The organism is Sphingobium sp. LSP13-1-1.1 (assembly GCF_040676415.1).
In the GTDB taxonomy this organism is placed as follows: domain Bacteria; phylum Pseudomonadota; class Alphaproteobacteria; order Sphingomonadales; family Sphingomonadaceae; genus Sphingobium.
The window spans coordinates 1-111,631 of the sequence record NZ_JBEGHU010000005.1; the positions used below are offsets into that span (position 1 = coordinate 1).

101 protein-coding genes and 2 tRNA genes are annotated in these 111,631 nt (G+C 64.7%); 50 read left to right on the forward strand and 53 right to left on the reverse strand.

Annotated features, from left to right (window positions below; genetic code table 11):
* A partial coding sequence (locus MRBLSP13_RS04850) for a carbon starvation CstA family protein (protein ID WP_363753066.1) occupies positions 1 to 433 on the reverse strand: 433 nt, incomplete at its 3' end.
* Between the two features lie 232 nt (positions 434 to 665).
* Between MRBLSP13_RS04850 and MRBLSP13_RS04855 the strand changes: the two genes are divergently transcribed.
* Entirely contained in the window at positions 666 to 1,220 is a 555-nt protein-coding gene (locus MRBLSP13_RS04855; RefSeq protein ID WP_363739308.1) for a 2'-5' RNA ligase family protein, read from the forward strand.
* Positions 1,221 to 1,253: 33 nt separating this feature from the next.
* On the opposite strand, the gene MRBLSP13_RS04860 is transcribed toward MRBLSP13_RS04855, so the two are convergent.
* The 9 genes from MRBLSP13_RS04860 to MRBLSP13_RS04900 all read right to left on the reverse strand — a co-directional run bounded on the left by MRBLSP13_RS04860 (position 1,254) and on the right by MRBLSP13_RS04900 (position 10,122).
* Positions 1,254 to 1,676: a GFA family protein gene (locus tag MRBLSP13_RS04860; RefSeq protein ID WP_363753069.1), complete on the reverse strand. Its 423-nt coding sequence runs from the start codon at positions 1,674 to 1,676 to the stop codon at positions 1,254 to 1,256.
* 10 nt (positions 1,677 to 1,686) lie between these two features.
* A complete protein-coding gene (yihA, locus tag MRBLSP13_RS04865; protein ID WP_363753072.1) occupies positions 1,687 to 2,334 on the reverse strand; it encodes a ribosome biogenesis GTP-binding protein YihA/YsxC in 648 nt (215 codons plus the stop codon).
* 10 nt (positions 2,335 to 2,344) lie between these two features.
* The gene (gene yidC, locus MRBLSP13_RS04870; RefSeq protein WP_363753075.1) at positions 2,345 to 4,048 is read right to left on the reverse strand and encodes a membrane protein insertase YidC; all 1,704 of its coding nucleotides are present in this window, start codon (positions 4,046 to 4,048) and stop codon (positions 2,345 to 2,347) included.
* Between the two features lie 35 nt (positions 4,049 to 4,083).
* Positions 4,084 to 4,296, reverse strand: a complete 213-nt coding sequence (gene yidD / locus MRBLSP13_RS04875; protein WP_133653450.1) for a membrane protein insertion efficiency factor YidD — start codon at positions 4,294 to 4,296, stop codon at positions 4,084 to 4,086.
* A complete protein-coding gene (gene rnpA, locus MRBLSP13_RS04880; protein WP_414714695.1) occupies positions 4,293 to 4,712 on the reverse strand; it encodes a ribonuclease P protein component in 420 nt (139 codons plus the stop codon). The genes yidD and rnpA overlap by 4 nt, the downstream gene beginning before the upstream one ends.
* A gap of 32 nt (positions 4,713 to 4,744) precedes the next feature.
* Positions 4,745 to 4,879: a 50S ribosomal protein L34 gene (rpmH, locus tag MRBLSP13_RS04885; RefSeq protein ID WP_007683189.1), complete on the reverse strand. Its 135-nt coding sequence runs from the start codon at positions 4,877 to 4,879 to the stop codon at positions 4,745 to 4,747.
* Between the two features lie 201 nt (positions 4,880 to 5,080).
* On the reverse strand, positions 5,081 to 5,851 hold the full coding sequence (locus tag MRBLSP13_RS04890; RefSeq protein ID WP_363753078.1) for a DsbA family protein: 771 nt from the start codon (positions 5,849 to 5,851) through the stop codon (positions 5,081 to 5,083).
* A complete protein-coding gene (locus tag MRBLSP13_RS04895; protein ID WP_363753081.1) occupies positions 5,848 to 7,200 on the reverse strand; it encodes a M48 family metalloprotease in 1,353 nt (450 codons plus the stop codon). Before MRBLSP13_RS04895 ends, MRBLSP13_RS04890 begins: the two co-directional genes overlap by 4 nt.
* A 261-nt stretch (positions 7,201 to 7,461) precedes the next feature.
* The gene (locus tag MRBLSP13_RS04900) at positions 7,462 to 10,122 is read right to left on the reverse strand and encodes an Rne/Rng family ribonuclease (protein ID WP_363753084.1); all 2,661 of its coding nucleotides are present in this window, start codon (positions 10,120 to 10,122) and stop codon (positions 7,462 to 7,464) included.
* A 509-nt stretch (positions 10,123 to 10,631) separates the two neighbouring features.
* On the opposite strand from MRBLSP13_RS04900, the gene MRBLSP13_RS04905 reads away from it, so the two are divergent.
* The 5 genes from MRBLSP13_RS04905 (at position 10,632) to MRBLSP13_RS04925 (ending at position 16,856) form a co-directional block, all read left to right on the forward strand.
* Positions 10,632 to 11,591 (forward strand): N-acetylmuramoyl-L-alanine amidase family protein, encoded by a 960-nt coding sequence (locus tag MRBLSP13_RS04905; RefSeq protein WP_414714696.1) that lies wholly within the window; start codon positions 10,632 to 10,634, stop codon positions 11,589 to 11,591.
* A gap of 85 nt (positions 11,592 to 11,676) precedes the next feature.
* Positions 11,677 to 14,214 (forward strand): penicillin-binding protein 1A, encoded by a 2,538-nt coding sequence (locus MRBLSP13_RS04910; protein WP_363753088.1) that lies wholly within the window; start codon positions 11,677 to 11,679, stop codon positions 14,212 to 14,214.
* Positions 14,215 to 14,607: 393 nt separating this feature from the next.
* Positions 14,608 to 15,735 (forward strand): peptide chain release factor 2, encoded by a 1,128-nt coding sequence (gene prfB / locus MRBLSP13_RS04915; protein WP_363739329.1) that lies wholly within the window; start codon positions 14,608 to 14,610, stop codon positions 15,733 to 15,735.
* The gene (locus MRBLSP13_RS04920; protein WP_363739330.1) at positions 15,735 to 16,454 is read left to right on the forward strand and encodes a class I SAM-dependent methyltransferase; all 720 of its coding nucleotides are present in this window, start codon (positions 15,735 to 15,737) and stop codon (positions 16,452 to 16,454) included. Before prfB ends, MRBLSP13_RS04920 begins: the two co-directional genes overlap by 1 nt.
* Before the next feature lie 102 nt (positions 16,455 to 16,556).
* Positions 16,557 to 16,856: a PilZ domain-containing protein gene (locus MRBLSP13_RS04925; protein ID WP_363753091.1), complete on the forward strand. Its 300-nt coding sequence runs from the start codon at positions 16,557 to 16,559 to the stop codon at positions 16,854 to 16,856.
* 14 nt (positions 16,857 to 16,870) lie between these two features.
* On the opposite strand, the gene MRBLSP13_RS04930 is transcribed toward MRBLSP13_RS04925, so the two are convergent.
* From MRBLSP13_RS04930 to MRBLSP13_RS04940, 3 genes are read right to left on the reverse strand one after another with little or no spacing between them, the layout of a single operon-like run.
* Positions 16,871 to 17,026 (reverse strand): hypothetical protein, encoded by a 156-nt coding sequence (locus MRBLSP13_RS04930; protein WP_165363307.1) that lies wholly within the window; start codon positions 17,024 to 17,026, stop codon positions 16,871 to 16,873.
* Between the two features lie 15 nt (positions 17,027 to 17,041).
* Positions 17,042 to 17,755: a hypothetical protein gene (locus MRBLSP13_RS04935; RefSeq protein WP_363739334.1), complete on the reverse strand. Its 714-nt coding sequence runs from the start codon at positions 17,753 to 17,755 to the stop codon at positions 17,042 to 17,044.
* Between the two features lie 4 nt (positions 17,756 to 17,759).
* Complete coding sequence (locus MRBLSP13_RS04940; RefSeq protein WP_363739336.1) at positions 17,760 to 18,983, reverse strand: toxic anion resistance protein; 1,224 nt, start codon at positions 18,981 to 18,983, stop codon at positions 17,760 to 17,762.
* A 156-nt stretch (positions 18,984 to 19,139) separates the two neighbouring features.
* On the opposite strand from MRBLSP13_RS04940, the gene MRBLSP13_RS04945 reads away from it, so the two are divergent.
* The 4 genes from MRBLSP13_RS04945 (at position 19,140) to MRBLSP13_RS04960 (ending at position 24,850) form a co-directional block, all read left to right on the forward strand.
* Positions 19,140 to 19,475, forward strand: coding sequence for a DUF485 domain-containing protein (locus MRBLSP13_RS04945; RefSeq protein WP_363739338.1), 336 nt, complete (start codon positions 19,140 to 19,142; stop codon positions 19,473 to 19,475).
* Positions 19,472 to 21,166 (forward strand): cation acetate symporter, encoded by a 1,695-nt coding sequence (locus MRBLSP13_RS04950; protein WP_363739340.1) that lies wholly within the window; start codon positions 19,472 to 19,474, stop codon positions 21,164 to 21,166. The genes MRBLSP13_RS04945 and MRBLSP13_RS04950 overlap by 4 nt, the downstream gene beginning before the upstream one ends.
* Before the next feature lie 120 nt (positions 21,167 to 21,286).
* Entirely contained in the window at positions 21,287 to 23,107 is a 1,821-nt protein-coding gene (gene typA / locus MRBLSP13_RS04955; protein ID WP_363739342.1) for a translational GTPase TypA, read from the forward strand.
* Positions 23,108 to 23,527: 420 nt separating this feature from the next.
* On the forward strand, positions 23,528 to 24,850 hold the full coding sequence (locus tag MRBLSP13_RS04960; RefSeq protein WP_363739343.1) for a NupC/NupG family nucleoside CNT transporter: 1,323 nt from the start codon (positions 23,528 to 23,530) through the stop codon (positions 24,848 to 24,850).
* A 32-nt stretch (positions 24,851 to 24,882) separates the two neighbouring features.
* Here MRBLSP13_RS04960 and egtD read toward each other — a convergent pair whose 3' ends face one another.
* Positions 24,883 to 25,839, reverse strand: a complete 957-nt coding sequence (gene egtD / locus MRBLSP13_RS04965) for an L-histidine N(alpha)-methyltransferase (protein WP_363739344.1) — start codon at positions 25,837 to 25,839, stop codon at positions 24,883 to 24,885.
* Between the two features lie 4 nt (positions 25,840 to 25,843).
* On the reverse strand, positions 25,844 to 27,112 hold the full coding sequence (egtB, locus tag MRBLSP13_RS04970) for an ergothioneine biosynthesis protein EgtB (RefSeq protein WP_363753093.1): 1,269 nt from the start codon (positions 27,110 to 27,112) through the stop codon (positions 25,844 to 25,846).
* 135 nt (positions 27,113 to 27,247) lie between these two features.
* Between egtB and coaBC the strand changes: the two genes are divergently transcribed.
* Genes coaBC through MRBLSP13_RS04990 form a run of 4 tightly spaced genes read left to right on the forward strand, consistent with a single transcriptional unit; the run spans position 27,248 to position 30,069 of the window.
* Positions 27,248 to 28,504, forward strand: a complete 1,257-nt coding sequence (coaBC, locus tag MRBLSP13_RS04975; RefSeq protein ID WP_363753095.1) for a bifunctional phosphopantothenoylcysteine decarboxylase/phosphopantothenate--cysteine ligase CoaBC — start codon at positions 27,248 to 27,250, stop codon at positions 28,502 to 28,504.
* Positions 28,479 to 28,940, forward strand: a complete 462-nt coding sequence (gene dut, locus MRBLSP13_RS04980; protein WP_363739350.1) for a dUTP diphosphatase — start codon at positions 28,479 to 28,481, stop codon at positions 28,938 to 28,940. The genes coaBC and dut overlap by 26 nt, the downstream gene beginning before the upstream one ends.
* On the forward strand, positions 28,940 to 29,716 hold the full coding sequence (locus MRBLSP13_RS04985) for a HesA/MoeB/ThiF family protein (RefSeq protein WP_363753097.1): 777 nt from the start codon (positions 28,940 to 28,942) through the stop codon (positions 29,714 to 29,716). Before dut ends, MRBLSP13_RS04985 begins: the two co-directional genes overlap by 1 nt.
* The gene (locus MRBLSP13_RS04990) at positions 29,704 to 30,069 is read left to right on the forward strand and encodes a DsrE/DsrF/DrsH-like family protein (RefSeq protein WP_363753099.1); all 366 of its coding nucleotides are present in this window, start codon (positions 29,704 to 29,706) and stop codon (positions 30,067 to 30,069) included. Before MRBLSP13_RS04985 ends, MRBLSP13_RS04990 begins: the two co-directional genes overlap by 13 nt.
* Positions 30,070 to 30,126: 57 nt before the next feature.
* On the opposite strand, the gene MRBLSP13_RS04995 is transcribed toward MRBLSP13_RS04990, so the two are convergent.
* From MRBLSP13_RS04995 to MRBLSP13_RS05005, 3 genes are all read right to left on the reverse strand, one after another.
* Positions 30,127 to 31,200, reverse strand: a complete 1,074-nt coding sequence (locus tag MRBLSP13_RS04995) for a M48 family metallopeptidase (RefSeq protein ID WP_363753102.1) — start codon at positions 31,198 to 31,200, stop codon at positions 30,127 to 30,129.
* A 5-nt stretch (positions 31,201 to 31,205) separates the two neighbouring features.
* A complete protein-coding gene (locus MRBLSP13_RS05000; RefSeq protein ID WP_363753105.1) occupies positions 31,206 to 32,282 on the reverse strand; it encodes a YjgN family protein in 1,077 nt (358 codons plus the stop codon).
* Positions 32,283 to 32,402: 120 nt separating this feature from the next.
* Positions 32,403 to 32,840, reverse strand: a complete 438-nt coding sequence (locus MRBLSP13_RS05005) for an ExbD/TolR family protein (RefSeq protein ID WP_133653428.1) — start codon at positions 32,838 to 32,840, stop codon at positions 32,403 to 32,405.
* 189 nt (positions 32,841 to 33,029) lie between these two features.
* Between MRBLSP13_RS05005 and thrS the strand changes: the two genes are divergently transcribed.
* Positions 33,030 to 35,027 carry a threonine--tRNA ligase gene (thrS, locus tag MRBLSP13_RS05010; RefSeq protein ID WP_363739555.1) on the forward strand — a complete coding sequence of 666 codons (1,998 nt, stop codon included), beginning with the start codon at positions 33,030 to 33,032 and terminating at the stop codon, positions 35,025 to 35,027.
* A gap of 218 nt (positions 35,028 to 35,245) precedes the next feature.
* Positions 35,246 to 35,779 carry a translation initiation factor IF-3 gene (gene infC, locus MRBLSP13_RS05015; protein ID WP_133653427.1) on the forward strand — a complete coding sequence of 178 codons (534 nt, stop codon included), beginning with the start codon at positions 35,246 to 35,248 and terminating at the stop codon, positions 35,777 to 35,779.
* Positions 35,780 to 35,910: 131 nt separating this feature from the next.
* On the opposite strand, the gene MRBLSP13_RS05020 is transcribed toward infC, so the two are convergent.
* The 4 genes from MRBLSP13_RS05020 to gluQRS all read right to left on the reverse strand — a co-directional run bounded on the left by MRBLSP13_RS05020 (position 35,911) and on the right by gluQRS (position 38,624).
* Positions 35,911 to 36,783 carry a GGDEF domain-containing protein gene (locus tag MRBLSP13_RS05020; RefSeq protein ID WP_363753108.1) on the reverse strand — a complete coding sequence of 291 codons (873 nt, stop codon included), beginning with the start codon at positions 36,781 to 36,783 and terminating at the stop codon, positions 35,911 to 35,913.
* A gap of 138 nt (positions 36,784 to 36,921) precedes the next feature.
* Positions 36,922 to 37,491 (reverse strand): cob(I)yrinic acid a,c-diamide adenosyltransferase, encoded by a 570-nt coding sequence (locus tag MRBLSP13_RS05025; protein ID WP_363739359.1) that lies wholly within the window; start codon positions 37,489 to 37,491, stop codon positions 36,922 to 36,924.
* Positions 37,492 to 37,504: 13 nt separating this feature from the next.
* Positions 37,505 to 37,738: a twin transmembrane helix small protein gene (locus MRBLSP13_RS05030; protein ID WP_133653424.1), complete on the reverse strand. Its 234-nt coding sequence runs from the start codon at positions 37,736 to 37,738 to the stop codon at positions 37,505 to 37,507.
* Between the two features lie 10 nt (positions 37,739 to 37,748).
* Positions 37,749 to 38,624, reverse strand: coding sequence for a tRNA glutamyl-Q(34) synthetase GluQRS (gene gluQRS, locus MRBLSP13_RS05035; RefSeq protein WP_363739360.1), 876 nt, complete (start codon positions 38,622 to 38,624; stop codon positions 37,749 to 37,751).
* 124 nt (positions 38,625 to 38,748) lie between these two features.
* On the opposite strand from gluQRS, the gene MRBLSP13_RS05040 reads away from it, so the two are divergent.
* Positions 38,749 to 39,315 carry an HNH endonuclease gene (locus MRBLSP13_RS05040; RefSeq protein ID WP_025549923.1) on the forward strand — a complete coding sequence of 189 codons (567 nt, stop codon included), beginning with the start codon at positions 38,749 to 38,751 and terminating at the stop codon, positions 39,313 to 39,315.
* A gap of 24 nt (positions 39,316 to 39,339) precedes the next feature.
* On the opposite strand, the gene MRBLSP13_RS05045 is transcribed toward MRBLSP13_RS05040, so the two are convergent.
* Positions 39,340 to 40,077 carry a Crp/Fnr family transcriptional regulator gene (locus MRBLSP13_RS05045; RefSeq protein WP_363739363.1) on the reverse strand — a complete coding sequence of 246 codons (738 nt, stop codon included), beginning with the start codon at positions 40,075 to 40,077 and terminating at the stop codon, positions 39,340 to 39,342.
* 204 nt (positions 40,078 to 40,281) lie between these two features.
* Between MRBLSP13_RS05045 and murA the strand changes: the two genes are divergently transcribed.
* A complete protein-coding gene (gene murA, locus MRBLSP13_RS05050; RefSeq protein ID WP_363739365.1) occupies positions 40,282 to 41,565 on the forward strand; it encodes a UDP-N-acetylglucosamine 1-carboxyvinyltransferase in 1,284 nt (427 codons plus the stop codon).
* Positions 41,558 to 43,081 carry a sensor histidine kinase gene (locus MRBLSP13_RS05055; RefSeq protein WP_363739367.1) on the forward strand — a complete coding sequence of 508 codons (1,524 nt, stop codon included), beginning with the start codon at positions 41,558 to 41,560 and terminating at the stop codon, positions 43,079 to 43,081. Before murA ends, MRBLSP13_RS05055 begins: the two co-directional genes overlap by 8 nt.
* Here MRBLSP13_RS05055 and MRBLSP13_RS05060 read toward each other — a convergent pair.
* The 3 genes from MRBLSP13_RS05060 to MRBLSP13_RS05070 form a co-directional block, all read right to left on the reverse strand.
* Positions 43,026 to 43,463 (reverse strand): response regulator, encoded by a 438-nt coding sequence (locus MRBLSP13_RS05060; RefSeq protein ID WP_363739368.1) that lies wholly within the window; start codon positions 43,461 to 43,463, stop codon positions 43,026 to 43,028. The two genes, MRBLSP13_RS05055 and MRBLSP13_RS05060, sit on opposite strands and share 56 nt — an antisense overlap.
* Positions 43,464 to 43,535: 72 nt before the next feature.
* On the reverse strand, positions 43,536 to 43,763 hold the full coding sequence (locus tag MRBLSP13_RS05065) for a DUF2188 domain-containing protein (RefSeq protein WP_363739370.1): 228 nt from the start codon (positions 43,761 to 43,763) through the stop codon (positions 43,536 to 43,538).
* Positions 43,764 to 43,909: 146 nt separating this feature from the next.
* Positions 43,910 to 44,527, reverse strand: a complete 618-nt coding sequence (locus tag MRBLSP13_RS05070; RefSeq protein WP_363739372.1) for a DNA-3-methyladenine glycosylase family protein — start codon at positions 44,525 to 44,527, stop codon at positions 43,910 to 43,912.
* Positions 44,528 to 44,604: 77 nt separating this feature from the next.
* Here MRBLSP13_RS05070 and MRBLSP13_RS05075 point away from each other — a divergent pair, with 77 nt between their 5' ends.
* Entirely contained in the window at positions 44,605 to 44,922 is a 318-nt protein-coding gene (locus tag MRBLSP13_RS05075; RefSeq protein ID WP_363739374.1) for a 2Fe-2S iron-sulfur cluster-binding protein, read from the forward strand.
* A 130-nt stretch (positions 44,923 to 45,052) separates the two neighbouring features.
* Here MRBLSP13_RS05075 and MRBLSP13_RS05080 read toward each other — a convergent pair whose 3' ends face one another.
* Positions 45,053 to 45,796, reverse strand: coding sequence for a hypothetical protein (locus tag MRBLSP13_RS05080; protein WP_414714697.1), 744 nt, complete (start codon positions 45,794 to 45,796; stop codon positions 45,053 to 45,055).
* A gap of 37 nt (positions 45,797 to 45,833) precedes the next feature.
* Positions 45,834 to 46,574, reverse strand: a complete 741-nt coding sequence (gene rlmB, locus MRBLSP13_RS05085; RefSeq protein WP_133653414.1) for a 23S rRNA (guanosine(2251)-2'-O)-methyltransferase RlmB — start codon at positions 46,572 to 46,574, stop codon at positions 45,834 to 45,836.
* A 102-nt stretch (positions 46,575 to 46,676) separates the two neighbouring features.
* On the opposite strand from rlmB, the gene MRBLSP13_RS05090 reads away from it, so the two are divergent.
* Positions 46,677 to 46,763, forward strand: a tRNA-Tyr gene (locus tag MRBLSP13_RS05090).
* Positions 46,764 to 46,895: 132 nt separating this feature from the next.
* On the forward strand, positions 46,896 to 49,163 hold the full coding sequence (locus MRBLSP13_RS05095) for a glycoside hydrolase family 3 N-terminal domain-containing protein (protein WP_363739378.1): 2,268 nt from the start codon (positions 46,896 to 46,898) through the stop codon (positions 49,161 to 49,163).
* Between the two features lie 90 nt (positions 49,164 to 49,253).
* Here the strand turns inward: MRBLSP13_RS05095 and MRBLSP13_RS05100 are convergent, their stop codons facing one another.
* Entirely contained in the window at positions 49,254 to 49,715 is a 462-nt protein-coding gene (locus MRBLSP13_RS05100; RefSeq protein WP_363739380.1) for a glycine zipper 2TM domain-containing protein, read from the reverse strand.
* A gap of 195 nt (positions 49,716 to 49,910) precedes the next feature.
* Here MRBLSP13_RS05100 and MRBLSP13_RS05105 point away from each other — a divergent pair, with 195 nt between their 5' ends.
* Entirely contained in the window at positions 49,911 to 51,779 is a 1,869-nt protein-coding gene (locus MRBLSP13_RS05105) for an ABC-F family ATP-binding cassette domain-containing protein (RefSeq protein ID WP_363753111.1), read from the forward strand.
* A 21-nt stretch (positions 51,780 to 51,800) separates the two neighbouring features.
* Here the strand turns inward: MRBLSP13_RS05105 and MRBLSP13_RS05110 are convergent, their stop codons facing one another.
* Positions 51,801 to 52,910: an AI-2E family transporter gene (locus MRBLSP13_RS05110; RefSeq protein ID WP_363739557.1), complete on the reverse strand. Its 1,110-nt coding sequence runs from the start codon at positions 52,908 to 52,910 to the stop codon at positions 51,801 to 51,803.
* 43 nt (positions 52,911 to 52,953) lie between these two features.
* On the reverse strand, positions 52,954 to 54,195 hold the full coding sequence (locus MRBLSP13_RS05115; RefSeq protein ID WP_363753113.1) for a cytochrome b/b6 domain-containing protein: 1,242 nt from the start codon (positions 54,193 to 54,195) through the stop codon (positions 52,954 to 52,956).
* A gap of 209 nt (positions 54,196 to 54,404) precedes the next feature.
* Between MRBLSP13_RS05115 and MRBLSP13_RS05120 the strand changes: the two genes are divergently transcribed.
* The gene (locus MRBLSP13_RS05120; protein ID WP_133653409.1) at positions 54,405 to 54,842 is read left to right on the forward strand and encodes an acyl-CoA thioesterase; all 438 of its coding nucleotides are present in this window, start codon (positions 54,405 to 54,407) and stop codon (positions 54,840 to 54,842) included.
* Between the two features lie 113 nt (positions 54,843 to 54,955).
* Here the strand turns inward: MRBLSP13_RS05120 and MRBLSP13_RS05125 are convergent, their stop codons facing one another.
* Positions 54,956 to 55,339, reverse strand: coding sequence for a DUF983 domain-containing protein (locus MRBLSP13_RS05125; protein WP_133653408.1), 384 nt, complete (start codon positions 55,337 to 55,339; stop codon positions 54,956 to 54,958).
* Between the two features lie 90 nt (positions 55,340 to 55,429).
* On the opposite strand from MRBLSP13_RS05125, the gene pabB reads away from it, so the two are divergent.
* The 6 genes from pabB (at position 55,430) to MRBLSP13_RS05155 (ending at position 60,884) form a co-directional block, all read left to right on the forward strand.
* Positions 55,430 to 56,605 (forward strand): aminodeoxychorismate synthase component I, encoded by a 1,176-nt coding sequence (gene pabB, locus MRBLSP13_RS05130; protein WP_363739386.1) that lies wholly within the window; start codon positions 55,430 to 55,432, stop codon positions 56,603 to 56,605.
* A 47-nt stretch (positions 56,606 to 56,652) separates the two neighbouring features.
* Positions 56,653 to 57,276 carry an aminotransferase class IV gene (locus MRBLSP13_RS05135; protein ID WP_363753115.1) on the forward strand — a complete coding sequence of 208 codons (624 nt, stop codon included), beginning with the start codon at positions 56,653 to 56,655 and terminating at the stop codon, positions 57,274 to 57,276.
* A 181-nt stretch (positions 57,277 to 57,457) separates the two neighbouring features.
* The gene (locus MRBLSP13_RS05140) at positions 57,458 to 58,660 is read left to right on the forward strand and encodes a pyridoxal phosphate-dependent aminotransferase (protein WP_133653405.1); all 1,203 of its coding nucleotides are present in this window, start codon (positions 57,458 to 57,460) and stop codon (positions 58,658 to 58,660) included.
* A gap of 280 nt (positions 58,661 to 58,940) precedes the next feature.
* Entirely contained in the window at positions 58,941 to 59,099 is a 159-nt protein-coding gene (locus MRBLSP13_RS05145; protein WP_363739389.1) for a hypothetical protein, read from the forward strand.
* Positions 59,086 to 59,757: a peptide-methionine (S)-S-oxide reductase MsrA gene (gene msrA / locus MRBLSP13_RS05150; RefSeq protein ID WP_363753117.1), complete on the forward strand. Its 672-nt coding sequence runs from the start codon at positions 59,086 to 59,088 to the stop codon at positions 59,755 to 59,757. Before MRBLSP13_RS05145 ends, msrA begins: the two co-directional genes overlap by 14 nt.
* Before the next feature lie 11 nt (positions 59,758 to 59,768).
* Entirely contained in the window at positions 59,769 to 60,884 is a 1,116-nt protein-coding gene (locus MRBLSP13_RS05155) for a zinc-binding dehydrogenase (protein WP_363753120.1), read from the forward strand.
* A 56-nt stretch (positions 60,885 to 60,940) separates the two neighbouring features.
* Here the strand turns inward: MRBLSP13_RS05155 and ubiB are convergent, their stop codons facing one another.
* On the reverse strand, positions 60,941 to 62,482 hold the full coding sequence (gene ubiB, locus MRBLSP13_RS05160; RefSeq protein WP_363753123.1) for a 2-polyprenylphenol 6-hydroxylase: 1,542 nt from the start codon (positions 62,480 to 62,482) through the stop codon (positions 60,941 to 60,943).
* Positions 62,483 to 62,531: 49 nt separating this feature from the next.
* The gene (locus MRBLSP13_RS05165) at positions 62,532 to 63,263 is read right to left on the reverse strand and encodes a class I SAM-dependent methyltransferase (protein ID WP_363739398.1); all 732 of its coding nucleotides are present in this window, start codon (positions 63,261 to 63,263) and stop codon (positions 62,532 to 62,534) included.
* A 124-nt stretch (positions 63,264 to 63,387) separates the two neighbouring features.
* Between MRBLSP13_RS05165 and mutM the strand changes: the two genes are divergently transcribed.
* The 4 genes from mutM to MRBLSP13_RS05185 all read left to right on the forward strand — a co-directional run bounded on the left by mutM (position 63,388) and on the right by MRBLSP13_RS05185 (position 67,077).
* Positions 63,388 to 64,200: a bifunctional DNA-formamidopyrimidine glycosylase/DNA-(apurinic or apyrimidinic site) lyase gene (gene mutM, locus MRBLSP13_RS05170; RefSeq protein WP_363753126.1), complete on the forward strand. Its 813-nt coding sequence runs from the start codon at positions 63,388 to 63,390 to the stop codon at positions 64,198 to 64,200.
* Positions 64,201 to 64,319: 119 nt separating this feature from the next.
* Positions 64,320 to 64,583 (forward strand): 30S ribosomal protein S20, encoded by a 264-nt coding sequence (gene rpsT, locus MRBLSP13_RS05175; protein ID WP_007687699.1) that lies wholly within the window; start codon positions 64,320 to 64,322, stop codon positions 64,581 to 64,583.
* Positions 64,584 to 65,024: 441 nt separating this feature from the next.
* Positions 65,025 to 66,440 (forward strand): chromosomal replication initiator protein DnaA, encoded by a 1,416-nt coding sequence (gene dnaA / locus MRBLSP13_RS05180; RefSeq protein WP_363739402.1) that lies wholly within the window; start codon positions 65,025 to 65,027, stop codon positions 66,438 to 66,440.
* A gap of 31 nt (positions 66,441 to 66,471) precedes the next feature.
* A complete protein-coding gene (locus MRBLSP13_RS05185) occupies positions 66,472 to 67,077 on the forward strand; it encodes a peptidylprolyl isomerase (RefSeq protein ID WP_363753129.1) in 606 nt (201 codons plus the stop codon).
* 216 nt (positions 67,078 to 67,293) lie between these two features.
* Here MRBLSP13_RS05185 and MRBLSP13_RS05190 read toward each other — a convergent pair whose 3' ends face one another.
* From MRBLSP13_RS05190 to secB, 4 genes are all read right to left on the reverse strand, one after another.
* Positions 67,294 to 67,944: a DUF4136 domain-containing protein gene (locus MRBLSP13_RS05190; protein WP_133653397.1), complete on the reverse strand. Its 651-nt coding sequence runs from the start codon at positions 67,942 to 67,944 to the stop codon at positions 67,294 to 67,296.
* Between the two features lie 198 nt (positions 67,945 to 68,142).
* The gene (gene trpS / locus MRBLSP13_RS05195) at positions 68,143 to 69,147 is read right to left on the reverse strand and encodes a tryptophan--tRNA ligase (protein ID WP_363753132.1); all 1,005 of its coding nucleotides are present in this window, start codon (positions 69,145 to 69,147) and stop codon (positions 68,143 to 68,145) included.
* 4 nt (positions 69,148 to 69,151) lie between these two features.
* Positions 69,152 to 70,741: a murein biosynthesis integral membrane protein MurJ gene (gene murJ, locus MRBLSP13_RS05200; RefSeq protein WP_363753135.1), complete on the reverse strand. Its 1,590-nt coding sequence runs from the start codon at positions 70,739 to 70,741 to the stop codon at positions 69,152 to 69,154.
* Between the two features lie 121 nt (positions 70,742 to 70,862).
* Positions 70,863 to 71,360, reverse strand: a complete 498-nt coding sequence (gene secB / locus MRBLSP13_RS05205) for a protein-export chaperone SecB (RefSeq protein WP_363739411.1) — start codon at positions 71,358 to 71,360, stop codon at positions 70,863 to 70,865.
* A 187-nt stretch (positions 71,361 to 71,547) separates the two neighbouring features.
* On the opposite strand from secB, the gene MRBLSP13_RS05210 reads away from it, so the two are divergent.
* The 4 genes from MRBLSP13_RS05210 (at position 71,548) to MRBLSP13_RS05225 (ending at position 75,779) form a co-directional block, all read left to right on the forward strand.
* A complete protein-coding gene (locus MRBLSP13_RS05210; protein ID WP_363739559.1) occupies positions 71,548 to 72,204 on the forward strand; it encodes a Tim44/TimA family putative adaptor protein in 657 nt (218 codons plus the stop codon).
* Entirely contained in the window at positions 72,201 to 73,460 is a 1,260-nt protein-coding gene (locus tag MRBLSP13_RS05215) for a murein transglycosylase A (RefSeq protein WP_363753138.1), read from the forward strand. Before MRBLSP13_RS05210 ends, MRBLSP13_RS05215 begins: the two co-directional genes overlap by 4 nt.
* Before the next feature lie 12 nt (positions 73,461 to 73,472).
* Complete coding sequence (locus MRBLSP13_RS05220; protein WP_363753140.1) at positions 73,473 to 74,006, forward strand: Smr/MutS family protein; 534 nt, start codon at positions 73,473 to 73,475, stop codon at positions 74,004 to 74,006.
* A gap of 93 nt (positions 74,007 to 74,099) precedes the next feature.
* Positions 74,100 to 75,779 (forward strand): putative bifunctional diguanylate cyclase/phosphodiesterase, encoded by a 1,680-nt coding sequence (locus MRBLSP13_RS05225; RefSeq protein ID WP_363753143.1) that lies wholly within the window; start codon positions 74,100 to 74,102, stop codon positions 75,777 to 75,779.
* An 11-nt stretch (positions 75,780 to 75,790) separates the two neighbouring features.
* On the opposite strand, the gene dapE is transcribed toward MRBLSP13_RS05225, so the two are convergent.
* Positions 75,791 to 76,951 carry a succinyl-diaminopimelate desuccinylase gene (gene dapE, locus MRBLSP13_RS05230; RefSeq protein ID WP_363739420.1) on the reverse strand — a complete coding sequence of 387 codons (1,161 nt, stop codon included), beginning with the start codon at positions 76,949 to 76,951 and terminating at the stop codon, positions 75,791 to 75,793.
* 208 nt (positions 76,952 to 77,159) lie between these two features.
* On the opposite strand from dapE, the gene MRBLSP13_RS05235 reads away from it, so the two are divergent.
* Together MRBLSP13_RS05235 and MRBLSP13_RS05240 are read left to right on the forward strand one after the other, a co-directional pair.
* Positions 77,160 to 77,603, forward strand: coding sequence for a cupin domain-containing protein (locus MRBLSP13_RS05235; protein WP_363739422.1), 444 nt, complete (start codon positions 77,160 to 77,162; stop codon positions 77,601 to 77,603).
* A 20-nt stretch (positions 77,604 to 77,623) separates the two neighbouring features.
* Positions 77,624 to 78,631 carry a S66 peptidase family protein gene (locus tag MRBLSP13_RS05240; protein ID WP_363753146.1) on the forward strand — a complete coding sequence of 336 codons (1,008 nt, stop codon included), beginning with the start codon at positions 77,624 to 77,626 and terminating at the stop codon, positions 78,629 to 78,631.
* An 11-nt stretch (positions 78,632 to 78,642) separates the two neighbouring features.
* Here MRBLSP13_RS05240 and MRBLSP13_RS05245 read toward each other — a convergent pair whose 3' ends face one another.
* The 4 genes from MRBLSP13_RS05245 to MRBLSP13_RS05260 all read right to left on the reverse strand — a co-directional run bounded on the left by MRBLSP13_RS05245 (position 78,643) and on the right by MRBLSP13_RS05260 (position 80,267).
* Positions 78,643 to 78,981 (reverse strand): hypothetical protein, encoded by a 339-nt coding sequence (locus MRBLSP13_RS05245; RefSeq protein ID WP_363753149.1) that lies wholly within the window; start codon positions 78,979 to 78,981, stop codon positions 78,643 to 78,645.
* Positions 78,982 to 79,018: 37 nt separating this feature from the next.
* Positions 79,019 to 79,195: a hypothetical protein gene (locus tag MRBLSP13_RS05250; RefSeq protein ID WP_166666373.1), complete on the reverse strand. Its 177-nt coding sequence runs from the start codon at positions 79,193 to 79,195 to the stop codon at positions 79,019 to 79,021.
* Between the two features lie 104 nt (positions 79,196 to 79,299).
* Entirely contained in the window at positions 79,300 to 79,794 is a 495-nt protein-coding gene (locus MRBLSP13_RS05255) for a vgr related protein (RefSeq protein ID WP_363739429.1), read from the reverse strand.
* Positions 79,791 to 80,267 (reverse strand): copper chaperone PCu(A)C, encoded by a 477-nt coding sequence (locus MRBLSP13_RS05260; protein WP_363753152.1) that lies wholly within the window; start codon positions 80,265 to 80,267, stop codon positions 79,791 to 79,793. Before MRBLSP13_RS05260 ends, MRBLSP13_RS05255 begins: the two co-directional genes overlap by 4 nt.
* Before the next feature lie 177 nt (positions 80,268 to 80,444).
* On the opposite strand from MRBLSP13_RS05260, the gene dnaK reads away from it, so the two are divergent.
* On the forward strand, positions 80,445 to 82,343 hold the full coding sequence (gene dnaK / locus MRBLSP13_RS05265; RefSeq protein WP_363739433.1) for a molecular chaperone DnaK: 1,899 nt from the start codon (positions 80,445 to 80,447) through the stop codon (positions 82,341 to 82,343).
* A gap of 129 nt (positions 82,344 to 82,472) precedes the next feature.
* On the forward strand, positions 82,473 to 83,600 hold the full coding sequence (gene dnaJ, locus MRBLSP13_RS05270; protein ID WP_363753155.1) for a molecular chaperone DnaJ: 1,128 nt from the start codon (positions 82,473 to 82,475) through the stop codon (positions 83,598 to 83,600).
* A 60-nt stretch (positions 83,601 to 83,660) separates the two neighbouring features.
* Here the strand turns inward: dnaJ and MRBLSP13_RS05275 are convergent, their stop codons facing one another.
* The 3 genes from MRBLSP13_RS05275 to MRBLSP13_RS05285 all read right to left on the reverse strand — a co-directional run bounded on the left by MRBLSP13_RS05275 (position 83,661) and on the right by MRBLSP13_RS05285 (position 87,334).
* Positions 83,661 to 84,941 carry an APC family permease gene (locus MRBLSP13_RS05275; protein WP_363739436.1) on the reverse strand — a complete coding sequence of 427 codons (1,281 nt, stop codon included), beginning with the start codon at positions 84,939 to 84,941 and terminating at the stop codon, positions 83,661 to 83,663.
* A gap of 146 nt (positions 84,942 to 85,087) precedes the next feature.
* Positions 85,088 to 86,890: an acyl-CoA dehydrogenase C-terminal domain-containing protein gene (locus tag MRBLSP13_RS05280; protein ID WP_363739437.1), complete on the reverse strand. Its 1,803-nt coding sequence runs from the start codon at positions 86,888 to 86,890 to the stop codon at positions 85,088 to 85,090.
* A gap of 36 nt (positions 86,891 to 86,926) precedes the next feature.
* A complete protein-coding gene (locus tag MRBLSP13_RS05285; protein ID WP_363739438.1) occupies positions 86,927 to 87,334 on the reverse strand; it encodes a MerR family transcriptional regulator in 408 nt (135 codons plus the stop codon).
* A 140-nt stretch (positions 87,335 to 87,474) separates the two neighbouring features.
* Here MRBLSP13_RS05285 and MRBLSP13_RS05290 point away from each other — a divergent pair, with 140 nt between their 5' ends.
* The 5 genes from MRBLSP13_RS05290 to MRBLSP13_RS05310 all read left to right on the forward strand — a co-directional run bounded on the left by MRBLSP13_RS05290 (position 87,475) and on the right by MRBLSP13_RS05310 (position 93,396).
* Positions 87,475 to 87,891: a DUF2946 family protein gene (locus MRBLSP13_RS05290; RefSeq protein WP_363739440.1), complete on the forward strand. Its 417-nt coding sequence runs from the start codon at positions 87,475 to 87,477 to the stop codon at positions 87,889 to 87,891.
* 40 nt (positions 87,892 to 87,931) lie between these two features.
* A complete protein-coding gene (locus tag MRBLSP13_RS05295) occupies positions 87,932 to 89,977 on the forward strand; it encodes a TonB-dependent receptor family protein (RefSeq protein ID WP_363753158.1) in 2,046 nt (681 codons plus the stop codon).
* A gap of 92 nt (positions 89,978 to 90,069) precedes the next feature.
* Complete coding sequence (locus MRBLSP13_RS05300) at positions 90,070 to 91,692, forward strand: NAD(P)/FAD-dependent oxidoreductase (RefSeq protein WP_363753161.1); 1,623 nt, start codon at positions 90,070 to 90,072, stop codon at positions 91,690 to 91,692.
* Between the two features lie 510 nt (positions 91,693 to 92,202).
* The gene (locus MRBLSP13_RS05305; RefSeq protein WP_363753164.1) at positions 92,203 to 92,595 is read left to right on the forward strand and encodes an energy transducer TonB family protein; all 393 of its coding nucleotides are present in this window, start codon (positions 92,203 to 92,205) and stop codon (positions 92,593 to 92,595) included.
* Between the two features lie 432 nt (positions 92,596 to 93,027).
* A complete protein-coding gene (locus tag MRBLSP13_RS05310) occupies positions 93,028 to 93,396 on the forward strand; it encodes a thermonuclease family protein (RefSeq protein WP_133653376.1) in 369 nt (122 codons plus the stop codon).
* Positions 93,397 to 93,466: 70 nt separating this feature from the next.
* Here MRBLSP13_RS05310 and MRBLSP13_RS05315 read toward each other — a convergent pair.
* The 3 genes from MRBLSP13_RS05315 to rpoB form a co-directional block, all read right to left on the reverse strand.
* Positions 93,467 to 93,540, reverse strand: a tRNA-Gln gene (locus tag MRBLSP13_RS05315).
* Positions 93,541 to 93,774: 234 nt separating this feature from the next.
* Positions 93,775 to 98,031 carry a DNA-directed RNA polymerase subunit beta' gene (gene rpoC / locus MRBLSP13_RS05320; protein ID WP_363739447.1) on the reverse strand — a complete coding sequence of 1,419 codons (4,257 nt, stop codon included), beginning with the start codon at positions 98,029 to 98,031 and terminating at the stop codon, positions 93,775 to 93,777.
* 81 nt (positions 98,032 to 98,112) lie between these two features.
* On the reverse strand, positions 98,113 to 102,279 hold the full coding sequence (gene rpoB / locus MRBLSP13_RS05325) for a DNA-directed RNA polymerase subunit beta (protein ID WP_363739449.1): 4,167 nt from the start codon (positions 102,277 to 102,279) through the stop codon (positions 98,113 to 98,115).
* A 361-nt stretch (positions 102,280 to 102,640) separates the two neighbouring features.
* Between rpoB and MRBLSP13_RS05330 the strand changes: the two genes are divergently transcribed.
* Positions 102,641 to 104,974 carry a TonB-dependent receptor gene (locus MRBLSP13_RS05330; protein WP_363753168.1) on the forward strand — a complete coding sequence of 778 codons (2,334 nt, stop codon included), beginning with the start codon at positions 102,641 to 102,643 and terminating at the stop codon, positions 104,972 to 104,974.
* Here the strand turns inward: MRBLSP13_RS05330 and MRBLSP13_RS05335 are convergent.
* Positions 104,954 to 106,153, reverse strand: a complete 1,200-nt coding sequence (locus MRBLSP13_RS05335) for an MFS transporter (protein WP_363753171.1) — start codon at positions 106,151 to 106,153, stop codon at positions 104,954 to 104,956. The two genes, MRBLSP13_RS05330 and MRBLSP13_RS05335, sit on opposite strands and share 21 nt — an antisense overlap.
* A gap of 125 nt (positions 106,154 to 106,278) precedes the next feature.
* Between MRBLSP13_RS05335 and MRBLSP13_RS05340 the strand changes: the two genes are divergently transcribed.
* Positions 106,279 to 107,376 (forward strand): helix-turn-helix transcriptional regulator, encoded by a 1,098-nt coding sequence (locus MRBLSP13_RS05340; protein ID WP_363753174.1) that lies wholly within the window; start codon positions 106,279 to 106,281, stop codon positions 107,374 to 107,376.
* A 19-nt stretch (positions 107,377 to 107,395) separates the two neighbouring features.
* Here MRBLSP13_RS05340 and MRBLSP13_RS05345 read toward each other — a convergent pair whose 3' ends face one another.
* The 3 genes from MRBLSP13_RS05345 to MRBLSP13_RS05355 are packed head-to-tail and all read right to left on the reverse strand — an operon-like array spanning position 107,396 to position 110,979.
* Positions 107,396 to 108,730 carry a cell wall hydrolase gene (locus tag MRBLSP13_RS05345; protein ID WP_363753177.1) on the reverse strand — a complete coding sequence of 445 codons (1,335 nt, stop codon included), beginning with the start codon at positions 108,728 to 108,730 and terminating at the stop codon, positions 107,396 to 107,398.
* A 30-nt stretch (positions 108,731 to 108,760) separates the two neighbouring features.
* On the reverse strand, positions 108,761 to 109,678 hold the full coding sequence (gene cysK / locus MRBLSP13_RS05350; RefSeq protein ID WP_363739458.1) for a cysteine synthase A: 918 nt from the start codon (positions 109,676 to 109,678) through the stop codon (positions 108,761 to 108,763).
* Complete coding sequence (locus MRBLSP13_RS05355) at positions 109,675 to 110,979, reverse strand: MFS transporter (protein WP_363739460.1); 1,305 nt, start codon at positions 110,977 to 110,979, stop codon at positions 109,675 to 109,677. The genes cysK and MRBLSP13_RS05355 overlap by 4 nt, the downstream gene beginning before the upstream one ends.
* A gap of 208 nt (positions 110,980 to 111,187) precedes the next feature.
* On the opposite strand from MRBLSP13_RS05355, the gene MRBLSP13_RS05360 reads away from it, so the two are divergent.
* A complete protein-coding gene (locus tag MRBLSP13_RS05360; protein ID WP_363753180.1) occupies positions 111,188 to 111,478 on the forward strand; it encodes a hypothetical protein in 291 nt (96 codons plus the stop codon).
* Positions 111,479 to 111,631 lie beyond the last annotated feature (153 nt).

Genomic DNA, 111,631 nt, shown 5'->3' on the forward strand with positions numbered 1-111,631 from the left:
CCAGCGACTTCCCGTCGCGGCGCATGGAGATGAAGAGGACCATGAAGTCCTGCACCGCGCCCGCCAGCACCACGCCCGCGATGATCCACAGCGTGCCGGGCAGATAACCCATCTGTGCCGCCAGCACGGGTCCCACCAGAGGCCCCGCGCCCGCGATGGCGGCGAAATGATGACCGAACAGCACGGTGCGGTCGGTCGCCACATAGTCGAGCCCGTCGGCGCGGCGGATGGCGGGCGTCGGCCGCGCCGGGTCCAGCCGCATCACGTTCCGCGCGATGTACAGCGCATAATAGCGATAGGCGACGAGGAAACTGCAGGCGGCCGCCACCACGATCCACAGGGCGTTGACCGCTTCACCGCGTGATACCGCCACCACGGACAGCGACGCCGCGCCGACCATCGCCATCACTATCCAGGGTATGTGCCGGGTCATCGCTCTCTGATTGCCTGTTCGTTGGAAATCCGCACAGTAGGGCCACAGCCCTCAAAGACAATCATCTTGTCGGAGGCCGGCATCTTGTCGGGAGGCCAGCCTGCCGCTCCACCCGCATGCCGCGCGCGTGATGATCCGGCGGCGCGGACAGGCGCGGCTTCAGCGGATTCGCCTTCGGCATAAAAAGAACATATCATGAACATATGCCGCCGAGTCGCATGGAGCAGATTGCATGGAAAGCCGCCCCACCCAGACCCTGTTCCGCCTGTTCTTCGCGCTGAAGCCGACAGCGCTGATCGCCCGCCAGACGGATCATTTCGCCGAAAGCATCGCTGGGGAAGCCCGGCGGGTCGCCGTGGATCATCAGCATGTGACGCTGGCGATCACCTGCGATCATGTCGATTATCCCTATGCCGTGATCAAGGCGCTGATGCGCGCCGGGACGGGCGTGATGGCGGAGCCGTTCGACCTGCGCCTGGACAGGCTCAGCATCGGCGGCCGGTCCGGCGCCTTGCGTCCATCCCGTCATGTCCCGTTGCTCGACGCGCTGCAGAAACAGATCGCGGCAGGGATGAAGGGGGCAGGGGTGATGCTGCGCCCCGGCTGGAGCTTCAGCCCGCACCAGACGCTCTTCTACCGCGACGGTCCACCGGAACAGCGTCGGGTGGAGGGCTTTGGCTGGCATGTCGACCGCTTCATGCTGATATGCAGCCATGTCGGGCGCACCCACCATGAAACCCTTGCCACCTGGACTTTGAAGGGGAGCGGACAGTACAGCCTTTTCTGACGAGTTGCGGCTTCAGCGCGGAAGCCCTTCGGATCAGTCGGAACCTGCGTCCTGGCCAATGATCCGTGGTGCCCGCACATAGCCGAAATCGCCCGTCCCCGACCAGGACCGCCCGTTTGGATAGCGCAGTTCGATGCCGGCAATGTCACGTTCGTCGGCCAGGCGCATATTGACGCCCATCATGCTGTTGCCGAACCGGGAAACCGCGCTGGCGGACAGGGTGAAATGGGTGGTCGATCCGCATCGCCCGCAAAACTGGATTTCCGCTGCCGGATCGTCCTTGTCCTCGCGGCAATAGCTGTGCGTGACACCCTCCACCTGCACCTCGTCAGGGTGAAGATAGGCCCAATGCGCACCGGACTTGCGGCACAGCGTGCAGTTGCAGGCGTTGATGAACTCCGGACGCTTCTCGATCGTCAGGCTGATCTGGCCGCAGAGGCAGGTGATCTTCACCATGGGCCCGTTCTTACCCCTGCGTCACGCTTTCCAGCACGGCCGCGCGCAATTCGGGCAAGCCCATGCCCTTTTCGCTCGACGTCGCGATGATGTCCGGATGCGCGGCTGGCCGTTTGCGGATCGCCTCGGACACGGCCTGCTTCACTTCCGCCAGATGGCTGGCCTTCACCTTGTCGGCCTTGGTCAGGACGATGCGATAGCTGACCGCCGCAGCGTCCAGCATGTCGAGGATATCGGTGTCGACATCCTTGATCCCGTGGCGGCTGTCGATCAGCACCAGCGTCCGTTTCAGTTTCGCGCGACCCCGCAGATAGTCGTTCACCAGGAAACGCCATTTGCGCACCATGTCCTTGGGCGCCTTGGCATAGCCATAGCCCGGCATGTCGACCAACCGGAAGCGCAGCGGGTTGCCGACGTCGAAGAAGTTCAGCTCCTGCGTCCGCCCCGGCGTGTTGGACGTGCGCGCAAGACCGTTGCGGTTCGTCAGCGCGTTCAGCAGCGATGACTTGCCGACATTGGACCGGCCCGCAAATGCCACCTCATTCACCGCCATGTCGGGCAGGAATTTGAGGTCCGGCGCGGATTTGAGGAAGGCGATGGGGCCTGCAAAGACCTTGCGCGCTTCCTCGATCAACTCAGACTGTTCCTGTTCGCTCAAATCGCCGGCCTTATTTCGCGGTCGCCGCGCTGAGTTGCGGGTGACGCTTGTAAAGCCACCATTGCTGCAACATCGACAGGCAGTTGTTGGTGATCCAGTAGACCAGCAGGCCCGCTGCGAAGGGCGCCATGATGAACATCATCATCCACGGCATGATCGCGAACACCTGCTGTTGCATCGGGTCCATCTGCGCCGGGTTCAGCTTGAACTGGAAATACATGCTGATGCCGAGCAGCAGCGCCAGCACACCGATGCCCAGGAAGGCCGGCGGGGTGAAGGGCAACAGACCGAACAGGTTGACGATATGCAGCGGGTCGGGCGCGGAAAGATCCTTGATCCACAGCACGAAGGGCTGGTGGCGCATTTCGATGGTGAGCTGCAACACCTTGTAGAGTGCGAAGAAGATCGGGATCTGGATGAAGATCGGCAGACAGCCGGCGAGCGGGTTCACCTTCTCGCGCTTGTAGAGCTCCATCATCTCCTGCTGCAGCTTGGGCTTGTCGTCCTTGTACTTCTCCTGCAGCGCCTTCATCTTCGGCTGCACCGCGCGCATCGCTGCCATGCTGGCGAACTGGCGCTGGGCGACAGGGAACATCAGGCCGCGCACCACGAATGTCAGGCAGATGATCGCCACGCCGAAATTGCCGATCACCGTGAACAGCCAGTGCAGCAGCGCGAAGATCGGCTGTTCGAACCAGTAGAACCAGCCCCAGTCGATCGCCCGGTCGAACAGCGGAATGCCCGCCCGTTCATAGGCCTGGAGCGTCTTCACTTCCTTGGCGCCGACGAACAGCCGGTTGGTCTGCGTCATTGCCTTGCCCGGCGCGACCATGACGGGCGCCAGGGCGGCGTCGGTCTGATATTGCGTGCCGTCGCCCTTGCGCATCTGGCCCGTGAAGGCGGCCTTCTGGTCGGGCACGAGGGCGGAAAGCCAATATTTGTCGGTAAAGCCGATCCAGCCGCCCGTCGACTGGAAGCTCTGCACCGCCGGACCCTTGGCCAGATCCTTGTAATTCACATCATAATTGGCCGCGCCGTTGAAGACGCCCATCGGCCCGACATGGATCGTCCAGGTGTCGGGATCGGCCGAAGGATGCGCCCGGCTGACATAGCCATAGCTTTTGACCCCCACCGCCCCGGCGCCGCTGTTCGACACCTTCTGCTGCGCGGTGATCATGTAATTTTCGTCGATGGAGTAGCGGATTTCGAAGGTCTGCCCGACGCCGTTGCTCCACGTCAGCGTGACGGGGCTGGTCGGCGTCAGTTCCTTGGCCGTCGTGGTCCACACCGTACTGCCGTCCGGCGTCTTCACCCCTTCGCCCTGCCAGCCAAAGCCCGCAAAATAGGCGTCCTTGGTGCCGCTGGGGCTGTAGAGGCGGATCGCGGGCGAATCCTTCGCGATCGTTTCCTTGTAGGTCGGCAGCACGATATCATCGATGCGTGCGCCTTTGAGGTTGATCGATCCGGTGATCTTGGGCGTGCGGATGGTCACGCGCGGACTGTCCTTCAGCACCAGGGCCAGATCACGGACCGCCGCGGCGCCCTCTGCTGCGGGGGCCGTGCCGGACGGGGTGAGCGGCGTGGTCTTGCCGCCCTCTATCCTGGTGGCCGGCGGATTGGCGGCAGGGAAGAAATGTTTGGCGACATAGGGCCAGCCGAACAGGATCGCCGCGGTCAGCAGCACCGCCAGGATGATATTCTTCTTGTCGTCCACGCTTGTCGGCTCCGCCGTGTCTCAAAAATTCACTGTCAGGGGACGGGATCGTATCCCGAACCGCCCCATGGGTGGCATCGCATTAGCCGCTTCGTGGCCAGCCAGCTACCCTTCACCGCACCATATTTGCCGATCGCCTGAATCGCATATTCGGAACAGGAGGGCGCATAGCGGCAGGAAGGCGGCAAGATGCGCGACGGACCCCATTGCCAGAAGCGCGCGACCAGGATGAGAAGGCCCCCGATCACGGCTTTTCCCGTCGATGTTCTTGCTTCGGTGCCCCGTCGCTTCCGGGAGCGGGCCGTGGAGTTTTCCGGCGGGAGGGACGATGCGCCTCACCCACCGGCCGCGACATCACCTTGCCCAGCGCCTTTTCCAGCTCCTGCCGAAGCAGGGCGAAGTCGCGCTCAATACCTTCGGCGCGCCCGATCAGCACATGATCCGCCCCGGCCATGCCAAACGCTGGCAGCAGTTCGCGCGCCAGAACGCGAAAGCGGCGCTTCATCCGGTTGCGGATGACAGCGCCGCCAATCTTTTTCGTGACCGTGATGCCGTAGCGCATCGCCGGATCGCCGTCGCCACGTTCGCGCACCAGCAGGACAAAGCCCGGCATGGGCGCACGCCGTCCGCGATTCGCCGCCAGAAAATCGGCGCGCTTGCCCATGACGGCAGGCGCGCGATCAAGCGGCGCGTCGTTCAGGCGCTCAGGCTCTTGCGGCCGCGGGCACGACGAGCGCGCAGCACGTTGCGGCCGCCGGGGGTCGCCATGCGAGCGCGGAAACCGTGACGGCGCTTCCGAACCAGATTGCTCGGCTGATAGGTGCGCTTCATCGTTCATTCCTCAAAAACTAAAAGAATCGGGCGTGACAAAAAAGGGCCGCTGGTGGGCGGCCGCATGTCAGGGGGCGTCCGATAGGCAAAAGGGACCGGCGAGTCAATGGCGGAGGAGAGAGGCAGCGCTCTTTTCGCTTTGCATGGAGCAGGAGAATCGGCTGATCCGGCGCATTCCCGAATCCAGCCGAAATCCAGCGACTATTTCTCCCGCGCAGTTGTCACCGCAGCCTTCAGCGCATCATAGCCCACGGCGCCGTTCAGCACCTGGCCCCCGATCACGAAAGTGGGCGTGCCGCTCGCCTGCAGCTTCTGCGCAAGTCCGATATTGGACTGGATCTCCGCATCATATCGGCCCCCCGTTATCGCCCCCTGCGCCGCCTTCGCGTCGATCCCGACCTTTGCCGCGGCCGCCATGATCGTCTCGCGCGTCACCTTGCCCGCGGCATAGAGCGCGCGATGGAAGGGCATATACTGGTTCTTCTCTGCCGCCAGCAGCGACACCTTCGCCGCGTCGATGCTCTCGTCGGACAGGATCGGCAGTTCGCGATAGACGATCTTCACCCTCTTGTCCTCGCCCACCAGCCTGGCGAGATCGGGCAGCGACGCCCGGCAGTAACCGCAGGCATAGTCGAAAAACTCGACCACGGTCACATCGCCATCGGCGGCACCCTCCCACGCGCCGGCATAGGGGGTTTCGATCGTCTTGCGGCTGGCGTCGATCATGCCCGACATCCGCTTCGCCTGCAGCTTCTCGACCGCCTGCGGAATGATCTCGGGATGTTCCATGATATAGTCATGCACGATCTGCTCGATCGCGGCCTTGTCACCGGCGTCGACGCGGCCCGTGCTCTGGGTGCCGAGCGCCGCGCCCGTCGCGGTGGCGGCGATGAAGGCGAAAACGCCAAGGGTCATCATGAAGGTCCTGTTGGAAAGCGCCGCGCGAAAGCTGGGCCGGCTCTGGTCTGTCATCGTTTCTTTCGCTTCTGTTCGACGGCTGCGCGGGAAACCATGGCGATATCCTGCGCCCGCAGATAGTCAACCGTGCCCGGCTTCAATCCCTGCATCGCGGCATCGGCGCTGCGCAGCGCCATCTGGTCATTGCCTATCATCGAATAGCGCTCCGCCGTAGCCAGCGCGGCGCGCGGCAAGTCGCCGCGATGTTCATAGACCACGCCCAACTGGTACCAGGCGAAGGGGTTTTCGCGATCGCGCGCAATCGCGTTGCGCAGCACCGTTTCCGCCTCCGCGAAATTGGCGTCATTCTCCGTAGCGATCAGCGCATGGCCCAGCAACGTGGCGATCAGCGGCTGGTTGGTCAGCCGCACCGCCTCGCGCAGGGGCGGGATGGCGTCGGCGGGCTTGCCGCTTTCCAGCAGCACCTGCCCTTTAAGCTCCAGGAAATAGGGATCATGCGGCGCGGCGGCCAGCAGGGCGTCGACCTCGCTGAGCGCCTTGTCCGGATAGGCGCTCTTGTGCCAGGCATAGGCGCGGGCATAATGGGCCGGGATCGACTGGTCGCTTTCGGGATATTTGAGCAGGGTCTGGTTGGGTTCCGAAACGAAGCCCACCAGCTTTGCCTTGATCCGTTCGAACCGGGCCTCCAGCTTCGGGTCCACCGGCTTGTCCCAGGCGGGATCGACCGTATAGACTTCCCGCAGCACATTGATGCGCTCGCCGGAAAGCGGGTGGGTGCGGCCATAGCTGTCGTCCTGCGGAATGGCGAGCCGATATTCCTGGTTCTGCAGCTTCTTGAAAAATTCCAGGCTGCCCTTGCCCGAAATCCCGGCCTTGCTGAGATAGCGCGCGCCGGCAAGGTCTGCGGAGCTCTCCTGCGCCCGCGAAAAGGCCAGGAACTTGCCCATCGCCGCCTGCTGCCCCAGGCCAAGGATACCCATGCCCGCTTCCGCGCCGCCCGCCGCGATCGCCGCCGCACCCAGGACCAGGCTCAGCAGGGTGATGCCGGTGGCCTCCTTCATCCCCTCGCCATAACGGATGACATGGCCGCCCTCGATATGGCCGAGTTCATGCGCGACCACGCCCTGCACCTGGTTCACATTGTCGGCGGCGGCGATCAGCCCGCTATGCACCCAGACATATTGGCCGCCCGCAACGAACGCGTTGATATTGGGATCGTTGATGACCAGCACCTGGACGTTGCGCGGCTCCATGCCCGCCGCCTGCACCAGCGGCGCGGACATGTCCGCCATGAAGGCCTCGGTCTCCGCGTCGCGCAGGATCTGCTGCGCCGCGGCCGGACGCGACAACAGGGCAATCGATGCGGCTGCAATGGCCGCGAAACGAAGCCAGCGCATGGTCATGCCATGACGGCTGGGCATTTTTGGGCGGGGCAGGGCAGGGAAAGGGAGCTCCATCGCTGAGGGTCAATGCCTTGAACGGGCTGAACGGGTGCTGAAAACGATTATGTAGCCTATTAAGCGGCAGGTCCAATAGCGGCTTTGGGGTGGAGAATGGCCACAAGCTCTCTCTCGGCACCGTTTAATCCTCAACCGAAAAGAAAAACGCCGCCGTCCGGCCGCCCTGGGGCGGCAAGACAGCGGCGTCTTTCATCCTGTGCCGGCTTATTGGCCGAAGGTGCGCTGCCACCAGCCGCGGCGCGGGCCGCCCTCGTCGCCCTCGCCCGTCGCGTCCGCTTCTCCGTCCATGGTGACCGTATCGCCGGTTTCGGGCGAAGCAGCCTCGGCGGGCGTGTCGGCCGACGGCGCGGCCTCAGCGGCAGCGACTTCCTCGACCACCGGATCGGCCTTCTTCCGCCGCGTGCGCTTGGGCTTGGCCGGAGCCGCGTCGGCGGCCGGCGCTTCCGGCGCAGCTTCAGCGGCTGCGGCTTCCTCCGCTACCGGCTCAGCCTTCTTGCGACGGGTCCGCTTGGGCTTGGCCGGCGCCTCTTCAGCAACGGGTGCTTCCGGTGCCGCCTCGACGGGCGTTTCCGCAGCGGCTTCGACCGCCTCGGCGGCGGGGGCGGCGCTTTCCTTCGCCTTGCGGGCACGGGGGCGACGCCGGGTCTTGGGCGCCTCTTCCTCGGCAGCCGCCTCTGGCGCGGCTTCCGCCACAGGCTCCTGGGCGATTTCGGCTTCGACGGCTTCGACCGCTTCCTCGCCGGCAACAGAGCCTTCGCTCACGGCGTCCTCACCGGCCTCGCGACGACGGCGTCCACCCCGGCGACCGCGACGGCCGCGGCGACGGCCCTCGCCCTCCGCTTCGGCGGCGGCGTCAGCCGAAACAGTCTCGGCCTCCCCTTCGGTCTCGCCTTCCTCTTCGGCGTCGTCGGCCTCTTCACCGGCCTCGCCCTGGATTTCGGATTCGGCGCGATTTTCGTCGCGCTGCCCACCGCGCCGACGACGGCGGCGACGGCGGCGTCGGCCGCCTTCACGGTCCTCGCCCCGCTCGGCGCGTTCCTCCTGCGCGGCTTCGACCTCTTCGATCTCTTCCTCGTCCAGTTCCTCGACGACGTCGAGATCGTCATCCTCCTCCACGATCGGCGTATAGTCGACCACCCGCTCCGGACGCGGCCCGCTGGCCTCGACCGACATGCGCGCGCCCTCTACCTCGCCATCGGGCAGGATGGCGATGCGCACGCCATAGCGCTGCTCGATCTCGTCCAGCTCGTGGCGCTTGTTGTTGAGGACGTAGAAGGCCGCTTCCTGGCTCGCGCGCAGCGTGATCAGGTTGCCGCGACCACGCGCCGCCTCCTCTTCCAGCATGCGCAGCGCGCTGAGGCCCGCCGACGAAGCGGTGCGGACCAGCCCCGTGCCCTCGCAATGCGGGCACTGGCGCGTGGAGGCTTCAAGGACGCCGGTGCGCAGCCGCTGGCGGCTCATTTCCATGAGGCCGAAACCGGAAATACGGCCGACCTGGATGCGGGCGCGATCGTCCTTCAGCGCCTCCTTCATCGCCTTCTCGACCTTGCGGATGTTGGAGTTCATCTCCATGTCGATGAAGTCGATGACGACCAGACCCGCCATGTCGCGCAGGCGGAGCTGACGCGCGATCTCGCGGGCGGCTTCCAGATTGGTGGCGACGGCGGTCTGCTCGATGCCATGCTCGCGGGTCGAACGGCCGGAGTTGATGTCGATCGACACCAGTGCCTCGGTCGGGTTGATGACCAGATAGCCGCCGGACTTGAGCTGAACGACGGGATTGTACATCGCCGCGAGCTGATCCTCGACGCTGGCGCGCTGGAACAGCGACACGGCATCGGCATATTGCTTCACCCGGCGCGCATGGCTGGGCATCAGCAGCTTCATGAAGTCCTTGGCCGCCTTATAGCCATATTCGCCCTCGACGATGACCTCTTCGATATCCTTGTTGTAGATATCGCGGATCGCCCGCTTGATGAGGTCGCTGTCATTATGGATCAGCGCGGGCGCGTCGGACTTCAGCGTCTTTTCGCGGATTTCGTCCCACAGCCGGGCGAGATAGTCGAAGTCGCGCTTGATCTCCGGCTTGGTGCGCTGCAGGCCGGCGGTGCGAACGATGCAGCCCATGGTCGAGGGCAGCGCCATCTCCGCGATGATCGACTTCAACCGCTTGCGGTCGGCGGCGTTCGAAATCTTGCGCGAAATCCCGCCGCCATGCGACGTGTTCGGCATCAGCACGCAGTAACGGCCCGCCAGCGACAAATAGGTGGTCAGCGCCGCGCCCTTGTTGCCGCGCTCCTCCTTGACGACCTGCACCAGCAGCACCTGGCGGCGCTTGATGACGTCCTGGATCTTGTAGCGGCGGCGCAGCGCCATGCGCTTGCGGCGCAGTTCGTCGGCGGCTTCGTCGCCCTTGCCGCGGCGGCCACGGCCACCCTTGTCATTCTCGGGCGCTTCCTCGCCATGCTCCTCATCGTCGTGATGATGGGTCGCCTCGACCACTTCCAAGCCCCCATCGGCGGCCGGATGATCGTCGTCATCGTCGAAATCGGCACGCAGCGCGGCCTCTTCCTCGGCATGCTCGCGCTCCTCGCGCAGCAGCGCTTCGCGGTCCTCGCGGGGGATCTGATAATAGTCGGGATGGATTTCACTGAAGGCCAGGAAGCCGTGGCGGTTGCCGCCATAATCGACGAACGCCGCCTGCAGCGACGGCTCTACGCGCGTGACCTTGGCGAGGTAGATATTGCCCTTGAGCTGCTTGTGCTCGGCCGATTCGAAATCGAACTCCTCGATCCGGTTACCTTTGACGACCGCGACCCGGGTTTCTTCCCGGTGGCGCGCATCGATCAGCATACGCATTGTCATTCATTGTTCTCCGGCGCTGGCGGCCGACGGCACTGGGCCGGGCTGCCGCGCGATAGTAAGGGGGCGGCGCGAGTTGCTGCATCGCCCGGTTTGGTTTGGAAAATTGCGTGTCTGCTGCCGGGGCAGGGCCGGACCATGTGCCGGACACCACCAACCACGCCGCATCGCCCGGGATCGGGTTCAGCGTCGATTGGAAATCATGCCTCATGCAGCGTCAACCTGTTCGTGCATCGATAGTGGCGTATCCGCCTGCCGATGCCATCGTGAATATCCAAAAAAGAACGGTCGCCCGATAAAGGCACGCCTTCTAAGGAATATGATTGGGTAGCAGTCAAAACCGCAGGGAGCAACGGCCCCTGGAAATATTGTTTCGCGCCAGCGGCACTTTGCTCCCAATACATCCTGCCGTTTATCGCCATCATGGTTAAGATTGGATTAAGCGGCCTGTTCGGCAATGCCCCGTCTCACAATGCCGCCCGCGTCGCGAACGGGAAGTGACGAGGTAAAAATTGCGCTGGACGGCGCCGGGCCGCGCGGTGCACAAGCGGCGCATGCTTCAAAGTCTTGCGCTCGCAAGCATGATCCTCTCGGCTGCGCCCGCTTCCGCTGATGGCCTTGATGGCGATCGGCCCGGCTTGCGCTTCGACGTGCCCGCGCACATGGCGCCTCGTCCGGCGAAGCGGCTCCACAGTATCACCGTTCCGATCCCTCCCGTCGCCCGTGGCGTCTCGCTTCCGCCGGTGGAGGGGCCGCGCGACGCGTCGCGTCCGCTGGTGGTGATTGATGCCGGTCATGGCGGCCATGATCCTGGCGCAGTCAACCGCGAGACTGGCGAGCGCGAGAAAGATGTGACGCTGGCCATCGCGCAGGCGATCCGCGATGAACTGGTGAAGTCGGGCAGGGTCCGCGTCGCGCTGACCCGCGACGACGACCGTTTCCTGGTGCTGCAGGAACGCTACGGCATCGCGCGCCAGCTCAACGCGGACCTGTTCATTTCCATCCACGCCGATTCGGCCGATAACGACAAGGCGCGGGGCGCAACCGTCTATACCCTGTCCGAAACCGCCTCCGACCGGGAGGCATCGCGCCTCGCCGCGCGCGAGAACAAGGCGGATGTGTTGAACGGCATCAACCTGGGCGGCCAGTCGGGCGATGTCTCGTCGATCCTCATCGACCTGACGCAGCGGGAATCGATGAACATGTCGGTGGCCTTCGCCCGGCTGCTCCAGCGCGAAGCGGCGCCCTATGTCCCGTTCCGCGGCAATGCGCACCGCTTTGCCTCGCTGATAGTGCTGAAGGCGCCCGATACGCCGTCGGTGCTGTTCGAAACCGGCTATCTCTCCAACAGCGCCGATGCGGCTTTCCTGGCGTCGAGGGAAGGGCAGGCGAACATCGCCCGGGGCGTGGCACGCGCCATCGAAGTGCATTTTGCGCGCAAGCTGGCGGCGAGCAGGGACCGGGGCGGTTAGCCAGGCGCGCGGCGGACGCGACATATCCCGCCACCGGCATTCCACTCTGGCGCTTCCCCGATTTTGACCTTACAGCCCGACCATCATGGAAGAGGCACGCCCCCAACACGCCGCATCATCCTTTGCTCAGCGCCTGCGTCGTGGCCTGAGCGGTTTTCGGCAGCGCCTCCAGCCCCATTGGGACAGGCGCTGGTTCCGCTGGATCGCGATCGGCCTTGGCGGTCTCCTGCTCGCTTATGCGCTGTTCTGGCTCATCTTCGCGCGCGGCCTGCCCGATGCGGCGACGCTGCTGGAATATGAGCCGCCCCTGCCGACCATAGTGCGCGACACCAACGGCCAGCCGGTCCACAGCTATGCCCGCGAACGGCGCGTGCAGCTCCAGTACAGCGATTATCCTCCGCTCCTTATCCGCGCCTATCTGTCGGCGGAGGACAAGACCTTTTTCGAGCATCATGGCGTCGACATCCCCGGCTTCATCGGCGCGGTTTTCGACTATGCGACCAAGATCGGATCGGGGCAGCGCGCCCGCGGCGGCTCCACCATCACGCAGCAGGTGGCCAAGAACCTGCTGATCGGCGACGAATATTCGCCCACGCGCAAGGTGAAGGAAATGATCCTCGCCTATCGCATGGAGGGCGTGCTGTCGAAGCAGCAGATATTGGAACTCTACCTCAACCAGATATTCCTCGGCCGCAACGCCTATGGCGTGCAGGCTGCGGCCCGCGCCTATTTCAACAAGGATGTGGCCGACCTCAAGCTGCACGAAATGGCCTATCTGGCGATCCTGCCCAAGGGACCGGCCAATTACCGCCCGGAAAGCCCGACCGGCCACGAACGCGCGCTGGAGCGTCGCAACTGGGCGCTGGGGGAAATGTACAAAAATGGCTGGATCACGGCGGCGCAGCGGAACGAGGCGCAGGCGCAGCCGCTCGGCACCGTGGCCGCGCACGGCTCCAGCTTCGATGCGCGCGCCGGCGGCTATTATATGGAGGAGGTGCGCCGCCGCCTGATCCAGCTTTTCGGGGAGAAGGCGGAGGATGGCCCCAACAGCGTCTATGCCGGGGGCCTCTGGGTGCGCAGCCCCTATGACCCGAAGATCCAGGACCTGACGACGACGGCGCTGCGCAACGGCCTGCTGCGCTTCGACGCGGGCAAGGGCTGGTCCGGGCCGGTCGCCAAGATCGACATGGATCGCGGCTGGCAACGGGAACTGGCGGCGAGCTATATCGACGTCGACTATGCGGGATGGCGCGTCGCCGTGATCGTCAGTCGCGATTCCTCCTCGGCGCAGATCGGCTTTTCGGACGGTTCGACCGGCACGCTGCCTGCCGACGCCGCCCAACTGCCCTATCGCAAGACAGGCGGACCAGCCTTTGCCGCGATGGCGCCGGGCGACCTGATCGTGGTGGCGCGCAACGGATCGGGCTGGGCGCTGCGCAACGTGCCGGAAGTTTCCGGCGGCATGGTGGTGGAGGAAACCCATTCGGGCCGCGTCCGCGCCATGCAGGGGGGCTTCGACAACCGCCTCTCCTCCTATAACCGCGCCACCCAGGCCATGCGGCAGCCGGGATCGACCATCAAGCCCTTCGTCTATGCCGCCGCGTTGGACAACGGGATGACGCCGGCCTCGATCATCGTCGATGGCCCGCTGTGCGTCTATCAGGGCGCGGGCCTCGGCCAGAAATGCTTCCGCAACTTCTCTGGGGGCAGCGCCGGGCCGCAGACGATGCGCTGGGGCGTCGAACAGTCGCGCAACCTGATGACCGTGCGCGCCGCCAGCCAGACCGGCATGGACCGCGTCGTGCGTACGATAAAGGCGATGGGGATCGGCGATTACCAGCCCTATCTCTCCTTCGCCCTGGGTGCGGGCGAAACCACGGTGGAGCGCATGGTGAACGCCTATGCCATGCTGGCCAATCAGGGGCGGCAACTCAGCCCCAAGCTGATGGATTATGTGCAGGACCGTCGCGGCAAGGTGATCTGGCCATTGCGCTGGCGTGCCTGCGATGGCTGCAACATGGCCAATTGGGATGGCAAGCCCATGCCGCGCTTCGGTTTCGAGGGGCGCCAGGTGATGAACCCCATGACCGCCTATCAGGTCGTCCACATCACCGAAGGCGTGATCCAGCGCGGCACCGCCACCGTGCTGGCCGACCTCAAGCGCCCGCTGTTCGGCAAGACCGGCACGACCAACGGCCCGACCAATGTGTGGTTCGTCGGCGGATCGCCGGACATCGTGGCGGGCGTCTATATCGGCTATGACCAGCCGCGCAGCCTGGGCGGCTGGGCGCAGGGTGGCCGCGTCGCCGCACCGATCTGGAAGGCGGCGATGACGCCGGTCCTGGAAACCATGCCCAAGACGCCTTTCATCGCGCCGGCCGGCATCCGCATGGTCACGATCGACCGCCGTTCGGGCAAGCGCGTCTACGGCGTCTGGCCGACCGACGAGCCCAAGCCCGCCGTGATCTGGGAAGCGTTCAAGCCCGAATCCGAACCCCGCCGATCGATCCGCAAGGAAGAGGTCGCCGCCCAGGACAAGGCCGCCGCCCGCATCGAAGCGACGGTCCAGCATCGTCAGCGCACCGACAGCGACTTCCTGCAGGACCAGGGCGGGATTTACTGATAGCGGTCAGGATGGCGAGCAGACAGGGGTTCCCGGTGCCCCTTTCCCGACCCTGACTCGGAGCAATAGGGTGCCCAACGGCAACAGCGTCCCACAAAAAACATCCTATTTCTCCAGCGGGCTGCCATTCAGCCTGTCCTATTCCGCCTTCACCGCTCTATCCCGCATCCCTCTTTGAAACGTCCGATGAAAACCCCGCCCAGGCACACGCGCGCCCGGGCACGCGCGCGCATACACTGTGAACTTCGACGAAAAACGGCCATTTCCCGCCAATCCTTCCGTGCAGGTCGGCAAGGATTGAATCTTCCCAAATCGGCCGCCCTCGGATAGGGGCAGGCATTTGATGCGTTTGCCGGTCTAGAAGCCAAGCGCCCGACATTCTGGAGATGCCCCATGCGCGCCGAAGCGCAGCAATATATTGACCGCATTGACGCCGCGCTGGATCTGCTGCGCCGCTTCCTTGACTGGGATCGCGCCCTTCGCCGCCTCGATGAGCTGAACGCCCGGGTCGAGGATCCGACCCTGTGGGACAATCAGAAGCTCGCGCAGGAGGTGATGCGCGAACGCACCCGGCTCGAGGCCGCGATCGGCGCGACCCGCGCGATCGAGAGCGAGAAGAACGACACCGCCGAACTCATCGAAATGGCAGAGGCGGAGGGCGACGAGGATATGGTGAGCGAAGCCATCGCTTCGCTCAAGGCGCTGGCCGACCGTGCCGATGAGGACAAGATCAGGGCACTGCTCGCGGGGGAGGCCGACGCCAGCGACACTTATCTCGAAATCCACGCCGGCGCCGGCGGGACGGAAAGCCAGGACTGGGCGGAAATGCTCAGCCGCATGTACCGTCGCTGGGCGGAGCGCCGCGGCTACAAGGTCGAACTGGTCGACTATCAGGCCGGCGACCAGGCGGGCATCAAGTCCGCCACCTTCCTGTTCAAGGGCGAGAATGCCTATGGCTACGCCAAGACGGAGAGCGGCGTGCATCGCCTCGTCCGCATCAGCCCCTATGACAGTTCGGCGCGGCGCCACACCAGCTTCTCGTCGGTCTGGGTCTATCCGGTGATCGACGACAATATCGATATCGAGATCAACGAAAGCGACCTCAAGATCGATACCTATCGCGCATCGGGCGCAGGCGGCCAGCACGTCAACACCACCGACTCCGCCGTTCGCATCACCCACGTTCCCTCGGGCATCATCGTCGCCTCCCAGAACGACCGCTCGCAGCACAAGAACCGCGCGACCGCGATGAACATGCTGAAGGCGCGCCTCTACGAGGCGGAACTGCGCCGGCGCGAGGAAGCCGCTTCGGGCGAATATCAGGCCAAGACCGAGATCGGCTGGGGCCACCAGATCCGTTCCTATGTGCTTCAACCCTATCAGCTCGTGAAGGATCTGCGCACGGGCGTCACATCGACCTCGCCCGACGACGTGCTCGACGGCGCTCTCGATCCCTTCATGGCGGCCGCCCTGTCGCAGAAGGTGACGGGCGAGAAGGTGGATGTGGAGGATGTCGACTGATGAAGGCCCCGGCGCTGGCGGGCTGCTTGCTCCTGCTGGCGGGCTGCGGCCCGTTTTCGTCGGACCGCAATGGCGACCGCGCGCCGGGCGCGCGCGCCTTTCCCCGCGCCGACCGTCCGGTCGCGCCGATCGTGTCCACCCGCTGGTCGAGCGAGGAAGCGCGCGACCGGGTGAACGAAGCGGAAGACATCATGAACCGCGCCGGCATCCATCCCGGCATGACAGTGGCGGATATCGGTGCAGGCGAGGGCTATTATACCGTGCGGCTCGCCAAGCGGGTGGGGGATGGCGGCCGCGTCCTGGCGGAGGATATCATGCCCGAAGTGATCGAGGCCCTGTCCCGCCGCATCACCCGTGAGAACTGGCGCAACGTCAGCGTCCGCCTGGGCGCACCGGAAGATCCGAAACTGCCTGCAAACAGCTTCGACCGCATCCTCATGGTCCACATGTACCATGAAATCGCGGAACCCTACGCCTTTCTCTGGAATCTCAGTCCCGCGCTCAAGCCGGACGGCGAACTGATCGTGGTCGACGCCAACCGACCGACCGACCGGCATGGCACGCCGCCGCGCCTCCTGTCCTGCGAACTGGCGGCCATGGGTTTCCGTTTGGAGGAACTGGTGCCGAAACCCACGGCCGGCGGCTATTTTGCGCGGTTCAAGCGGGTTACCGCCCGGCCGGAACCCTCCTCCATCGTCCCTTGCGCCCTCCGACCCTGAGCTCCCTGATGCCGCGAGGCTTTCCATGCGTATCACGGATGATGGACGGATGGCGATTCTTCACGCGCTTGACGATCGGATGCCTTGGGGACAAGGCAGGGCATGATTGATCCCAATCGCACCGCAGGACAGCGGCGGCTTGATCCGCGCCACAAGATGTTCAGCCCCGTCGCCCTGCATCTCGGCGATACGCAGACGCGGGCGCATTTTCTCGACCTTTCCTCCTCGGGCGCGCTTGCGCATTGCGAAACGCCGCCGTCGGCCGGCGCCTATATCATGGTCGAGGCCGCGGGAGTGCAGGCGAGCGGCCGTGTCATGTGGGTCGTCGGCAAGCGTTTCGGCATCCGGTTCAGCCAGCCCCTGACCGAACCGGCCATGGCCGTGCTGATCGAAGGCGCCTGACCCCTTTTACGCCCTCAACCCTTTTGCCGCCATTTCCGGAACAGCGACGCGCCCAGCAGGCCGCCGCCGACAAGCGCCGCGATCGCCCCGCCCGCACTCGCCAGAGCCCAGGCTCCGGCCGCCAGCAGACCGGTCAGGAAATCAACGATGATCAGCGTCAAATGGATCATCACCGTAGGAAGACGTCAGTCCTGCCCAAGTTCCTTCGCTTCCTGATATTTGAGTTCCAGGAAGCGGTTCTGCACCGCCAGCTTGTCAAGGTCGCCGCTGGCCAGATTCTCGCTCATCCGCGCAATTTCGGCATCGATCACCCCCAATCCATCGATCAACTGCCGTTCGGGAATGCGGCCGTTGCGCTCTTCCCGCCGCAGCGGTTCGGGAATGGACTGGTAGCCGGTGACGAGTTCGGGCAGGTGATCGGTCAGCAATTTCCGGATTTCCTGGGCCGCCGGATCCTGTTCGCCCAGCCGTTCGAGTTGCGGCGCCAGGGTTTCCAGCTTGACGCCGATGCTGTCGACCAGGGTAACGGCCGGTGCGGGCAGGGCCTTGCGCTGGTTTTCCAGCCAGATTTCGGTTTGCAGGGGCAAAGCCGTGAGGGCGGTATCCGCCAACGCCTCGGCGCGCACTTTTTTCTCGCCGGGGGCAATGGCAATCAGCAGCACCGCCGCCATCATGACGCCCAGCGCGATCATCACCCCGGTCGTGCCGAGCGGGGTGATGAAGCCCGCCACCGCGCTGGCGACCAGAACAGCGACGATCGCCCAAAAGGCAAATTTGACCTTCCGCATCAGCGCGGCATTGCGGCGGTGCCGGGCGCGCGCCGACAGGCTCTGTCCGCGCTCGCTGTGGCGGCGGAGAACGGCCTCCGCGTCGGCCAGCACGCGGTCGGAACGACTCATTTCCTCAGGCCTCGATCGAACTCAGCAGCGGATTATCGGCGCGGGCCTGGTTTGCGGCCTGCGCCTGCCCCTCGGCACGCGCGATATAGCCCTTCGACTTCTCGACCTCGTTCGACAGCGTGGTCACCGTCGTCTTCATATTCTCCAGCGCCTTCAGCTTGAACGTGTCGATATTGTCCATCGTATCGTAGATATTCTGGAAGGCGCGCTGCAGCGTCTCGATCGGAATGGTGCTGGACGCCGCCTGCTCGTGAATCTGCGCTGTCTGGTTCTTCAGCATCTCGCCCGTCGAATCGATCATGTTCGCGGTCGTCGTGTTGAGTGCGGTGATCTGCTCCAGCACCAGGCGTTGCCCGACCAGCGCCTGCGCCACGGTAACGGCGGTACGCAGCGCCGCGACGGTCGTCGTGCTGGCGCGATCGACACCTTTCACCAGTTCGACATTGTTCTTCTTGACGAGGTCCAGCGCCAGATAACCCTGCACCGTCACCGCCATCTGCGTCAGCAAGTCCTGCGTGCGCTGGCGGATATAGAAAAGCGCGCTTTCGCGGATCGCCTTGGCCTTGGTGGGATCGATCGAATCCAGTTCCAGCGCCTTGGCCTCCAGCCGGGCGTCCAGCGCCTTGCTGATATGGATCATCTGTTCCAGGCGACCCATCGTCGCCCACATATTCTGCCGCTCGACATCGATCGCGGCATTGTCCTTGATCAGCACGTCCTTGCCGCTGGCGAGCGACCCGAGGATCGAATTGATGTGGCTCTGCGCACTCTTGTAGCTGTCGAAATAGTCGCGCATCCGATTGCCGAAGGGGATCAGGCCGAACAGCTTTTTTGGTGCGGTCAAGCTGCCGCGCTTGCCGGGATCGAGATCTTCCACAGTGCGGCGCAGTTCGGCCAGGTCCGCGCCGACCTTGCTGTCGCTGTCCATGGCGCGCACCGGCCGGTCCAGGAATCGGTTGGAATGCCCTGCGGCCTCGGCGATTTCCTTGCGCCCCATATTGGTGAGCTGGTCGACCCGCTGGCCGAATTCCGGCGAATTGGCGTCCTGCGCGACGAGATCGTCGATGAAGGCATCGACCTTCTCGTCGAGCTTTGACTTTTTGTCCTCGTCCAGCGGTACCAGGCCGGCCGCCTTTTCCGGCGCGACGGGCGGCACCGGATCGGGCGGGGTCAGGTTCAGCATGTCGCCGGAAGTCGTTGCGGCAGCGGTTGGCGCGGTCGAAGCCATGTTATCTCCCAGAAGCGCGTGGCGGGTCCGCTGTCATATGTGCATAAAACAGTGGGGCCGCAAGTCTGCCACAGCGTTATAAGGGCGCCCTGGTTGCCATTGCAATCGTCTGAGGTCTGGTTAGGATAACTCGGACAAGATGAGCAGGGGGATCAGATGAAAGGCCGGGAAGAAGCATGGGTGGCGGCGGTTGTCGCTGACCCCCGCTATCATGCACTGGTGGCGGCGCGCGCGCGGCTTGGATGGCTGCTCTCCATCATCATCTTCACGGCCTTTGCAGGTTATCTGCTGCTGATCGCGTTCGACAAGGCGCTGCTTGGCGCGCCGATCGGGACGGGCGTCACCTCCATCGGCATTCCCGTGGGTCTCGGCCTCATCCTGTTGGCGATCGCGCTCACGGGCGTCTATGTCGCCCATGCCAATCGCCATCATGACGCGCGGATGGCTGCGATCCTTTCGGATCATGTTCCCTCGCAGGAGTATGATGCATGAAGGGGTTTGTTACTGCCCTGGCGCTCCTGTTTCCCATCCCTGCCTTCGCCGCCGCGCTGGAGGGGGAGGCGCAGCGCCAGCCGTTGAACCTGGTCGCCATCCTCATGTTCGTCGCCTTTGTGGGCCTGACGCTCTGGATCACCAAGGCAGCGGCGGCGCGGACCCGTACCGCGTCCGACTTCTACACGGCGGGCGGCGGGATCAGCGGTTTCCAGAACGGCCTCGCCATGGCGGGCGATTATATGTCGGCGGCCTCCTTCCTCGGCATTTCGGCGCAGATCTTCAACGACGGCTATGATGGGCTCATCTACTCCACCGGCTTTCTGGTCGGCTGGCCTATCCTGCTGTTCCTGATGGCGGAGAGGTTGCGCAATCTAGGGCGCTACACCTTTGCCGATGTCGCTTCCTACCGCTTCGCCCAGCCACCGGTGCGCAGTTTCGCGGCGGTCAGTACCTTGCTGGTCGTCAGCTTCTACCTGATCGCGCAGATGGTGGGGGCGGGGCAGCTCATCAAATTATTGTTCGGCTTGCCCTATGCCGTGGCGGTGGTGATCGTCGGCGCGCTGATGATGCTCTATGTCCTCTTCGGCGGCATGCGCGCGACGACCTGGGTGCAGATCATCAAGGCAGTGCTGCTGCTAGGTGGCGCCAGCTTCATGGCGCTGATGGTGCTGGCGCAGATGGGCTTCAGCCTTGAAGCGCTGTTTGCCCGCGCGGTGGAAGTGAAGACTGAGGCCGCGCTTTCCAGCGGGGCCGCCATGGCTGAAGCGGCGGAGCGGGGCCGGTCGATCATGGGTCCGGGCAATTTCATCAAGGATCCCGTTTCGGCCATTTCCTTCGGCCTTGCACTGATGCTGGGGACGGCAGGGCTGCCGCATATCCTGATGCGTTTCTTTACCGTTCCGGATGCGAAGGAAGCGCGCAAGTCGGTGCTCTGGGCGACCGGATGGATCGGCTATTTCTACATCCTGACCTTCATCATCGGTTTCGGCGCGATCGTGCTGGTGGGGACGGACGGCAATTATCTGGACGGAGAAGGCGCGCTCCGCGGCGGCGGCAATATGGCGGCGATCCATCTGGCGCATGCGATTGGCGGCAATGCCTTCCTGGGCTTCATTTCGGCGGTGGCGTTCGCGACCATCCTTGCCGTGGTGGCTGGGCTGACGCTTTCGGCGGCATCCGCGGTCAGCCATGATCTCTACGCTACGGTCTTCAAAAATGGTCGGGCGAGTTCGGCGGACGAACTGCGCGTGTCGCGGTTGACCACGCTGGCGCTGGGTGCGCTGGCAGTGCTGCTGGGACTGGTGTTCGAGAAGCAGAACGTGGCCTTCATGGTCAGCCTTGCCTTCGCGTTGGCGGCGTCGGGCAATTTTCCCGTGCTGATCCTCTCGCTGCTCTGGAGCGGCTGCACCACCCGTGGCGCGGCATGGGGCGGGACCATCGGCCTGTTGACGGCCTTTGTCCTGACCCTGCTGTCACCCACGGTCTGGACGACCACCTTCGGTCTGGGACCCGCGCCTTTTCCCTATAGTTCGGCGGCGATCTTTTCCGTTCCGGCGGGTTTCCTCTCGATCTGGCTGATCTCTCTGCTTGACCGATCGCCGCGCGCTGCGGTGGACAGGGCGGGCTATACGGCGCAGCGGGTGCGGGCGGAAACCGGAATAGGGGCCTTCGCCGCGTCCGACCATTAAAGGCGGCGTCCGTCGTCGCGCAGAACTTGCCGCAGCGCGTCATTTCCTGTAGGGGCGCGCCCGATAGTCCTGAGCAGGCGCGGTGCCGGCCGGGAAACCTTAAATCCCGAAGGCAGTTGCATGTCCCTGCGTAATATCGCGATCATCGCGCACGTCGACCATGGCAAGACCACGCTCGTCGACCAGCTTTTCCGCCAGTCCGGCACCTTTCGCGACAACCAGCGCGTCGAGGAACGGGCGATGGATTCGAACGACCTGGAAAAGGAACGCGGCATCACCATCCTGGCGAAGCCCACCTCGGTCGAATGGAACGGCACCCGCATCAACATCGTCGACACGCCCGGCCACGCCGATTTCGGCGGTGAGGTGGAGCGCATCCTGTCCATGGTCGACGGCGTGATCCTGCTGGTCGATTCGTCGGAAGGCGCGATGCCGCAAACCAAGTTCGTGACTGGCAAGGCGCTGGCGCTGGGCCTGAAGCCCATCGTCGTCGTCAACAAGGTCGACCGTCCCGACGAGCGTATCCAGGAAGTGCTGGACGAGGTGTTCGACCTGTTCGTGACGCTGGATGCCACTGACGAGCAGCTCGACTTCCCGGTGCTCTACGCTTCGGGCCGCAACGGCTATGCCAATGAAGACCCGTCGCTGCGTTCGGGCACGCTGGAGCCGTTGTTCCAGAAGATCGTCGACCATGTGCCGCCGCCGGCGCTGGACGTGGACGCGCCGTTCAGCTTCCTGGTGACGTTGCTTGACCGCGACAATTTCCTGGGTCGTGTCCTCACGGGCCGCGTCAATTCGGGCACGCTGAAGGTCAATCAGGCGATCCATGCCATTGATGCGGACGGCAATGTGCTGGAAACCGGCCGTGCGTCGAAGATCCTGTCCTTCCGTGGCCTGGAACGCGTGCCGGTGGAAGAAGCCAGGGCGGGGGACATCATCTCGCTGGCCGGCCTGACGGTCGCGACCGTCGCCAACACCATCGCCGATCCGTCGGTCACCAGCGCGATCCGGGCCCAGCCGATCGACCCGCCGACCCTGTCGATGCGCTTTGCCGTCAATGATTCGCCCATGGCGGGCCGCGAAGGCAGCAAGGTGACCAGCCGCATGATCCGCGACCGCCTGATGCGCGAAGCCGAATCCAATGTCGCGATCAAGGTGACGGAATCGGCGGACAAGGACAGTTTCGAAGTCGCCGGTCGCGGTGAACTTCAGCTTGGCGTGCTGATCGAGACGATGCGCCGCGAAGGCTTCGAACTCGGCATTTCGCGTCCCCGCGTGCTGTTCGGCGAGGACGAGAACGGCAACCGGACCGAGCCCTATGAGACTGTCGTGATCGACGTGGACGATGAGTTCTCCAGCACGGTCGTCGACAAGATGAACCAGCGCAAGGCGGAAATGACCGACATGCGCCCGTCGGGCGGCGGCAAGACCCGCATCACCTTCTCCGCACCCTCGCGCGGCCTGATCGGCTATCACGGCGAATTCCTGTCCGACACGCGCGGCACCGGCATCATGAACCGGCTGTTCGAGAAATATGGCCCGCACAAGGGCAATATCGAAGGCCGCAAGAATGGCGTGCTGATCTCCAACGGCGTGGGTGAGGCGGTGGCCTATGCCCTTGGCCCGCTGGAAGAGCGCGGCGTCCTGATGGTCGGCGTGGGCGAAGCGCTCTACGAAGGCATGATCATCGGCCAGAACGCCAAGCCGGAAGACCTGGAAGTCAACCCGATGAAGTCGAAGGCGCTGACGAACTTCCGCGCTTCGGGCAAGGACGACAGCATCCGCCTGACCCCGCCATGGAAGATGACGCTGGAACAGGCCATCGCTTACATTGACGACGATGAAATGGTCGAGGTGACGCCCAAGAACATCCGTCTGCGCAAGCGCTATCTCGACCCGAACGAGCGCAAGCGCATGTCGCGGGCCAAAGCCGCCGCCTGATCTGGCGGAAGGACGAAAAAAGGGGCTGGCATCGCGAGATGCCGGCCCTTTTTGCGTTTGGAAGGTCCGGAATGGGCCGTTTTCCGCCGAAGTTCACACCATATGCGCGCGCATGCGCGCCCGCGCGTAGCGTTCGGGGCAATGATTTCCACATGTCAAAGACGGAGCGGGAATAGGCAGGCCGGGGGATGTAGGACAGGATAAAAATGGTGCCGGATCGCGGAATAGGATGCTTTTTCGCCCGCCGTGGCACGGAGGATACAGTTGGTTGGGGAGACCTTGCCTCCGGCCATCGTCCCGCTGCCAGCAAGGCCCGCATATCGCCTCCACAACCGCCTGTTTCACCTTCGCAAAGCTGCTGGCTTCCGTGCTGCGCGCTCTTTATGGTCGCGCAATTCTTTCTTCCCGCGAAAGCTCCTCATGCACCTCCTCACAGGCCTAGCCGGTATCGCGCTGATCCTTGCCATTGCCGTCGCCCTTTCTTCCGACCGCCGCGCCATCCGGCTTCGCGTCGTCGGCGCGGCATTCCTGTTGCAGGCGGGCATTGCCCTGCTGGTGCTTTATGTCCCCGCCGGACGCGCCGCCATCGCCGGCATATCGCGTGGCGTGGCGAACCTGCTCGGCTATGCGCAGGCTGGAACGGATTTCATCTTCGGCCCGCTCGCCAAGCCGGAGATTGGCGGCGCGAGCTTTGCCATTGCCGCCTTGCCGGTGATCATCTTCTTCGCCAGCCTGGTTTCGATCCTCTACCATCTGGGCATCATGCAGCAGATCGTGCGCTGGGTCGGCGGCGCGATCGAGAAGGTGACGGGCGTTTCGAAGGTCGAAAGTCTCTGCGCCGCCGCCAACATCTTCGTCGGGCAAAGCGAAAGCCCCCTCGTCATCCGCCCCTATCTGGCGGGACTGACGCCGCCGCAGCTTTTCGCGGTGATGACCAGCGGCATGGCGGGGGTCGCGGGAACCATATTGGCCGCCTATGCCGCCATGGGCATCAAGATCGATTATCTGCTGGCGGCGAGTTTCATGTCAGCGCCCGGCGGCCTGCTGATGGCGAAGATCATGATGCCGGACGAAGCGGACCGTGAACCCGAACTTCCGCTGGGCGATCATCCCGACATCGTCCTTCCTGAAAACCGGATCGGCGGCACCGGCCCCGCTGTGCTGGCGCCGGAGGAAATGTCGCGCGATCCGATGCCGTCCGCCGCCCATGATGAGGAGAAGCCGGCCAACCTGATCATGGCGGCCGCGCAGGGCGCGCAGACGGGCGTGAAGCTGGCCGTGGCGGTCGGCGCCATGCTGCTGGCCTTCGTTGCGCTGGTCGCACTGGCAAACGGCATATTGGGCGGCATCGGCGGCTGGCTCGGCTATCCCGGCCTCAGCTTCCAGCAGCTATTGGGCTATGTCTTTTCACCGGTCATGTATCTGCTCAACATTCCCTGGACGGAGGCGCAGGTGGCGGGTGGCCTGTTCGGCACCAAGGTCGTGCTCAACGAGTTCGTCGCCTATATCAACCTGGGGCAGGTGCAGGGTGCGCTGTCGCCCGCGACCGTCGCCATCGTCACATTCGCGCTTTGCGGCTTCGCCAATTTCAGCTCGATAGCGATCCAGATGGCCGTCACGGGCAATCTGGCGCCGAGCCAGCGCCCGGTGATCGCCCGGCTGGGGGTCAAGGCGCTGGTCGCGGGCAGCCTGGCCAATCTGATGAGCGCGGCGCTGGCCGGACTGATGCTCAGCCTGCGCTGATCGTTCCGAATCCATTTGCTGTCCTGCGAAAGTCAGGCTTCTGCCAGGACGAGTGAAAACAGCCCCTCCTCATCGCTCCATTCGCGCACCGGTTCCCAGTCACCGGCGCGCAGCAGCAGCCTTTCGTCGCGTGGGCCATATTTATGGCTGCTTTCGGTATGGATCGTTTCGCCCTCCGTCATGCGGAAGCATTGGCCCGCGACGTGGAAGTGAAGCGGCCGCACCGCTTCCAGATGCATTTCAATCCGCGCCTTGTCGTCGTTCCAGACGGCGCGATGGACGAAGCCGTCCAATGGCAGGTCGCCGTCCAGTTCCCGATTGATGCGCCTGATCAGGTTGAGGTTGAATGCTGCCGTCACGCCGGCTGCGTCATCATAGGCGGCGACCAGCCGGCCGCGATCCTTGATCCGGTCCATGCCGATCAGCAGCATCGCTCCCTCGCCGAGAAGGCGCCGCATCGCCCGCAGCAGGTCGACCGCCGCATGGGGTTCCATATTGCCGATGGTCGATCCGGGGAAGAAGCCAAGGCGTGGCAGCCCGTCGATCGCGGTGGGCAAGGCCAGATCGGTGTTGAAGTCGCCCACCAGCGGCAAAACCGGCAAGCCCGGAAAGGCCGATGCCAATTGCGCGCTCGACGCATGGAGGAAGTCGCCGCTGATGTCGACCGGCACATAGGCGGCCGGATCGATGGCGCGCAGCAGATGGGGGGTTTTGCGTGCACTGCCCGCGCCGAATTCCACCACGGCCCGGCCGGGGCCGATCGCGGCGGCGAAATCCCGGCCATGCCGCTCCAGCAGGGCGGTTTCCGTGCGTGTCGGATAATATTCCGGCAGATCGGTGATCGCTTCGAACAGTTCCGAACCGCGCTGGTCGTAGAACCAGATGGGCGGCGTCGCCTTGGGCTCGCGGGACAGCCCCTCGATAATGTCCCGCCGGAAGGCCGGATCGGGGGCGGGCAGCGATGGCGGGGCATTTTCGGTCAGGAGCATCGCCTCACAGATCCTTTGCCAGCCGCAGTCCGGTGAACTGCCAGCGTTGATGGGGGTAGAAGAAATTGCGGTAGCTCGCGCGCAAATGACCCCGCGGGGTGGCGCAACTGCCGCCCTTCAGCACGAACTGGCCGGACATGAACTTGCCGTTATATTCGCCCACCGCACCCTCGGCGGCGCGGAAACCGGGGTGGGGGCGATAGGCGCTGCCCGTCCATTCCCAGACGTCGCCGAACATCTGCGTCAGGGCGGCAGCACCGTTCGCGGCGCGGGGGCGGGGGCAGGCCGCATCGTCCAACTGATTGCCGCTGGTAGGCGCGATATTGAGTGCCGCACTTTCCCATTCCGCCTCCGTGGGCAGTCGCGCGCCCGCCCATCGGGCATAGGCGTCCGCCTCATAGAGGCTGATATGGCATACCGGGGCGGCGGGATTGACCGGCTTGCGCCCGTCCAGGCCAAAGCGCGTCCAACCTCGTCCGTCCCGTCGCCAGTAAAGCGGCGCGTCGATCCGTTCCGCCTCTACCCAGGCCCAGCCGTCCGACAGCCAATGGGCGGCGTCGGCATAGCCGCCATCCTCCATGAAGCTGATCCATTCGCCATTGGTTATCGGCCGGTGCGCCAGGGCATGGGGGTGGAGAACCGCCTTGTGGCGGGGGGTTTCGCAATCGAAGGCGAAATCGCTCTTTCCGTCATCGCCGATCTCGACCAGGCCCTGCCGACCCTCGATCCAGTGGAGCGGGCCGGGAACGGGCGCCGGCAGCGCATTGGGCGCATCGTACAGGGCCGGCTCCAGCGGGTTCAGCGACAACAGATGCTGCATGTCGGTGAGCATGAGTTCCTGATGCTGCTGTTCATGATGAAGGCCGAGCAGCACCAGAGCCTGCGCATCGGGCATCAGCATCGGCAGCGCGGTGGTCAGCGCCGCGTCGACATGGGCGCGGTAGGCGCGGATTTCATCCAGCGTCGGGCGGGTGAGCATGCCCCGCATCGGCCGGGCGTGGCGTGGACCCTCGGCCTCATAGTAGCTGTTGAACAGATAGGCGTAATGCGGGTCGAAGGGCGTGTAGCCCGCCACATTGTCGCGCAGGACGAAGCTTTCGAAGAACCAGCTCACATGGGCCAGGTGCCATTTGGCGGGGGAAGCATCGGCCATGGACTGGACCGTGGCGTCCGCGTCCGACAGGGGCGCGGCGATCGCCTCGCTCAACGCCCGCACTTCGCGGTAGCGGGTCAGGAGGTCGATCTGGCCCGGTGCGGTCCGGCTTCTTGCCATGCATGCCCCTTCGATACGGTTGCGCCGCTCTCAACCAATAATCGCATGAGGGGGCCTGTAGGTTCCGACCGTCCCCGGCGCATCCATGGGAATTGCTGGACAAGGGCGCGTCGCTTGACCAAATGATGGCCAGTCATGACCAAGCGCATCCTTCTCATCGTGTCGGGCGGCATCGCGGCCTACAAATCGCTGGAGCTGGTGCGGCTGCTGCGCAAGCGGGGCATTGCCGTGCGGGCGGTGCTGACGGAGAGCGCCGGGAAATTCGTGACGCCGCTGTCGCTGGGCGTGCTGACCGAGGACCATGTCTATGGCGACATGTTCGACCTCAAGGAAGAGCGGGAGATCGGCCATATCCAGCTTTCGCGGCAGGCCGACCTGGTGGTGGTTGCGCCGGCGACGGCGAACATACTTGCCAAGATGGCCGGCGGCATTGCCGATGATCTGGCGACCACGTTGCTGCTGGCGACCGACAAGCCGGTGCTTGCCGTCCCAGCGATGAACGTGCGCATGTGGCATCATGCGGCGACGCAGCGGAACGTTGCCCAGCTCAAGGCCGACGGCGTGCATGTGATGGAACCGGACAGCGGCGAAATGGCCTGCGGCGAATTCGGCAAGGGCCGTCTGCCCGATCCCGAGGCGATCGCGGCGGAAGTGGCGCGGCTGCTCGCCCGGCCGCTTGCCGCCGATCCGCTTGCGGGGCAGCCGGATTTCGAGACGGCGGATGCGCCGCTTGCGGGACGGCATGTGCTGGTGACGGCGGGGCCGACGCATGAGCCGATCGACCCGGTCCGCTACATCGCCAACCGATCATCCGGCAAGCAGGGCTTTGCCATAGCGGCCGCAGCGGCGCGGGCAGGCGCGCGGGTGACTTTGGTGGCGGGCCCCGTACATCTGCCGACGCCAGCGGGCGTAAGCCGCGTCGATGTGGAAACCGCGCGGGAGATGCTGGCGGCGGTGGAAGGCGCGTTGCCGGCCGATGCGGCGATCATGGTGGCGGCCGTCGCGGACTGGCGCACGGCCGATGCCGCGAATCAGAAGCTCAAAAAGGATGGCTCCGGCAAGCCGGCACCCTTGGCCCTGGTGGAGAATCCCGACATCCTCGCCACGCTGGGCCGGCATGCGAAGCGTCCCACCCTGCTGGTCGGCTTTGCCGCCGAGACGCAGAAGATCGCCGAACATGCGCAGGCGAAGCTGGCGCGCAAGGGCGCCGACTGGATCGTCGCCAACGATGTGTCGGGCCCACCCGGCTCCAGCGTGATGGGTGGCGATTCCAACAGCGTGCACATTGTTTCGAAAGATGGCGTCGAGAGCTGGGACCATCTGCCCAAGGATGCCGTCGCCACCCGTTTGATAGAAAAGGTCGCTCATGTCCTCTCCTCTTCCGCCCATTGAAATCCGCCTGAAGCGCCTGCCCCATGGGGAGGGTCTGCCGGTGCCGGCCTATGCCACGGCGCATGCGGCGGGGCTGGATGTCGTGTCGGCGGAGGACGTCACCCTCGCGCCTGGCGGCCGGCATGCGGTGGCGACGGGTTTTGCCATGGCGATTCCGGAAGGTTATGAAGTGCAGGTGCGGCCGAGATCCGGTCTGGCGCTGAAACATGGCATCAGCCTGCCCAACACGCCGGGGACGATCGATGCGGATTATCGCGGCGAGTTGAAAGTCATATTGATCAATCTGGGCGAGGAACCCTTTGTGATCGCGCGGGGCGACCGGATCGCGCAACTGGTCGCCGCGCCGGTGCAGGTGGCCCGCTTCGCCGAGGTCGAGGAACTGGACGAGACGGCGAGGGGCGCGGGCGGCTTCGGATCGACGGGGGTGCGTAACTGATGGCATCACTCCCCCTCACCGACGATCAGCTTGAACGCTATGCCCGCCATATCGTGCTGAAGGAGATTGGCGGCGCGGGCCAGGCGCGGCTGTTGTCGGCGGATGTGGCGATCATCGGTGCGGGCGGGATCGGCAGCCCGGCGATCCTCTATCTCGCGGCGGCGGGGGTCGGGACCATCCGGGTGATAGACGATGATATGGTCGCCCTCTCCAATCTTCAGCGGCAGGTGCTGTTCGACACCGACGCGATCGGCGCGTCCAAGGCCGAAAGCGCGATGGCGGCCGTTGCGCGGCTCAATCCGGACGTGAAGCTGATCCCGATCAATGCCCGTATCGATGCGGACAACGCCGCGCTGATGCTGCGGGATGCCGATGTGGTGCTGGACGGTTGCGACAGTTTCGCGACCCGATTGGCGGTGGCTGATTGCACGCAAAAGTTGAGGATTCCCCTGGTTTCGGCGGCGGTCGGGCCATTTGAGGGGCAGTTGGCGACCTATCGCGGCTGGGAAGCGGGCAAGCCCTGCTATCGCTGCCTTGTCGGATCGCCGGAGGATGCGCCGGAGCGGAATTGTTCCGAAACGGGCGTGATCGGGGCGTTGACGGGCGTGATGGGCAGCCTGGCGGCGCTGGAGGTGATCCGCGCGCTGGTTCCCTTTGGCGAAGATATGGCGGGGCGCCTGCTGCTCGCCGACCTGCTGTCGATGCGGTTCCGGACCGTGGCGGTGCCCAAGGACGCCGCCTGCCAGGGCTGCGCCGCGGAACTATGCGCGAACTGAGGATCGTCGTCGCGACGGCGGATGCCGAGCGGCTGCGCGGCGCATTGGTGATGGCGGCGACCCAGGCGGCGCTGGGCGGCGGCGCGGTCCTGTTCCTGCAACAGGATGCGGTAGGGCTGTTGCGCATGCCCCTGGCAGCGCCCCTTGACGAAGCGCATCGGTCGGCGGGCCTGCCCTCGCTGGCGATGCTGATCGAAGAGGCGGTGGAATTGGGCGTGACCCTGCTCGCCTGTCAGAGCGGACTTGTGCTTTGCGGCATGTCGGCGGACGATCTGCCCAAGGGTGTGGAGGTTGGCGGGCCGATCGGGTTCCTGCAGCAGACGAGCGACGAGGCCCGGCTGATATTCGTGTGAGGTGGCTGGCCCGTTCATGGTGGTCGGGAAACGGGCGGTCTGCTGGAGACAATTGTCCTAGAAGGATTGGCCCCAGAATTTGGCTACCTTCGGATCGCTGGCGCAGGAGGTTCGCAGCGCCTGCCATTGCGCCTGATCCAGCGCCGGTCGGTAAGCTGTGCCCGGCTTGACGGCGGCGGCGAAGCGGCGGCGGCGTTCGGCGGACAGCGGATGGGAGGAAAGCCAGCTCATCGCCCGCGCTTCCGTGCCTTCATCCTTGCCGCCGATCCGATCGAAGAAGGCGGCGGTCGCGGCGGGCGAAATCCCGGCGGCGCGCATCTGGTCGATGGCGACCCCGTCCGCGGCAGTCTCCGCGCCGCGGCCGTAGCTCAGCGACAATACGCCGTTCAGATAATTGCCCGCATTGCCCCCCGCGCCGCCCAGCACGACGCTGAGGCCAAGCTGGCGGATGAGGCCCGTCATCGTGTCGCGGTGGCGCACATGGCCCAGTTCATGGCCAAGCACGCCCGCGACTTCATCGGCGGACTTTGCCTGCTGGACCAGTCCGTCGAAGAGGATGATCCGTCCCCCCGGCAATGTCACCGCATTCACCATCGGAATATTGGCAAGTGCGATGTCGCGGGCCTCATGGCCCGGGTCGATCCGTGCCGCCAGTCCCCTGAGCGCGGCGTCGCCCGCCGGCGTGTGGCAGAAACGGCCGCCGAAATCGCCCACCATGGCGTCGCCCATCCGGTTCTCCCAGGCGTGCGGGACGAGCGGGGCGATGGCGGCGGGTGCCTCGAGCGCGCCCCAGATGATGAGAGCGGCGGCGATGGTGAAGACGGCGGCCGCCGGCCACAGGCCGAAGCGGTCGATCCAGCGGCCATAGCGTTCGCCCTTCGGCAAATGGGTGGCGATGTCGGCTGGCGCTTCGCCGGAAAAGCCCATGCGCCAGCCGGGAACCGTCTTATGGCCATAGGCGGAACGATCGCCCTGCAGGCCGATGACGGTGAGGTCGCTCCAGTCGGCGGGCAGGCCCGCCCAGCCGCTTTCCGGCTCCTCCAGCACAAAGCCCGTGCCGGCGGGTCGCAGCAGGACTTCGCGCCGGACCGCCGTCACGCCGTCATAATGCCAGAGCCGGAAGTCGGACATGCGGCTTAGAAAGCGCCCACGTCGAGCGCGTCCAGCAGGCCCTCGCCATGGCGGCTGGTCTTCGTCTGCGACTGGGTGAGTTCGTCGGTATAGATGGTGCCGGTCACGCCCATATGGGTGACGAAGAATTTCCAGTGCCGATATTGCAGGAAGATCGAACCGACGCCGAGCGTGCAGACCACCAGCGCAATGTCACCCAGGAACAGCAATATCCAGTCCCTGGTCCGGGCGTAGAAATGGAAGTCGAGGCCGGTGAGCGACAGCCCTTCCACCGCTTCACGGAAGAAGCTGGCGTAGAAGGCGAGCGCGATGAGGCCGAGCCCCATATAAAAGACCAGCACGAGCGCGATGATGCCTATTATGACCCCGGCCATGCGGGAGCCCACATTGTCCTGCCCCGGAAAGCCCACCATGGCGACCATCACCCCTCCGCCCACGAACAGCAGGATCGGCAGGAGGTAGAAGAGCAGGAAACGCCTGAAGGTCGGGCCGTGATCGCCCGCGGCTTCGAAGGCATGCGGGCCGAAGCTCATCTTGTTCCAGCGCTCGTTCCACAGCGACATCATCGACCAGGGGATGAGCAGTCCGAGAGCCAGGCTGCCCACCGCGGACTTCCACATATAGGAAATGCCGTAGCCAAAGCCCTGATCGTCGCTGCCGCCCCGGATGCCGTGCCACCATGTCCGGCTGAGCCGGTAGCGCAGCGCGCGGAAGCGGGCGAGGCCGACCATGTAGAAGATCGTCACGAACGCCGCGAGCGTCAGTATCGCGGCTATCCCCTGATGCCCCTGGAGGATCAGCGCCTGCGCGCCGAATTGCAGGAAGAGGAAGGGCAGGCCGATCAGCACGACCACCATCAGGAAGCCCAGGAACAGTTCCTTGCCCGTGCCCGTCCATTCCAGCCGGTCGTCGATGAAGCGCGTATTCGCCCAGAGATAGCGCCGCGTGCGCGTCGTCGCCCAGAAACGGTATATGCCCAGCGTGACGATCGTCAGCAGCAGGTTGGTGAAGGCGATCGGCGCATAGTCGCGCCAGTTGCCCTCGAAAGCGAAGCCGTCGCCGCCTATGCGTTCCTGATCCATGATGCCCCCCTTTGGTCCCCGGTGGGAGAAGACTATGCCGGGAACCGTCGGTCAAGGGGTTTCATGGTTGTATGGAATGCTATCCCGCTGAAATCAGGCGGATCGGCATTTTACGGGTGATCAGAAGCTGGCGTAGCGTTCATTGCCGATGAAGCCGAGCTTCGTCACGCCTGACCGCCGGATGTCGGCCAGCACTTCATCCACCGTCACATAGCGGGCGCCGGCATCGGGCTGGAACTGCAACTCCGGTTCGGCAGGCAGGCGCAGCGACGCGGCAAGATATTGGCGGAGCGTCAGTCGGTCGACGGCCCCGCCGTTCCAGCGGATGGTACCGTCGGCGTCGATGCCGACCCTGTTCTTGACGGTGTCGACCGGTGGTGGGATCAGTTCCCTGGGGGTCTGCGGCAGGTCGACGCCGACGCTGTGCGTCTGGATCGGGATCGTGATGATGAACATGATCAGCAGCACCAGCATCACGTCGATCAGCGGCGTGGTGTTCATGTCCGACATTGGCGTTTCCCCGTCGCCCGGCCGGGGTCTTGCGAAGCTCAAGGCCATATGCATCCCTCCTGTTGAAATAATGATATAACAACACATGCATGATGCACCGACTGCGATGCACTGACAAGAGGGCTTCTCTGGCAAGAGGGCTTCTATTGACAGGGCGGGCGGCCCATTTATGGGGAAGGCGCGGCCCTTTTCGGCTGCGCAACCTGCATTTCAACAGAAAGACCCCCCGTGTCCGCCATGCTCAAGATAACCCTGCCCGATGGTTCCGTGCGTGAAGTCGCGCCCGGCACTACCCCGGCGGACATTGCGGCGGCGATCGGGCCGGGCCTGGCCAAGGCTGCCATCGCCGCGCGCGTCGATGGCGAACTGCGCGACATCATGCGGCCGCTGGAGGCCGACGCGCAGCTGGCGCTGGTGACGGCGAAGGACGAGGCCGATGCGCTGGAACTGGCGCGGCACGACTTTGCCCATGTGCTGGCCGAAGCGGTGCAGGCGCTTTTTCCGGGGACGCAGATCACCTTCGGTCCGGCGACGGACGATGGTTTCTATTATGACTTCGCGCCCCCGGTCGTCGAAGGAAAGCAGCGGCCCTTCACGGAGGAAGACCTGCCCGCCATCGAGGCGAAGATGCGGGAGATCATTGCCGCCGACAAGCCGCTCAGGCGTGAAGTGTGGAAGCGCGAGGAACTGATCGCGCGCTGGCGGGCGGAGGGCGAGACGTTCAAGGCCGAATGGGCCGCCGAGCTGCCCGACGGCGAGGAACTGACCGTCTATTGGTCGGGTGGCGACTGGCTCGACATGTGCCGCGGACCGCATCTGGCCTCGACAGGCAAGCTCGATCCGGCGGCGTTCAAGCTGACCCGCGTGTCGGGCGCCTATTGGCGCGGCGACCAGAAAAATGCGATGCTTTCGCGCATCTATGGCACCGGCTGGCTCAATCGTAAGCAGCTCGACGCGCATCTGACGCGGCTGGAGGAAGCGGGCAAGCGCGACCATCGCAAGCTGGGCGCGGAGATGGACCTGTTCCACCTTCAGCAGGAAGCGCATGGCAGCGTCTTCTGGCACCCCAAGGGCTATATCATCTGGCGCGAACTGGAAGCCTATATGCGCCGTGCCATCGATGCGGCGGGCTATCGCGAGGTGAAGACGCCGCAGGTGATGGACGCGCGCCAGTGGGAGCAGTCGGGCCACTGGGGCAAATATCGCGAGAATATGTTCGTCATCCCCGACGAAGTGCCCAATGTCGCGGATGAAGGGCCGCTGGTGTCGGACGATGCCGACTGGATGGCGTTGAAGCCCATGAATTGCCCGGCGCATGTCCTGATCTTCCGCCAGGGGATCAAGAGCTATCGCGACCTGCCCTTGCGTTTCTACGAAAATGGCTGCTGCCATCGCAACGAGCCGCATGGGGCGCTGCATGGCCTGATGCGCGTGCGCCAGTTCACGCAGGACGACGCGCACATCTTCTGCCGTGAGGACCAGATCGTGGAGGAGGTGCGGGCCTTCTGCGCGCTGGCGGACCGCATCTACAAGGATTTCGGCTTCACCTACTCGATCAAGCTCGCCCTGCGTCCGGAAAAGCGCTTCGGCAGCGATGCGATGTGGGACCAGGCGGAAAATGAACTGCGCGACGCGGTGGCGGCGGCGGGCCTCAATACGCCCGAATTTGGCTGGGAGGAACTGCCGGGTGAAGGCGCCTTCTATGCGCCGAAGCTGGAATGGCACCTGACCGATGCGATCGGGCGGACATGGCAGGTCGGCACCATCCAGTCGGACCGGGTGCTGCCGGAGCGGCTGGACGCATCCTATGTGGGTGAGGATGGCGAGCGGCATCGGCCGGTGATGCTCCATCGCGCGATCTTCGGCTCCTATGAACGGTTCATCGGCATCCTCATTGAACATTATGCCGGCCGTTTCCCGCTCTGGCTGGCGCCGGTGCAGGCGGTGGTGGCGACCATCGTGTCCGATGCGGACAGCTATGCGAGCCAGGTGGTGGAGAAGCTGCGGGCGGCCGGCATCCGCGCCGAAACCGACGTCCGCAACGAAAAGATCAACTACAAGGTGCGCGAGCATAGCCTTGCGAAAGTGCCGAATCTGTTGGTCGTCGGCCGCCGGGAGGCGGACGAAGGGACGGTGGCGCTGCGCGAGCTGGGCAAGGAAGGGCAGAGCCTTCTTTCTCTCGATGATGTCATCGCCCGTCTTGCAAAGGAGGCACGGGCACCCGATATGCGGTGAGGCAGCAATGCCACATGGGACCGGCAAATCAGCGATTGCGGACTTGCCGGCCCTTTCGGCTTTGCGCTAGAGGCTGCTCCGATTGAGTCGGAGCACTCTCTAGCTCGTCTTTTGCCGTATCCGCGATCGGTTGGTTGTTCCGGCTGATCGCAAAATGCGCGGGAGTCCGCCGGAGCCGTTTCGTAATTGCCATAGGAGAAGCCACTATACGTCCCCCGATGATGCGCCGTCCCATGGCGCCGCCGCCGAAGTCCGGTCCCCGTTACAACGAGTTCATCAACGTGCCCAAGGTGCGCGTGATCGATGACGAAGGCGAAAATCTGGGCGTGATGTATACGCAGGAAGCGATCGAGCGCGCCTATGAGCTGGGGCTGGACCTGGTCGAGGTGTCGCCCAACGCCGATCCGCCGGTGTGCAAGTTCCTGGACATCGGCAAGTACAAGTATGAGGCGCAGAAGAAGGCGAACCTTGCCCGCAAGACCCAGAGGACGCAGGAGATCAAGGAGATCAAGATGCGTCCGAACATCGACGATCATGACTATGATACGAAGATGAAGAAGGTCCATGACTTCATCGGCGAAGGCGACAAGGTGAAGATCACCTTGCGGTTCCGTGGCCGTGAATTGTCGCACCAGCAGCTGGGCATGCAACTCCTCCAGCGCGTGGCGGAGAATGTAGGCGAGATCGCGAAGGTCGAAGCCTATCCCCGCATGGAGGGGCGCCAGATGCTGATGGTGCTGGCGCCGAAATAAGCTTGCCGATTTTCGGTGGTCTTTGTCGGGCGGGGTCTGGAAGCAGGCTCCGCCTGAACTGTTTCCGATGCGGCTTCTGGATGACCCTTGAGGTGGTCTCGGCATGGATCATGCCGATTGAGGGCCGGGAATTACCGCAGGCTGACGGCGGGCCGCTCGGCGCGCTGGATCTGGCCGCGGCCCGAATTTTTCGCGCGATAGAGCGCCTCGTCGGCCTTGCCGATCGCCGTCATCACCGGGCCGCCCCGCCAGGCGCATAGCCCGACGGAGAAGGTGATCGGTTGTCCGTTCACCGTGCCCACGGGCTCTCGCCGCATCCGTTCCGCAATGCGGGCCAGCGACCAGCTTGCCTCCTCCTCTATGGCGTCCTGATAGAAGATCGCGAAAGCCTGTCCGGCCCAGCGGGCGATGATGTCGACGCGACGGGTCTGCGACGACAGGCGCGTGGCGAAATCGACGAGCACGCGATCGCCTTCCTCATGACCGAGCATCTCGTTGACCTGCGTGAAATGGTCGAGGTCGATGATCGCGATGCAGCCCTTGCGCCCGGCCAGCGGCAGCGCGTCGAGCTGGGCCAGGAAGCCGCGACGGTTGGGAATGCCGGTCAGCGCATCCTCATTGGCCGCGATGTTCAGTGCGTCGATCTGTTCGCGCGTCGTGGCGGCGGGGCCGCGCACGCGGTGGAAGAGCCTGGTGGAGATGTCGATCATTTCCCGCAGCGTCGGTGCCCAACGCTTGCGTTCCGGCTGCTCCACCGGGTTCAGCGCGTTCACCTGCCCGTGGAGCGGGTCCAGCAGCGCGCCAATGCCGATCAGCGCTCCGGCAGCGCCCGCCATGGTCGCCAGCGTCAAGATGATGAACTCCGCCCAGGCGATCCGCCCCGTCGCCGTGCCCCACAGGATATAGCCGAGCAGCGGCAGATGAGTGGTCACAAGGCAGAGGGTCAGGAGGCGAAGCCGCAAGGGGCGGGGGAAGATGAAGGAAGTCGCGAGGTAGAATTGCATCCCTGGGCCCTGTCATAGCGATCGGGCCAAAATTGGGGCGGCGCGTAAAGAGGCGGTGAAGCAACAGGGTTAACGCCTGGCGCAGGGACGAACCGTGCTGCCCATGAGTCGAATGGCGTCGATTGCCGGGAAATCGCTTCAGCGCGACGCGCCCGGCACCCATTTGACATCGCCCGCACCATTGCCGTTAAGGCGCCGCGCCATCACGAACAGCAGGTCGGACAAACGGTTGAGATAGGCCAATGCCTGCGGATTGATCGCGACCTCGACGGCTGCGGCGGTGGCCGAGCGTTCGGCGCGGCGGGTGACGGCACGGGCCAGATGCACGGCGGCGGCGGCGTGCGAGCCGCCGGGCAGGACGAAGCTGTCCAGTGGGGCGAGATCGGTGTTCATCGCATCGATCTGCTGCTCCAGCCGATCGACCTGGGACGAGACGATCCGCAACGCCCAGGGTTCGTCCTCCCCCTCCGGCATAGGTGTGGCCAGGTCGGCGCCCAGGTCGAACAGATCATTCTGGATGGTCGTCAGCCAGCCCGCCTCCGGCCTGTCGCCGATCGCGATGACGGCGAGGCCGATGGCGCTGTTCGCCTCATCGACGTCGCCTACCGCCTGCATGCGCGGCGCATGTTTGGGCAGGCGGGATCCATCCACCAGCCCGGTCGTGCCCGCGTCACCGGTGCGGGTGTAGATCCTGTTCAGCTTCACCATGACGGGCGGGCGCTCAGCCGTGGCCCTTCATCAGCAGCAACAGCGCCACGATGATCACCGCCACTGCCTGAAACAGGATGCGGTTCATCATCATCCTGTTCTGCTTGAGGCTGGATGGACTGGGTCCGCCTTCCGGCGAGTTCAACTGTTCCTTGGTCGCCTGCAGAAAGGCGATGATTCCCCGGATCAGGGCGAACAGGGTGGCGCCCATGGCCAGGATGAGGGCGATGACGAGCAGCGTGTTCATGAGATCGAATCTAGGCGCTGCCCAGGGAAATGCCAATCGGAAAGCGCGCATGGCGCAGATCGTCGGCCAGGCGCCGCGGGTCCATGCCCTCCGCGCGCAGATCGGCCAGGCCGATCGATCCGTCGCGCTTGGCCAGCCGCCTGCCGTCCGGTCCGACCAGCAGGGGATGGTGGGCATAGAGGGGGGAGGGCAGGTCGAGCAGCGCCTGGATCAGGCGGTGGATGTCGGTCGCGGGGCGCAGATCCTCGCCGCGCAATATATGGGTCACGCCCATCGCCGCATCGTCCAGCGTGCAGGAAAGATGATAGCTGGCGGGCGCATCCTTGCGCGCCAGCACGACGTCGCCCGCGGCAAGCGGTCCGGCAGGGACGGCCGTTGCCGCATCGTCATTCGGCGGGAAGGGCAGGGCATGCCATTGCAGCGGGCCCGCCCGCGCGACCGCCTGCGCCATGTCGATCCGCCATGCATGGGGATGGCCGGCCGCGATCCGGCTTGCCCGATGCGCATCGTTCAGCCCGCGACATGTGCCGGGATAGACCGGCCCCTCCGGCCCGTGCGGCGCCGTCGCGCTGGCGGCGATGTCGGCGCGGGTGCAGAAGCACGGATAGAGCAGGCCCATGGCCTTCAGTCGTTCCAGCGCCGATTGATAATGGTCGAGCCGCGCCGACTGGAACACGATGTCCCCGTCCCAGGCGATGCCCAGCCAGTGCAGATCCTCGACGATGCCGGCGACATGCTCCGGCCGGCTGCGGGTGCCGTCTATATCCTCGATCCGCAGGCGGAAGGACCCGCCCCGCGCCCGCGCCAGGTCCATGGCCAGCAGCGCCGACCAGCCATGGCCGACATGCAACCTACCCGTGGGGCTTGGCGCAAAGCGAGTCACCATATGCTGTGGTCGTGCCGATTGAGTCATACAGGCCCTTGACGGGATGGGGTCGATGATGCTGTCATGCTGTCGTCACCTTTCTGATCGATCAGGGCGGTGGCGAAAGGGGGTTGAAGGGTAATATATGTACCATCCCGACCTGATACGACATCCGGAAAACTGTCCGGCTTTGGTCCTGAATGCGGACTACACGCCTTTAAGCTATTATCCGTTGAGCCTGTGGCCCTGGCAAACCGCCATCAAGGCGGTTTTTTTGGATCGGGTGGACATCGTCGCCAGCTATGAGCGGCAGGTGCACAGCCCCAGCGTCCAGATGCAGATACCTTCCGTGATCGCGCTGAAGCAATATGTGAAGCCGTCGGAACATCCCGCCTTCACCCGGTTCAACCTGTTCCTGCGCGACAAGTTCGCCTGCCAATATTGCGGCTCCCCGAACGATCTGACCTTCGACCATGTCATTCCGCGGCGCGCGGGCGGGCGGACGACCTGGGAAAATGTCGCCACGGCCTGTTCGCCCTGCAATCTGAAGAAGGGCGGGCGGACACCGAAGGAGGCGCATATGCAATTGCATGTGACGCCGATCCGCCCGACAAGCTGGCAATTGCAGGAACATGGCAGGGCCTTCCCGCCCAACTATCTGCACGAAAGCTGGCACGACTGGCTCTATTGGGACGTGGAACTGCTGGCGTAAAATCCCTCTCCGGAGGGGATGCCGTCAATCCAGGCCCGGCAGCCAATCCAGGTCCATATCCTTGTGCCGGTTGGTATAATGGCCGATTTCCTCCAGCCGCGCCATGTCGCGCAGGGTGATCCGTCCATTGGCCCGGCTGATCAGCCCTTCCTGTTCCATCTGCCGGATCATCCGGTTCACGTGGACGGAGGTGAGGCCGATCGCGTCCCCGATCTCCTCCTGCGTCAGCTTGAGGTCGAAGCTGTCAGTGATGCCATCGTCGGTCACCCGCAGGCGGTCGAATATGTCGAGCAGGAAGGATGCCACCCGCGCCTTGGCAGAGGTGCGTCCCAGGGAGGCGAGCCGGTCCGTCAGCGCGACCCGTTCCGCATTGGAAAGCAGGAACAGCAGCGCTGCGACGCGGGGATATTCCTCTAGCAGACGGCGCAGCGCATGCTTGTCGAACGGGCAGATGATCGCATCGGACAGCGCAACCAGCGATTCCGGCGCCCGGCTGTAGATCGTGCTGGCTGATCCGATGAAATCGCCGGGAAAGTAGACGCGCAGGATCTGACGGCTTCCGTCAGGCAGGATCACGAAGCTCATCACCCGTCCTTCGCGCAGGACGAAGAGTTCGGTCACCATTTCGTTGACGCGCTGTATCATCGCGCCGCGCTTTACCTTGCGGGGATTCTCCTCCAGCCTTGTAAGTGCCTTTTTTTCTGCATCGGACAGGGCCACATGCTTCGCCAACCTGTCCGCGAAACAACTTGTTGCCACCAAAACACCTTTTTGCTTGCATTGTCGTTACGATGGCAAAACGCCCCACGCGTCTTTTGGCTGCATTTGCGCAAACTGCACTAAACTCGATCAATAATGGGCGGACGAACGCACAAATGTTTCAATTGTGCGCGGAAATATGTCCGGGAATGGACAGCCGCGCCGACCGCCTTGCGGAAACCGTAATTAACGTTAAGAACCCAGCCGATGGACCGCATTCACATCCGCGGCGGCAAAGCGCTGAACGGCCGCCTTCCCATTTCCGGCGCGAAGAACGCCGCGCTCACGCTGCTGCCCTGTGCGCTGCTGACCGACGAGCCGGTGACGCTGCGCAACCTGCCGCGGCTGGCGGATGTCGACAGCTTCGGCCATCTGTTGAACCAGCTTGGCGTGTCGACGATGATCGAGGGCGCCCGTCCTGAGGATTTCGGCCGCGTCATGACGCTGCGGGCCGGCCGCGTGACCTCGACCGAAGCGCCCTATGACATCGTGCGCAAGATGCGTGCATCGATCCTGGTGCTCGGCCCGCTGCTCGCGCGCGCGGGAGAGGCGCGGGTGTCCTTGCCCGGCGGCTGCGCCATCGGCAACCGCCCGATCGACCTGCACCTGAAAGCGCTGGAGGCGTTCGGCGCGATCATCGAGATCAACGCCGGCTATGTGCGCGCGAGTCTGCCCGACGGCGGCCTGCCGGGGGGCATCTACACCTTCCCGGTCGTGTCCGTCGGCGCGACGGAGAATGCGCTGATGGCTGCCGTGCTGGCCAAGGGCAGCTGCATCCTGGAAAATGCGGCGCGGGAACCGGAGATCGTTGATCTCTGCAACCTGCTGAACGCCATGGGCGCCGACATAGAGGGCGTGGGGACCGACAAGCTTATCATCCACGGCCGCGAACGGCTGCACGGCGCGACATACAGCGTCATGCCCGACCGGATCGAGGCGGGGAGCTATGCCTGCGCCGCGGCGATCACCGGCGGCTCGCTGGAACTGGCCGGGGCATGCGCCGATGACATGCACGCCATATTGGCCGCGCTGCGCGAGGCGGGTGTCCATGTCGAGGAGCTGAAGGATGGGATCAGGGTGTCGGCTGACGGCCGGCTGCGCCCGCTGACCATTTCGACCGCGCCCTTCCCCGCATTTCCGACCGACATGCAGGCGCAGTTCATGGCGATGCTGACGCGCGCGGACGGCGCATCAGTGCTGACCGAGACGATCTTCGAGAACCGCTACATGCATGTTCCCGAACTGGCGCGCATGGGGGCCGACATCGGCGTCAACGGCCGCACCGCGGTCGTGCGCGGGGTCGACCGGCTGGTCGGCGCGCCGGTCATGGCGACGGACCTGCGCGCCTCGATGAGCCTGATCCTTGCCGGCCTTGCCGCTGAAGGGGAAACCCAGGTCCACCGCGTCTATCATCTCGACCGCGGCTATGAGCGGCTGGAGGAAAAGCTCTCTGCCGTTGGCGCGGACATCGAACGCGTCAGCGATGGTTGACGGGCGCGGGCTCGAGACCGATCGCGCGGCGCTGCTGGCGCGCTACGATCTCGATACCGGGGGCTTCGCCACGCTCGACCAGATTACCGCATTCGCCGCCGCGCTGTGTGATGCGCCCATCGCGCTTGTCAGCATCGTCGAGGATGATCGCCAGCGTTTCCTGGCCCGCACCGGGCTGGACGCGGAGGAAACGCCCCGCGACGTGTCCTTCTGCGCCCATGCCATGCAGGGTGAGGGGATATTCGTCGTCCCCGATGCCACGCAGAATCCCGGTTTTCGTGACAATGCCCTGGTCACGGGGCCGCCGTTCATCCGTTTCTATGCCGGTGCGCCGCTGATCGACAGCGAGGATGCGTCGCTGGGCGCGCTTTGCGTCATCGATGACAAGCCGCGGGACGACCTGACCGTCCTTCAGCGCCAGGGACTGTCTCTCCTGGCCCGCCAGGTGATGGTCGAGCTGGAGGGGCGCCGCCGCGACCGCGACGTGATCGCCCGGCAGCAACGGGACGCGCAGGCGGTGGCGGAAAGCGACCGGATGTTCCGCACGCTTGCCGACACCATGCCGCAGATGGTCTGGTCGACGCTGCCGGACGGTTATCACGACTATTACAATGCACGATGGTACGAGTTTACCGGCGTGCCGACGGGTTCGACCGATGGCGAGGGATGGAACGGCATGTTCCATCCTGACGATCAGGAACGCGCCTGGGGCCGCTGGCGCCGTTCGCTGGAGACCGGCGAACCCTATGAGATCGAATATCGGTTGCGCCATCACAGCGGCGATTATCGATGGACGCTGGGGCGCGCGCTGCCGATCCGGGATGAGGATGGGGCGATCGTTCGCTGGATCGGAACCTGTACCGACATCAACGACCAGATCGCGATGGTGGAAGAACGGGAGATCATTGCCCATGAGCTCTCGCACCGGATCAAGAATATTTTTTCGGTGATTTCCGGGCTGATCGGCCTGTCGGCGCGCCAGCATCCGGAAATCCGCGCCGCGGCGGACGACCTGCGCGATCGCATCATGGCATTGGGCCGCGCCCATGATTTCGTCCGGCCCCATGGCCCGAATTCCCAGCCGGATCAGGGTGACGGCCGGCTGTGGGGCATATTGGAGCAGATCTTCACGCCTTATCGCGACGCGCTGGGACCGCGCATCCGCTGTATCGGCGACGATCCTGAAATCGACGACCGTTCCGCTACGCCGCTGGCGTTGCTGTTCCACGAGCTGGCGACCAACGCCGCGAAATATGGCGCGCTTTCCGCACCCGGCGGGCAGGTGATGATCGAGGTGAAGGGTGAGGACGACCACATCCGCATCGATTGGCGCGAGGAGGGCGGACCGCCGCCCGCACCGGCCACCAGCGAGGGTTTTGGCAGCCGGCTGATGCAGTTGAGCGTGGAACGGCAACTGGGCGGGCGCATGACCCGGCAATGGCGGCCGGAAGGCTTGAGCCTCAGCCTCTGGATTCCAGCCCGGTCAATGAGCCGGGTGGCGGCAGGAAAGGGGTGAAGCCGGCGATTTCGGCGGCTTCCAGCTCAGGACTTTCGGCGGCGGCAAGGTGCAGCGTTTCGGCGATGCTGTGGGCGCGGAAAGGCTTGGTGATGACGCCGAGCGCAGCGGCTGAGGCGGTCCCGATCTGCGCCGGATTGGCCGTCACATAGATGACCCGGATGCCAAATTGGCTGGCCAGTTCTACGCCGATGCCCGGTCCCGTGGGGCCGTCGCGCAGGTTGAGATCGACCAGCGCGATGTCGCAATGGCGGGCAGCGTCCAATGCAGCCTGACGATCGGCCGCGATGGCGCCGACGGTAAAGCCCGCATCCTCCACGATGTGCTCAATTTCCAGGGCGACGAATATTTCGTCTTCTACGATCAGAACCTTTTTGCTCATCCCACAGTCCACGCAACCGGAGGCGTTAAATGCGCAGATCCGTCACAGGTTCCCGTGGGAGCGCAAAATTTTTCAGGCCTTGTCTGCCTCCACGCTGGTCCAGAGCGTCTCGAAGGCGGTGCCGCGCATCAGCAGGACCGAGGCGGGATAACCCGCGCCGCCAGCCTTTTGCGCGGTGGCGGTCGCATTTTCCACCGCCGCTTCCTGCGTCGCGAAAGGGCCATAATAGCGATTGTCGAGATTGATCTTCCAGACGCCCTCATGTTCGAGGACGATGTAGCGGGCATGGGGCAGGGGCATCACATTATTCCCAAATTCGAGGTCTGAGGGTCGACGCATACCGGCGGGCAAAGCTCCAGGCCAAGGCCCGCACGGCGGCCCGTCCGCAGCAGGACAGGGGGCTGGCCTCCAGGGTCGGCCTGAACTGTGCTCCATCTCGACATGGTCTACAAAACCTCCGTATTATAATGGTGCCATGCCATGATGGCGGCCGCGCCGCGATGGGGGCGCCAGCGTTCGGCGACGTCGCGGGTCAGCTTCTCGCTGGGCCGCTGAGCGAGGCCCAATATCCGTCCGATCTCGATCTGCACCGCGAGGTCGCCCGCCGGCCAGACATCCGGCCGCCCTTCGGCGAACAGCAGGTAGATTTCGGCCGACCACCGCCCGATCCCCTTGACCTGCACCAGTTGCGCGATCGCTTCCTCATCATCCTGGGGCAGATTGTGCAGGTCGATTTCGCCGCTGACCACCAGTTCCGCCAGGCTTCGGGCATAGCCCTGCTTCTGCCGCGACAGGCCGCAGGCGCGCAACGTATCGAAATCACGGGCGAGAAGGGCGTCCGGCGCGCAGCCTGTGCCCAGTTCGGCTTCCAGCCGCCGCCAGACCGCCCCGGCCGCGGCAACGCTCACCTGCTGGCCGACGATGGTGCGCAGCAAGGTTTCATAACCTGGCTCGCGGACGCGGGGCGGCGGATAACCGACCCGGCCGATGGCCGCGGCGAAACCGGGTTCCATCGCAGCTATGATATCCAGGCTGTTCCGCAACGCTTCTGCCGTATTCACCATGATTTGTCGCCTGGCCCTTGATTTCCTGCTGCTCGTCCGACATGAGCGGCGGGAAAAAATTAGAGGGACTTGGGTACATGGCGAAACTGATCGTGGTCAACCGCGCGGGCGAAGAACAGACGGTGGAGGCGGACAGCGGCCTTTCCGTGATGGAGATCATCCGCGACAACGGATTTGACGAACTGCTGGCCCTCTGCGGTGGCTGCTGTTCTTGCGCGACGTGCCATGTCTACGTCGACCCTGCCTTCACCGACAGCCTGCCTGCGATCAGCGAGGACGAGAACGACCTGCTCGACAGCTCCGATCATCGCAACCAGACGAGCCGCCTGTCCTGCCAGTTGCAGTTCAACGATTCGCTCGACGGTCTCCGCGTGACGATTGCGCCGGAAGATTGAATCCGGTCGCGGGTGACCAATCCCGAACATGCCCGTCCCGCATGCGGAAGGGCCGGGATTGGCGCGAGCGCGCGATGATCCGCGCCAGCCGATGAGACCTGTGCTGCGTTGAATCTGACGCAGCATGGCTTTACGGCCTGAACTTCAGGGTGGCCGCCGGTGCCTCGCTGGTCAGGGACGTCACCTTCCAGACGATCCGTTTCCCTTGCGGCGTGTCCTGCGCGCCGTCTTCCTGGTTCTGGCTGACGATCTCTGCATTGGTGGTGAGGGTGAAGGTGCCGTCCAGCGCCTTGGCGGCATCGTCATTGCCCCCGCCCATCGGACCCTGGCTCTTGTCATAGCCGTTGGAATAGCCCGGCGCTTTCACCCGCGCCCGGTCTTCCCCGCGCAACTCCACGACGACGAAGGGCAGCACGATCTGCGCATCGCTGTTGAAGGGGAACAGGAAGGCGTGGGTCAGCCGGCCGCTGATCGCATAGTCGATCTCGAACCGGTGATTGCCCATGTAGCGGGCCGACCGGAATCCCTTTTCCTTCAGCAGCGCTGCGGCGATCGCCTGCATCTGCTGCTCGTCATTCTTGTCGTCCTTGACGTCGAAGCGCTCTTCCGTCTTGCCCTGCGTCTTGGACTGGAGCGCCGTATGCAGGCTGCTCTGCTGGTCCTTGGGTGGTGCGCCGTCGATGGGATCGTCATTGCCGGGCATCGAACCCAGGCCCTTGCCCATGTCCGATGCCAGGATCTCGCCCTTGTAGGTGAAGCTGAAGCTCCGGTCCGCCCGGATGTCCAGCGTGGAGTCGAACTTGCCCGGCGTCACCAGGCAGGCCGAGAGCAGCAGACTGGCCGCCAGCACAACGGCCGAGCGCAGAAAAATCATCACGATCGAAACCCCTGTCGTCCGTGGCCCCGGGCCGCTACCGGCTGGCAGCGGCATAAAGGGCGATTGCCGCGGCATTGGAGACGTTCAGGCTCTCCATGCGCGGGCTGATCGGCAGCTTAGCCAAAATGTCGCAATGCGCCATGCTGTTGTGGCGCAGCCCTTCGCCCTCGGCCCCCAGCACCAGCGCGACGCGGGACGTGCCGATCGCCTCGCCCAGCGTCTGTTCCGCCGTGCCGTCCAGCCCGATGCGCCAAAAGCCCGCTTCCGCGATTTCATCGAGGGCGCGGGCAAGGTTCACGACCCGCACCCAGGGCACGATTTCCAGCGCGCCGGATGCCGAGCGCGCCAGCACGCCCGATTCGGGCGGAGCATGGCGGTCCTGCGTGACGATGCAGAGCGCGTCGAACGCGGCGGCGGAGCGCAGGATCGCGCCGACATTGTGCGGGTCGGTCACCTGGTCCAGCACCAGCACGGGACGATGATCGTCCCGCCCGGCCTCCAGCGCGTCGCCCAGCCAGACATCATCCAGCGGCTCTACCTCCGCCACGATCCCCTGATGCGGCGCGTCGGACGGCACCATGCGGCCCAGATCCGCCCCGTCGGCATAGACGATGGGTAGGACCGGCGGCAGGTCGAGCGCGTTCAGCGCCTCCCGCGTGCCCCAGATCTTGCGCACCACCCTGTCCGGATTGGCGAGCGCGGCGATGACGGCATGCCGTCCATAGAAGCGGGGAAAGGTCCCTTTGGCCTTTCCGGTGCGATTTCCTCTTTTCATGGAAGCGCTCTTTTCACATTGGACCATTGACAGGCAAGTCTCCTTTCGCCATTGGAGCGCCCTCCAGCCGATCGGGGCTTCTCCGAATATGGTTAGGCGACTGGACAGGTGGCCGAGTGGTTAAAGGCAGCAGACTGTAAATCTGCCCGGGTTTCCCGTACGCTGGTTCGAATCCAGCCCTGTCCACCATCGCCCCGCCATCTTGCGTCCCCGGCTGAACTGATCGGCCCTGAGGCTCGGTCCATCCCTCCGCCGGTTGCTTTCTTTCATGCGTTGACGGGATAGGTGCGGTTCATCCGGAATCAGTTACGCTCCCCCTTGATGACCCCGATCCCTCCCGTAGCCCGCCGGGCCGTCCTGACCGCCGCCCTTGCCGGCTTCCTGACGCTTCCGCTGCCCCGTCGCGCGCTTGCCGCGACGGAGGTCGAGCGCGTGGACGATCTGATCGCGCGCATGACCATCGAGGAGAAGGCGGGACAGATGACCTGTCTGGCCGACAGTTTCCGTCCCTATAACCCGCCCAATCCGCAGACCGGCATCCAGAATGAAAGGCAGCTTGCCGAGGAGATCCGCAAGGGGCGTGTGGGATGCCTGTTCAACGGCATAGGCGTGGCGGGCGCGCGCCGCGCGCAGGAGATCGCGGTCAGGCAGAGCCGCCTTGGCATTCCCCTGCTGTTCGCGGGCGACGTGATCCATGGGCTCAAGACGATCTTCCCGGTGACGCTCGCCGAAACGGCCAGTTTTGATCCTTCGCTGGCGGAGCGCACGGCGCGCGCGATGGCGGTCGAGGCCACGGCGGCCGGTCTGCACCTGACCTTTGCGCCCATGGTCGACGTCGCCCGCGACCAGCGCTGGGGGCGTGTGGTCGAGGGCGCCGGGGAGGATGTCTATCTGGGCGGGCTGTTCGCCGCCGCCCGCGTGCGCGGCTTCCAGGGGCGTGACCTGCGCCGCGACGACAGCCTGCTTGCCTGCCCCAAGCATTTCGCCGCCTATGGCGCGGTCGCCGGGGGCCTGGAATATGGCAGCGTCGACATCAGTGACGAGACGCTGCGCGAAACCCATCTTCCGCCCTTTGGCGCGGCCTTCGCGGCGGGCGCGCTCACCACCATGGCGGCGTTCAGCGAGATCAACGGCGTGCCGGCGACGGCCGACCGTGACCTGCTGACCGACATGCTGCGTGGGGAGATGAAGTTTCGCGGCTTTGTCTTTTCCGACTATACGGCGGATGAGGAACTGATCGCCCATGGCTATGCCGAGGATGAGCGCGATGCCACCCGCCTCGCCATCCTGGCCGGGGTGGACATGTCTATGCAGAGCGGCCTTTATATCCGCCATATCCCCGATCTGGTGAAAAGCGGCGCCGTGCCGATGGAGACGGTGGACGTCGCGGTCCGGCGCATCCTTTATGTGAAGACGGCCATCGGGCTGTTCGACAATCCCTGGCGCTCCCTGAACGAGGAAGCGGAAAGGAGTCGTATCTTCACGCCCGGCCATCGTGCCCTGGCGCGCGAAGCCGCCGCGCGTTCGGTCGTGCTGCTGCAGAATAACGGCGTCCTGCCGCTCGATCCGGCCAAGGCGCAGACCATCGCGCTCATCGGTCCCTTCGGCGAGGACAGGGAGAATGTCTACGGCCCCTGGGCCTTTTACGGCGACAAGGGAAAGGGCGTCGACATCGCCACCGGCCTGCGCGCCGCCATGCCCGATCCCGGCCGATTGCTGATCGCCCCGGGCAGTGGCATATTGACGCCCATCGACGGCGGGGTGGCGAAGGCGGTGGAGACCGCCAGGGCCGCCGATGTCGTCATCCTCGCCATAGGGGAATCGCAGGACATGTCGGGCGAGGCGCAATCCCGCACCGCCATCGAGATTCCGGTCGTGCAGCAGGCGCTGGCCGATGCGGTGGCCGGTACGGGAAAGCCGGTCATCGTCCTCCTTCGCCACGGCCGGGCGCTGGCGCTGCATGACGGCGTCGCCAATGCGCAGGCGATCCTTGCGACCTGGTTCCTGGGGTCGGAGTCCGGCCATGCCATAGCGGACATCCTGTTCGGCAAGGAAAATCCCTCTGCCAAGCTGCCGGTCAGCTTTCCCTGGGAATCGGGGCAGGAGCCCTTTTTCTACGACCGCAAGTCGACCGGGCGCCCGGTGATCGACAATCGCACCGAATATCGATCGCGCTATGCCACGACCGACAACAGCGCGCGCTATCCCTTCGGGCACGGGCTTGGCTATAGCGAGTTCGTGCTGGAGGACCTCAAGCTTTCGGACATGGCGCTGCGCTGGGACCGGGCGATTGAGGTGACCGCCCGCCTCACCAACAAGGGGGGGCGCAAGGGCAGCGAGGTGGTGCAGCTCTACATTCGCGACCGCGTCGCCAGCCGCACCCGCCCGATCCGCGAACTGAAACGCATCGCGCGCATGACGCTGGACCCCGGCGAGAGCAGGACGGTTCGATTCTCCCTGTCCCGCGTCGACCTGCAATTTGTCGGCGCGGGCAACCGGATTATTGCGGAGCCGGGCGCTTTCGACCTGTGGGTCGGGCAGTCGTCGATCAATGGCCTGCACGCCCAGTTCACGCTCTATGCCGCATAGCGCGCAGAGGAAAATCCTCCCCACGGATACCGTGGGGAGGATTTCACGTCCTCGTCCATATGCGCCCAAGGCGCGTTTCAGGAACGTCGATTAGCGGCAATCATTCTGTTCGATGGCGCGCCCGGCCAGCGCTCCGGCGCCCGCACCCAGGATCAGCCCGGTGGTGCTCGGCCGGTCCCAGCGCCCGCCACGGCCGATCTCCCGGCCAAGAAGCCCGCCCAGCACGCCGCCGATCACCGTGCCGGTCGTTCCCGACGAGCAGCGGGCATAGCGCGGCCTGGCATGGTAGACGCGGAGGCCGCCGTCATAACCCTCGCGATAATAGCTGTCGCGATAATGGACGGGGGCACGGTCATATTCGCGATAGTCGCGGTCATAGCCGCCGCGATAGCCGTCATCCTCCCGATAGGTTTCGCTGCGATAATAGCTGCCGTCGTCGCCGTCATAGCGCTCGCTATAATGATAATTGCTCTGCGCCATCGCCGGTGAAGCGGCAATGCCGGCCAAGGCGGCACCGGCCATCGATAGTGACAGGATCATGGTCTTCAGCATGGCAACCTCGCAAAAATTCCCGTGGCGGGATCTGACAAGGACGCTTTTGCACCCGTGCGGCTTGCGCCATGCTGAATATGGCTGTCGACAATCGTTCAGAAACATTGCCGGAAACATCACCTCGCCGCCTTCTCCTTTCGGCCGGCCGTTTTCCGACCGCTGACAATCGCGATCGGCTCTGCTAGGGGGCCGGCCATGCTGAATCTCAGGGACATCACCGTGCGCCTCGGTGGACGCACCATCCTCGATCGCGCCAGTGCCGCGCTGCCGCCGCGCAGCCGCGTCGGGTTGATCGGCCGCAACGGCGCGGGCAAGTCGACGCTGATGAAGGTGATGATCGGCCAGCTCGACCCGGACGGGGGGGCATGCGAGATGCCCCGCGACACGCGCCTTGGCTATATCGCGCAGGAGGCCCCCTCCGGCACGGCCACCCCTTTCGACACGGTTCTGGCCGCCGACAGTGAGCGCGCCGCGCTGATGGCGGAGGCGGAACATACCGAAGATCCCGACCGCCTGGGCCATATCTATGAGCGGCTGAACGCCATCGACGCCTATACCGCGCCCGCGCGCGCCGCCCGCATCCTTGTCGGCCTTGGCTTTGACGAGGAGATGCAGGGGCGTCCGCTCGACAGCTATTCGGGTGGCTGGAAGATGCGCGTGGCGCTTGCCTCGCTGCTCTTCTCCAACCCCGAACTGCTCCTGCTCGACGAGCCGTCGAACCATCTCGACCTGGAAGCGACACTGTGGCTGGAGAATTTCCTCAAAGGCTATCGCGGCACCGTGGTCGTGATCAGCCATGAGCGCGACCTGCTCAACAATGTGGTCGACTATATCCTCCATCTGGAAGGGGGAAAGATCACCCTCTATCCCGGCGGCTACGACGCATTCGAGCGCCAGCGCGCCGAACGCCTGGCCCAGCAGGAGGCTGCCCGCGCCAAGCAGCAGGCCGAGCGCGAGAAATTGCAGGACTATGTCGCCCGCAACTCCGCCCGCGCGTCGACCGCGAAACAGGCGCAGTCCCGCGCCAAGGCGCTGGCGAAGATGCAGCCCATCGCCGCCGCGATCGAAGACCCGACGCTGCATTTCGGTTTCCCCAACCCGCCCGAACTGCGCCCGCCGCTCATCACCATGGACATGGCGGCGGTGGGCTATGACGACACGCCGGTGCTGCGCCGGGTCAACCTGCGCATCGATCCCGACGACCGGCTGGCGCTGCTGGGACGGAACGGCAATGGCAAGACCACGCTCGCCCGGTTGATCGCCGCGCAACTGAAGCCGATGGAAGGCGCGATGAACGCCTCTGCCAAGATGCAGGTCGGCTATTTCACCCAATATCAGGTGGAGGAACTGGACGTCACCGACACGCCGCTTGAACATATGAGCCGGGTGATGAAGGGGGCCACGCCTGCCGCCGTGCGTGCGCAGCTCGGCCGCTTCGGCTTTTCCGGCGAGCGCGCGACGCAGAAGGTCGGCTCCATGTCGGGCGGGGAGAGGGCGCGGCTGGCGCTGGCGCTCATCACCCGCGACGCGCCGCATCTGCTGATTCTCGATGAACCGACCAACCACCTCGACGTCGACAGTCGCGAGGCGCTGGTGCAGGCGCTGAACGACTATTCGGGCGCGGTGGTGATCGTCTCGCACGACCGCCACATGATCGAGTTGGTGGCGGATCGCCTCGTGCTGGTCGACAATGGCACGGCCCAGCCGTTCGACGGCAGCCTGGAGGATTATACCGACATCATCCTGCGCAAGGCGGATGGGAATGGGAGCGGCGGAGACGCGCCCAAGGTGGACCGCAAGGCGGAAAAGCGCAACGCCGCAGAATGGCGCGAAAGGCAGAAGACGGCGAAGAACGCCGTTGCCAAGGCGGAAAAGGAAATGGCGACGCTGGCGGCCGAGCGCAGCCGCATCGACAAGGCGCTGTTCGACCCCAAGTCCGCCACCGGCGTCGAGGCGAAGATGACCATGACGCAACTGATGGTGAAGCGTTCCGAGGTCGAGAAGAAGCTGGAAGCCGCGGAAGAAGTCTGGATGGAAGCCAGCGCGGCGCTGGAGGAATTGTAGACGCCCGGTTCCGGTCGTGCTTCAGCCGCCCGGCGCTTCTTCCGTCAGTGGTCCTTCCAGCCCATCGGCGCCGGTCCGCATCTTCGTCACGATATTCCACGTCGCGATGAACAGGGCCGCGATCACCGGCCCGATGACGATGCCGTTGAACCCGAACAGGTCGATCCCGCCCAGCGTGGTGATCAGCACCACATAATCGGGAATCCGCGTATCCCGGCCGACCAGGATCGGGCGCAGGATATTGTCGACCATGCCGATCACGAACATGCCGCAAAAGACGAGGATCAATCCCTTCACCACCGCTCCGGTCACGAAGAGATAAATGGCGACCGGCACCCAGATCAGCCCGGTTCCCACCGCGGGAATCAGCGAGAACGCACCCATCAATACGCCCCACAGCAGCGCGCCCGGCAGGCCCAGCGCCCAGAAGATGATTCCGCCGATCAGTCCCTGTACGATGGCGACGACGATGCTGCCCTTGATCGTGGCGCGGGTGACGAGGACGAACTGCGCCATCAGCGCACGGCGATAGGCGATCCGCATCGGCGCTGCCCTGTCCACCATTGCCGACAGTCGTGGTCCGTCGCGCAGGAGGAAGAAGGTGAGGTACAGCATCACGCCCAGCGCCATCAGGAAGCTGAAAGCGCTTTGCCCGATCTGCAGCGCCTGCGTGGCGACCGTGCGGAAGCTTGACGAGATGCCGGCGCTCAGCATCTCGCGCGCGGCGGCGAAATTGGTGATGCCCAGCCGGTTGAGAAAGACCGCGGCCCAACGGGGCAGGCTGGCCTGGAACTGCGCGAACATCCGCGCGAAGTTGATCTCTCCGCTTTGCACCTTGGCGTAGAAGAGGGTCGCTTCCTGCACCAACGCCATGGTCAGGATGATGGCGGGCACGATCACGAGCGCGATGATCAGAAGCAGCGTCAGCGCCGCCGCGCTGTTCCGGTGCCGCGGCATCATGCCGATCAGGCCCTGGTTGACCGGCGCGAACAGGATGGCGGCGATCACGCCCCACAATATGGCCGCGAAAAAGGGTTCGATCACCAGCGCGAAGGCGATCGAGACAATGAGGACGAAGCCGAGGAAGACCCCATCCTCTATTCGCGTGGCTGGCGGCTCTTTGCTGTCCATCATGCTGCTTTGGCAGAAGTCCCGATGCAAATCTATCCGCGGGTCATTCCGCCTTCGCACTGAAGGCGAAGCTGACCGACACCTTGGGGTCCAGACCGCTGCTGCTGGCGCCATTGCCGACGTCGAAGGCGGCGCGGGCTATGGTGGCCGACCCCGAAACCTTCCGCGACTTTCCGGTGCCGGAGAGGGTGAAGCGGATGCTCTGCAGCTTGCTCACGCCCTTGAGGTTCAGGGTGCCGGAGGCGCGATAGCTGTTGGCGCCGGTCTTCTGTGCGCCCCGTGCGGTGAAGATGGCCTTGGGATGCGCCGCCACGCCGAAGAATTCGTCCCCCGCCAGCATGCCGTCCTGATAGTTGTCGCCGACGCTGGCGCTCGCTAGGTCGATTTCCACGCGAATGTCGGCGCCGTCCGGATGATCCGGGTCCATCACGATCTTCGCCGTCCATTTGGAAAAGCCGCCGCTGATCGTCGCACCGCTGTTGCCGACGGAAAAGCCGATGGTCCCGCCCGGCTGCACCGTCCAGGACGGCGGCGGCCCAACGGGTTCTTCAACCGCTGCGGCATTGTCGGCTTCGGCCGGTGCCGCGGCGTTGGCGGTGTTGTCGGCGACCTGCGCTGCATTGGCGGGCGCCTCTTCCTCCACTGCCCCCACTGCCTCCGGCATGGCGGGGGTAGCCGCCGCCTTTGGAGCGGGCTCCGGCAGAATGGCGCGTCCCAGGACGAACCCCAATGCGATCAGCGCGGGCAAGGCAAAGAGCAACAGCGGCGAACGCGCCGGCATCATCCGCCAGAGCAACCCGTCGCGCATCAGCACATGATGCCGCAGCGCGCCCGCTACATGCAGCGCGAACAGCGCGATGCCGAGCCAGGCGATCAACCCGTGGCCGCCCTCCGCCAGTTCATGCGTGCTCATGGGCAGGGGCAAATGGGGCAGGGGGACGATGCCGAAGATCAGGGTCGGCACCTTGACCTTCGCGGTCGACACCAGCGCCCAGCCGGTCAGCGGCGCGCCCAGCATGAACAGATAGAGGCCCGCATGCACCGCCTTGGCCAGAGCGCCCTGCCAGCCCCCCTCGACCAGGGCAGGACGCGGTTTCCAATAGCGTATGGCGATGCGGGCGAAGGTCAGCAGCAGGATCGAGATGCCGATCGACTTGTGCCATTGAAACAGCGCGAAGCCGCGGGCGCCAAGATCTTCCAGTGCCCATCCGACGGCGATCTGGAACGCCAGCAGGGCGGCGATTGCCCAATGCAGGAAAATGGCCAGCCGACTATAGCGTTGCATCAAGACTCCCATGCGCGACAAATCAGCCGGAAGCTATGCGGCGCCCGCGGCGAAGTCCATCGCCGTGACCGGAAACAATCCGTTACCGTCATGGGCCGATGATCCCCGCGCCTGTGTCATAAAGGTCGCAGTCCGATCAATTTCGACCCGGCGATTGCATCCCCGTCATCAGGGACTAAGACCAGAAAAAAACATAGGACAAGCAGGACATGGCCAAACCCGAATCCTGGCGGCTCCGCCCGGAAGCTTATCGTTTCGTCACTAGCATCGATACCCGCTTCCAGGACATCGATACCATGGGTCACATCAACAATGTGGCCATATCGGGCATTTTCGAAACGGCCCGCATTAGGTTCCACCATCATCTGGGCCGTCATCCGCAGGAACAGGGGGTGCGCTGGCTGGTCGCGAACGTGAACCTCAATTTCGTCGAGGAAGCCCATTTCCCCTATCCGTTCGAAGTGCACTGCGCGATCGGCCATATCGGTCGCACCAGCTGGACGATCAGTTCCGCCGGTTTTCAAAAAGGGGTGTGCGTCGCCACCGCCGACACCACCGTCGTCACCCATGGGTCGGAGGGACGTCGCACCATCGATGAAACCCTGCGCGAGGCCATGGAACGCAACTTCATCATCCGCCAGGATTGAAGGCCCTGCCCTTAGAGCGGGTTTCGATCTGATTGAATCAGATCGCCGCTCCGGTTTCCTCGTTTTCCGCGATTTCTTAACCAGCGATCGGTTCCGATCGCTTGGAAATCGCTCTAGCGGAATCCGTCCATGCGGCGGCTCCACTGGAAGGTGATGACCGCCGCCTTGGCCGGCTGGATCATCGCCAGTGCAAGCAGGATCGCCAAGCCGGGCCATAGCGCAGCCTGCACGCCCAGTGGAATGTCCAGAACCGCGTTCACCTCTATCATCAGCGGCACGAGCAGGTGGCCCAGCAGCAAGATGACGATATAGGCGGGGAAATCGTCCGCCCGCGAGGTGTCCCATGCCTGCCCGCAATGGCGGCAGGCGCCGCTGGGCTTCAGAAAGCGCGCGAACATCCGGCCTTCGCCGCAGGCGGGGCAACGTCCCCTCAGCGCCAGCGCCAGCGCCGGCCGCAGCGGCCGTGCCGCATCGTCATGGGGTGGTCCTTCGGGCATCGCATTCCCCTATGACCAAAGCGCGCGCCACGCAACATGCCGGCGCCCGGTTAAAGCTTCCGCCCCGCGCAAAGCCTGTTAAGAAGCGCCATGCGCCTTCCGGGACCGACCGAAACCTTTGTCCTGTTCGACGACGCCCGCCCGCGGGCTCCCGCCCCTGCGCGCCTCTATCGCGACCCGGTGTCGGTGATCGTCGCCCATCAATTGGCGGAGGTGCAGCCGGCGCTCGACCGGCTGGCCGAAGCGGCGGAGGCCGGGCTGCACGCGGCCGGGTTCATCGCCTATGAAGCCGGGCTGGCTCTGGAGGACCGCCTCCGTCCGCTGGCGGAGCGGCATCGGCAGGACCAGCCGAAGACGCCGCTGATCTGGTTCGGCCTGTTCGAAGGGGTGCGCCTGATCGACCCGGCCGCCATGCCGGGCCTGTTGCCGGACCCGGCGGGCGCCAGGGTCGACCATGTCCGGCCGCTGATCGACGAGGCGGCCTATCGCGCGGCCTTTGCCCAGGTTTGTGACTATATCCGCGCCGGCGACATCTATCAGGTCAATCTGACCTTTCCCTGCGCGGCGCATTTCAAGGGCGATCCCATGGCGCTCTATGCCGCCATCCGTCCGCGCCAGCAGGCGGGCTATGGCGGCGTGCTCAGCACCGGGGAGCATAGCATCCTCTCCTTTTCCCCCGAGCTTTTCTTCACCCATGTCCGCGGCCAGTTGACGGCGCGGCCGATGAAGGGCACCGCCCCCCGCGATCCCGACCTCGCCAGCGATGCCGAACTCGTCCAATGGCTGGAGCGGGACGCCAAGCAGCGCGCCGAAAATCTGATGATCGTCGACCTGCTGCGCAATGATCTGTCCCGCGTTTCCAGCGCCGGCACGGTGACCGTGCCCGACCTGTTCAAGGTGGAGACCTATCCGACCGTCCACCAGATGGTGTCCACGGTCCGTGCCCGTCTGCTGCCCGGCCTGACGCCCGTCGATGTGTTGCGCGTCCTGTTCCCTTGCGGATCGATCACCGGCGCGCCCAAGGTCCGGGCGATGGAGATCATCGATGCGGTGGAGGCCGTCCCGCGCGGCGTCTATACCGGCTCCATGGGTTGGATCGATCCGGCGGGCGATGCCGCGTTCAATGTTGCCATCCGCACCATTTGCGTCGAAGAAGGCAGCAAGGAGGGTCGTCTGGGCCTGGGATCGGGCATTGTCGCGGATTCGGACGTCGCGTCCGAATGGGCGGAATGCCTGGCCAAGGGGCGCTTCCTCGCACCAGCCTGATTCATCGGCGCGATCAGTGATCGGCATAAGGGGTTTGCAGTTTTTCCATGGCATTGGCTGACGGACGGTTCGACCTGCTCGAAACCATGGCCTTCGATCCGGTCGAGGGCATCAGATTGCTGGAACTGCATCTGGAGCGGTTGAAGACCAGCGCGGAAGCGCTCGATTTCGCCTTCGATCGTCATGATGTGCGTAACGAGCTTCAGGCCGCCACCTTCCGCCTGCGGGAGCGCAGCCGCCTTCGCCTGCTGGTGTCGCGCCGGGGCGCCATCGCCATCGAAGTGCGCGAATATCGCACCTGGCCCCAGGCGATCATGCAGGTGGCGCTGGTCCCGCGCAATGCGCCCGCCGCCGACGCGCGGCTGGCGCACAAGACGACGGACCGATCAATCTACCGCGATGCCCTGCGGCGCGGGGGAAGCTATGAGGTGGTGATGACGGATGAGGCGGGCTTCGTGACGGAGGGGTGCTTCTCCTCCATTTTCGTCGAGCGCGGCGACAAGCTGCTGACGCCGCCCCTGTCCCGCGGCCTGCTTCCCGGCGTGCTGCGCCGCAGTCTGCTCGACATGGGCGAGGCGGTGGAAGCCGACCTGCGTCCCCGCGACCTTGAAAATGGCTTCTTCATCGGCAATGCGGCGCGCGGCATGGTGGCGGCCTCCCTGGCGCGATGACGTGATGACCCGGCCGGGACGGATGCGCTGCAATCGTCCGAACCGGCACCGTCCAACCTCATAATCTGCCGTTAGGGCCAGAGGAGGCCAACTGGCGGTTGCCCCTTCTTTCGTTGCGCACTAAGGAGCCTGCCGTCCGTATTATTGCGGGCCTTGGGGATTCTTCAGAAAGATTGTCACAATGAGCCAGACTTCCGCAGCCCTCGGTCGCATCCAGCCCTCCGCCACCCTGGCGATGAGCGCGCGCGTGAATGCCCTGAAAGCCGAAGGCGTGGACGTGATTGGCCTTTCCGCCGGCGAACCGGACTTCGACACGCCCGATTTCGTGAAGGAGGCCGGGATCGAGGCGATCCGCAAGAACCTGACCCGCTACACCGACGTCGACGGCACCGCCGACGTCAAGGAAGCCGTTGCCTTCAAGTTCAAGCGTGACAATGGCCTCATCTACAAGCGCAGCCAGATCAGCGTCAATTCGGGCGGCAAGCATACGCTGTTCAACGCGCTGGTCGCGACCGTGGATGTGGGCGACGAGGTCATCATTCCCGCGCCCTACTGGGTCAGCTATCCCGACATCGTGAACTTCGCCGGCGGCACGCCGGTGTTCATCGAGGCGCCGGCGCGCCAGGGGTACAAGATCACGCCCGCGCAGCTGGAAGCCGCGATCACGCCGAAGACCAAATGGGTCATGCTGAACTCGCCGTCCAATCCGTCGGGCGCGGCCTATTCGGCCGAAGAGCTGAAAGCGCTGGGCGAGGTGCTGCTGCGCCATCCGCATGTGCTGGTGATGACCGATGACATGTATGAACATGTCTGGTACGCGCCCACGCCCTTCGCCACCGTAGCGCAGGTGTGCCCCGAACTTTATGACCGTACCCTGACGGTCAACGGCTGTTCCAAGGCCTTCTCCATGACGGGCTGGCGCATCGGCTTTGCCGGCGGTCCGGAATGGATCATCAAGGCGATGGGCAAGCTCCAGTCGCAGTCGACGAGCAATCCCTGCTCGATCAGCCAGGCCGCGGCCGTGGCCGCGCTGACGGGCGACCAGGACTTTCTGGAGGAACGCAACGCCGCCTTCAAGAAGCGCCGCGACATGGTCGTCGCCATGCTGAACGATGCGCCGGGTCTTGATTGTCCGACGCCCGAAGGCGCCTTCTACGTCTATCCCGATGCCAGCGGCGTGATCGGCAAGACCACGCCCAAGGGGCAGGTCATCGACAGCGACGAAACGTTGATCGGCTATTTCCTCGATGAAGCGAAGGTCGCCGCCGTCCATGGCGCCGCTTTCGGCCTCTCTCCGGCTTTCCGCATCAGCTATGCCACGTCGGAAGAGGTGCTGCAAAAGGCCTGCACGCGTATCCAGGAAGCCTGCGCCGCCCTGAAATAAGGCGCCGCATGCTCCAGGGAACAGGGGGGAGGGCGCCCTTTTGCCCTCTCTCCGTCCCATCAGCCTCATTTCGGAAACGGAAAATTTCCCCCGTGCCGTCTTGCAGATGGAGAGCGGGAGTCTATATCCCGTTGCGAACCGAAACTGGCTTCCCCCGTTACCCATCGCGTCCTGTGGCGCGTTGGTCGAAACTGCCTGGCGCAGCTTTGATCGGGGGCTAAGCCGCGCGACATTCATTGCCGTCCACGGGACGGCCAAGACGACCGAAAGGAAGAACGCCATGTTGGCTTTCTTGAAATCCGACCTGTTCCTGCGCTTTCTGGGCGGGTTCGCGATCGGTGCGATCGGCGTCTTCGTGCTCCAGCCGAACAGCGCGCCGCCATTGACCGGCACTGCCATGGCAGCGTCCGCCTCGTCCGTCGATCATGCGGCGCGCTGACGGCCTGGCCCTCGCTGTTCTGGCGGCGATTGCCGTCGCTTCCCCCCTGCGCGCCGAACGCCCGGTCCTTGCGCCGGTGCCGGCGGTCGATGCCGTTCCGGGCAGCAAGCTCGAAACCGCTGTCTTCGCGGGTGGCTGCTATTGGGGTGTGGAGGGCGTCTTTTCCCATGTGAAGGGGGTTCATCTGGCCGTGTCCGGCTTCGCGGGCGGGCCGCGAGGCCGAAAGGTCGATTATGAGCAGGTGAGCCAGGGTGATACCGGCTTTGCCGAGTCCGTCCGCGTCACCTATGATCCCCGGCAGGTCAGCTACGGCACGTTGCTGCGCATTTTCTTCTCGGTCATAGCGGACCCGACCACGCTCAACTATCAGGGGCCTGACCACGGCACCCAATATCGCAGCGCGCTCTTCCCGCTCAATGCGGAGCAGGAGAAGGCGGCCAAGGCATATCTGGTTCAGCTTGGCCAGTCCGGGCTTTGGGGCGATCCCATTGTCACCCGCATCGAACGCTTTTCCGGTTTTCAGGATGCGGACGCCTATCATCAGGATTTCCTGACCAAAAACCCCCGTCATCCCTATATCCAGCGATGGGACATGCCCAAGCTGACGGCGCTCAAGGCGCTGTTTCCTACATTCTACAGCGACCGCCCCTCTGCCTGAAAGGGAGACCCATGCGCGAAGTCCATGGCCGCAAGCTGATTTCGACGCTGCATGAAGATGGCCGTCTGATCGTCGAACTGATCGCAGAAACGCTCCCGCCGCCCAAGGGAGACGAAGTGCTGGTCCGGGTGGAAGCCGCGCCGATCAATCCCTCCGACCTGGGCCTGCTTCTCGCGTCCGCCGATGTCGAGAATGCCGACTATGCCGAGGGACGGATCGTCGCCCGCATGCCGGAGCCGGCTCGTCGCGCGCTGGCGGGACGCGTCGGCCAGCCCATGACCATCGGCAATGAAGCCGCGGGCACCGTCATCGCCGCGGGCGAGGCGCCGGAAGCGCAGGCGCTGATGGGCAAGCGGGTCGCAATGATCGGCGGCGGCATGTATGCGGAATATCGCCTGCTGGGCGCCGCAGGCTGCATGGCCTTGCCCGACGACGTCACTGCTGAGCAGGGTGCGTCGGCCTTCGTCAATCCGATGACGGCGCTGGGCTTTGTCGAAACCATGAGGCGGGAAGGGCACAAGGCGATCGTCCACACCGCCGCTGCCTCCAATCTGGGCCAGATGCTGGTGCGCATCTGTCAGGAGGATGGCATCCCGCTGGTCAACATCGTCCGCAACGATGCGCAGGTGGCGATATTGAGAGACCTGGGCGCAGACTATGTGCTGGACAGTTCGAAGGACGATTTCAACGCACGGCTTCAGGATGCCGTCACCGCCACCGGTGCCACCATTGTCTTCGACGCGATCGGCGGCGGCGATCTTGTCAGCCGGGTTCTCCATGCTATGGAACAGGCGGTGAGCAAGGCGGCGCCCTATAGCCGCTATGGCTCCGACATTCTGAAGCAGGCCTATATCTATGGCGCTCTGGACCTGTCGCCGACCATTTTGACGCGCAGCTTCGGCTTTGGCTGGAATGTCGGCGGCTGGCTGCTCTTCCCCTTCCTGCAGAAGATCGGTGGCGAATCGGCCGAACGTCTCCGCCGCCGGGTGCGCGACGGACTGACGACCACCTTCGCCAGCCACTACAAGGCCCGCATCTCGCTTGGCCAGGCGCTGAGCCGGGACATGGTGCTGCGCTACAACGCTCGCCGGACGGGGGAGAAATATCTGATCGTCCCGAACGGCTGAACCGAGGAAGCGGGCGGTCTGCTGCCTCCATCGGTCCCGGATCGGGAGGCGCAATCTTATAAAAAGGTCGTCGCTGCCGCCATGGCGCCTGCGCCGGCCAGGCCGGCCAGCAGCGCCACCAGCATGTAGCGCCAGCCGCTGCCCACGCGGATCAGCCGTACCTCGGTCAGCGGCGGCGGCGGCGGTGCGCCGCCCTTTTCCGGAAAGGCTTCCTCGATCCGCTTCACCAGTCCGGGCAGACGCTGCAGGATCCGGACATTCTCGATCAGCGCGTCGGCGGCCTTCGCCTCCGGTCCCAGTTCGGCCCGCAGCCATTCCTTCACATAGGGACCGCTTGTTTCCCACAGGTTGATGTCGGGGTCGAGCGCGGTCGCGACGCCCTCCACCATCACCATCGTCTTCTGGAGCAGCAGCAGGTGCGGCTGGGTCTGCATGTCGAAATCGCGGGTGATGGCGAACAGTCCGTCCAGCATGCCGCCGACCGACAATTCCCGCACCGGCTTGCCGCGCATCGGCTCGCCCACAGCCCTGAGGGCCGTGGCGAACTCCTCGACATTGTGATGGCCGGGCACATATTGCGCCTCGAAATGGATTTCCGCCACGCGGCGGTAATTGCCGGTGATGAGGCCGTAGAGAATCTCCGCCAGCCACATCCGCGCCCGCCGGTCGATCCGGCCCATGATGCCGAAGTCGATCGCGACGATGTCGCCATTGGCGGTGACGAACAGATTTCCCTGATGCATGTCGGCATGGAAGAAACCTTCAGCGATTGCCTGGCGCAGGAAGGCGTTGACCAGCCGCGCCGCAATCTCCTTCACATCATGACCGGCGGCGACGAGCGCGTCCCGGTCGGAGATCTTGACCCCGTCGATCCACTCCATCGTCATGACCTTGCCGGTCGTGCGGTCCCAATCGATGGCGGGCACGCGATAACCGGGCATGGCCTCCATTGCTTCGCCCAGTTCCGACGCCGACGCGGCCTCGCGCCGCAGGTCCAGTTCGCGCGCCGTCCAGCGCTTCATGTTCGCGATGACGAGCCGGGGCCGCAGGCGCGCGATCTCGCCGCCCAGCATCTCGACATGGGCGGCGGCCCATTCATAGGTCTGGATGTCGCGGTTGAACTGGTCGATGACGCCGGGACGGATCACCTTCACCGCGACATCGCGCCCGTCCGTCGTCACGGCGCGGTGCACCTGCGCGATGGAGGCGGCGCCGACCGGCACCTCGTCGAAACGGCTGTAGAGCGTTTCCAGGGGCCGCCCGAAGCTCTGCTCCATCTGCGTCCGGATGGTGTTGAACGGTACCGGGGGCAGGGCGTCCTGAAGGCGCAGCAGGTCGTTCGCCGCATCCTCCCCCACCAGGTCGGGCCGCGTCGCCAGCGTCTGTCCCAGCTTGATCGCCGCCGGGCCGATCGACTGGAACGCGTCGGCATAGCGTGGTTGCCGGGGCACGCGCGCGCCCAGCCGCGCCACCCGCACCAGCCGCCGCACCGGCGTCGGCGTCAGCGGATCGCGCTCGATCCCCGTCAGCGCGCCATGCCGCGCCAAGGTGCGGCCCCATTTCAGCAGCCGCCAGATATGCGTGAGGTGGGACGGCATCGCTATTTACGCCCTTCCCCGGCGGGAGAAGGACCGGACAGGCGCCCCATCAGATTTTCCATCCGCTATGGATCGCCACCAATCCGCCCAATATCGGCTCCACCTTCGTCTGAACGAAGCCGGCCTCGCGGATCATCCGCTCGAATTCGGGCATGGGCGGGAAGCGGCGGATCGATTCGATCAGATAGCGATAGCTGTCCTCATCGTCGGCCAACAGCTTGCCAAGCCGGGGCACCAGCCGGTGCGAATAGACGTCATAGACGTCGGAAAAACCGGGCCATGTCGTGGTGGAAAATTCCAGGCAGAAAAATCGCCCGCCGAACTTCAGCACCCGGTGCGCCTCGCGCAGCGCGCTGTCGATACGGGTCACGTTGCGGATGCCGAAGGCGATGGTATAGGCGTCGAACGTCCGATCCGCGAAGGTCAGCTCCTCGGCATTCTGTTCGGACCAGACCAGCCCCTCCAGTTCCTTTTTCTTCGCCCGGTCAATGCCCACGGCCAGCATTTCCGGATTGATGTCGGATATGGTCACCTGCGCGCCATGGCGATGCATGCGGAAGGCGATGTCCCCGGTGCCGCCGGCCATGTCCAATATCCGCTCGTCCCGGCGCGGTTTGACCCGGTTGACGAACTGATCCTTCCACAGCCGATGCGCGCCCGCCGACATGGCGTCGTTCATCAGGTCATATTTGGACGCCACATTGGAGAAGACGGCGCGGACCATCCCCTGTTTTTCGGCGGCTTCGACATCGCGATAGCCAAAGGAAGCGGTTTCACTCATGGCGCACGCTCTAGAGCATTTTTCCGGGGAGAGGAAACATCTGAGATCGGGTAAAATGTCCATGGCGCGCCGCATGCGGCAACTGGCCTGTTGCCGGGCCGACCGGCGCATTACATAGAGGGCCATGCCCGAACTTCCCGAAGTCGAAACCACCGTGGCGGGCCTGCGCTCGGTCCTTCAAGGCGCGCTGCTCACGCGCGTGGAGGCGCGGCGCGCCGACCTGCGCTTCCCGATCCCGGTCGATCTGCGCCAGCGGTTGACCGGCGCCACCGTCACCGGCCTGTCCCGTCGCGCCAAATATGGCCTGATCGACACCGATCGCGGCGATACGCTGATCTTCCACCTCGGCATGTCGGGCCGCTGGCGAATCGATCCGGCGGAGATCGGGGCGCATGATCATTTGCTGATCGAAACCGGGGGCGGGCGGTTGCTCTCGCTCAACGACCCGCGCCGCTTCGGCTCGCTCGACCTGGTTCGCAGCGACGCCCGGGAAAGTTTCAACCCCTTTACCCGCATGGGTCCGGAACCGCTGGGACCGCATTTCACGGCCGAAGCCCTGGGTGGCGCGCTCAAGGGGAAGGCGACGTCGATCAAGGCTGCGCTGCTCGACCAGCGCGTCGTCGCGGGCCTGGGCAACATCTATGTGTGCGAGGCGCTCAACATGGCGGGCATCGCCCCGACGCGCGAAGCGGGCCGGATCAGCCGCGCGCGCCTCGTCCTGCTGGTCGACGCGATTCGCGATGTGCTGGCCGCCGCGATCGCTGCGGGGGGCTCCACCCTGCGCGACTATGCGCGGCCCGATGGGGAACTGGGCTATTTTTCCAAGCAATGGCGGGTCTATGGGCGGGAAGGGGAATCCTGCGTCTGCGGCACGCCCATCAGGCGTCGTGTGGATGGGGGCAGATCGACCTTTTTCTGCCCGAAATGCCAGAAATAGCGGGACGCTGAGCGGTTGACGCACCCCGCGTTCCCCTGTAAGGGGCGCACCTTCACGAGAGCTGGTTGGCGATTCCGACGGGCTCCTCCACGAGATTTGACGAGAACCGAGGACAATAAATGGCCAATACGCCGCAAGCCAAGAAGCGCATCCGCCGCAACGCCCGCCGCGCCGAGATCAACGGCGCCCGCATCAGCCGGATTCGCACCCTGGTGAAGAAGGTCGAAACCGCCCTCGCCGCCGGCGACAAGGCTGCCGCGACCACGGCGCTCCAGTCGGTCCAGCCGGAACTCGCGCGCGGCGTCGCGCGCGGCGTGCTGCACAAGAACACCGCGGCCCGCAAGTTCGGCCGCCTGACGAAGCGCGTCAGCGCGCTCGGCTGAAGCCGACACCCTTTACAGCTCGTCAAGCATAACAGGCCCGCTCCGCATTTCGATGCGGGGCGGGCTTTTCATGTTTCGTTCACGAAAGCGTCATTTCGGAGGAAGCCAGGATTTCCGGCGATTCCCCGTCGATTCGAGACGAGCGGCGTCATATGGCTTTTATCAATATACTGAAATATAACGATAATTTTTCAACTTGGCCTTTTCCGCGGGTTTGCCGAGTCAACGCCTTTATTTCACATTTTTGACGGGCAGCGGCCTTGATCAGGCGAAGCAGCCCTGTCTATTTTGGATCTCCGGCCGCCACTCGAATCGAATTCCGGCGGTCATCAGAAGGTTGGTTGATGCATGAGATCCAGGAAAGCGAGGCTTTCCCGGAACGGGTTTCTGCGTCGTATCGCTCCTGCCTATGGGGGCGCAGTTGATGGGGGTCGACTGTTTATGAAGGATATTGCGGCAGTGATTGGAAGTTTGAGCGGTCTCGACACGCAGCAGAATGCGCGCCTGGAGAACGCCTGGGCGACCATCCGTGCCGGCCTGCGCCGCGACATTGGTGCGCGCATGTTCGACCAATGGCTGAAGGCGGCGCAACTGGGCGATTATTGCCCGGAATCCCAGACGCTGGACCTGCTGTTCGCGTCGGACTTCAGCGCCAATTTCGTGTCGGGCCAGTTCGGCGACCGTTTGCGCATGGCATGGCGTTGCGCTGGCGCCGGCGTGCGCGAGGTGCGCCTGCGACGCGCACCCAATGCCGTTGGTCCCCGCGTTCTGGAACTGCCGCAGGCGGATGCCGACGCGATCGCGGAAGACGGATCGGCCTATGATCAGGCGCCCGCATCGAATTTCCAGCCGCGCCATCGTTTCGACCAGTTCGTGACCGGCGAGACCAACCATCTCGCCTTTTCGGCGGCGCAGGCCATGGCGGCCAAAAGCCGGCCGCGTTTCAGCCCGCTTTTCATCCATGGCGGGACCGGACAGGGCAAGACCCATCTGCTGCACGCCATTGCCCAGGCCTTTTCGGCGCATTCGCCCTCGGCGCCCGTTCTCTACATGTCGGCCGAGCGGTTCATGATGGAATTCGTCAACGCCATGCGGGCGAACGAAACCATGATGTTCAAGGCGCGGCTGCGGGCGGCGCAACTGCTGTTGATCGACGACGTCCAGTTCATCGCCGGCAAGGGTTCGACGCAGGAAGAGTTTCTGCACACGATCAACGACCTGATCGATTCGGGCGCCCGGATCGTCGTCACCGCTGACCGCGCGCCGCAGATGCTGGACGCGATCGATGCGCGCATCCTTTCGCGCCTGGCCGGCGGCCTGGTCGCCGATATACGCCCCGCCGGCCTTGATCTGCGGCTCGCGATCCTGGAGGCCAAGCGGGCGATTGCGGGCGATCCGCCGGTGCCGGACGCGGTGGTCGATTTCCTCGCGCGTTCGATCCGTTCCAATGTGCGCGAGCTGGAAGGCGCGTTCAACAAGCTGATCGCCTATGGCCAGCTGACCGGGCGGTCCATCGACCTGGAGTTCGCACAGGCGATGCTGGCGGACGCGGTGCGCGCCAATGCCCGTCGCATCACCGTCGATGAGATCCAGAAGGCCTGCGCCGCGCATTACCGGATCGACCCGGCGGAAATGCGCTCCAAGCGCCGCGCGCGGGCGGTCGCCCGGCCGCGCCAGGTGGCGATGTATCTGGCCAAGAAGATGACGCCGCGTTCCCTGCCTGAAATCGGCCGCATCTTCGGCGGTCGCGATCATAGCACGGTGATCCATGCCGTGCGCACGATCGAGGAACTGCGCCAGAGCAATCCGGATATCGACGCCGATATTCGCGCCTTGCAGCGCCAGTTGGAAGGCTGACAGGCGAGGGGCTTTGGATTAGGCTTTCGCCATGATCCGACAGCTCGCCCTCTTCCTTGCCGCCTTCTTCTGCCTAGCCCCCGCCTTGGCCCAGGACGCGCCTGCGGCGCCGCTGGCCGATGTGCGGGTGGCGCTCGATACCAGCGCCGGCCGCATCCTGATCGCGGTGCATGTCGCAAGAGCGCCGGTGACGGCGGCCAATTTCCTGCATTATGTCGACCAGAAGCGGCTGGACGGCACCAGCTTCTACCGAAGCGTCGGCTCGGCCGATTATGGCTTCGTGCAAGGCGGGGCGCAAAATGATCCCAGGCGCCTGTTGCCGCCGATCAAGCATGAGCCCACCAGCCAGACGGGCCTCACCCATGACGATGGCGCTCTCTCCATGGCCCGCTACGCCCCTGGCAGCGCGACGGGGGATTTCTTCATCGTTCTGGGCAAGATGCCGGGGATGGACGCCCATCCGGAAGCGGCGGGCGACAATCAGGGCTTCGCCGTATTCGCCCATGTGGTCGAAGGAATGGATGTGGTGAAGGCGATCCTCGCTGCCCCCAAGTCGCCGACAGCGGGCGAGGGCGTGATGAAAGGGCAGATGCTGGAGCAGCCGGTGAAGATCCTGACGGCGCGGCGCATTCCCTGATGCTTGCAAGCCCATAAGCCTGAGGGTTTGGATGGAGCGCCACTTTCAGTCTTCCTCCGGTGCAAAGCTTGATGGCCTCCTTGGAAGGGAAATCATGGATCGCTCGAGGCCAGACCGCCCAAGCCCAAAAAAGAAAGCCCGGCGATCCTCGACCGCCGGGCAAAGGGCATGGCTGGGAGCCGCCCGAAGTGATTTTCGATCAGAATGGCAAACCGCTCATCCCTTCTTTTCGGGCGGCAGCGTGATCTTCACATTCTCGCCATTCTGGCCGGGGAAGCCCGTGAACATCGCGTCGATCAGGTTCGGCACCAGATAGGTCAGCTTGTTCGACAGCGACTGGGCCTGCGCCTTGCCCTCGAACAGGCGGCGATTGTCGGCGGCGCGGTCGATCTTCATGCTGAGGTCGCCGGTATAGACGGTGTAGCTGGACACGTCATTATAGCCGCCCGGGCCGAACAGCCACGGATCATAAAAGCCATAGCCCCAGGGACGGCCCCAGCGGCCCCTCCAGCCCCAGCCGCCGTAGAAGAACGGGTCGGGGTTGCCAAAGCCGGTCGAGCGCACCTTTTCGCGCCCATTGTCGACGCCATAGGCCACCCGCACGATCAGGTCGGCCCGCGCCGGGTCGCCGGCGGCGACATAGCCGGTCTGGGTCAACCGCTGACCGACGAGGTCGGCATAATGCGAAAATTCGAGGCCGCCTGCCAGGCGCGGATCGTCGGCGACGATCGTGAAGCTCTGGCCGGCAGGTGCCGGAAGCTGCTGAAAGCGGGCGACGTCAGCCTTGAACGATGTCGCGCAGCCGGACAGCGCCACAAGCGCCAGGGCGGGCGCCGCGAGGAGGCCGATCTTTTTGAAACGGGTCATTTTTCTTGCGTCCTGTATCAGGCACTACGCCTGCCAAACATCTTGCGTCCTGCCATAGCAAAACGCAACTGAACATCGTTTGAACGCACGTAACGGGCGAACGGGCGCAAACCATGTCCTGCCATCCCTACGACGGCGCGGCATGGATTATTCCGTCACGAACCGGAAGGGGCCGCCATTTTGACGGCCCCTGTGGCATTAGCGCATCAGCCCCATCGCGTCATAGGCCGCCCGCAATGTGGGGTCGGCAGCCGCCGCGGCTCTGGCCGCACCCTTTTCAAGGATGGCGTCCAGCGCGGCGTCATTGGTCCGCAGTTCCAGGAACCGGGTGCGAATGGGACGGAGCGTTTCCACCAGCAGTTCGCCCAGGGCCGGCTTGAACGCGCCAAAGCCCCTGCCAGCGAATTCGGCGCAGACCGTGTCCACATTCGTTCCTGACAGGGTCGCATAGATGCCGAGCAGATTGTTCGCTTCGGGACGCCCGGCCAGCCCGCCGGCATTGTCCGGCAGTGGTTCGGGATCGGTCTTGGCCTTCCTAACCTTCTGCATGATCGCATCATCATCGTCGGTCAGGTTGATGCGGCTCATGTCGGAGGGATCGGACTTCGACATCTTCGCGGTGCCGTCGCGCAGCGACATGATGCGCGCTGATTCCCTGGGGATGATCGGATCGGGCAGGGTGAAAAGCTCCACGCCGAAATCGGTGTTGAACTTCGTGGCGATGTCGCGCGCCAGTTCCAGATGCTGCTTCTGGTCCTCGCCCACCGGCACATGGGTGGCGTTGTAGACGAGTATGTCCGCCGCCTGGAGCACCGGATAGACGAACAGGCCGATCGAGGCGCCCTCGCGGTCCTTGCCCACCTTCTCCTTGAACTGGGTCATGCGGTTGAGCCAGCCGATCCGCGCCGTGCCGTTCAGCAGCCAGCACAGTTCCGCATGGGCGGGCACCCGCGCCTGGTTGAAGAGCACGGAGCGGTCGGGGTCGATCCCGGCGGCGACCAGCGCGGCGGCCATGTCGCGGACGTTGCGGATGCGCTGTTCGCGCCCCTCATGCACGGTGATCGAATGCATGTCGGCCAGGAAGAAGAAGCACTGGCTGCCCGCATCCATCTCGTCCTGCATCCGCACCCAGTTGCGGATCGCGCCCAGATAGTTGCCCAGGTGCAGATTGCCGGTCGGCTGGATGCCGGAAAGGACGCGCATTCTTCTATCCGTTCTCTGTCTTGGTTGCACTTTTGCGCCGCATCAGCGCCTTCAGGTCCGAGAGCCGATAGGCGCCCGTCAGGAAGCAGGCCACCCCGTACAGCGCGATTCCCACGCCGACAAGCACCGCCAGCGCCACATAGCGCTGGACCATGACCCCGCCGAGCCATGGATCGAGCAGTCCCTCGCCCGCATAGAGCGCCCCGCCCATGGCCACCGCCGCTATCGCGAGGCGGGGCAGGCGCCGCCGCAACTGACCGTCGGCGGCGAAATGGCCGCGCTTCACAAGTGTAGAATAGAGCATGGCGACATTGACGGTGGAGGAGAGCGCCGTCGCCAGCGGTGGCCCGACATGACCCAGAAGCGGGATCAGGAGGATATTGCCGACGATGTTGATGAGGATCGACAGCATCGCATAGCGGACGGGCGTCTTCGTGTCGCCGCGGGCATAATAGCCGGGCGTCAGGACCTTCACGAGAACATAGGAGGGCAGCCCGAGGGAGAAGGCGGACAGGGCCCAGCCGCAGCGCTGCGCATCCAGCGCGGTGAAGCGGCCATATTGGAAGAGCCCCCGCACGATCGGTTCCGCCACGGTGATGAAGGCGACGGTCGCTGGCAGGGTCAGGAACAGCGCGAGTTCGATGCCGCGATTCTGCGTGTCCATCGCCACCTGCTCCTGCCCCGTCGACAGCAGCCGGGATATGGTCGGCAGCAATATGGTGCCAAGGCCGATGCCGATCAGTCCCAGCGGCAACTGGTTCAGCCGGTCGGCATAATAGATGTAGGTGATCGAGCCCGAGGCGAGCAGCCAGCCCGACAGCGCCGTGGAGATCAGCAGGTTGATCTGGGACGCTCCCGCCCCCGCCGCCGCCGGCACGATCAACCGGAGCAATTCCTTTACGTCGGCGTCCAGACGCGGCCGTTTCAGCCGCATCGACACGCCCGCCCGGCGGCAGGCCAGGATCAGCCACAGCAATTGCAGCGCTCCGCCCACGGTGACGGAGATTGCCTGCACCCTGGCCGTTTCATATTCGTCGGCGCCATGGAACAGCCACAGGCCCGCGATCATCGCGAGGTTGAGGAGGATCGGCGCGGCGGCATTGACCCAGAATTTGTCGAGCGAATTCAGGATGCCGCCCAGCAGCGAGGCCAGGCTGATCAGCGCCAGATAGGGCAGGGTGATCCGCGACAGCATGACCGCGAAAGCGAATTGTTCCGGCGTCGGATTCTGGCGGGAAAAGCCGCCGGAGAGCGCCCAGGTGATCGGCCATGCCGCCGCGATCAGCAGGGCGGTGAAGGCGACCAGCACCGGCAGCAGCACGGCCAGCGCGCGCTCCGCGAACAGATAGCCGTCCGCAACGCCGCCCGACCCAGCCGCCTTGCGGTTGAACATCGGGATGAAGGCCGCGGAAAAGGCACCCTCGGCAAAGAGGGCGCGGAACATGTTGGGCAGGCGGAAGGCCACGCCGTTGAAGGCGTCCGACGCGAATCCGGCGCCGACATAGCGCGCCGCCAGGGAATCGCGGACCAGGGCGAGCACCCGGCTGGCGAGCGTCAGACCGCCGACCGAACCGAGTGCCTTGGCGAGTTTCATACGACCAACCTTGGGTAGGGCTGGGTGAAACCCCGTGCCGAGCGGAGCGAAGCGGCTTCGGAAGGCTCAGCCATTCCCTTCGACACGCTCGGGGCGAACGGGGTGGGAGCCATGGCTGCGCTCAGGCGTGGCCGGCCGGTTCGCCTGTGGTCTGGGCCATGGCTTGCGCCTGTTGGACATAGAGGCCGCCGAAATCAATGGGTTCGAGCAGCAGCGGCGGGAAGCCGCCATCGCGGATGGCGTCAGCCAGCACGCGGCGGGCGAAGGGGAAGAGGAGGCGCGGCGCTTCGGCCAGCATGAAGGGCTGCATCTGGTCCTCTGGCACATTGCGCATGCCGAAGATCGCGGCGTAGACCAGCTCCACGGCGAAGGCAGTGCCCTGCGGCGCGATGGCCTTGACTTCGATCTTCAGGGAAATCTCGACGACTTCCTCGCCCACCTTGTCGGCGCCGATGTTGAACTGCACGTCGATCTGCGGCTGGTCCTGCCACTGGTAGACGGCGGGAGCATTCGGATTTTCGAAGGACATGTCCTTCACATATTGGCTGATCAGCGCGATCTGCGGGCCGTTGTCGGCGCCATTGCCGGTTGTCTGAATGGTATCGGCTTCCTCGGCCATCTCTTTTCCCTGGTTTTAAGGTTTGCCTGGCAGGCAGAATGCCCGCGCATGTCGATCCGCGCGCTTAGCAGGGGCGGCAGGAGGGAGCAATGCGGCACTTGAAAAGCGGCCATTTGAATATGCAGGGAAACATGCCTATGTTGGTCGCGTTACAGTTTCAGATTCAACCCAAAGGGTGCTTTACCCCGTGTATGTGATCGTCATCCTCGCCATGATCGCCGGTTTCCTGGCGCTGCGGCTATATTCCGTGCTGGGCAAGCGCACCGGGCATGAGCAGGAGCCTGCCCTTCGTCCGGCGGAGGAACGTGCCAAGGTAACGATCGTGCAGCCTCGCCCCGTTCCGGAAATGGCGGGCGATTCGGTCCGTCTGTCCGATGGGCTGATCGCCCCCGGCGGCGAAGTGGGCGTGCGCGCGTTGATCGCGGCGGACCGCAGCTTCGACGTTCCGCAGTTCGTGGAAGGTGCGAAGGCGGCCTACAAGATGGTCCTTGAAGCCTTTTGGCGCGGCGACCGCCAGGAACTGGAGTGGCTTTGCGACGCCGACGTGCTCGCCTCCTTCGAGGAAGCGATCGCGGCGCGGGAGGCGGAAGGCCATGTCCTCGACAACCGCCTGGTCCGCATAGAAAAGGTTCAGATCATCGAAGCGGGCGTCACCGGCCGGATGGCTGAGATATCGCTGCGTTTCGAGGCGGACATCGCCGCTGTCACACGTGACCGGGACGGCAATGTCGTTGCCGGTTCGCTGACCGACGCGGTCGGCACGAACGACATCTGGACATTTACCCGCGACCTGCGCAGCACCGATCCCAACTGGAAGCTCAGCGAGACCGACGAGGCGGCATGAACCTGGGGCAGTCGGGAGGCACGCTGGCCGCGGCGTTGCTGCTCTCTGCCTGCGCGGGCGGTGTGATACCTCCTGGAGCGGGTGGCCCGGCGCCGACGCGGCCCCCTCGCGAGGGTGGTGAGACAGCGACCCGTCCCATTCCCGCTACCCCCCGTCCGCCCGCGCCGGTTGCGCCGCCTGTGACGGCACCAGTCGACACCGCCAACGCCCTCGGCGCAGGGATCACGCCCGGCCCGTCCATCATCGACCTCATTCCGTCGGGGGAGCGTTCGCGCAAGGCTTTGCAGGCTTTCCGCTTGTCCTGCCCTTCGCTGATGCGGCGGAGCGACCAGAGCGGACTGACGCGCGGCGCGGACTGGAACAGTGCCTGCGCCGCCGCTGCAAGTTGGCCGGAGGTATCGGCCAGCGAATTTTTCGTCCGCTATTTCGAAGCGGTGCAGGTGGGCGACGGAAAGGCATTCGTTACCGGCTATTATGAGCCGGAAATCGCAGGGTCGCGGACGCAGCAGCCCGGTTACGATGTGCCGATCTACCGCCGTCCGTCCAATCTGATCGATGTCAATCTTGGCCTGTTCAGCGACAGCCTGAAGGGCAAGACCATTCGCGGCAAGGTGGACGGCAGCAATCTGGTGCCGTTCGACGAACGATCGCAGATCGTGGGCGGGTCGCTGGCGGGCAAGGGCCTGGAACTCGCCTGGGCGGCCGATCCGGTGGAATTCTTCTTCCTGCAGGTGCAGGGCAGCGGACGCCTGTTGCTGCCCGGCGGCGGCGTCATGCGGATCGGCTATGACGGCCAGAATGGCCGCGACTATACCGGCATCGGCAAGCTGATGAAGGATCGCGGCCTCATCCAGGCCGGATCGATGCAGGACATCATGCAATATCTGCGCGCCCATCCCGATGAGGGCGCGGCGATCATGAACGAGAACAAGAGCTTCGTCTTCTTCCGCGAACTGACCGGGCCTGGCCCGCTGGGGGCGATGGGCGTCGCCGTCACGCCGGAGGCCACGGTGGCGGCCGATCCCAGCTATGTCCCGCTGGGCGCGCCGCTGCTGCTTTCGCTCGACCGGGCCGAACCCAATGGCATATGGATCGCCCAGGACACCGGCGGGGCGATCAAGGGCGCCAACCGCTTCGACAGCTTCTGGGGCGCGGGCAGCAACGCGCGCAGCATAGCGGGCGGCATGTCGGCGCGGGGCAGCGCGCTCATCCTGCTGCCGATAGGATCGGCGGCGCGGCTGGCCCAGCAGCGCTGACCGCATGCGGCCATGCCCCGACGGAGTCTCTCTTCCGATGAACAGGCGCTCTGGACGGCGCTGACCCGCTCGGTCAGGCCGCTGCGGCCGGGTGCGCGGCCGCTCTCCCTCCCCACGCTTCCCGTCCCCGAACAGGACAGGACAGGGTTAACGGCTCCCTCCGTTCAGAGGGTGGCGCCGGCGCCGGGCCGTACCCCGGCCGCCATTTTGGATTCGGGCTGGGAGCGCAGAATCCGTAACGGAAACCTGGCGCCGGACATGACCATCGACCTGCACGGGCACACATTGTCGGCGGCCCATGCAAGGCTTAACCAGGCACTGGCCGCGGCCTGGGCGCGGGATGTCCGCATCATGCTGGTCGTTACCGGCAAACCGCCAAAAAGCTCGTCGACGGGCGGCGGGTCGCGGCGCGGCGCCATTCGGGGCGAGATCGGCCACTGGCTGGAAACCAGCAGCTATGCCGACCGTATCGCCAGCGTGCGGATCGCACATCAGCGCCATGGCGGCGAAGGCGCACTCTATGTCATAATGCGACGCAAAAAATAAGCATTTCCGAGGGGTCCACTGACCTTTTCTTAACCACTGCCCTTCATATCCCGCTGATCCAGTCCGCGACGGGCTGGCAGGGCAGGGAGGCACATGCAGGGCGTGACATTGACGAGCCGCGCCACTGCCTTCGCCTGCGCCGCGGGGGCGCTGGTGTTCATCCTGTCGCTGGTCCTGGGCCAGGGGCAGGCGACCGACATTGGCGGCATTGGCCGCTCCCTCATCATCGCGATCCTGTGCGGTACGCTGAGCTGGGCTTCCGCGCGCCGGACCGTGGCGACGACCGCGATCGCGATCGATGGTGCGACGGAGCGCCTGCTGGCCGCGGCGCATGGCGACCTGCAATCGGACGTGCCGCGCGAGATCGGCCTGGAGCTGCCTGACCTGTCGGTGGCGATGGAAAGCCTGTTCAGCCAGGTCCGCACCAACCTGGACCATGTGCAGGCGCTGGCCCTGTTCGATCAGGTGACTGGCCTTGCCAACCGCGCCAGCTTTTGCCGGCAGGTCGAACGCCTGCTGGCCGAGCGCAGCGAAGAAGGGCTGGCGGCACTGTTCTTCATCGATCTGGACGGGTTCAAGGGGGTCAACGACACGCTGGGCCATGCGGCGGGCGACCAGTTGCTGGCGCGTGTCGCGGGGCGCCTGCGCGAAGTCGCCATGGCGCAGGCGAGCGCGGGTGCGGGCGATTGCCTGATAGGCCGCCTGGCAGGCGACGAATTCACGCTGTTCGTGCCCAGCCTGGCCGACCTGGACAGTGCCGGGCGCATCGCCCGCGCCATCCAGTTCGCGCTGCGGGAACGCTTTGACCTCGGCAGCCAGCATGTCGACCTTGGCGCCTCGATCGGCGTCGCCTGCTATCCCGAGCATGGCGACACTCTGTCGGCGCTGCTGCGATCGGCCGACATCGCCATGTATCATGCCAAGCGTCAGGGCCGTAACCGCGCGGAGATGTTCACCGCCGAACTGGCGCTTGAAGCGGCCGACCGCGCCGAACTGGAACGCGACCTTTTGCTGGGGTTGCAGCGGGAGGAGTTCCTCCTCGAATTCCAGCCGCAGATCGAGATCGGCAGTGGTCGGGCAATCGGGGCCGAAGCGCTGGTCCGCTGGGCGCATCCGGAACGCGATCTGGTGATGCCCGGCTCTTTCGTGCCCGTGGCGGAGGAAAGCGGCGCCATTGTGGCGCTGGGCGACTGGGTCATGGGACGAGTGTGCGAGACGGCGGCGCGTTGGGCGCGGGCCGGGGTGAGGCAGCGGATCGCCATCAACATCTCTTCCCGCGAGCTGAGCCAGGCCGATTTCTTCATGCGCCTGCGCCATGCCATCGACGCGCATCAGGCGCCGGCGGTCATGCTGGAGCTGGAGATCACCGAATCGCTTGCGATGGAGATGAAGGCGCGGACGCTGGACCAGATCGGCGCCCTGCGGCGGGAGGGCGTGCGCATCGCCATCGACGATTTCGGAACCGGCTATTCCAACCTGTCGCGCTTGCGGGAGTTGCCCGTGGACCGGGTGAAGATCGACCGCTCGCTGGTCCGCGACATCGCCGTTTCGGCCGAAGCGCGCACGATCTGCAGTGCGGTCGTCGGGCTGATCCAGGGATTGGGCATGGAGGTGGTTGTCGAGGGCGTGGAGACCGAGGCGCAGATGGAAATGCTGCGCGTGATCGGCTGCACGCTGTTCCAGGGCTACCATCTGGCGCGGCCGATGAGGGAGGAGGATTATCTCGCCCGTTTCGCCATAGCTTCGCCGGTGGCCAGGGCAATTTCAAGCTGACCCTCAAGGGCTCATGACTGGGCGGGCGTCCCGGTCGCCAGCGCGCGCATGGTGACCAGCCGGTAAATCTCCGTCAGGTCGCGCAGATCCGCCAGAGCCACCGCTTCGTCCAGCTTGTGCATGGTTGCGTTGTTGAGGCCGAATTCGACCACGGGGCACAGGCGCGAGAGGAAGCGGGCGTCGGACGTGCCGCCGGTAGTCGACAGTTCCGCCACCACCCCGGTCACGTCGCGGATCGCGCCAGCAACCATGTCGGACAGCATGCCGGGTTCGGTCAGGAAGGGTTCGCCGCTGATCTTCGCGTCCACCCTGCCGCCTTCGGCCGCGGCGATGGCGGTGATGCGGTCGACCAGTTCCGCGCCGCCATGTTCGTTGTTGAAGCGGACGGAGATGCGGGCCTGCGCGGCGGCGGGGATGACATTGGTGGTCGGGTTGCCGACATTCAGGTCGGTGATCTCTATATTGCTCGCCTGGAACCAGTCATTGCCCTCGTCCAGCACCAGAGCGTCGATGGCGGACAGGATGCGGATCAGGCGGGGGATCGGATTGTCGGCCAGATGCGGATAGGCGACATGGCCCTGCACGCCGTCGACATGGATCCACATGTTGACTGATCCGCGCCGGCCGATCTTGATGACGTCGCCCAGTCGCCGGGAGGAGGTGGGCTCGCCCACCAGGCACAGGTCGGGGCGCAGCCCATGGGCGGCCATCCGGTCCATCAGGGCCAGAGTGCCATGGACAGCCGCGCCTTCCTCATCGCCCGTGATGATCAGGCTGATCGTGCCGGGCAGGTCTTCGGGCAGGTCATGCAGAGCGGCGACATAGGCGGCGATCGCACCCTTCATGTCGACGGCGCCGCGCCCGTAAAGCAGGTCGCCCCGTATCTCTGGCGTGAACGGATCGCTCGCCCAGCCATTGCCCGGCGGAACCACGTCCAGATGCCCGGCAAAGGCAAAATGCCTGCCCGGCCCGGTTGTCCGCCACGCCAGCAGATTTTCTACCGGTCCGTCCGGTGCCTCTCCCGCCAGGAAGCGGTCGATGGTGAAGCCCAGGGGTTTCAGCATCGCCTCCAGCACCGCGAACACATCCCCCGTGGCGGGCGTCACGGACGGACAGGCGATCAGTTGTTCGGCTATGTCGATGGATCTGGCATCGGCGCTGGTCTTGCTCATGGGGTTGCGTTAGAGCATTTTGAAGCTGTCTGGAACAGACAGCGGCTCGCAAAATGCGTTAGAGACCAGCGCGCATTTTGAAGCTGTCTGGAACAGACAGTGGCTCGCAAAATGCGTTGAAGGCCGACGCGCATTTGAAGCTGTCTGGAATGGGTGCGAGGCGCGCATGCATAGGATGCAAGCGGCGCTGCCGGCAGGAGGATATGTCATGCCCAAGATTGACCTGGCGGCCGTCGAAGAGACCAATCGAACGGGCTATCCGCCGGTTTATGCCGGTGCGGTCGCCGGGCGGTGGGTGCGCAAGCTGGGCCCCGTGACCGGCCTGTCCGATTTCGGCATCAGCCATGTGGTTCTGAAGCCCGGTGCGGCATCATCCCAGCGGCACTGGCATGAGGATGAGGACGAGTTCGTCGTCATGCTGAGCGGGCAAGCGGTGCTGGTCGAGGAGGGAAGCCGCACGCCGCTGCACGTCGGCGATATGGCATCGTTCCCGAAGGGCGAGCCCAATGGTCATCAGCTGGTGAACGAAAGCAGCGAGGATTGCGTGTTCCTTGCCGTTGGGCGCGTTCCACTGGGGGATGCGCATTATCCCGACATCGACATGCAGTGGGCCGGGGGCACCTATCGCCGCAAGAATGGAAGCGTCTTTTGAGGCTGGACCGCAGGGGTTTGATGGCCGTGCTGGGCGCCGCGATGGCAGCGCCCGGTGCCGTGGCCGCATCCGCCGCGGGCCCGGTGAAGCCGCCCCGGCTTCGTCCGGGAGACAGTGTCGGCCTGATCGAACCGGCAGGTTTTACCGACGACGCCTTCGACCTCGACCTGGTCAAGGAAACGATCGTCGCCATGGGGCTGGTGCCCAGGCCCGCCAGGCATCTGGTCGATCGTTACGGCTATCTGGCCGGGACGGATGCGGAGCGGGCCGCCGACGTCAATGCGATGTTCGCCGATCAGCAGGTGCGAGCGGTGTTCGCCACGCGCGGCGGATGGGGCTGCGCCCGCATCCTGCCCCATCTCGACTTCGCGACGATCCGGGCCAATCCCAAGCTGCTGGTCGGATTTTCCGACATCACGGCGCTGCATCTGGCGTTCGCGGCGCGGGCCGGTTTCGTCACGATCCACGGGCCCAATGCCGCGAGCAGTTGGCCGCGCTTTTCCTGGGATGCCTTTCGCGCCGTCGCCTTCGACGGGGCGACGCCGTTGATGGCCAGTCCAGAGGGGCATGAAGACAGGCTGGTGCAGCGCAGCGGGCGCATATTGACGTTCCGCGGAGGGAAGGCGAGCGGGCGGCTGCTGGGCGGGAACCTGACTGTGCTGTCGACGCTGATGGGAACGCCGTGGCTGCCTGATTTCGACGGAGCGATCCTGTTCATCGAGGATGTGAGCGAGCAGCCCTATCGGATCGACCGGATGCTCACCCAACTGGCGCTCGCCGGCGTGCTGGGCAAGGTGGCGGGCGTCGTGTTCGGGCAATGCACCGATTGCGGCCCGAGCGGCGCTTCCTATGGCGGATTTACCCTGACGGAGGTGTTGCAGCAGCATCTGGCGCCCCTTGGCGTTCCGGCCTTCCAGGGTGCGCTGTTCGGCCATGTCGCCAGCCAGTTCAGTCTGCCGGTGGGCTGCCGTGCGGAGATCGATGCCGATGCGGGTACGATCCGGCTGCTGGAGCCGGCAGTCCGATAATAGAAACACCATCAGGGCCGGACATAGGCGCCACGGCCGTCCGGAGGAACGAGCGACCTGTCCTTGATCTTCAGGACAAGCGTCTCGAAGCCTGGTTCGGGTACATCCTTCGTCTTTTCGGAGGTGAGGATGACGGATCCGTCCTTTTCGGCCCATCGACCCTCCGCGAACAGATCAAGCGCGCCATAGGCCAGATACCATTGGAAACGGCCGTCCGGGCGGAGCATCAGTTCCGAGCCGGTCTCCATCACCCCGTTAAGATAATAATGACCTGCCCACCGGGACTCTTGCGCCAAGGCCGGTCCGGCAAGGAAGACCGCGAGGGGCAGGAGGGCAGTCAGGACGCGCATCCGGCGATGATATAGCAGGATGAAGCGGCCTGAAAGACTACCAGGCGCGGGGACTGTGCCCGACGCGACGGGAGACCTGCTGCTCTATCTCGTTGAGCTGGGCCTGGCTGAGGACGCCTGAAACCAGCAGCTTGCGCATCAGCTCGTCCACCAATGCTGCTAGAAAGTGGAGCTCCGCCCGTTCGGACAGAGTGTCGTTGCTGTCGACCTGCATGGCTTGCTCTCCGCGCAAAAGCCTAATTTTAAAAGAGAAGGCGACAGGGGACAGGGCGTGGGGATGCAGCATGTCCCCCTTTGAAGGCGGTCTGGCGTTTATGGTTAAGAATACGATCGGCCGATCCTGTCATTCCCTTCCCCTGCGAACGGCAGCAGCGCTTCATAGGTCGCCAGCGGCGGCTTGCCTTCCACGCGAATCCCGCGCCGCATGAGGAAGGCGTGCCGCACGATTTCCGCCTGCTGTTCCAGGCCATAGCGGCGAAAGGGCCTGCTCGGCACAATCTCATAGTCATAGCGGCAAAAAGGGTGGCGCATCAGCGGCAGATACCATCTGCCGCCCTGTTGCGCCTGCCAGACATGGGTCATTTCATGGATGAAATGACCCTGGATGTGTAGCGGACTATCGCAGAAATCGGCGCAGAACAGGCCGCTTTCCGGATGGAACCAGAGGTTGCCGTCGGGCGCCATGGTGACTTGCCGCGGCTGAAACGGCCACCATTTGCGGTTGTGCACGCGTACGCGCCGATAGTCGATGGCGGCGGCGAAAACCGACCGGGCGAGGGCGGCTTCCGCCTCGGTCAGCGGGCGCCCGGTCAATGCGCGTCATGCTCCTTCCCTTGGGGAGCGGGGGCGGGCGCGGCGCCGCCGGGCTTCTGGATGATGGCGTCGACCAGCAGGCGGTCGCCATTGGCGAGCAGGAAGGTGAGCGTCATCTTGCCGCGGCTGATGGCCGTGTCGTTGACGCCCCAGAGCATCAGATGCTTGCCGCCCGGCGCGAAGGCGACCTTGGATTTTGCCGGTATGGGAACGCTGTCGAGCGGCTTCATCGTCATTTTTCCGCCCTCGCTCATGCTCTCATGCATCTCGACCTTCAGCGCATAGTCCGTGAGCACGCCGCGCAGCGCCGTATCCGCATCACCACCATGGGCGACGAAATAGCCGGAGGATGGCGTGTCCTTGTTGGGGCTGAGCCGCACCCAGGCCTGGTCGACATAGGTGGGCGCGGGGTCGCCGCAGGCGGCGAGGGCCAGAGGGGCGGCAAGGGCGATCAGGGGGTAAAATGCGCGCATGGGCAATGGCTTTCTTGATGTCCCGTTTCCGGTCGTTTCCCAGAGGTAATCGTCACAGCTTCTTGTGCCAAGCAAAAGCGCGCCTATATCCCTTGCGCAAACGCCCTTGCCTTGGCGCTTTCGTGAGGTATGGGGCCGTCAACCGCTGAATATGATTTGGGGTTCAAAGAGGACACAATGGCAAAAGTAATCGGTATCGACCTGGGCACCACCAACAGCTGCGTTGCTGTGATGGATGGCGGCAAGCCCAAGGTTATCGAAAATGCGGAAGGTGCGCGCACGACGCCCTCCATCGTCGCCTTCACCAAGGATGGCGAACGACTGATCGGCCAGCCCGCAAAGCGTCAGGCCGTCACCAATCCCGACAATACGGTCTTTGCGGTGAAGCGCCTGATCGGCCGCCGTTTCGACGATCCGATGACCAAGAAGGACATGGAGCTGGTGCCATACAGCATCGCCAAGGGTCCCAATGGCGACGCCTGGGTCAATGCCGGCGGCAAGGATTATTCGCCCTCGCAGATTTCCGCCTTCACCCTGCAGAAGATGAAGGAAACCGCCGAGAGCTATCTGGGCGAAACGGTCACGCAGGCAGTCATCACCGTTCCCGCCTATTTCAACGACGCCCAGCGTCAGGCGACCAAGGACGCCGGCCAGATCGCGGGCCTGGAAGTTCTCCGCATCATCAACGAGCCGACCGCGGCCGCGCTCGCCTATGGGCTGGAGAAGCAGGACGGCAAGACCATCGCGGTCTATGACCTTGGCGGCGGCACCTTCGACATCTCGATCCTGGAGATCGGCGACGGCGTGTTCGAGGTGAAGTCGACCAATGGCGACACCTTCCTGGGCGGCGAGGATTTCGACGCCAAGCTGGTCGAGTTCCTGGCATCCGGCTTCCAGAAGGAAGAGGGCATCGACCTCACCAAGGACAAGCTGGCTTTGCAGCGCCTGAAGGAAGCAGCGGAAAAGGCGAAGATCGAGCTGTCTTCTGCGCAATCGACCGAAGTCAACCTGCCCTTCATCACCGCTGACCAGAATGGTCCCAAGCATTTGGTGAAGAATATCACCCGCGCCGATCTGGAGCGGCTGGTGGCCGACCTCATCAAGCGGACGATGGAGCCTTGCAAGAAGGCGCTGGCTGATGCCGGCGTATCCGCGAGCGAGATCAGCGAAGTGGTGCTGGTTGGCGGCATGACCCGCATGCCCAAGGTGCGCGAGGCCGTGAAGGACTTCTTCGGCAAGGAACCGCACACCGGCGTGAACCCCGACGAAGTCGTCGCCATGGGCGCCGCCATTCAGGCGGGCGTGTTGCAGGGCGACGTCAAGGACGTGCTGCTGCTGGACGTGACCCCGCTGTCGCTGGGCATCGAGACGCTGGGTGGCGTGTTCACCCGCATGATCGACCGCAACACCACTATCCCGGCCAAGAAGTCGCAGGTCTATTCGACCGCCGATGACAATCAGCAGGCGGTGACGATCCGCGTGTTCCAGGGCGAGCGCGAAATGGCGGCGGACAACAAGCTGCTCGGCCAGTTCGACCTGGTCGGCATTCCCCCTGCACCGCGCGGCGTGCCGCAGATCGAGGTGACGTTCGACATCGACGCCAACGGTCTGGTCAATGTCCATGCCAAGGACAAGGGCACGGGCAAGGAACAGCAGATCCGCATCCAGGCTTCGGGTGGCCTTTCGGACGCCGACATCGACCAGATGGTCAAGGACGCCGAGCGTTTTGCCGAGGAAGACAAGAAGAAGCGCGAATCGGCCGAGGCGAAGAACAATGCCGAGAGCCTGATCCACACCACCGAGCAGCAGCTTTCCGAGCATGGCGACAAGGTGGATGCCGGCCTGAAGTCGGAAATCGAGACCGCGATCGCCGCGACCAAATCGGCGGTCGAGGGCGGCGACGCTGAAGCAATGAAGGCGAAGGCGCAGGAACTGGCGCAGGTCGCGATGAAGCTGGGCCAGGCCATTTACGAGAAGGAGCAGGCGGCTGCGGCTGCTCCGGGCGCGGACGCGCCGAAGGCGGATGACGATGTCGTCGACGCTGAATTCTCCGAAGTGGACGATAACAAGGCGTAAGCTGATGGACGCTCGCCGTCATTCCCGCGCCAGCGGGAATTCATCTCCCAAACATCGCCCCGAGCGTATAGGTTGGAAGATGGACCCCCGTTTTTGCGGGGGTGACGGTGACATGCCGTCGGGGGCGATATGACGACCGAAGTTGATTATTACGAACTGCTCGAGGTCGAGCGCACGGCCGACTCGGCCACGATCAAGAGTGCCTATCGCAAGCTCGCGATGAAATATCACCCGGACAAGACCGGGGGCTGCACCGACAGCGAGGCGAAGTTCAAGGCTGTTTCCGAAGCCTATGAATGTTTGAAGGATCCGCAGAAGCGCGCCGCCTATGACCGCTTTGGCCATGCCGCGTTCCAGAATGGCGGCGGCGGTTTCGGTGGCGGGCGCGGCGGCGGCGGCTTTTCCGACCTGGGCGATATTTTCGAGACGATTTTCGGCCAGGCTGCCGGTGGCTTTGGTGGCGGGCGGCAGGCTCAGCGGCGCGGGGCGGACCTGCGCTATGACATGGAAATCACGCTGGACGATGCCTATCACGGCAAGAAGACCGAGATCGAGATCGAGGTTTCCGCCGCGTGCGAAAGCTGCGAAGGTTCCGGCGCGCAGCCGGGCACCGGCGTCAAGAGTTGCGGCACCTGCCATGGTCATGGCCAGGTGCGGGCGCAACAGGGCTTCTTCGTGGTCGAGCGGACCTGCCCGTCCTGCCATGGCGCGGGGCAGGTCATCGAAAGTCCCTGCCGGAGTTGCCGGGGAGAGGGGCGGGTGGACCGGCCCAAGACGCTGTCGGTCAACATTCCGGCGGGCGTCGATGAAGGCACCCGCATCCGCCTGTCAGGCGAAGGCGAGGCCGGAGCGCGGGGCGCGCCGTCCGGCGATCTCTACATCTTCCTGCATGTGAAGCGGCATGCGATCTTCGAACGGGACGGGACGACGCTGTTCGCCCGCGCGCCGGTCAGCTTCACCACGGCCTCGCTGGGAGGCGTGATCGAAGTGCCGGGCCTTGACGGCCAGCGGCATGAGATCAAGATCCCCAGCGGCATCCAGTCGGGCAAGCAGATCCGCCAGCGCGGCGCGGGCATGCCGGTGTTGAACGGGCGTGGGCAGGGCGATCTGGTGATCCAGGTCGATGTCGAAACGCCGACCAAGCTGACGGCGAAGCAGCGTGAATTGCTGGAGGCGTTCCGCGAGACGGAAACGGGCGAGGAATGTCCGCAGTCGACAGGCTTCTTCAGCAAGCTCAAGGAATTGTGGGGGGACTGAGTTCTTCCCCGTCCTTCAGGGAGGAGGGTCGCTGCAAGGGCGGCAGCATGCGCGCTTGATTCAGGCGCGTTTCCTCCCCTCACGCCGCGCCCAGGCGTAAAAGGGAAATCCCGCTGCCATCAACAGGAAGCTGGCGCCGCTCGGCACCGGTCCCGCGCCCCATAATGTCCAGAGCGCATAGGCAAGGCCCAGCAACGCCGCCGGCACCACGAGCCGGAACCTGAGCGCGGCCAGCGCGCACCCGACATAGAGCCAGAGCGTGGCCGAAGTCGACAGCAGCGCCATCGCCGTGAACAGCGCGACCAGCCCCTGCAAACTGTTGGCGATCAGCATCAGCGTCCCGACCGCGCAGGACAGCAGCAGCGCGCGGACCGGCGTGCCCGAACCGTTCGTTCCTGCAAGCCATCGCGGCAATTCGCCGCCTCGCGCCATCGCCAGCGGCACTTCGCCCTGCAATAATGTCCAGCCATTGAGTGCGCCCAGGCAACTGATCGTGGCGAAGACAGCGATGAATCCCGCTGGCCCCGCTGACCAGTAATGCGCGACATAGGCTGCAAAGGGAGAGCCGGACTGGCTTTCGGCCGCAGGTAGGGTGAGGGCGATGCCGGAGCAGACCAGCAGGTAGATGAGCCCGGTGATCGCTGTGCCGAGCATCGTGGCCCGTGGAATGGTCCTGGCGGGGTCGCGTACCTTGTCGGCCGCGACACTCGCGGATTCGAAGCCCAGCAGTGCCCAGAGCGTGAGCGCAGCCGAGGCGGTGATGCCGGCGCTGGTGAAGCCTTGCGCCGGGAATGGCGCTATCTCCGCCCGCCCATCGCCCAGCGTGACTGCGAGCAGGACCAGCACGACTGCGATCGGGATCAGCTTGATCGCGGTGGTGGCGAGTTGGGTGGCACCTGCCGCCCGCGCGCCGATCAGATTGATGCCGGTCGTCGCCCAGAGGAAGCCGATGGAGGTAAGCGCCCCCATGCCGGGCCGGTTCAGCGCCGGCAGGATGCTGCTGAGATTGGCGGCTGCGGCAACGGCTATGGTGACATTGGTGAAGATCACCGAAATCCAGTAAATCCACCCGATCGCAAATCCGGCGGGGGGGCCGTAGGCACGGGTGATGAACTGAGCCGTGCCGCCGACATCGGGCATCAGCACGGTGAGCCGCGCGACGACATAGGCGAGAAGCAGCGATCCGGCGATGGTGAATATCCACCCCGCCACGGCATCCCAGCCGAACGGTGCGAGTGCAGCCGGGAGCAGGAACACGCCCGATCCGATCATATTGCCCATCACCAGCGCAATACAGGCGGGAAGACCGAGCGTTCGGTTCGCCGTAGGAGGCCCGTTCACGAAGCGGCTCGCTGCATCATCCGCCTGTTGATGGGCTTATGCAGTGTCACGTGCAATGGGATAACGCAGCAGATCGCCTTCAGGAGCTTGCCCTCTTCTCCTGAAATCGATCTGCGCGGCGGCCCGAACCTTGCCTGGCGTAAAGATCAGGCGGCCAGGAACATTTCCGGATCAAGCGCCATCAGGCTGTCGGCGCCACCCTCGATCTTCCGGCGGAGCGCGCCGGCGTCCGGCATGATGCGTTCCGCGAAGAAACGGGCGGTCACCAGCTTGGCCTCCATGAACTTGGCGTCGCCTTCGCCAGCCGCCAGCAGGGCCGTCGCGGCCCTGGCCATGCGCAGCCACATAAGGCCCGTCGCGACGATGCCCACGATGTGCATGTAATGCACCGCGCCCGCCCCGGCATTGTCTGGGTTCTTCATCGCGTTCTGCATCAACCACATGGTCGCCGCGCCAAGCTGTCCGCTCGCCTTCTCCAGTGCTTCGGCAATGGGGGCGAGCTTTTCATCGCCCTTGGCCTGCGCCACTTCGTCCGCGACGATCTTGAGGAAGGCCTGAAGCGCGCGACCGCCATTCATGGGCAGCTTGCGCCCGACAAGGTCCATCGCCTGCACGCCGTTGGTGCCCTCGTAGATCTGGGCGATGCGGGCGTCGCGGACATATTGTTCGACGCCATTTTCCCAGATGTAGCCATGGCCGCCGAATACCTGCTGCGCCACGACGGTGACGTCGAAGCCCTTGTCCGTGCCATAGCCCTTGATCACCGGGGTCAGCAGTTGCACCAGGTCGTCGGCGGCCTGGCGCTCCTCCTCCGTGGCGGCCTGATGCGACAGGTCGACCTGAAGCGCGCCCCACAGCATCAGGGCGCGCAACCCTTCGGTCAGCGCCTTGCCTTCCATCAGCATGCGGCGGACATCGGGGTGGACGAACAGCGTGTCGGCCTTTTCCTGCATGTCCTTGGGTCCGGTCAGGGCGCGGCCCTGGCGGCGGTCATGGGCGTAGGCGGCGGCGTTCTGATAGGCGATCTCCGCCTGGCCCAGGCCCTGCAGGCCGACGCCCAGCCGCGCGGCGTTCATCATGATGAACATGGCGGCGAGACCCTTGTTCTCCTCCCCCACCAGCCATCCGGTCGCGCCGTCATAGTTCATGACGCAGGTGGCGTTGCCGTGAATGCCCATCTTGTGTTCCAGCGACCCGCAGGAGACGGCATTGCGATCGCCCAGGGTTCCATCCTCGTTCACCAGGAATTTGGGCACGACGAACAGCGATATGCCCTTGCTGCTGTCGGGCGCGCCCGGGGTCTTCGCCAGGACGAGGTGGATGATGTTTTCCGCCAGGTCGTGCTCGCCCGCGGAAATGAAGATCTTGGTGCCGCTGATGGCGTAGCTGCCGTCGGCATTGGGAACGGCCTTGGTCTTGATGAGGCCGAGGTCGGTGCCCGCATGCGGTTCGGTCAGGTTCATCGTGCCGGTCCACTGGCCCGACACCATGTTGGGGACATATTTCTGCTTCAGTTCATCGCTGCCCTTGGCGAGCAAGGCGGCCACGGCGCCGCTGGTCAGGCCATGGTACATTTCGAAACTGTGGTTGGCGGACAATATATATTCGCTCACCGCCGTCGCCACGACATGGGGCAGCCCCTGGCCGCCATATTCGACCGGCGCATTCAGAGTGGTCCAGCCGCCGCCCACATAGGCGTCAAAGGCTGCCTTGAAGCCGGTCGGTGTGCTGACGCTGCCGTCCGGGTGGCGGGTGCAGCCCTCCTTGTCGCCCACTGCGTTCAGCGGGAAAAGAACTTCGGCGGCGATCTTGCCGCCTTCGGTCAGGATCGCATCGACCAGATCGGCGGTCGCATTTTCGAAGCCGGGCAGGTTGGTGTAGCGGTCCAGCCCCACAATGTGGTCGAGCACGAAGCGGGTGTCGCGAATGGGGGCGGCGTAGCTGGGCATGGATCTTCTCCGGACGATTCTGTTCTGGTGAGCGGATTATTTGTGAAGGACGGATACGAACTGGGACAGTTCCGCTATCGCAGCGTCGATGTCGTCTTTTTGCCTGGTCAGCAGGGCGATGCGCGCCTCGCACTTGGCGATGGTGACGCGGCGCTGTTCCTCATGTTCCTCATCCGCATCATAAAGGTCGATCATCTCGCGAATGTCGGACAGGCTGAAGCCGACCCGCTTGCCGCGCAGAATCCAGGCCAGGCGGGCACGGTCGCGTCGCGAATAGATGCGGGCAAGGCCGTGTCGTTCCGGCGCGATCAGCCCTTCATCCTCGTAGAAGCGCAGGGCACGGGCGGTGACGCCGAATTCGTCCGACAGGTCCGAGATGGTATAGCTTTGCCGATCGCTGTGATCGGGAAGCTCGATACCGGCGATAGTGGTGCGTTTGTCCATGGCGGCTGGTGTAGCGTCGCTTTACGTTTACGTCAAGGTGAGAGCGATATCCGGGTGATCAAAACCGATCGTCCCTGCCTGGGCGCTTGGCTCTTTTGTCCTAGTGACAGGGCCAGCCGCTGCCGCTAGGGGCTTGTGCCGTGATGGGGGCAGTCAGACGATCGGAAGGGGCAAGGCGCCTGTTGGCGGCGCTGGCTCTGCTCGTGCTGGCGATTCAGCTTGTGGCGCCCTCCGGTTTCATGCCGATGCGGACCGAAAGCGGCGTGGTGGTGACGCTTTGCACCGGGCAGGGCGCGGTCAATGTCGTGGTCGAACGGGCCAGATTCGACCGGAACGACACGTCGGGCAGGCATCGCCCGGATGACGGCGCACCGGGCCAGCAGCATTGCCCCTTCGCCGCATCGGTGCAGCCGCTGGTCCCGCCCCTGGTCCTCGCCGATCTGCCGCTGCCTGCCTGGCAATTGGCTTTCGGGGCGATCGCCTTTGCGCTCAAGACCGGGCTTATCGCCCGGCTGGCTGCGCCTCCACCGCCGTCCTCGGGGCCGCCCGTTTATTGAAAATCCGTCATTTTCCGGGATTTTCAACAAGGGTTTCTTCATGTCAGTCTTTTCCGTTTCGCGCGGCGTTTCGCTGTGCGCGCTCGCCTGTTCCCTGTCCGCTCCTGCCTTGGCCGAAGAGGCCGAGCAGAGCCGGATCATCGTCACCGCCAGCCCCGTCGTCGCGGAAGCCGCGGCGAAGGTCGTCCGCACGCCCGGCGGCGTGGACGTCGTCCCGGCGGAAGATTTCGAGGACAAGCTCGCCGTCTCCCTGCGCGACGCGCTGAGCTTCTCGCCCGGCGTCTATACCCAGCCGCGCTTCGGGCAGGAGGTGCGCATTTCCATTCGGGGGTCCGGCCTGTCCCGTGGCTATCATATGCGGGGCCTGACGCTGTTGCAGGACGGCATTCCGATCAACATGGCCGACGACAATGGCGACTTTCAGGAATTCGACCCGCAGGTCTTCCAGCATCTGGAGGTCTATCGCGGCGGCAATGCGCTGCGCCTGGGAGGATCGACGCTGGGCGGCGCCATCAATGCCGTGACGCCGACCGGGCGGACGGCGCCGGGGGCGGAAGTCCGGCTGGATGGCGGCTCGTTCGACACGCTGCGGGCGAAGGCCGCCTATGGCTATGCCGATGAGCGGGGCGATGCCTGGGCCGCCGTGACGGGGGACCGATCGGACGGCGACCGCGATCATGGACGGCGCCGGGCGCTGCGCTTCAACGGCAATGTCGGGATCAAGCTGACTGACCGCGTGGAGACGCGCTTCTACGCCAGTGCACAGACAATCCGGCAGAAGCTGTCGGGTGCGCTCAACGAAAGCGACGCGCTGAACCATCCGGCGAAGGGCAATTTCGCCGGGGATCAGGCGCGCAATATCGATTCGATCCGTTTGCAGAACCGCACGACTGTGGCGCTGGACGGCGGCGAGCTGGCGTTCGGCGCCTATTATAATGCGAAGGCGCTGGACCATCCGATCTATCAGGTAGTGGACCAGAAGTCGGAGGATCGCGGTGTCTTCGCCAGCCTTGATCTGGCGGGTGACCTGGGCGGGATGCCGGTCGAGCTGACATTGGGCGCGCAGGCACGCTTCGGGCAGGGCCGGTTCCGGCAGTTCGTCAATGTGAACGGCAGGGCGGGTGCGCCGACATCCTATCAGAAGGCGCGGGCGCAGACGATCAACAGCTATGGCGAGGCGCGGATCGCGCCAGTCGCCGGGCTGTGGCTGATCGCGGGCGGCATCTATACCCATGGCGAACGGCGGCTCGACAACCGCTTCGCTCCGGCGCGGAGCGGGGATGCGTCGTTCGACGCCTTCGCGCCGAAATTCGGGCTGCTGTTCGAGCCGGGCAAGACGATGCAATTTTATGCCAATTACAGCCGGTCGGTCGAATTGCCCGGCTTCATCGAACTGGGGCAGACGGCAACGGGCGCAGGCGGGGTGCTCTTGCCCGGCTTCACGCCCCTCGATCCGCAGAAGGCATGGACGGCGGAAATCGGCACGCGGGGCACGCTGGGCATCGCGCATTGGGATGTCAGCCTCTATCGCGCGGACCTCAGGGGCGAGATGCTGCAATATAATGTCCAGGCGGGGGTGATCCCGTCATCGACCTTCAACGGCGGCCGGACGCGGCATCAGGGGATCGAGGCGGGGCTGGACCTCGATCTGACGCCTTGGGCGCGGCTGCGGCAGGTCTATCAGTATAGCGACTTCCGTTTCCGGGGCGATGCGCAGTTCGGCGACAACCGCCTGCCGGTCGTGCCGCGCCATTTCTATCGCGGAGAATTGAGGCTGGGGACGGAAACGCTCAGCATTTCGCCAGCCGTCGAATGGCTGCCGCAGGGGGCGTGGGTGGACTATGCCAACAGCAAGCGGGCCGGGGGCTATGCGACGCTGAACCTCGGTGCGCAGGCGGAGGTGAAGAAGGGTGTGACGCTGTTCCTTGACGCGCGCAACCTGACCGGGGAGCGGGCGATCGGGGATATCGGAGCAGTGGTTCGCTACGTGCCGGACAATCCCGCGACCCCTGCGAACGAAGGCAGCGCTGCCTTCTATCCAATCGAGCGGCGCGCCATTTATGGCGGGGTGCGCGCCCGCTTTTAAGAGGCTCGTCCTTCCGGCGCGGGCGGGAATGGCGGGGTCAAGCATCTTAAGAGCACTGGAGCCGACTCGGTAAATAGGTTTAGGGGCGTTCCATGTTGCGCCTGTCCGGACTGAAACTACCCCTCGACCATCCTGCCGAGGCGATGCCCGCCGCCATTTGTGAGCGGCTGGGCCTCGCCCCGCAGGGACTGCTGCGCCATGTGGTGGTGCGCCGGGGCAATGATGCGCGGCGCAAGAATGCGATCCTGCTCGTCTACACCGTCGACGTCGAACTGGTCGACGAGGCGGGCGTGCTGGCGCGTTTCGCGAAGGATCAAGACATTCGCCCGCGTCCGGACACGGATTATAAATTCGTGGCCAGTGCGGCGCCCGGCTGGTCGGGCAAGCGGCCCGTCGTGATCGGCGCGGGACCGTGCGGCCTGTTCGCGGGCCTCATCCTGGCGCAAATGGGATTTCGGCCGATCATCCTCGATCGGGGCAAGGTGGTGCGGGAACGTACCAAGGACACCTGGGGCCTGTGGCGCCGGGCCGAACTCAATCCCGACAGCAATGTGCAGTTCGGGGAGGGCGGCGCGGGGACTTTTTCCGACGGGAAGCTCTATTGCCGGGTGAAAGACCCGCGCTTTCTGGGCCGCAAGGTGCTGGAGGAATTCGTTGCGGCGGGCGCGCCGGACGATATTTTGACCGAAGCGCACCCGCATATCGGCACCTTCCGCCTGGTTTCGATGGTGGAATCGATGCGGCGGCAGATCGAGGGGCTGGGCGGTGAATATCGCTGGCAGCACCGGGTCGACGAACTGGAACTGGAGCGGCAGGCGGACGGCACGCAGAAGCTGCGTGGGCTGCATCTGGCGGACGGCAGCTTCATCGAGGCGGACCATGTCGTCCTGGCGGTCGGCCACAGCGCGCGCCCGACCTTCGAAATGCTCCATCGCCGGGGCGTGCATATCGAGGCGAAGCCTTTTTCCATCGGCGTGCGGATCGAGCATCCGCAAAGCTGGATCGACCGGGCGCGCTACGGCAATTGCGCTGGGCATCCGGTGCTGGGCGCCGCCGCCTACAGCCTGGCCCATCATTGCGCCAATGGGCGGACGGTCTACAGCTTCTGCATGTGCCCCGGCGGGCGCGTGGTGGCGGCGACTTCCGAGGAGGGGCGCGTCGTCACCAACGGGATGAGCCAATATTCCCGCGCGGAGTTCAATGCCAATTCGGGACTGGTCGTCGGCATCGACCCGGAACGCGACTATCCCGGCGGGCCGCTGGCGGGGATAGAATTGCAGCGCCATTGGGAAAGCATGGCCTTTGTCGCGGGCGGCGAAAGCTATCATGCACCGGGACAGACCGTGGGCGATTTCCTGGCGGGCCGCGCCTCTACCGGATTGGGGGAGGTCATCCCCTCCTACAAGCCGGGAGTCACCATGACCGACCTGTCGCGCTGCCTGCCCGAATTCGCGCTGGAGGCATTTCGTGAGGCAATTCCCGCCTTCGGCCGACAGATTGCGCGCTACGACCATCCCGATGCGGTGATGACCGGGGTCGAGACGCGCACCTCCTCCCCCATCCGCATCACGCGGGGCAAGGATTTTCAGAGCCTCAACGTGGCGGGTCTTTATCCCGCCGGAGAGGGGGCAGGCTATGCGGGCGGCATCCTTTCAGCGGCCATTGACGGCATCAAGGTCGCGGAAGCGGTGGGGATGAGCATCGCCTCCGACTGATGTGCATGTTCCTGCCTGCACAGGGGCCCGCCATGCTGATTTTTTCCAACAGGGCGGCCGTGCCGGCGGCTGCGGCGGCGTTGGAAGCTGCTCTGTCTCCTGAAAAGGCTGCGCCGCTGCGGCGCGGAGGGAGTCGAGTCGCTGGCCCAACGCTTCTTCCCTCACGTCAAAACCGATAAATGACAGGGGGTTGACGGAAATCCACGCCAGCGCCGGGAGCGATCTCCAGACGGGCCTGATGAAGGCCAATGTTGAAATATTTCCTATGCTGATGAGAATGAAGATTTATCTTCATTACACAAATTGCGTATTTTGTAATATATAGCTTCACGCATCTTTCGGTCATCAGATACGACCGCAGTCGCAATCCAACATAGCATTATACCAGCAGAGGAGGCCCCTATGCGTGCCAGATATTTGGTCCTTTGCTCGTCCTTGCTGCTGTCGACAGGGGTGAGTGCCAGGCAGCCGGGCGATCAACTTACCGTCATTGCGTCCCCGGAAAAGGAGATGAGCTATGAAAAATGGCAGGACCGAACCGCAAACCGCCTGACCGGCAGCATTCGCCGGGCCGCCGATCAGAGTTTCGATCGTTCCGCGACTGGCTATGCCCGGGTCGAGTTTCGCCTGGATGAACTGGGGCGGCCGCAAGCCGTCTCGCTTGCGCAGCCTTCGTCGTCGCGGGCCGTCGATCGCCTGTCGCTGCGCGCCGTCAGGGCGATGGGGCGGCTGACGCCCTTGCCGCCGCAGATTGCAGGGAATTCGCGGTTTGAAGCATGGATCATCGTCGCCAACGATATGTGGCAACGCGATGATATGTTGAACCGGCTCCGCACCGATCACCACGCCCGGATGATGGCGCAGGCGGGCGGCGACCGACCCGTCCTGATTGCGTCGCGCTGAACGCCGCCCTTTCCCCCGGATGGCGTGGCAAGACGCGGACTGGAAGAGCGGTTGGGTGTGGCGTGGTTCGGCCGGCCCGCAGACATGCTTCTTCGCTCTTCCAGTTTCCTCCGTGCACCTGGAATCCAGATTCGCTGCGGGCTAAATGCCTGCCGTCGATGCCGCTCCCTGGCGCAAATTCCGTACCACCATGAATGGTCCGCGACCGGAAATTCCGATATTCTGTATCGGAACGGAACATATTCATTTAAAATGATAAAATAGAATGGAATATCGAGTATAAGCAGGGAGATGGTTCGGGCTTGGGATTGTTGACCGAAATGTGGCGGGCGGATGATTTCAGAAGCAGGATCGCCCTGTTATTGGCAGCCGCGGCGGGGAGAGCATGAGCGGTAAGCCGGGCGTTGCCGTTGACGGCGCGTGGTTCGGCCGATGATTGCTGCGCTGTTCTTTGCCTCAGCCCTGACGGTGGTGGATGGCGGCACGCTGCGCGTCAACGGCGAACCGATCAGGCTCCTTGCCATTGAGGCTCCCGACATCATCAACCGATGTCGCAAGCGGAAAGCCTGCCCGCAGGATAATTCCCGGCAAAGCAGGGAAAGCCTGAAGCGCGCATTGCGCGATCCCATCACCATCGTCCCTGTCGCGCGCGACGCCTATGGGCGCACGATCGCCATCGTCTATGCCGGAGGACTCAACATGTCCTGCGAACAGGTCCGCAAGGGCATGGCGGTCTACAGATCCTCATGGGACGTGGGACGCCGCCTGGCCAGGGAATGCCGGTTCCTGAAAAGGCATTGACCGGCTCGGGCGTCCTTTGAGGCCAAAGCCGGGCACCTTTTGCGGTCAGTCGAGGATTTGGAGGAAAGTCTGGATGCCCGACAAGGATTCGAACCTTGATTGACGGAGTCAGAGTCCGCTCTCTTACCATTAGAGGATCGGGCATCAGGATGAGCCATCGGCTCACCGGAGAGGCGCAAATAGGCGGCGATTCTGGATTGGTCAAGAGGATTTGCGACCGGCATCCCGGACAATTGCACAGCCTGCAATGCGGCATGTGCAAAAGAAAACCCGCCGGACAGGCTGTCGCTTCCGGCGGGCTCTTCATCAATCCCTGACGGGTTAGGAAGGACGGGGCTCGCTACCTGAACCAGGAAGCGGGCCCCTATTTCAACGCGCTTATTCCATGTCCTCGGTGGTGAAATCCTCACCCTGGACGACAGCCAGCGGATCGTCGCCGATGGCGGCTTCCGGGCCCTGGCGCAGTTCGGCGGCATGCTCTTCGGCGGCCGTCTTCGGTGCGATCAGGTCGACCTGGCTGGAAGCCCGCAGCGCGGCGCGCATTGCCGCGTCGCGCGACGATGCGGCGACGCGCATGCGGTTCATGCCAGCGCCCGTACCCGCCGGGATGAGGCGGCCGACGATGACGTTTTCCTTGAGGCCCACCAGCGTGTCCTTCTTGCCCTGGACCGCCGCTTCCGTGAGGACGCGGGTGGTTTCCTGGAAAGAGGCCGCCGAGATGAACGAACGCGTCTGGAGCGAGGCCTTGGTGATGCCGAGCAGCACCGGCTTGCCAGCGGCGGGCGCGAAGCCCGGCTGGAGCTTGGCGTTGATCTCGTCCATTTCCTCGCGGTCGATCTGCTCGCCCACCAGCAGCGTGGTGTCGCCGGACTCGATGATCTCGACCTTCTGCAGCATCTGACGAACGATCGTTTCGATGTGCTTGTCGTTGATCTTCACGCCCTGCAAGCGATAGACTTCCTGGATTTCCGCGACCAGATATTCGGCCAGCGGCTCGATGCCGAGAACTTCCAGAATGTCGTGCGGATCGGGCGAACCGCCGATCAGATTGTCGCCGCGCTTCACGAAGTCGCCTTCCTGAACGTCGATCACCTTGCTCTTGGGGATCAGATATTCGACCGGCTCGCCGCCATCCTCGGGATTGATGGCGATCTTGCGCTTCGCCTTGTAATCCTTGAGGAACTGAACGCGGCCCGACACCTTGGCAATGATCGCATTGTCCTTGGGCTTGCGGGCTTCGAACAGTTCGGCGACGCGCGGCAGACCACCGGTGATGTCGCGGGTCTTCGCAGCTTCGCGAGAGACACGCGCCAGCACGTCACCGGCCTGCACCTGAGCGCCGTCATCGACCGACAGGGTTGCGCCGACCGCGAGCATGTAGCGCGCGGCTTCGCCCGACTGATCGTCGAGCAGGGTGAGGCGGGGACGCAGATCCTCCTTGGTGCGGGCGGAACCACGATGCTCGATGACGACGCGCTGGGCAATGCCGGTCGCTTCGTCGGTCTGCTCGGTCAGCGTCTTGTTGTCGATCAGGTCGACATACTTAACGATGCCCGGCTTTTCCGTGATCACCGGCATGGTGAACGGATCCCACTCGGCAAAGCGTTCGCCCTTCTTCACGGTATCGCCATCCGCAAACAGGATGGTGGCGCCGTAAGGCAGGCGGTGCGTTTCGCGCTCGCGGCCTTCGGAGTCGATGATCGCGATCTCGCCGTTGCGGGCAAGCGACAGGCGACGGCCATTCTTGTCGGTGATGGTCGGCATGTCCCGCAGTTCGATCGTACCGTCGGCCATCGATTCAAGGTTCGACGTTTCATTGAAGTTCGCCGCGCCGCCGATGTGGAAGGTACGCATGGTCAGCTGCGTGCCCGGTTCACCGATGGACTGCGCCGCGATGACGCCGACCGCTTCACCGATATTGACCGGCGTACCACGGGCGAGGTCACGGCCGTAGCACTTGCCGCACACGCCCATCCGGCTTTCGCAGATCAGCGGGCTGCGGATCTTCACGGCCTGCGTGCCGATCGCTTCGATCTGGGTGATCATCGCTTCGTCGAGCAGGGTGCCGATGGGGATGACGATGCTGCCATCTTTGGTGTCGACAATGTCCTGCGCCGTGGTGCGGCCCAGGATACGCTCGCCGAGCGAGGCGATGACCGAACCACCCTGAACGATGGCCTTCATCTCCAGCGCCTTTTCGGTGCCGCAATCTTCCTCGACGATCGTGCAGTCCTGCGACACGTCGACCAGACGGCGGGTCAGATAACCCGAGTTCGCCGTCTTGAGCGCGGTGTCGGCCAGACCCTTGCGGGCGCCGTGGGTCGAGTTGAAGTACTCAAGGACGGTCAGGCCTTCCTTGAAGTTCGAAATGATCGGCGTTTCGATGATCTCGCCCGACGGCTTGGCCATCAGGCCGCGCATGCCGGCAAGCTGCTTCATCTGCGCCTGCGAACCACGGGCACCCGAATGCGCCATCATGTAGATGGAGTTGATCGGTGCCATGCGGCCGGTTTGCGGATCCTTGGGCTGGGCGCGGATCTCGTCCATCATGGCGTTCGCAACCTGGTCGCCGCAACGGCTCCAGGCGTCGATCACCTTGTTGTACTTTTCCTGCTGGGTGATCAGGCCGTCCTGATATTGCTGCTCATAATCGGCCACCAGCGCCTTGGTTTCGTCAACCATTGCAGTCTTCGAATCCGGGATCACCATGTCGTCCTTGCCGAAGCTGATGCCGGCCTGGAACGCGTGGCGGAAGCCCAGCGCCATGATGGCGTCGGCGAACAGCACCGTGTCCTTCTGGCCAGTGTGACGATAGACCTGGTCGATGACGTCACCGATTTCCTTCTTGGTGAGAAGGCGGTTGACAACGTCGAAGGGCACCTTGTGGCTCTTGGGCAGGCATTCGCCCAGCAGCATGCGGCCCGGCGTCGTTTCGAACCGCTTCATATACTGGTTGCCGGCTTCGTCGGTCTGCGGGACGCGGCTGATGATCTTCGAGTGCAGCGTCACGGCCTTCGCATAGAGCGCCTGATGCACTTCCTGCATGTCGGCCAGCAGCATGCCTTCGCCCGGCTCGCCTTCGCGCTCCATGGACAGGTAATAGATACCCAGGACCATGTCCTGCGACGGCACGATGATCGGCTTGCCGTTGGCGGGGCTGAGGATGTTGTTGGTCGACATCATCAGCACGCGCGCTTCCAGCTGCGCCTCAAGGCTCAGCGGCACGTGGACGGCCATCTGGTCACCGTCGAAGTCGGCGTTGAAGGCCGAGCAGACGAGCGGATGAAGCTGGATCGCCTTGCCCTCGATCAGCACGGGTTCGAACGCCTGGATGCCGAGGCGGTGGAGCGTCGGCGCGCGGTTCAGCATCACCGGGTGCTCGCGGATCACCTCGTCCAGGATGTCCCAGACTTCCTTGCGTTCCTTCTCGACCCACTTCTTGGCCTGCTTCAGGGTCATGGACAGACCCTTGGCGTCGAGGCGGGCGTAGATGAAGGGCTTGAACAGTTCGAGCGCCATCTTCTTGGGCAGGCCGCACTGGTGCAGCTTGAGTTCCGGACCGGTCACGATGACCGAACGGCCCGAATAGTCGACGCGCTTGCCGAGCAGGTTCTGACGGAAGCGGCCCTGCTTGCCCTTGAGCATGTCGGACAGCGACTTCAGCGGACGCTTGTTCGCGCCGGTGATGACGCGGCCGCGACGGCCATTGTCGAACAGGGCGTCGACGGCCTCCTGCAACATGCGCTTTTCGTTGCGGACGATGATGTCCGGCGCGCGCAGTTCCATCAGGCGCTTCAGGCGGTTGTTGCGGTTGATGACGCGGCGATAGAGGTCGTTCAAGTCCGACGTCGCGAAACGGCCGCCGTCCAGCGGCACCAGCGGGCGCAGTTCTGGCGGGATGACCGGCACGACGTCCAGGATCATCCATTCGGGACGGTTGCCCGATTCCAGGAAGCTCTCAACCACCTTCAGGCGCTTGATGATCTTCTTGGGCTTCAGTTCCGACTTGGTGACGGCCAGCTCGTCCAGCAGCGCCTGCTTCTCGCCCTCAAGGTCGAGGTCCATCAGCATCTGCTTGACCGCTTCCGCGCCGATGCCGGCGGAGAAGGCGTCTTCGCCATATTCGTCCTGCGCGTCGAGCAGCTCGTCTTCGGTCAGAAGCTGGAACTTCTCCAGCGGGGTCAGGCCCGGCTCGGTGACGATGTAGGATTCGAAATAGAGGACGCGCTCAAGCTGCTTGAGCTGCATGTCGAGCAGCAGGCCGATGCGCGAGGGCAGCGACTTCAGGAACCAGATGTGCGCGACCGGCGCGGCCAGTTCGATATGGCCCATCCGCTCGCGGCGGACCTTCGACACCGTGACCTCGACACCGCACTTTTCGCACACGATGCCCTTGTACTTCATGCGCTTGTACTTGCCGCACAGGCACTCATAGTCCTTGATCGGACCGAAGATGCGGGCGCAGAACAGGCCGTCACGTTCGGGCTTGAACGTACGATAGTTGATGGTTTCCGGCTTCTTGATCTCGCCGAAGGACCAGCTGCGGATGCGCTCCGGGGAGGCGAGGCCGATCTGGATCTGGTCGAAGGTTTCCGGCTTCTGGATCGGATTGGCGAAGTTCGTCAGTTCGTTCATATCTCAAGTCCCTCTAGAGGGTAAAATTCTGTGGCGAGGACAGGGGAGGGCACTGTCTTCGGGAGACGGCGCCTGGCACCCTTATTCCGCCGCCTGCGCGAAGCCGTCGCCGTCTTCCTCGACCTCGTCCATCGCGGCGAGTTCGACGTTGAGGCCCAGCGAGCGCATTTCCTTGACCAGCACGTTGAAGCTTTCGGGGATGCCGGCCTCGAACGTGTCGTCGCCCTTGACGATCGCCTCGTAGACCTTCGTACGGCCGACCACGTCGTCCGACTTCACCGTCAGCATTTCCTGCAGCGTGTAGGCGGCACCATAGGCCTGGAGCGCCCACACCTCCATTTCACCGAAGCGCTGGCCGCCGAACTGCGCCTTACCGCCCAGCGGCTGCTGGGTGACGAGGCTGTAGGGGCCGATGGAGCGTGCGTGGATCTTGTCGTCGACCAGGTGGTGCAGCTTCAGCATGTAGATGATGCCGACAGTGACCTTGCGGTCGAACTTGTCGCCCGTGCGCCCGTCGAACAGGTCCGACTGACCCGACGAGTGCAGGCCGGCCAGCTCCAGCATCGCCGACACGTCCGCTTCGCGGGCGCCGTCGAACACCGGGGTCGCCATCGGCACGCCGCGGGCAAGATGTTCGGCAAGATCGACGATCTGCTCGGCCGTGCGGCCTTCGATCTGGTCGGCATATTGCGGACCATAGGTCTCAAGCAGACGGGTCTTGACCGCATCCGGCATCTCGCCGCCCTGCGCGTTCGGATTGGCTTCACGCCAGTCCTCCAGCGCATGCTTGAGCTGCTGGCCAAGGCCGCGGGCAGCCCAGCCGAGATGCGTCTCGAAGATCTGCCCCACGTTCATGCGCGACGGCACGCCCAGCGGATTGAGCACGATGTCGACATGGGTGCCGTCCTCCAGGAACGGCATGTCCTCGATCGGCAGGATGCGCGAGATGACGCCCTTGTTGCCGTGACGGCCGGCCATCTTGTCGCCCGGCTGCAGCTTGCGCTTCACCGCGACGAAGACCTTGACCATCTTCAGCACGCCCGGGGGCAGTTCGTCGCCGCGCTGCAGCTTGTCGACGCGATCCTCGAACTTCTCGACGATCAGCTTCACCGCTTCGTCATACTGCGCCTTGACGGCTTCGATGCCGGCCTGGCGGGTATCGTCAGCGACCGCGAACTTCCACCATTCATGACGCTCGACTTCGCCCAGCAGGGCCTCGTCGATCTCGATGCCCTTGCGCACGCCCTTGGGTGCGGCGGTGGCCGTCTGGCCCAGCAGCATTTCCTGGAGGCGGTTGAAGGTCGCGCGGTTGAGGATGGCGCGTTCGTCCTCGCGGTCCTTGGCGAGGCGGTCGATTTCCTCCCGCTCGATCGCCATGGCGCGCTCGTCCTTGTCGATACCGTGGCGGTTGAAGACGCGGACTTCGACGACGGTGCCAGCAACACCCGGCGGCAGACGCAGCGACGTGTCACGCACGTCGGACGCCTTTTCACCGAAGATCGCGCGGAGCAGCTTTTCTTCCGGAGTCATCGGCGATTCACCCTTGGGGGTGATCTTGCCGACCAGGATATCGCCCGGCTCCACCTCGGCGCCGATATAGACGATGCCCGCCTCGTCGAGGTTGCGCAGCGCTTCCTCGCCGACGTTCGGGATGTCGCGGGTGATGTCTTCCGGACCCAGCTTGGTGTCGCGGGCCATGACCTCGAACTCCTCGATATGGATCGAGGTGAAGACGTCGTCCTTCACGATCCGCTCGGAGATCAGGATGGAGTCTTCATAGTTGTAGCCGTTCCAGGGCATGAACGCGACCAGCGTGTTGCGGCCCAGCGCCAGCTCGCCGAACTCGGTCGACGGACCGTCGGCGATGACGTCGCCGGCCTCGATCAGGTCGCCCACCTTCACCAGCGGACGCTGGTTGATGCAGGTGTCCTGGTTGGAGCGCTGGAACTTCTGCAGCGTGTAGATGTCCACGCCCGACTGGCCGGGTTCGATGTCGCCGGTGGCGCGGATCACGATACGGGTCGCGTCGACCTGGTCGATAATGCCCGCACGGCGAGCGGCAATCGCGGCACCGGAGTCCCGCGCAACCGTGCCTTCCATGCCGGTGCCGACGAACGGCGCCTCGGCCCGGACCAGCGGCACGGCCTGACGCTGCATGTTCGATCCCATGAGCGCGCGGTTGGCGTCATCGTTTTCCAGGAACGGAATGAGCGACGCCGCGACCGACACCAGCTGCTTGGGGCTGACGTCCATCAGGGTGATGTGGTCCTTGGGCGCCATCAGGAACTCGCCCGCTTCACGCGCCGAGATCAGGTCTTCGGCCAGCGTGCCGTCGGGGTTCAGTTCGGCGTTCGCCTGCGCGATGGTGTGCTTGGCCTCTTCCATCGCCGACAGATAGACGACGTCGTTCGTCACCTTGCCGTCGATCACCTTGCGGTAGGGCGTTTCGATGAAGCCATATTTGTTTACCCGGCTGAACGTGGCCAGCGAGTTGATCAGGCCGATGTTCGGGCCTTCGGGCGTTTCGATCGGGCAGATACGGCCATAATGGGTCGGGTGAACGTCGCGGACTTCGAAGCCGGCGCGCTCGCGGGTCAGACCGCCCGGCCCAAGCGCCGACACGCGGCGCTTGTGGGTGACTTCCGACAGCGGGTTGGTCTGGTCCATGAACTGCGAAAGCTGCGAGGAACCGAAGAACTCGCGCACCGCGGCCACGGCGGGCTTCGCGTTGATGAGGTCGTTCGGCATCACCGTCGACACGTCGACGCTCGACATGCGCTCCTTGACGGCGCGTTCCATGCGCAGCAGGCCGACGCGATACTGGTTTTCCAGCAGCTCGCCCACCGAACGCACGCGGCGGTTGCCGAGATTGTCGATATCGTCGATCTCGCCCTTGCCGTCCTTCAGGTTCACCAGTTCCTTGACCACGGCGAGGATATCCTCGGTGCGGAGCGTGGTGACGGTATCCTCGGCGTCGAGGTCGAGGCGCATGTTGAGCTTCACGCGGCCCACGGCCGAGAGGTCATAGCGCTCCGGATCGAAGAACAGGCCGGCGAAGAGGGCTTCGGCGGTTTCCTTCGTCGGCGGTTCGCCAGGGCGCATCACGCGGTAGATGTCGGCCAGCGCCTGATCGCGTTCCTCGGCCTTGTCGGCCTTCAGCGTGTTGCGAATCCAGGGGCCGGTGGTGACATGGTCGATGTCGAGCAGTTCGAGACGGTCGATGCCCGCCTTGTCCAGCTTCTCGAGATTCTCCGGCGACACTTCGTCGCCCGCCTCGATGTAGATTTCACCGGTCGACTCGTTGATCAGGTCATAGGCGCTGTAGCGGCCATAGACTTCCTCGGTCGGGATCAGCAGCGTTTCCAGGCCGTCCTTCTCCGCCTTGTTGGCGGCGCGGGGCGAAATCTTGTGACCGGCGGCGAACACGACCTCGCCCGACTTGGCATCGACGATGTCGAAGGCCGGCTTCTGGCCGCGCCACGCCTCGGCGGTGAACGGGATCTGCCAGCCGCCTTCGCCGCGGACGAAGGTCACCTTGTTGTAGAAATAGCCCAGCATGTCCTCGGGCGTCAGGCCCAGCGCATAGAGCAGCGCCGTCACCGGCAGCTTGCGCTTGCGGTCGATGCGGACGTTGACGATGTCCTTGGCGTCGAATTCGAAGTCGAGCCACGAACCGCGATAGGGAATGACGCGGGCGGCGAACAGATATTTGCCCGAAGAGTGGGTCTTGCCCCGGTCATGGTCGAACAGAACGCCCGGCGAACGGTGCATCTGCGACACGATGACGCGTTCGGTGCCGTTGACGATGAAGGTGCCGTTCTGCGTCATGAGCGGCATGTCGCCCATGTACACATCCTGCTCCTTGATATCCAGGACGGAGCGGGTTTCGGTGTCGGCGTCCACCTCGAACACGATGAGACGCAGCGTGACGCGCATCGGCGCCGCATAGGTGATGCCGCGCTGGCGGCATTCCTCGACGTCATATTTCGGGTCTTCCAGCTCGTAATGGACGAAATCCATTTCGGCGGTGCCGGCGAAGTCGCGGATCGGGAAGACCGAGCGCAGGGTCTTTTCCAGGCCGGAGACATAGCCGATCGAGGGGTCGGAACGGAGGAACTGCTCATAGCTCTCCCGCTGGACTTCGATCAGGTTGGGCATCTGCACCACTTCGTGGATGTCGCCGAATACCTTTCTGATGCGCTTCTTCGCGCCGGTATTGCTGATCGTGGGGAGAGCTTTGGTCGCCATTGCGTATCCTGCCTGGTTGTTCGTCGCATTTTTTCGCATCGCAGCGAAAATTCAGCCTGGCCTGTCGATTTCCGGGGTGATTCGCCCCTTCATCGCCACGCAAAAAAGTGCGGGCCGGGACTGTCCGATCCGCACTGTCAGCGTCTTGTGACCCGCCGTTTTCGCCCAATCCCGCCGGTTCCGTGCGCTAAAAACGAAACCAGTCCCCGGGCGATCCGGGGGACGGTCCCAACTTCACCCGAAGGCGTTGCAGGGGCCGGATTTGAACAGCCCATATAGGACCGGCACCGTCCTTTGTGAAGGGGGTAAGCGCCTGATTCCGACTGGTTGCCGCATCAGGTCGTTGCTGTAGAGAGATCGGGTGATTCCCGCCCGCTTTCAACCCCTTCCATTCCTGGCGCGCCTGTTCGTGCATATGTGCTGCCCGTTCGCGCTGGCCGTGGCGGCACCTGTCATGGCGCAGGAGGACGAAGCCGGGCGGCATGCGGTCGACCCAGGGACGGTCCTGGTCACCGCACGCCGCGTGGCCGAGGCGGAGCAAAGCGTTCCGATCAGCCTCGTTCGCCTTGATGCGGTCGAACTGGAACGGCGCGGCATTGCCCGGCTGGCGGATCTGAGCGGCGTCGTGCCTCAGCTCAGCACGCCGACATTGGGCGCGTTCGGTGCGCAGCAGCCGATCATGCGCGGCGTCTTCTCTCCCATCGGGGCCGCGACGGTCGGCCTCTATGTGGATGATGTCCCGGTCCAGATCCGGTCGCTGGAGGTGGCGGGCAATCCAGACCTGCGCAGCTTCGACCTCGATCGGGTGGAGGTGATGCGCGGGCCGCAGGGCACGCTGTTCGGAGCCGATTCCATGGGCGGCACGATCCGCGCCCTGACCCGGCAACCCCGGCTGGAGGGTGGGGAACTGCGCGCCAGCGGCGAACTTGCGTCCGTCGCTGGAGGGGGGCTGAACCGGGAGGCGCAGGCGGCGCTGGGCGGCGCCCTGTTGCCTGGCCGGATCGGCGCGCGCGTCAGCGCTTATTATCGCCGCGATGCGGGTGTCGTCGATCGGTTCGATCCCGCGTCGGGCGCGCTGATCGAGAAGAATGTCGATCATGACGCGGCGATGGCCCTGCGTTTTGCCGCCAAGATGGCTTTTGGCGAGTGGCTGGAGCTGACGCCGTCATTATTCTACCAGCGGACGGCAAGAGGCGACCAGCCCTTTTACGAAAGCAGCCTTGGCCCCTTCCGTCAGTCCGCCAGCCTGCGTCAGCCGGGTCGCGACCGCTACCTGCTGCCCAGCCTGACAGCGCGGCTGGAACTGGACGGCGCCACGCTCACCAGCGTCACCGCATGGCTGGATCGCCGCAACCGCCAGATCGTCGACTATTCCGGATATTTCGGGGAGATCGTCCTGGGCGGCATGATACCCGGCATCCGCACGCCGGGCGGCAGCTATAGCCGGACGACCGTCGACCAGTCCGTTTTCACGCAGGAGCTGCGCATGGCTTCGGCTGACCCGCAGGCGCCCCTTCGCTGGCTCATCGGCGGTTTCTACAGCCGGTCGCGGATCGTCATGGAACAGCGTGTCGTGGAACCGGGCATCGCCGATCTGGCGCAATCGCAGCTCGGCCTGTCGATCGAGGAGATTTTCGGCCTGCCGCTTCTTCCCGGCGGACAGAGCTATCATAGCCGCCAGCAGATCGGTGAGCGTACGCTGGCGGCTTTCGCGCAGGCGAACTGGACATTCGCGCCCGGCTGGGAGGCGACGGGCGGCCTGCGTCTGTCGCATGATCCATTGCGCTTTCGCCTGATGTCGGAAGGGCCTTTTGCCGGCGGCCGCAACGTCACCGGGCCAAGGCGTCAAAGCGACACGCCCCTCATCCCCTATGCCAGCCTGTCGTGGCGGCCGGGGAAAGACAGCCTGATCTATCTGAGCGCGGGCAAGGGCTTTCGCGCCGGAGGGACCAATGGAACGGTGCCGGCGACCAGTTGCGCCGCCGATCTTTCGGCTCTGGGCCGTGCCGCCGCGCCGGACAGCTATGGCTCGGATGCGCTCTGGAGCTATGAGCTGGGGGTGAAGGCCGGCTTGGCCGATCAGCGGCTTCGCCTGTCGCTGGCGGCCTTTCGGATCGACTGGCGACGGATACAGCAGTCCGTTACCTTGCCCCATTGCGGCTTTTCCTATGTCGATAATCTGGGCGCGGCACGGAACCGCGGCGTTGAGCTCGCCCTGCAGGCCGAGCCGTTGCGGCGGCTGGCGCTGGATTTCTCCCTTGGCTTCGTCGATGCGCGTTTCCGCCGCAATGTCGGCCTTCCCGGCGCGGCGATCGTCGCCGTGGGGGACCGCATTCCCTATGTGCCGCGTTGGTCCGCGACAATGGCGGCGGAATATGGCCTGACCCTGCCGGGGCGTCTGGAAGGATTCGTCCGGACCGAATGGCGGCATGCGGGGCGCATCCGCCGCGCGCCCTCGACCCGGTCGATCGCCTATGATCCGCGGGTCTATGCCGGCGAGGCAAGCGACCTTCTGTTCCTGCGCGTCGGGCTGGGCCGCGACGGCTGGCAATTGTCGGTTTTTGCCGACAATCTGCTCGACAGCAGGACGCCGCTCTATCGCAATGCGGATCTGGTGCCGGTGACCGGATCACCGCTGCGCGAAATGGCGCAACGGCCGCGCACCCTTGGCCTGTCAGCCAGCATCGGCCTTTGATGGGCGCACCGATGCGATCAGAGGCGCCGCCGCCAGCGCCAGCGCGGCGTAAACCGATATGGGCAGGGCATAGCCGCCGCCCGCCGCGCGCATCTGGTCCGTCCAGAGCGGCGCGAGCGCGCCCAGCAGGCTGACGACCGCGGTGTTGAGGCCAAGCAGTCGCGGAAACGCTTCGGCTTCTGTCAATTCGGCCAGCAGCATCGATCCCGACTGGCCCGGCAGCGCGCTCCCGACCCCCCAGAGCAGGACGAACAGCCAGACGCCCGCCCCGTCCCTCATGCCGGCGCCCAGCAGTGTCGCGGTTCCCAGCGCCAGCAGCAGCGCCGTTGCGAGCAGGCTCCGCCGTGCGCCAAGCCGGTCCGCCAGCATGCCACCCGTCAGCAGCGCCGGCAGGCCGAGCAGATTGGCGCTGCTATAGGCCAGCACCGCACTGGACTGGCCGAAGCCCTGTTCCATCAGCCTGTCGACCGCCGCGAACAGCACTCCGTTGATGGCAAGCTGCAACAGGGTCAGCGCCAGCAGCAGCCGGAGGAAGTTCGCGTTCAGCAGGGCAGGGCGGATCGGGTTCCTATCCGCCGGTTTGCCCTCCGCGTCCGTCCGCTGGCCCGGGACGAGCAGGACCAGCGGCGGGCAGGCCAGCAGGATCGCCCCGACGCATAGCAGCATGGCGATGCGCCAGTCCCAATGCGCCATGGCGGCACCGACGAATGGCGGCACGATCGCGCCCGCGATGACGGCGGCGCCCAGGAAGACCGCGAGGGCCAGGCCGCGCCGTCGCGCATGATGCCGGGTGATGACGGCAATGCCCGGCACGATGGTCGATGCGCCGACGCCAAGGCCCGACAACGCCATGCCGGCCATCAGGGCAGGCCGCTGTTGCGCCATGGCCGCCAGCGCGAAACCGGATGCGCTGAACAGGATGCCGGTCAGCAGCAACGGCCGGATGCCCAGCCTTTCCAGGGCCCAACCGGCCGCCAGGCTGGCAAGGCTCATCGCCAGCAGGAACAGGGTGATGCCGCCGCCGACGCTTCCGAAATCGGCTGCCATGCCGGGCAGGAGCACGCCCAGCGACATCAGTGTGCAGCCTTGCACCAGCAAGGTGATGGCCGCCAATGCGAAGACCGGAAGCCAGCCGCCGTCTGTTGAACGGCCGGGGAGGGGGGGCGGATTGCGCGGCACGGCGGCAGCATTATCTGATTTTTCAGCGATTTGAATGGCCGAATGTCTGATCTGTGCAATGCGGCAAAGCAGAGTTGCGTATATTCCGCGTCGAGGGGGAAATTGGTAAATTTTGGGGCAGGGCTGTGATCCGCACGGAGGATATCTACGACGCTGCGATCGATGATGCGGCGTTCGGCCGGCTGGCTTTGACGCTGGCCGATGCGCTCGGTGCCCGTTCGGGCGTCCTGCATTGGGGACGTACCCCCCAGCATATCGCCGAAATTTCCTATTCCGGCTATTTTTCCGAAGCGCAGATGGCGCTTTATGACGAAGAGTTCCAGGGCGACGACCTATGGGGTATCGCGCTGGAGCGGGCCGAGACGGTCAATCGCGTCTGGAATGTCGAGGCTCTTGTTCCGGCCCCGACCTATGAGGCCAGCCGGATCTACAATGAGTGGATCAGGGGAATGGGCGACGACACCTTCCATTGCCTGGGCGGCGTGATCCAGAAGGATGGGACGACGGGGCATATCGGCCTGCATCGCGGCCGCGCGCAACAACCTTTCAGCGAAGCGGAACTGCGCGCGGTGCAAGACAGTATCGATCATATCGGCCGCATGTTCGCGATCCGCAGCAAGCTGGACCGCGCGCGCCATTATGGCCGGTCCCTGCACGCGACGCTCGACATGGTGGGTCATGCCGTCTTTACCCTTCGTCCCAATGGCGCGCTGATCGACTGCAATCATCTGGCCGACCTGCTTCTCCGCCGGGGCGACGCGCTCAGCTTGCGCCAGCGACAGCTGAAGGCGCTTGATCCGCGCGACGATGAAGCGCTGCAGACGGCGTTCCGCGCGGCGGCGGCGCGGCAGGGCGGGCAGGCAAGCGCCATCTTCGTCCACCGCGACCAGGGCCTGCCTTATGTGCTCTCGATCGCCGCGCTGCGGGTCGGCATGGAACGGCAGATCGTCGTCATCGCCACCGATCCCACCGACCGGGACATGAGCCTCGCCAGCCGCATCCGCGCGCTCTACGGCCTCACCAAAGCGGAGGCGGATGTGGCCGAGGCGCTCTGCCGCGGGCAGGGACTGGAGGAACTGTCGCAGGAGCGCGGCGTGGCGCTCAACACGGTGCGGACGCAGATCAAGAACATCTATGTGAAGCTGGACTGCAGCCGCCAGTCCGAACTGGTCGCCCGCATAGGCGCGCTGCCGCGGCTCGGGATATTCGACGAAACGGAATAGGAGAGGACCCAGTCCCGCTTCAGGGCTTGGCAGGAGTCGTGACGGCCGGCGGGGGCGGCGTGATCTTCACCACTTCAAACCGCTCCTTCCGGCGCACGCCCGCCAGTTCCGGCGCAGTGGCGGGCGGGGGTGGAGCCGCCGCCTTCGGGTTCCGCTGAAGCATGCATTCATCCTTCTTGCCGCGCGGGGTCTGAAGACAATTCCAGAGCGCGCGCTGCAACCCCGTGGCGCTGTTGTGGATATAGGCGAAGGCCATGCTTTCCATCTGGTCGCCCGACAAGGGCAGGCCGCCCGGCGCGGTTCCCATCCGCCACGCCATGATCCGGCATTCCGGGCGTCCGGCGCAGAAGGTCTGCGCCATGGCGGGCCAATTGTCGGGGGAGGTGGCACGTCCCAGCTCGACCAGGAAGCTCCTGGCCCCCGGCGCGATGGCGATCAGCCGCACGCCGGCCATTGTCCGGCCCAGCGAATCCGTCCCGATCATCTGCTGGGGCCGGGCGGCGAGATCGGCCACAGTGCCGCCAGCCAGGACGAGCGGCGACGGGCCGGCAGGCGCATCCGGATCCCCCTGATGCGCGGCTGAAAGGCGCGCAATGCGCTGCACCAGCGGTTCGCCGTCCTCGCCTGCCCGGCGGAAGGCGGGGGGCGTCCCCCACCAGCCACGCCAGCGGAAGAAAAGATGCGAGCCTACCGCCGTGATCTTGTCCAGACTGCCGCTCCAATAGGGCACGACCCAATCGGTGTGGTAATGGGTGGCATAGCCGACTGGCTTGTACACCTTGCCCGCCAGTGCTGACCGCGCAATGTCCCGCGCCCTTTCCCAGGCCGCCTGCGTTGGCGATCGGGCAAGCGCGCCGTCGCAGGTGAAGGTGAACTGACACCCCGTAGCGCGTTCCTGCCCCTGGAAGACCACGCCGCAGACCGTCTTGGGAAAGGCGGGATGCCGTACGCGGTTCAGCACGACCTGCGCGACGGCACGCTCGCCCACGGCATCGTCGCCAGCCTCATAGAGTTGCGCGGCGGCCAGACAGTCCGTGGCGCGGGCGAAATCGATGGGCGAGCCGGAGAAAAGGAAGGGCCGCGCCGCGGGGTTGGGAAGGCGGGAAAAGGGGATGGTGGCGTTGAACGCCCGCGCCTGATCACGGCCCAGCGCATAGATTTCCGTCGGCGCCACCACGGGTGGCGGGCTTGGCGCGTGCGCGGGCCGCACCGCTGCGGCCGCTTCCCGCCGCGGCTTGCCCAGGGGTATGCGCGTCTCCCACATGGCGACGAAAGCCGGAAGGCCGACGAACAGCATGAGCCAGAGCAGCCACATCAGGCGATGCGGCTGGCTGGTGAGATGTGTGTCGGTCATGCCCGGTCCGGCTCTCGCCTGCTTCCGGCTTTATTCGGGCAGGAAGTCGGGCACCGACAGATAGCGTTCGCCGGTGTCATAATTGAAGCCCAGAACGCGGCTGCCCGCCGGCAGTTCCGGCAGCTTCTGGTGAATGGCGGCCAGCGTCGCGCCGGACGAAATGCCGACCAGCACGCCTTCCTCCCGCGCGGCGCGGCGGGCGAACTCCTTGGCGTCGGCGGGATCGACCTGGATCACGCCATCCAGCAACTGGGTATGGAGGTTCGCCGGGATGAAGCCCGCGCCGATGCCCTGGATCGGGTGCGGGCCGGGCTGCCCGCCGCTGATGACATGGGACAGGGTCGGCTCGACAGCATAGACCTTGAGGTGGGGCCAAAGCTGTTTCAGTACCTGCGCGACGCCCGTGATATGGCCGCCGGTGCCGACGCCCGTGATCAGCGCGTCAAGCGGCGCGTCGACGAAATCCGTGGCGATTTCCTGCGCGGTGGTGCGCACATGCACGTCGATGTTCGCCGGATTCTCGAACTGCTGGGGCATCCAGCTATTGGGCGTCTGGTCGACCAGCTCCAGCGCGCGCTCGATCGCGCCCTTCATGCCCTTCTCACGCGGCGTCAGGTCGAAGCTGGCGCCATAGGCCAGCATCAGCCGGCGGCGTTCCAGGCTCATGCTCTCTGGCATGACGAGGATCAGCTTGTACCCCTTGACCGCCGCCACCATGGCCAGTCCGACACCGGTGTTGCCGGACGTCGGCTCAATGATGGTACCGCCCGGTTTCAGGTCGCCCGACGCCTCGGCCGCTTCGATCATGGCGAGGGCGATTCGGTCCTTGATCGATCCGCCGGGGTTGGAGCGTTCGGACTTGATCCACACTTCGGCGTCGCCGAACAGCCGGTTGACGCGGATATGCGGCGTGTTGCCGATGGTTTCCAAGATACTGGATGCCTTCATTGCACTTTCTCCTGCGTGGGCTCGGCCGCCCTTGTTTCGGGTGGGTCGAAGGTACGGGCAAGGCGGAGTTCTGGAAAGAGCTTCGCCCAGATAAGCGTGATCATTATGGCGCCGATGCCGCCGCCGATCACCGCCGCGACCGGGCCGACCAGCGCGGCAAGGAAGCCGGACTCGGCCTCGCCCAGTTCATTGGAGGCGGAAATGGTGAGTTGCGACAGGCTGGACACGCGGCCGCGCATCTGGTCGGGCGTGTGGAGCTGGATCAGCGATTGGCGGACATAGACCGACACCATGTCAGCCGATCCCAGCAGGATCAGCGCACCGATCCCGACTTCCGGCGCAATGGCGCGCGGCAGGAAGGCGGTGGAACCGAAGATGATGGTGGCGATGCCGAACAGGATGACCGCGCCCAGCATCTTGAGCCCCACCTCCGTCTTCATCGGGCGAAAGGAAAAGAAGAGCGCGGTGACGCCCGCGCCGATGCCGGGCGAGGCGGCAAGATGGCCCAGGCCCGCCGATCCGACATGCAATATGTCGCGGGCATAGACCGGCAGCAAGGCGGTCGCGCCGGCCAGCAGCACGGCGAACAGGTCAAGCGTGATGGTCGCCAGCACCAGCCGGTTGGTGCGGACATAGGTCAGGCCGTCGATCATCTGGCGCACCGGGTGGCGGGTGGCATCGCGGGGCGGCTGGGGAACGGGACCGATCAGCAGCATGCAGAGCAGGGCGACGGCATACAGGCCCGACGCCATCGCATAGGCGCCCCAGGGCTGCATGGCATAGGCATAGCCGCCCAGCGCCGGACCGGCGATCATCCCCGTCTGCCAGACGACGCTTGAAATGGCGATGGCGTTGGGCAGCACCTCGCGGGGCACCAGATTGGGGGCGAGGGCGCTGTAGGCCGGACCATTGAAGGCGCGGGCAACACCGACGATCGCCGCGATGCCGAAGATCAGCGGCAGGCTGACCCAGCCCTGATAAGTCGCAAAGGCCAGGGTTCCCGACGCCAGCACCAGCAGAAACAGGGTGCAGCGGGTAATCATGCGGCGGTCGAAATGGTCGGCCACCCAGCCCGTCACGGGAGTCAGGAAGAAGAGGGGCAGGAACTGGGCCAGCCCGATCAGGCCAAGCTGCGCGGAAGCCGCGCCCGTGCTCATCGTCTCGCGCGCGACATTATAGGCTTGCCAGGCCAGCACGATCATCATGCCATATTGCGCCAGCACGGCCGTCAGCCGACCCAGCAGATAAGCCCGAAAATTGCCGAAGCGCAGGGGATGGGCGGGAATGGAGGGACTTCGCATGCGCTCTCCTTAGCGCTTGCACAATGATCCCCGCAACCACAGCGACAACGGAAAGGCGCAGCAATATTTGGGGCGGTGAAGGCTTGGCTTTAGGCGGCGTGGAGGGTGTTGGGACGGGAGGTTTCGACCAAAAGTTGCCCTTCATATCCCTTGCAGCACGCCCCTAAACCGGACAAAGATCAAGCGCTTGATGAGAGCGGGGAAGGGCATGAAAGCGGCGTTCTGGCGTTTTGCGCATCGGCGATATCAAGGTCGGAAGCCCATTCTTCTCACGGATATAGCCGCTTTTGTTTGGTTTACCCTTTTTGCGCTCGTTTATGGTGGCGCACTTGCGAAGGGATGGCTGCCGTCCACAATTACAGAAGCTGTAGTTGGCATAGTGCTGATCGGCGCGCCCTTCACCGTGGGAGTTTTTCACCGCCGTATTCGGATCGAGGCAGCGAAAGCGCCCGATGCCCTTTATAGAAAACGGGTCGAGACAAGCCGCAATTCCAATTAGCCGACCGAGGTCGACCACTTGCGGACCAACGCCTACGATGAGACATTGCCTTTCATGAGCGATCTTCCGCGATATTGGAGCCTTAAAACGCGGAAGCCGCTGCATCCGGTAATTCCAACGCGGGCGAGGGAATGGCTCTTGTTCTTTGCGGCT

Coding starts and splice junctions, on each gene's coding strand:
- MRBLSP13_RS04855 (WP_363739308.1), top strand. CDS start 666: ATGGAAAGCCGCCCCACCCAGACCCTGTTCCGCCTGTTCTTCGCGCTG.
- thrS (WP_363739555.1), top strand. CDS start 33,030: ATGCTCAAGATAACCCTGCCCGATGGTTCCGTGCGTGAAGTCGCGCCC.
- MRBLSP13_RS04945 (WP_363739338.1), top strand. CDS start 19,140: ATGAAAGGCCGGGAAGAAGCATGGGTGGCGGCGGTTGTCGCTGACCCC.
- MRBLSP13_RS05005 (WP_133653428.1), bottom strand. CDS start 32,840: ATGGCCTTGAGCTTCGCAAGACCCCGGCCGGGCGACGGGGAAACGCCA.
- MRBLSP13_RS04990 (WP_363753099.1), top strand. CDS start 29,704: ATGCGCGAACTGAGGATCGTCGTCGCGACGGCGGATGCCGAGCGGCTG.
- MRBLSP13_RS05345 (WP_363753177.1), bottom strand. CDS start 108,730: ATGACCGACACACATCTCACCAGCCAGCCGCATCGCCTGATGTGGCTG.
- dnaJ (WP_363753155.1), top strand. CDS start 82,473: ATGACGACCGAAGTTGATTATTACGAACTGCTCGAGGTCGAGCGCACG.
- MRBLSP13_RS05100 (WP_363739380.1), bottom strand. CDS start 49,715: ATGCTGAAGACCATGATCCTGTCACTATCGATGGCCGGTGCCGCCTTG.
- MRBLSP13_RS04940 (WP_363739336.1), bottom strand. CDS start 18,983: ATGGCTTCGACCGCGCCAACCGCTGCCGCAACGACTTCCGGCGACATG.
- MRBLSP13_RS05065 (WP_363739370.1), bottom strand. CDS start 43,763: ATGCCCCTGCCCCATGCCCGCTACATCGTCCTCGAACATGAGGGCGTC.
- rpoC (WP_363739447.1), bottom strand. CDS start 98,031: ATGAACGAACTGACGAACTTCGCCAATCCGATCCAGAAGCCGGAAACC.
- MRBLSP13_RS05295 (WP_363753158.1), top strand. CDS start 87,932: ATGTCAGTCTTTTCCGTTTCGCGCGGCGTTTCGCTGTGCGCGCTCGCC.
- MRBLSP13_RS04995 (WP_363753102.1), bottom strand. CDS start 31,200: ATGTCCGACTTCCGGCTCTGGCATTATGACGGCGTGACGGCGGTCCGG.
- MRBLSP13_RS05225 (WP_363753143.1), top strand. CDS start 74,100: ATGCAGGGCGTGACATTGACGAGCCGCGCCACTGCCTTCGCCTGCGCC.
- MRBLSP13_RS04960 (WP_363739343.1), top strand. CDS start 23,528: ATGCACCTCCTCACAGGCCTAGCCGGTATCGCGCTGATCCTTGCCATT.
- MRBLSP13_RS05360 (WP_363753180.1), top strand. CDS start 111,188: ATGAAAGCGGCGTTCTGGCGTTTTGCGCATCGGCGATATCAAGGTCGG.
- MRBLSP13_RS05245 (WP_363753149.1), bottom strand. CDS start 78,981: ATGCGCGTCCTGACTGCCCTCCTGCCCCTCGCGGTCTTCCTTGCCGGA.
- mutM (WP_363753126.1), top strand. CDS start 63,388: ATGCCCGAACTTCCCGAAGTCGAAACCACCGTGGCGGGCCTGCGCTCG.
- MRBLSP13_RS05140 (WP_133653405.1), top strand. CDS start 57,458: ATGAGCCAGACTTCCGCAGCCCTCGGTCGCATCCAGCCCTCCGCCACC.
- MRBLSP13_RS05040 (WP_025549923.1), top strand. CDS start 38,749: ATGTACCATCCCGACCTGATACGACATCCGGAAAACTGTCCGGCTTTG.
- MRBLSP13_RS05260 (WP_363753152.1), bottom strand. CDS start 80,267: ATGCGCGCATTTTACCCCCTGATCGCCCTTGCCGCCCCTCTGGCCCTC.
- rlmB (WP_133653414.1), bottom strand. CDS start 46,574: ATGAAAAGAGGAAATCGCACCGGAAAGGCCAAAGGGACCTTTCCCCGC.
- msrA (WP_363753117.1), top strand. CDS start 59,086: ATGCGGCGCGCTGACGGCCTGGCCCTCGCTGTTCTGGCGGCGATTGCC.
- MRBLSP13_RS05070 (WP_363739372.1), bottom strand. CDS start 44,527: ATGGTGAATACGGCAGAAGCGTTGCGGAACAGCCTGGATATCATAGCT.
- rnpA (WP_414714695.1), bottom strand. CDS start 4,712: ATGGGCAAGCGCGCCGATTTTCTGGCGGCGAATCGCGGACGGCGTGCG.
- murA (WP_363739365.1), top strand. CDS start 40,282: ATGGACCGCATTCACATCCGCGGCGGCAAAGCGCTGAACGGCCGCCTT.
- MRBLSP13_RS05185 (WP_363753129.1), top strand. CDS start 66,472: ATGATCCGACAGCTCGCCCTCTTCCTTGCCGCCTTCTTCTGCCTAGCC.
- MRBLSP13_RS04920 (WP_363739330.1), top strand. CDS start 15,735: ATGAAGGCCCCGGCGCTGGCGGGCTGCTTGCTCCTGCTGGCGGGCTGC.
- MRBLSP13_RS05250 (WP_166666373.1), bottom strand. CDS start 79,195: ATGCAGGTCGACAGCAACGACACTCTGTCCGAACGGGCGGAGCTCCAC.
- MRBLSP13_RS05300 (WP_363753161.1), top strand. CDS start 90,070: ATGTTGCGCCTGTCCGGACTGAAACTACCCCTCGACCATCCTGCCGAG.
- murJ (WP_363753135.1), bottom strand. CDS start 70,741: ATGAAACTCGCCAAGGCACTCGGTTCGGTCGGCGGTCTGACGCTCGCC.
- coaBC (WP_363753095.1), top strand. CDS start 27,248: ATGACCAAGCGCATCCTTCTCATCGTGTCGGGCGGCATCGCGGCCTAC.
- MRBLSP13_RS05355 (WP_363739460.1), bottom strand. CDS start 110,979: ATGCGAAGTCCCTCCATTCCCGCCCATCCCCTGCGCTTCGGCAATTTT.
- MRBLSP13_RS05120 (WP_133653409.1), top strand. CDS start 54,405: ATGGCCAAACCCGAATCCTGGCGGCTCCGCCCGGAAGCTTATCGTTTC.
- egtD (WP_363739344.1), bottom strand. CDS start 25,839: ATGCTCCTGACCGAAAATGCCCCGCCATCGCTGCCCGCCCCCGATCCG.
- dut (WP_363739350.1), top strand. CDS start 28,479: ATGTCCTCTCCTCTTCCGCCCATTGAAATCCGCCTGAAGCGCCTGCCC.
- MRBLSP13_RS05105 (WP_363753111.1), top strand. CDS start 49,911: ATGCTGAATCTCAGGGACATCACCGTGCGCCTCGGTGGACGCACCATC.
- MRBLSP13_RS05115 (WP_363753113.1), bottom strand. CDS start 54,195: ATGCAACGCTATAGTCGGCTGGCCATTTTCCTGCATTGGGCAATCGCC.
- MRBLSP13_RS05235 (WP_363739422.1), top strand. CDS start 77,160: ATGCCCAAGATTGACCTGGCGGCCGTCGAAGAGACCAATCGAACGGGC.
- MRBLSP13_RS04860 (WP_363753069.1), bottom strand. CDS start 1,676: ATGGTGAAGATCACCTGCCTCTGCGGCCAGATCAGCCTGACGATCGAG.
- trpS (WP_363753132.1), bottom strand. CDS start 69,147: ATGCGCGTCCTTTCCGGCATCCAGCCGACCGGCAATCTGCACCTGGGC.
- egtB (WP_363753093.1), bottom strand. CDS start 27,112: ATGGCAAGAAGCCGGACCGCACCGGGCCAGATCGACCTCCTGACCCGC.
- MRBLSP13_RS04950 (WP_363739340.1), top strand. CDS start 19,472: ATGAAGGGGTTTGTTACTGCCCTGGCGCTCCTGTTTCCCATCCCTGCC.
- secB (WP_363739411.1), bottom strand. CDS start 71,360: ATGGCCGAGGAAGCCGATACCATTCAGACAACCGGCAATGGCGCCGAC.
- MRBLSP13_RS05145 (WP_363739389.1), top strand. CDS start 58,941: ATGTTGGCTTTCTTGAAATCCGACCTGTTCCTGCGCTTTCTGGGCGGG.
- MRBLSP13_RS04890 (WP_363753078.1), bottom strand. CDS start 5,851: ATGACAGACCAGAGCCGGCCCAGCTTTCGCGCGGCGCTTTCCAACAGG.
- MRBLSP13_RS05060 (WP_363739368.1), bottom strand. CDS start 43,463: ATGAGCAAAAAGGTTCTGATCGTAGAAGACGAAATATTCGTCGCCCTG.
- MRBLSP13_RS04910 (WP_363753088.1), top strand. CDS start 11,677: ATGGAAGAGGCACGCCCCCAACACGCCGCATCATCCTTTGCTCAGCGC.
- typA (WP_363739342.1), top strand. CDS start 21,287: ATGTCCCTGCGTAATATCGCGATCATCGCGCACGTCGACCATGGCAAG.
- MRBLSP13_RS05125 (WP_133653408.1), bottom strand. CDS start 55,339: ATGCCCGAAGGACCACCCCATGACGATGCGGCACGGCCGCTGCGGCCG.
- MRBLSP13_RS05280 (WP_363739437.1), bottom strand. CDS start 86,890: ATGCCCAGCTACGCCGCCCCCATTCGCGACACCCGCTTCGTGCTCGAC.
- MRBLSP13_RS05240 (WP_363753146.1), top strand. CDS start 77,624: ATGGCCGTGCTGGGCGCCGCGATGGCAGCGCCCGGTGCCGTGGCCGCA.
- MRBLSP13_RS04895 (WP_363753081.1), bottom strand. CDS start 7,200: ATGACCATGCGCTGGCTTCGTTTCGCGGCCATTGCAGCCGCATCGATT.
- MRBLSP13_RS05305 (WP_363753164.1), top strand. CDS start 92,203: ATGAGCTATGAAAAATGGCAGGACCGAACCGCAAACCGCCTGACCGGC.
- rpmH (WP_007683189.1), bottom strand. CDS start 4,879: ATGAAGCGCACCTATCAGCCGAGCAATCTGGTTCGGAAGCGCCGTCAC.
- MRBLSP13_RS05285 (WP_363739438.1), bottom strand. CDS start 87,334: ATGGACAAACGCACCACTATCGCCGGTATCGAGCTTCCCGATCACAGC.
- MRBLSP13_RS05155 (WP_363753120.1), top strand. CDS start 59,769: ATGCGCGAAGTCCATGGCCGCAAGCTGATTTCGACGCTGCATGAAGAT.
- infC (WP_133653427.1), top strand. CDS start 35,246: ATGATGCGCCGTCCCATGGCGCCGCCGCCGAAGTCCGGTCCCCGTTAC.
- gluQRS (WP_363739360.1), bottom strand. CDS start 38,624: ATGGTGACTCGCTTTGCGCCAAGCCCCACGGGTAGGTTGCATGTCGGC.
- rpsT (WP_007687699.1), top strand. CDS start 64,320: ATGGCCAATACGCCGCAAGCCAAGAAGCGCATCCGCCGCAACGCCCGC.
- MRBLSP13_RS05190 (WP_133653397.1), bottom strand. CDS start 67,944: ATGACCCGTTTCAAAAAGATCGGCCTCCTCGCGGCGCCCGCCCTGGCG.
- MRBLSP13_RS05095 (WP_363739378.1), top strand. CDS start 46,896: ATGACCCCGATCCCTCCCGTAGCCCGCCGGGCCGTCCTGACCGCCGCC.
- MRBLSP13_RS04935 (WP_363739334.1), bottom strand. CDS start 17,755: ATGAGTCGTTCCGACCGCGTGCTGGCCGACGCGGAGGCCGTTCTCCGC.
- MRBLSP13_RS04925 (WP_363753091.1), top strand. CDS start 16,557: ATGATTGATCCCAATCGCACCGCAGGACAGCGGCGGCTTGATCCGCGC.
- MRBLSP13_RS05075 (WP_363739374.1), top strand. CDS start 44,605: ATGGCGAAACTGATCGTGGTCAACCGCGCGGGCGAAGAACAGACGGTG.
- MRBLSP13_RS05110 (WP_363739557.1), bottom strand. CDS start 52,910: ATGGACAGCAAAGAGCCGCCAGCCACGCGAATAGAGGATGGGGTCTTC.
- MRBLSP13_RS05310 (WP_133653376.1), top strand. CDS start 93,028: ATGATTGCTGCGCTGTTCTTTGCCTCAGCCCTGACGGTGGTGGATGGC.
- cysK (WP_363739458.1), bottom strand. CDS start 109,678: ATGAAGGCATCCAGTATCTTGGAAACCATCGGCAACACGCCGCATATC.
- MRBLSP13_RS04930 (WP_165363307.1), bottom strand. CDS start 17,026: ATGATCCATTTGACGCTGATCATCGTTGATTTCCTGACCGGTCTGCTG.
- ubiB (WP_363753123.1), bottom strand. CDS start 62,482: ATGCCGTCCCACCTCACGCATATCTGGCGGCTGCTGAAATGGGGCCGC.
- MRBLSP13_RS04900 (WP_363753084.1), bottom strand. CDS start 10,122: ATGACAATGCGTATGCTGATCGATGCGCGCCACCGGGAAGAAACCCGG.
- MRBLSP13_RS05220 (WP_363753140.1), top strand. CDS start 73,473: ATGCCCCGACGGAGTCTCTCTTCCGATGAACAGGCGCTCTGGACGGCG.
- MRBLSP13_RS04985 (WP_363753097.1), top strand. CDS start 28,940: ATGGCATCACTCCCCCTCACCGACGATCAGCTTGAACGCTATGCCCGC.
- MRBLSP13_RS05055 (WP_363739367.1), top strand. CDS start 41,558: ATGGTTGACGGGCGCGGGCTCGAGACCGATCGCGCGGCGCTGCTGGCG.
- dapE (WP_363739420.1), bottom strand. CDS start 76,951: ATGAGCAAGACCAGCGCCGATGCCAGATCCATCGACATAGCCGAACAA.
- prfB (WP_363739329.1), top strand. CDS start 14,608: ATGCGCGCCGAAGCGCAGCAATATATTGACCGCATTGACGCCGCGCTG.
- dnaA (WP_363739402.1), top strand. CDS start 65,025: ATGAAGGATATTGCGGCAGTGATTGGAAGTTTGAGCGGTCTCGACACG.
- MRBLSP13_RS05000 (WP_363753105.1), bottom strand. CDS start 32,282: ATGGATCAGGAACGCATAGGCGGCGACGGCTTCGCTTTCGAGGGCAAC.
- MRBLSP13_RS05020 (WP_363753108.1), bottom strand. CDS start 36,783: ATGCAATTCTACCTCGCGACTTCCTTCATCTTCCCCCGCCCCTTGCGG.
- MRBLSP13_RS05025 (WP_363739359.1), bottom strand. CDS start 37,491: ATGGTGAAGCTGAACAGGATCTACACCCGCACCGGTGACGCGGGCACG.
- MRBLSP13_RS05080 (WP_414714697.1), bottom strand. CDS start 45,796: ATGATTTTTCTGCGCTCGGCCGTTGTGCTGGCGGCCAGTCTGCTGCTC.
- MRBLSP13_RS05165 (WP_363739398.1), bottom strand. CDS start 63,263: ATGAGTGAAACCGCTTCCTTTGGCTATCGCGATGTCGAAGCCGCCGAA.
- MRBLSP13_RS05135 (WP_363753115.1), top strand. CDS start 56,653: ATGGCATTGGCTGACGGACGGTTCGACCTGCTCGAAACCATGGCCTTC.
- MRBLSP13_RS05030 (WP_133653424.1), bottom strand. CDS start 37,738: ATGAACACGCTGCTCGTCATCGCCCTCATCCTGGCCATGGGCGCCACC.
- rpoB (WP_363739449.1), bottom strand. CDS start 102,279: ATGGCGACCAAAGCTCTCCCCACGATCAGCAATACCGGCGCGAAGAAG.
- pabB (WP_363739386.1), top strand. CDS start 55,430: ATGCGCCTTCCGGGACCGACCGAAACCTTTGTCCTGTTCGACGACGCC.
- dnaK (WP_363739433.1), top strand. CDS start 80,445: ATGGCAAAAGTAATCGGTATCGACCTGGGCACCACCAACAGCTGCGTT.
- MRBLSP13_RS05215 (WP_363753138.1), top strand. CDS start 72,201: ATGAACCTGGGGCAGTCGGGAGGCACGCTGGCCGCGGCGTTGCTGCTC.